General features: G+C 64.1%; 110 protein-coding genes (2 of these 110 running past the window's edge). 58 read left to right on the top strand and 52 right to left on the bottom strand.

Translation table 11 applies throughout. The annotated features are described in order from the left end of the window. Nucleotides 1-74, bottom strand: partial view of a phospholipase D-like domain-containing protein gene (locus tag LB554_RS13970; protein ID WP_224585112.1) — the beginning only. Its footprint begins 1,834 nt before the window's first position; 74 of the gene's 1,908 nt are visible here — the first part of the coding sequence; its start codon is at nt 72-74; its stop codon lies off the left edge, out of view. Between the two features lie 260 nt (nt 75-334). On the opposite strand from LB554_RS13970, the gene LB554_RS13965 reads away from it, so the two are divergent. Then, the gene (locus LB554_RS13965; protein WP_140661062.1) at nt 335-1,912 is read left to right on the top strand and encodes a trimethylamine methyltransferase family protein; all 1,578 of its coding nucleotides are present in this window, start codon (nt 335-337) and stop codon (nt 1,910-1,912) included. A gap of 522 nt (nt 1,913-2,434) precedes the next feature. Next, nucleotides 2,435-4,075, top strand: coding sequence for an ABC transporter substrate-binding protein (locus tag LB554_RS13960; RefSeq protein WP_224585110.1), 1,641 nt, complete (start codon nt 2,435-2,437; stop codon nt 4,073-4,075). A 968-nt stretch (nt 4,076-5,043) separates the two neighbouring features. Here LB554_RS13960 and LB554_RS13955 read toward each other — a convergent pair. After that, complete coding sequence (locus LB554_RS13955; protein ID WP_224585108.1) at nt 5,044-5,373, bottom strand: hypothetical protein; 330 nt, start codon at nt 5,371-5,373, stop codon at nt 5,044-5,046. Nucleotides 5,374-5,610: 237 nt separating this feature from the next. On the opposite strand from LB554_RS13955, the gene LB554_RS13950 reads away from it, so the two are divergent. Next, nucleotides 5,611-6,654, top strand: coding sequence for a DUF2806 domain-containing protein (locus LB554_RS13950; protein WP_224585106.1), 1,044 nt, complete (start codon nt 5,611-5,613; stop codon nt 6,652-6,654). Nucleotides 6,655-6,823: 169 nt separating this feature from the next. Here the strand turns inward: LB554_RS13950 and lepA are convergent, their stop codons facing one another. Further along, nucleotides 6,824-8,629, bottom strand: coding sequence for a translation elongation factor 4 (gene lepA / locus LB554_RS13945; RefSeq protein WP_140712023.1), 1,806 nt, complete (start codon nt 8,627-8,629; stop codon nt 6,824-6,826). Between the two features lie 269 nt (nt 8,630-8,898). Between lepA and LB554_RS13940 the strand changes: the two genes are divergently transcribed. From LB554_RS13940 to msrA, 4 genes are all read left to right on the top strand, one after another. Next, nucleotides 8,899-10,077 carry a TadE/TadG family type IV pilus assembly protein gene (locus tag LB554_RS13940; protein WP_224524756.1) on the top strand — a complete coding sequence of 393 codons (1,179 nt, stop codon included), beginning with the start codon at nt 8,899-8,901 and terminating at the stop codon, nt 10,075-10,077. Nucleotides 10,078-10,257: 180 nt separating this feature from the next. Beyond that, the gene (locus LB554_RS13935) at nt 10,258-10,962 is read left to right on the top strand and encodes a DUF1223 domain-containing protein (protein WP_224585103.1); all 705 of its coding nucleotides are present in this window, start codon (nt 10,258-10,260) and stop codon (nt 10,960-10,962) included. A 116-nt stretch (nt 10,963-11,078) separates the two neighbouring features. Beyond that, nucleotides 11,079-11,354: a hypothetical protein gene (locus LB554_RS13930; RefSeq protein WP_224585101.1), complete on the top strand. Its 276-nt coding sequence runs from the start codon at nt 11,079-11,081 to the stop codon at nt 11,352-11,354. Between the two features lie 223 nt (nt 11,355-11,577). Further along, nucleotides 11,578-12,303 (top strand): peptide-methionine (S)-S-oxide reductase MsrA, encoded by a 726-nt coding sequence (msrA, locus tag LB554_RS13925; RefSeq protein ID WP_015314746.1) that lies wholly within the window; start codon nt 11,578-11,580, stop codon nt 12,301-12,303. Between the two features lie 85 nt (nt 12,304-12,388). Here the strand turns inward: msrA and LB554_RS13920 are convergent, their stop codons facing one another. Next, nucleotides 12,389-13,393 (bottom strand): cytochrome d ubiquinol oxidase subunit II, encoded by a 1,005-nt coding sequence (locus LB554_RS13920; RefSeq protein ID WP_140660324.1) that lies wholly within the window; start codon nt 13,391-13,393, stop codon nt 12,389-12,391. Between the two features lie 241 nt (nt 13,394-13,634). Then, the gene (locus LB554_RS13915) at nt 13,635-14,996 is read right to left on the bottom strand and encodes a cytochrome ubiquinol oxidase subunit I (RefSeq protein WP_224585099.1); all 1,362 of its coding nucleotides are present in this window, start codon (nt 14,994-14,996) and stop codon (nt 13,635-13,637) included. Between the two features lie 236 nt (nt 14,997-15,232). On the opposite strand from LB554_RS13915, the gene LB554_RS13910 reads away from it, so the two are divergent. Beyond that, nucleotides 15,233-16,159: an ABC transporter ATP-binding protein gene (locus LB554_RS13910; protein ID WP_224585097.1), complete on the top strand. Its 927-nt coding sequence runs from the start codon at nt 15,233-15,235 to the stop codon at nt 16,157-16,159. Next, complete coding sequence (locus tag LB554_RS13905; protein ID WP_015314751.1) at nt 16,156-16,935, top strand: ABC transporter permease; 780 nt, start codon at nt 16,156-16,158, stop codon at nt 16,933-16,935. The genes LB554_RS13910 and LB554_RS13905 overlap by 4 nt, the downstream gene beginning before the upstream one ends. A 27-nt stretch (nt 16,936-16,962) precedes the next feature. Here LB554_RS13905 and LB554_RS13900 read toward each other — a convergent pair whose 3' ends face one another. Beyond that, complete coding sequence (locus LB554_RS13900; RefSeq protein WP_140660328.1) at nt 16,963-18,000, bottom strand: phosphatidylglycerol lysyltransferase domain-containing protein; 1,038 nt, start codon at nt 17,998-18,000, stop codon at nt 16,963-16,965. A 158-nt stretch (nt 18,001-18,158) separates the two neighbouring features. Beyond that, complete coding sequence (locus tag LB554_RS13895) at nt 18,159-18,347, bottom strand: hypothetical protein (protein WP_224585095.1); 189 nt, start codon at nt 18,345-18,347, stop codon at nt 18,159-18,161. A gap of 95 nt (nt 18,348-18,442) precedes the next feature. Between LB554_RS13895 and LB554_RS13890 the strand changes: the two genes are divergently transcribed. Further along, nucleotides 18,443-19,630 (top strand): flavin-containing monooxygenase, encoded by a 1,188-nt coding sequence (locus tag LB554_RS13890; RefSeq protein WP_224585093.1) that lies wholly within the window; start codon nt 18,443-18,445, stop codon nt 19,628-19,630. 32 nt (nt 19,631-19,662) lie between these two features. On the opposite strand, the gene LB554_RS13885 is transcribed toward LB554_RS13890, so the two are convergent. Together LB554_RS13885 and LB554_RS13880 are read right to left on the bottom strand one after the other, a co-directional pair. Beyond that, nucleotides 19,663-19,887, bottom strand: a complete 225-nt coding sequence (locus LB554_RS13885; protein ID WP_015314754.1) for a hypothetical protein — start codon at nt 19,885-19,887, stop codon at nt 19,663-19,665. Nucleotides 19,888-20,020: 133 nt separating this feature from the next. Further along, entirely contained in the window at nt 20,021-22,024 is a 2,004-nt protein-coding gene (locus tag LB554_RS13880) for a PhoX family protein (protein WP_224585091.1), read from the bottom strand. Nucleotides 22,025-22,287: 263 nt separating this feature from the next. On the opposite strand from LB554_RS13880, the gene LB554_RS13875 reads away from it, so the two are divergent. Further along, the gene (locus LB554_RS13875; protein ID WP_224585089.1) at nt 22,288-22,821 is read left to right on the top strand and encodes a hypothetical protein; all 534 of its coding nucleotides are present in this window, start codon (nt 22,288-22,290) and stop codon (nt 22,819-22,821) included. Nucleotides 22,822-22,939: 118 nt separating this feature from the next. On the opposite strand, the gene LB554_RS13870 is transcribed toward LB554_RS13875, so the two are convergent. Continuing rightward, nucleotides 22,940-23,596: a response regulator gene (locus LB554_RS13870; protein WP_140719518.1), complete on the bottom strand. Its 657-nt coding sequence runs from the start codon at nt 23,594-23,596 to the stop codon at nt 22,940-22,942. After that, nucleotides 23,593-24,984 (bottom strand): sensor histidine kinase, encoded by a 1,392-nt coding sequence (locus LB554_RS13865; RefSeq protein ID WP_224585088.1) that lies wholly within the window; start codon nt 24,982-24,984, stop codon nt 23,593-23,595. Before LB554_RS13865 ends, LB554_RS13870 begins: the two co-directional genes overlap by 4 nt. Nucleotides 24,985-25,152: 168 nt before the next feature. Between LB554_RS13865 and LB554_RS13860 the strand changes: the two genes are divergently transcribed. The 4 genes from LB554_RS13860 (at nt 25,153) to LB554_RS13845 (ending at nt 28,548) form a co-directional block, all read left to right on the top strand. Continuing rightward, nucleotides 25,153-25,494 (top strand): hypothetical protein, encoded by a 342-nt coding sequence (locus LB554_RS13860; RefSeq protein ID WP_015314759.1) that lies wholly within the window; start codon nt 25,153-25,155, stop codon nt 25,492-25,494. A gap of 8 nt (nt 25,495-25,502) precedes the next feature. After that, nucleotides 25,503-26,207, top strand: a complete 705-nt coding sequence (locus tag LB554_RS13855; RefSeq protein ID WP_015314760.1) for a phosphatase PAP2 family protein — start codon at nt 25,503-25,505, stop codon at nt 26,205-26,207. A 270-nt stretch (nt 26,208-26,477) separates the two neighbouring features. Continuing rightward, nucleotides 26,478-26,756 (top strand): helix-turn-helix domain-containing protein, encoded by a 279-nt coding sequence (locus LB554_RS13850; protein ID WP_015314761.1) that lies wholly within the window; start codon nt 26,478-26,480, stop codon nt 26,754-26,756. Between the two features lie 61 nt (nt 26,757-26,817). Next, nucleotides 26,818-28,548, top strand: coding sequence for a SulP family inorganic anion transporter (locus tag LB554_RS13845; protein WP_224585085.1), 1,731 nt, complete (start codon nt 26,818-26,820; stop codon nt 28,546-28,548). Here LB554_RS13845 and LB554_RS13840 read toward each other — a convergent pair. Both LB554_RS13840 and LB554_RS13835 read right to left on the bottom strand, forming a co-directional pair. Then, on the bottom strand, nt 28,538-29,143 hold the full coding sequence (locus tag LB554_RS13840) for a DNA-3-methyladenine glycosylase (RefSeq protein WP_224585083.1): 606 nt from the start codon (nt 29,141-29,143) through the stop codon (nt 28,538-28,540). The two genes, LB554_RS13845 and LB554_RS13840, sit on opposite strands and share 11 nt — an antisense overlap. A 6-nt stretch (nt 29,144-29,149) precedes the next feature. Continuing rightward, on the bottom strand, nt 29,150-30,046 hold the full coding sequence (locus tag LB554_RS13835) for a LysR family transcriptional regulator (protein ID WP_224585081.1): 897 nt from the start codon (nt 30,044-30,046) through the stop codon (nt 29,150-29,152). 131 nt (nt 30,047-30,177) lie between these two features. Here LB554_RS13835 and LB554_RS13830 point away from each other — a divergent pair, with 131 nt between their 5' ends. The 3 genes from LB554_RS13830 to LB554_RS13820 are packed head-to-tail and all read left to right on the top strand — an operon-like array spanning nt 30,178 to nt 32,895. Further along, on the top strand, nt 30,178-31,371 hold the full coding sequence (locus LB554_RS13830) for an MFS transporter (RefSeq protein ID WP_224585079.1): 1,194 nt from the start codon (nt 30,178-30,180) through the stop codon (nt 31,369-31,371). Continuing rightward, on the top strand, nt 31,368-31,841 hold the full coding sequence (locus LB554_RS13825) for a cyclophilin-like fold protein (protein WP_224585076.1): 474 nt from the start codon (nt 31,368-31,370) through the stop codon (nt 31,839-31,841). Before LB554_RS13830 ends, LB554_RS13825 begins: the two co-directional genes overlap by 4 nt. 37 nt (nt 31,842-31,878) lie before the next feature. After that, nucleotides 31,879-32,895: a zinc-dependent alcohol dehydrogenase family protein gene (locus LB554_RS13820; RefSeq protein ID WP_224585075.1), complete on the top strand. Its 1,017-nt coding sequence runs from the start codon at nt 31,879-31,881 to the stop codon at nt 32,893-32,895. Nucleotides 32,896-32,924: 29 nt separating this feature from the next. Here the strand turns inward: LB554_RS13820 and LB554_RS13815 are convergent, their stop codons facing one another. Beyond that, nucleotides 32,925-33,785 carry an SMP-30/gluconolactonase/LRE family protein gene (locus LB554_RS13815; protein ID WP_224585073.1) on the bottom strand — a complete coding sequence of 287 codons (861 nt, stop codon included), beginning with the start codon at nt 33,783-33,785 and terminating at the stop codon, nt 32,925-32,927. 114 nt (nt 33,786-33,899) lie between these two features. Between LB554_RS13815 and LB554_RS13810 the strand changes: the two genes are divergently transcribed. After that, nucleotides 33,900-34,703 carry a helix-turn-helix domain-containing protein gene (locus LB554_RS13810; RefSeq protein ID WP_224585071.1) on the top strand — a complete coding sequence of 268 codons (804 nt, stop codon included), beginning with the start codon at nt 33,900-33,902 and terminating at the stop codon, nt 34,701-34,703. A 22-nt stretch (nt 34,704-34,725) separates the two neighbouring features. Here LB554_RS13810 and LB554_RS13805 read toward each other — a convergent pair whose 3' ends face one another. Beyond that, nucleotides 34,726-35,670: a CHAD domain-containing protein gene (locus LB554_RS13805; protein ID WP_224585069.1), complete on the bottom strand. Its 945-nt coding sequence runs from the start codon at nt 35,668-35,670 to the stop codon at nt 34,726-34,728. Continuing rightward, complete coding sequence (locus LB554_RS13800; protein ID WP_015314767.1) at nt 35,667-36,140, bottom strand: CYTH domain-containing protein; 474 nt, start codon at nt 36,138-36,140, stop codon at nt 35,667-35,669. The genes LB554_RS13805 and LB554_RS13800 overlap by 4 nt, the downstream gene beginning before the upstream one ends. Nucleotides 36,141-36,231: 91 nt before the next feature. Between LB554_RS13800 and LB554_RS13795 the strand changes: the two genes are divergently transcribed. From LB554_RS13795 to LB554_RS13775, 5 genes are all read left to right on the top strand, one after another. Further along, a complete protein-coding gene (locus LB554_RS13795) occupies nt 36,232-36,951 on the top strand; it encodes a CerR family C-terminal domain-containing protein (RefSeq protein WP_224585067.1) in 720 nt (239 codons plus the stop codon). Further along, a complete protein-coding gene (locus LB554_RS13790) occupies nt 36,948-37,901 on the top strand; it encodes an HlyD family secretion protein (protein ID WP_015314769.1) in 954 nt (317 codons plus the stop codon). The genes LB554_RS13795 and LB554_RS13790 overlap by 4 nt, the downstream gene beginning before the upstream one ends. Continuing rightward, complete coding sequence (locus LB554_RS13785; RefSeq protein ID WP_140618109.1) at nt 37,898-38,818, top strand: ABC transporter ATP-binding protein; 921 nt, start codon at nt 37,898-37,900, stop codon at nt 38,816-38,818. Before LB554_RS13790 ends, LB554_RS13785 begins: the two co-directional genes overlap by 4 nt. After that, a complete protein-coding gene (locus LB554_RS13780; RefSeq protein ID WP_224585065.1) occupies nt 38,815-39,951 on the top strand; it encodes an ABC transporter permease in 1,137 nt (378 codons plus the stop codon). The genes LB554_RS13785 and LB554_RS13780 overlap by 4 nt, the downstream gene beginning before the upstream one ends. Before the next feature lie 70 nt (nt 39,952-40,021). Then, on the top strand, nt 40,022-41,296 hold the full coding sequence (locus tag LB554_RS13775; protein WP_224585063.1) for a DUF5677 domain-containing protein: 1,275 nt from the start codon (nt 40,022-40,024) through the stop codon (nt 41,294-41,296). Between the two features lie 87 nt (nt 41,297-41,383). On the opposite strand, the gene LB554_RS13770 is transcribed toward LB554_RS13775, so the two are convergent. Together LB554_RS13770 and LB554_RS13765 are read right to left on the bottom strand one after the other, a co-directional pair. Continuing rightward, nucleotides 41,384-42,361, bottom strand: coding sequence for a threonine/serine dehydratase (locus tag LB554_RS13770; protein ID WP_224585061.1), 978 nt, complete (start codon nt 42,359-42,361; stop codon nt 41,384-41,386). Between the two features lie 149 nt (nt 42,362-42,510). Further along, nucleotides 42,511-42,834, bottom strand: a complete 324-nt coding sequence (locus LB554_RS13765; RefSeq protein WP_140712067.1) for a hypothetical protein — start codon at nt 42,832-42,834, stop codon at nt 42,511-42,513. Nucleotides 42,835-43,003: 169 nt separating this feature from the next. Here LB554_RS13765 and mbfA point away from each other — a divergent pair, with 169 nt between their 5' ends. Continuing rightward, nucleotides 43,004-43,987, top strand: a complete 984-nt coding sequence (gene mbfA / locus LB554_RS13760; RefSeq protein WP_015314774.1) for an iron exporter MbfA — start codon at nt 43,004-43,006, stop codon at nt 43,985-43,987. Nucleotides 43,988-44,150: 163 nt separating this feature from the next. Here the strand turns inward: mbfA and LB554_RS13755 are convergent, their stop codons facing one another. From LB554_RS13755 to LB554_RS13740, 3 genes are all read right to left on the bottom strand, one after another. Then, the gene (locus LB554_RS13755) at nt 44,151-44,495 is read right to left on the bottom strand and encodes an antibiotic biosynthesis monooxygenase family protein (RefSeq protein ID WP_140618120.1); all 345 of its coding nucleotides are present in this window, start codon (nt 44,493-44,495) and stop codon (nt 44,151-44,153) included. Beyond that, nucleotides 44,492-44,824 carry an NIPSNAP family protein gene (locus LB554_RS13750; protein WP_224585058.1) on the bottom strand — a complete coding sequence of 111 codons (333 nt, stop codon included), beginning with the start codon at nt 44,822-44,824 and terminating at the stop codon, nt 44,492-44,494. Before LB554_RS13750 ends, LB554_RS13755 begins: the two co-directional genes overlap by 4 nt. Before the next feature lie 87 nt (nt 44,825-44,911). Next, nucleotides 44,912-45,127 carry a DUF1127 domain-containing protein gene (locus LB554_RS13740; RefSeq protein ID WP_015314777.1) on the bottom strand — a complete coding sequence of 72 codons (216 nt, stop codon included), beginning with the start codon at nt 45,125-45,127 and terminating at the stop codon, nt 44,912-44,914. Nucleotides 45,128-45,195: 68 nt separating this feature from the next. On the opposite strand from LB554_RS13740, the gene LB554_RS13735 reads away from it, so the two are divergent. After that, entirely contained in the window at nt 45,196-45,870 is a 675-nt protein-coding gene (locus LB554_RS13735; RefSeq protein WP_015314778.1) for an ArsR/SmtB family transcription factor, read from the top strand. A 22-nt stretch (nt 45,871-45,892) separates the two neighbouring features. Here the strand turns inward: LB554_RS13735 and ligD are convergent, their stop codons facing one another. The 3 genes from ligD to LB554_RS13720 form a co-directional block, all read right to left on the bottom strand. Continuing rightward, nucleotides 45,893-48,433, bottom strand: a complete 2,541-nt coding sequence (ligD, locus tag LB554_RS13730) for a DNA ligase D (protein WP_015314779.1) — start codon at nt 48,431-48,433, stop codon at nt 45,893-45,895. Nucleotides 48,434-48,442: 9 nt separating this feature from the next. Beyond that, complete coding sequence (locus tag LB554_RS13725; protein ID WP_015314780.1) at nt 48,443-49,312, bottom strand: Ku protein; 870 nt, start codon at nt 49,310-49,312, stop codon at nt 48,443-48,445. Between the two features lie 109 nt (nt 49,313-49,421). Beyond that, entirely contained in the window at nt 49,422-49,928 is a 507-nt protein-coding gene (locus LB554_RS13720; protein WP_015314781.1) for a ferritin-like domain-containing protein, read from the bottom strand. A gap of 401 nt (nt 49,929-50,329) precedes the next feature. Between LB554_RS13720 and LB554_RS13715 the strand changes: the two genes are divergently transcribed. Further along, complete coding sequence (locus tag LB554_RS13715; protein WP_015314782.1) at nt 50,330-50,470, top strand: hypothetical protein; 141 nt, start codon at nt 50,330-50,332, stop codon at nt 50,468-50,470. Between the two features lie 2 nt (nt 50,471-50,472). After that, a complete protein-coding gene (locus LB554_RS29440) occupies nt 50,473-50,598 on the top strand; it encodes a hypothetical protein (RefSeq protein WP_263484918.1) in 126 nt (41 codons plus the stop codon). Nucleotides 50,599-50,769: 171 nt separating this feature from the next. Here the strand turns inward: LB554_RS29440 and LB554_RS13710 are convergent, their stop codons facing one another. The 3 genes from LB554_RS13710 to LB554_RS13700 form a co-directional block, all read right to left on the bottom strand. Then, a complete protein-coding gene (locus tag LB554_RS13710; protein ID WP_015314783.1) occupies nt 50,770-51,153 on the bottom strand; it encodes a DUF1850 domain-containing protein in 384 nt (127 codons plus the stop codon). Nucleotides 51,154-51,229: 76 nt separating this feature from the next. Then, nucleotides 51,230-53,335, bottom strand: coding sequence for a TRAP transporter permease (locus tag LB554_RS13705; protein ID WP_015314784.1), 2,106 nt, complete (start codon nt 53,333-53,335; stop codon nt 51,230-51,232). A 69-nt stretch (nt 53,336-53,404) separates the two neighbouring features. Further along, nucleotides 53,405-54,364 carry a TAXI family TRAP transporter solute-binding subunit gene (locus LB554_RS13700; protein WP_015314785.1) on the bottom strand — a complete coding sequence of 320 codons (960 nt, stop codon included), beginning with the start codon at nt 54,362-54,364 and terminating at the stop codon, nt 53,405-53,407. 256 nt (nt 54,365-54,620) lie between these two features. Between LB554_RS13700 and LB554_RS13695 the strand changes: the two genes are divergently transcribed. Both LB554_RS13695 and LB554_RS13690 read left to right on the top strand, forming a co-directional pair. Next, nucleotides 54,621-54,989: a YciI family protein gene (locus LB554_RS13695; RefSeq protein WP_015314786.1), complete on the top strand. Its 369-nt coding sequence runs from the start codon at nt 54,621-54,623 to the stop codon at nt 54,987-54,989. A 7-nt stretch (nt 54,990-54,996) separates the two neighbouring features. Then, nucleotides 54,997-56,241, top strand: a complete 1,245-nt coding sequence (locus LB554_RS13690) for an RNA polymerase sigma factor (RefSeq protein ID WP_140789001.1) — start codon at nt 54,997-54,999, stop codon at nt 56,239-56,241. A 36-nt stretch (nt 56,242-56,277) separates the two neighbouring features. On the opposite strand, the gene LB554_RS13685 is transcribed toward LB554_RS13690, so the two are convergent. The 6 genes from LB554_RS13685 to hrcA form a co-directional block, all read right to left on the bottom strand. After that, the gene (locus LB554_RS13685; RefSeq protein ID WP_224585056.1) at nt 56,278-56,904 is read right to left on the bottom strand and encodes a glutathione S-transferase family protein; all 627 of its coding nucleotides are present in this window, start codon (nt 56,902-56,904) and stop codon (nt 56,278-56,280) included. 298 nt (nt 56,905-57,202) lie between these two features. After that, nucleotides 57,203-58,183 carry a cysteine synthase A gene (gene cysK, locus LB554_RS13680; RefSeq protein WP_140618137.1) on the bottom strand — a complete coding sequence of 327 codons (981 nt, stop codon included), beginning with the start codon at nt 58,181-58,183 and terminating at the stop codon, nt 57,203-57,205. A gap of 177 nt (nt 58,184-58,360) precedes the next feature. Further along, nucleotides 58,361-58,978, bottom strand: a complete 618-nt coding sequence (locus LB554_RS13675; protein ID WP_140618139.1) for a LysE family translocator — start codon at nt 58,976-58,978, stop codon at nt 58,361-58,363. Between the two features lie 116 nt (nt 58,979-59,094). Then, nucleotides 59,095-60,459: a PQQ-dependent sugar dehydrogenase gene (locus tag LB554_RS13670; protein ID WP_224585054.1), complete on the bottom strand. Its 1,365-nt coding sequence runs from the start codon at nt 60,457-60,459 to the stop codon at nt 59,095-59,097. 83 nt (nt 60,460-60,542) lie between these two features. Continuing rightward, nucleotides 60,543-60,740: a hypothetical protein gene (locus LB554_RS13665; protein ID WP_015314792.1), complete on the bottom strand. Its 198-nt coding sequence runs from the start codon at nt 60,738-60,740 to the stop codon at nt 60,543-60,545. A gap of 102 nt (nt 60,741-60,842) precedes the next feature. Continuing rightward, nucleotides 60,843-61,925: a heat-inducible transcriptional repressor HrcA gene (gene hrcA / locus LB554_RS13660; RefSeq protein WP_015314793.1), complete on the bottom strand. Its 1,083-nt coding sequence runs from the start codon at nt 61,923-61,925 to the stop codon at nt 60,843-60,845. Between the two features lie 154 nt (nt 61,926-62,079). Between hrcA and rph the strand changes: the two genes are divergently transcribed. The 9 genes from rph (at nt 62,080) to LB554_RS13615 (ending at nt 70,126) form a co-directional block, all read left to right on the top strand. Next, complete coding sequence (gene rph / locus LB554_RS13655) at nt 62,080-62,796, top strand: ribonuclease PH (protein ID WP_015314794.1); 717 nt, start codon at nt 62,080-62,082, stop codon at nt 62,794-62,796. Nucleotides 62,797-62,979: 183 nt separating this feature from the next. Beyond that, on the top strand, nt 62,980-63,390 hold the full coding sequence (locus LB554_RS13650) for a VOC family protein (protein WP_224585052.1): 411 nt from the start codon (nt 62,980-62,982) through the stop codon (nt 63,388-63,390). Further along, nucleotides 63,390-64,052 (top strand): RdgB/HAM1 family non-canonical purine NTP pyrophosphatase, encoded by a 663-nt coding sequence (rdgB, locus tag LB554_RS13645; RefSeq protein WP_224585050.1) that lies wholly within the window; start codon nt 63,390-63,392, stop codon nt 64,050-64,052. Before LB554_RS13650 ends, rdgB begins: the two co-directional genes overlap by 1 nt. Continuing rightward, entirely contained in the window at nt 64,049-65,227 is a 1,179-nt protein-coding gene (hemW, locus tag LB554_RS13640) for a radical SAM family heme chaperone HemW (protein WP_224585048.1), read from the top strand. Before rdgB ends, hemW begins: the two co-directional genes overlap by 4 nt. 3 nt (nt 65,228-65,230) lie before the next feature. Continuing rightward, the gene (locus LB554_RS13635) at nt 65,231-65,554 is read left to right on the top strand and encodes a low molecular weight protein tyrosine phosphatase family protein (RefSeq protein WP_224585045.1); all 324 of its coding nucleotides are present in this window, start codon (nt 65,231-65,233) and stop codon (nt 65,552-65,554) included. A gap of 97 nt (nt 65,555-65,651) precedes the next feature. After that, complete coding sequence (locus LB554_RS13630; protein ID WP_224585044.1) at nt 65,652-66,623, top strand: GlxA family transcriptional regulator; 972 nt, start codon at nt 65,652-65,654, stop codon at nt 66,621-66,623. 259 nt (nt 66,624-66,882) lie between these two features. Then, on the top strand, nt 66,883-68,187 hold the full coding sequence (locus tag LB554_RS13625) for a M24 family metallopeptidase (RefSeq protein ID WP_224585042.1): 1,305 nt from the start codon (nt 66,883-66,885) through the stop codon (nt 68,185-68,187). Nucleotides 68,188-68,476: 289 nt separating this feature from the next. Beyond that, complete coding sequence (locus LB554_RS13620) at nt 68,477-69,157, top strand: isochorismatase family protein (RefSeq protein ID WP_224585040.1); 681 nt, start codon at nt 68,477-68,479, stop codon at nt 69,155-69,157. Between the two features lie 18 nt (nt 69,158-69,175). Continuing rightward, nucleotides 69,176-70,126, top strand: a complete 951-nt coding sequence (locus LB554_RS13615) for an alpha/beta hydrolase (RefSeq protein WP_224585037.1) — start codon at nt 69,176-69,178, stop codon at nt 70,124-70,126. Nucleotides 70,127-70,145: 19 nt separating this feature from the next. Here LB554_RS13615 and dnaQ read toward each other — a convergent pair whose 3' ends face one another. From dnaQ to LB554_RS13590, 5 genes are all read right to left on the bottom strand, one after another. Continuing rightward, nucleotides 70,146-70,874, bottom strand: coding sequence for a DNA polymerase III subunit epsilon (gene dnaQ, locus LB554_RS13610; RefSeq protein ID WP_224585035.1), 729 nt, complete (start codon nt 70,872-70,874; stop codon nt 70,146-70,148). 88 nt (nt 70,875-70,962) lie between these two features. Next, entirely contained in the window at nt 70,963-71,544 is a 582-nt protein-coding gene (coaE, locus tag LB554_RS13605) for a dephospho-CoA kinase (RefSeq protein ID WP_224585033.1), read from the bottom strand. Then, complete coding sequence (locus LB554_RS13600) at nt 71,541-72,398, bottom strand: shikimate dehydrogenase (RefSeq protein ID WP_224585031.1); 858 nt, start codon at nt 72,396-72,398, stop codon at nt 71,541-71,543. Before LB554_RS13600 ends, coaE begins: the two co-directional genes overlap by 4 nt. Continuing rightward, nucleotides 72,391-72,990 carry a Maf-like protein gene (locus tag LB554_RS13595; RefSeq protein WP_224585029.1) on the bottom strand — a complete coding sequence of 200 codons (600 nt, stop codon included), beginning with the start codon at nt 72,988-72,990 and terminating at the stop codon, nt 72,391-72,393. The genes LB554_RS13600 and LB554_RS13595 overlap by 8 nt, the downstream gene beginning before the upstream one ends. Before the next feature lie 374 nt (nt 72,991-73,364). Continuing rightward, entirely contained in the window at nt 73,365-74,186 is an 822-nt protein-coding gene (locus LB554_RS13590) for a pyruvate, water dikinase regulatory protein (protein ID WP_140788946.1), read from the bottom strand. A gap of 404 nt (nt 74,187-74,590) precedes the next feature. Here LB554_RS13590 and hemE point away from each other — a divergent pair, with 404 nt between their 5' ends. The 3 genes from hemE to rho all read left to right on the top strand — a co-directional run bounded on the left by hemE (nt 74,591) and on the right by rho (nt 77,589). Next, nucleotides 74,591-75,622 carry a uroporphyrinogen decarboxylase gene (gene hemE / locus LB554_RS13585; protein ID WP_224585027.1) on the top strand — a complete coding sequence of 344 codons (1,032 nt, stop codon included), beginning with the start codon at nt 74,591-74,593 and terminating at the stop codon, nt 75,620-75,622. Beyond that, nucleotides 75,622-76,158: a protoporphyrinogen oxidase HemJ gene (gene hemJ, locus LB554_RS13580; RefSeq protein WP_224585026.1), complete on the top strand. Its 537-nt coding sequence runs from the start codon at nt 75,622-75,624 to the stop codon at nt 76,156-76,158. The genes hemE and hemJ overlap by 1 nt, the downstream gene beginning before the upstream one ends. A 165-nt stretch (nt 76,159-76,323) precedes the next feature. Beyond that, nucleotides 76,324-77,589: a transcription termination factor Rho gene (gene rho / locus LB554_RS13575; protein ID WP_015314810.1), complete on the top strand. Its 1,266-nt coding sequence runs from the start codon at nt 76,324-76,326 to the stop codon at nt 77,587-77,589. 58 nt (nt 77,590-77,647) lie between these two features. Here rho and LB554_RS13570 read toward each other — a convergent pair whose 3' ends face one another. Next, nucleotides 77,648-79,666: a thioredoxin domain-containing protein gene (locus LB554_RS13570; protein WP_224585172.1), complete on the bottom strand. Its 2,019-nt coding sequence runs from the start codon at nt 79,664-79,666 to the stop codon at nt 77,648-77,650. A 72-nt stretch (nt 79,667-79,738) separates the two neighbouring features. On the opposite strand from LB554_RS13570, the gene mnmE reads away from it, so the two are divergent. The 5 genes from mnmE to LB554_RS13545 all read left to right on the top strand — a co-directional run bounded on the left by mnmE (nt 79,739) and on the right by LB554_RS13545 (nt 85,582). Continuing rightward, complete coding sequence (mnmE, locus tag LB554_RS13565; protein ID WP_224585025.1) at nt 79,739-81,067, top strand: tRNA uridine-5-carboxymethylaminomethyl(34) synthesis GTPase MnmE; 1,329 nt, start codon at nt 79,739-79,741, stop codon at nt 81,065-81,067. Nucleotides 81,068-81,261: 194 nt separating this feature from the next. Next, nucleotides 81,262-83,145 (top strand): tRNA uridine-5-carboxymethylaminomethyl(34) synthesis enzyme MnmG, encoded by a 1,884-nt coding sequence (mnmG, locus tag LB554_RS13560; RefSeq protein ID WP_224585024.1) that lies wholly within the window; start codon nt 81,262-81,264, stop codon nt 83,143-83,145. Beyond that, nucleotides 83,142-83,774: a 16S rRNA (guanine(527)-N(7))-methyltransferase RsmG gene (rsmG, locus tag LB554_RS13555; RefSeq protein ID WP_224585023.1), complete on the top strand. Its 633-nt coding sequence runs from the start codon at nt 83,142-83,144 to the stop codon at nt 83,772-83,774. The genes mnmG and rsmG overlap by 4 nt, the downstream gene beginning before the upstream one ends. A gap of 55 nt (nt 83,775-83,829) precedes the next feature. Further along, nucleotides 83,830-84,630 carry a ParA family protein gene (locus LB554_RS13550; RefSeq protein WP_031251964.1) on the top strand — a complete coding sequence of 267 codons (801 nt, stop codon included), beginning with the start codon at nt 83,830-83,832 and terminating at the stop codon, nt 84,628-84,630. Nucleotides 84,631-84,697: 67 nt separating this feature from the next. After that, nucleotides 84,698-85,582, top strand: a complete 885-nt coding sequence (locus LB554_RS13545; RefSeq protein WP_140618171.1) for a ParB/RepB/Spo0J family partition protein — start codon at nt 84,698-84,700, stop codon at nt 85,580-85,582. A 284-nt stretch (nt 85,583-85,866) separates the two neighbouring features. On the opposite strand, the gene holA is transcribed toward LB554_RS13545, so the two are convergent. Then, a complete protein-coding gene (gene holA, locus LB554_RS13540) occupies nt 85,867-86,910 on the bottom strand; it encodes a DNA polymerase III subunit delta (protein ID WP_140876124.1) in 1,044 nt (347 codons plus the stop codon). A 574-nt stretch (nt 86,911-87,484) separates the two neighbouring features. On the opposite strand from holA, the gene LB554_RS13535 reads away from it, so the two are divergent. From LB554_RS13535 to LB554_RS13505, 7 genes are all read left to right on the top strand, one after another. Then, a complete protein-coding gene (locus tag LB554_RS13535) occupies nt 87,485-88,717 on the top strand; it encodes a 3-methyl-2-oxobutanoate dehydrogenase (2-methylpropanoyl-transferring) subunit alpha (RefSeq protein ID WP_015314818.1) in 1,233 nt (410 codons plus the stop codon). Between the two features lie 3 nt (nt 88,718-88,720). After that, nucleotides 88,721-89,734, top strand: a complete 1,014-nt coding sequence (locus LB554_RS13530; protein WP_224585022.1) for an alpha-ketoacid dehydrogenase subunit beta — start codon at nt 88,721-88,723, stop codon at nt 89,732-89,734. A 17-nt stretch (nt 89,735-89,751) separates the two neighbouring features. Continuing rightward, nucleotides 89,752-91,080, top strand: coding sequence for a dihydrolipoamide acetyltransferase family protein (locus LB554_RS13525; protein ID WP_224585021.1), 1,329 nt, complete (start codon nt 89,752-89,754; stop codon nt 91,078-91,080). A 273-nt stretch (nt 91,081-91,353) separates the two neighbouring features. After that, entirely contained in the window at nt 91,354-92,751 is a 1,398-nt protein-coding gene (gene lpdA, locus LB554_RS13520) for a dihydrolipoyl dehydrogenase (RefSeq protein ID WP_224585020.1), read from the top strand. Between the two features lie 88 nt (nt 92,752-92,839). Then, on the top strand, nt 92,840-93,325 hold the full coding sequence (locus LB554_RS13515) for an endonuclease domain-containing protein (protein WP_140723883.1): 486 nt from the start codon (nt 92,840-92,842) through the stop codon (nt 93,323-93,325). Next, nucleotides 93,322-95,892 carry an FAD-dependent oxidoreductase gene (locus LB554_RS13510; RefSeq protein ID WP_140723886.1) on the top strand — a complete coding sequence of 857 codons (2,571 nt, stop codon included), beginning with the start codon at nt 93,322-93,324 and terminating at the stop codon, nt 95,890-95,892. The genes LB554_RS13515 and LB554_RS13510 overlap by 4 nt, the downstream gene beginning before the upstream one ends. A 7-nt stretch (nt 95,893-95,899) precedes the next feature. Beyond that, nucleotides 95,900-97,255 carry a M24 family metallopeptidase gene (locus tag LB554_RS13505; RefSeq protein WP_224585018.1) on the top strand — a complete coding sequence of 452 codons (1,356 nt, stop codon included), beginning with the start codon at nt 95,900-95,902 and terminating at the stop codon, nt 97,253-97,255. Here the strand turns inward: LB554_RS13505 and LB554_RS13500 are convergent. Together LB554_RS13500 and LB554_RS13495 are read right to left on the bottom strand one after the other, a co-directional pair. Beyond that, nucleotides 97,220-98,047 carry a phosphate/phosphite/phosphonate ABC transporter substrate-binding protein gene (locus tag LB554_RS13500; protein ID WP_224585016.1) on the bottom strand — a complete coding sequence of 276 codons (828 nt, stop codon included), beginning with the start codon at nt 98,045-98,047 and terminating at the stop codon, nt 97,220-97,222. The genes LB554_RS13505 and LB554_RS13500 overlap by 36 nt on opposite strands. 94 nt (nt 98,048-98,141) lie before the next feature. Then, complete coding sequence (locus LB554_RS13495; RefSeq protein ID WP_224585013.1) at nt 98,142-99,152, bottom strand: fatty acid desaturase; 1,011 nt, start codon at nt 99,150-99,152, stop codon at nt 98,142-98,144. Nucleotides 99,153-99,381: 229 nt separating this feature from the next. Here LB554_RS13495 and LB554_RS13490 point away from each other — a divergent pair, with 229 nt between their 5' ends. Continuing rightward, nucleotides 99,382-100,239, top strand: coding sequence for a helix-turn-helix domain-containing protein (locus tag LB554_RS13490; RefSeq protein WP_140661059.1), 858 nt, complete (start codon nt 99,382-99,384; stop codon nt 100,237-100,239). 102 nt (nt 100,240-100,341) lie between these two features. Next, on the top strand, nt 100,342-101,364 hold the full coding sequence (gene bmt, locus LB554_RS13485) for a betaine--homocysteine S-methyltransferase (protein WP_224585170.1): 1,023 nt from the start codon (nt 100,342-100,344) through the stop codon (nt 101,362-101,364). A gap of 18 nt (nt 101,365-101,382) precedes the next feature. Here the strand turns inward: bmt and LB554_RS13480 are convergent, their stop codons facing one another. From LB554_RS13480 to LB554_RS13450, 7 genes are all read right to left on the bottom strand, one after another. Beyond that, nucleotides 101,383-101,652: a hypothetical protein gene (locus LB554_RS13480; protein WP_224585012.1), complete on the bottom strand. Its 270-nt coding sequence runs from the start codon at nt 101,650-101,652 to the stop codon at nt 101,383-101,385. Between the two features lie 341 nt (nt 101,653-101,993). Continuing rightward, entirely contained in the window at nt 101,994-104,180 is a 2,187-nt protein-coding gene (locus LB554_RS13475) for a vWA domain-containing protein (RefSeq protein ID WP_224585010.1), read from the bottom strand. 2 nt (nt 104,181-104,182) lie between these two features. Continuing rightward, nucleotides 104,183-104,743 carry an RNA polymerase sigma factor gene (locus tag LB554_RS13470; protein WP_224585008.1) on the bottom strand — a complete coding sequence of 187 codons (561 nt, stop codon included), beginning with the start codon at nt 104,741-104,743 and terminating at the stop codon, nt 104,183-104,185. A gap of 121 nt (nt 104,744-104,864) precedes the next feature. Further along, nucleotides 104,865-106,043: an NAD(P)/FAD-dependent oxidoreductase gene (locus tag LB554_RS13465; protein WP_224585161.1), complete on the bottom strand. Its 1,179-nt coding sequence runs from the start codon at nt 106,041-106,043 to the stop codon at nt 104,865-104,867. A gap of 100 nt (nt 106,044-106,143) precedes the next feature. Next, the gene (locus LB554_RS13460) at nt 106,144-106,881 is read right to left on the bottom strand and encodes a dienelactone hydrolase family protein (RefSeq protein ID WP_224585006.1); all 738 of its coding nucleotides are present in this window, start codon (nt 106,879-106,881) and stop codon (nt 106,144-106,146) included. A gap of 106 nt (nt 106,882-106,987) precedes the next feature. Then, complete coding sequence (locus LB554_RS13455; protein WP_224585004.1) at nt 106,988-107,668, bottom strand: 4Fe-4S dicluster domain-containing protein; 681 nt, start codon at nt 107,666-107,668, stop codon at nt 106,988-106,990. A 97-nt stretch (nt 107,669-107,765) separates the two neighbouring features. Further along, on the bottom strand, nt 107,766-109,340 hold the full coding sequence (locus LB554_RS13450; RefSeq protein WP_140615930.1) for a trimethylamine methyltransferase family protein: 1,575 nt from the start codon (nt 109,338-109,340) through the stop codon (nt 107,766-107,768). A 288-nt stretch (nt 109,341-109,628) separates the two neighbouring features. On the opposite strand from LB554_RS13450, the gene LB554_RS13445 reads away from it, so the two are divergent. After that, nucleotides 109,629-110,327, top strand: a complete 699-nt coding sequence (locus tag LB554_RS13445) for a corrinoid protein (RefSeq protein WP_224585002.1) — start codon at nt 109,629-109,631, stop codon at nt 110,325-110,327. 79 nt (nt 110,328-110,406) lie between these two features. Here LB554_RS13445 and LB554_RS13440 read toward each other — a convergent pair whose 3' ends face one another. After that, nucleotides 110,407-110,544: an entericidin A/B family lipoprotein gene (locus LB554_RS13440; RefSeq protein WP_015317428.1), complete on the bottom strand. Its 138-nt coding sequence runs from the start codon at nt 110,542-110,544 to the stop codon at nt 110,407-110,409. A 55-nt stretch (nt 110,545-110,599) separates the two neighbouring features. Here LB554_RS13440 and LB554_RS13435 point away from each other — a divergent pair, with 55 nt between their 5' ends. Further along, complete coding sequence (locus LB554_RS13435; RefSeq protein ID WP_224585000.1) at nt 110,600-111,229, top strand: DUF1638 domain-containing protein; 630 nt, start codon at nt 110,600-110,602, stop codon at nt 111,227-111,229. A gap of 5 nt (nt 111,230-111,234) precedes the next feature. Here the strand turns inward: LB554_RS13435 and LB554_RS29595 are convergent, their stop codons facing one another. Together LB554_RS29595 and LB554_RS29590 are read right to left on the bottom strand one after the other, a co-directional pair. Beyond that, complete coding sequence (locus tag LB554_RS29595; RefSeq protein WP_411962627.1) at nt 111,235-111,750, bottom strand: NAD-dependent epimerase/dehydratase family protein; 516 nt, start codon at nt 111,748-111,750, stop codon at nt 111,235-111,237. A gap of 8 nt (nt 111,751-111,758) precedes the next feature. Then, nucleotides 111,759-111,973, bottom strand: the 3' portion of a protein-coding gene (locus LB554_RS29590) for an NAD-dependent epimerase/dehydratase family protein (RefSeq protein ID WP_411962626.1). Its footprint extends 181 nt past the window's final position; 215 of the gene's 396 nt are visible here — the last part of the coding sequence; its start codon lies off the right edge, out of view; its stop codon occupies nt 111,759-111,761.

Genomic DNA, 111,973 nt, shown 5'->3' with positions numbered 1-111,973 from the left:
ATCCCGTCAACATCCCAGGAAAGGAACGCGACTTCGTTGTTTGTCGCGGCACGCACTTTGACGACGTCAGGCATGGCGTCCCTCCAAAAGCAGTTCAACGCGCAAGTATGTCAGAAGTAAAAGACGGTACTGTAACGCCTCTTTAAATCTGCACCATCCGACGGCCTCACTCAGACGCCTGCCGGCGCGCCGGCGTGGCCAGGGCGGATGTCGCGCCCACCTGACTGCCGTTCCGGCATGTCGCTTCCCTCGCTCTAGTGGTCGCCGCCTCCGCAATGGCCGGAGGGGCGCCGGTCCATTATGCCGCCCGTTATCGCATCCTAAGAGGACCATCATGACCGCCGTCCTACAACCCTCAGAACCGGCATTGGCGCCCGACCGTGCCCGCCGCGGCGGTCGCGCCGGCAAGCGCGCCGGTGGCTCGGCCGCGTTCGAGCAGCCGGCTTTCCGCCAACTGAAAAATCCGCTGACGCCGACCAAGCTGGTGTCCGAGGACGAGCTGGAATCGATCCACCTCGCCTCCTTGCGGGTGTTGCGCGAGATTGGCGTAGACGTCCTGCACGACGAAGCCCGCAGCATCATGAAGGCTCATGGCGCCGACGTACGCGAGGGCTCGGAGCGCGTGCGCTTCGACAGCGACATGATCCTGGAGCTGGTGTCGAACTGCCCGTCCGAATTCACCATCCATGCCCGCAACCCCGAGCACAATGTGCGCTTTGGCGGTGACAATCTGATCATCTCGATGATGGCCTCGGCGCCCAATTGCTCCGACATCGATCGTGGCCGCCGGCCCGGCAACCAGCAGGATTATCGCAATTTCCTGCGGCTGGCGCAGATGCACAACATCCTGAATTGCACGGGCGGCTATCCGGTCGAGCCGACTGACATCCACCCGTCGGTGCGCCATCTCGAATGCATCCGCGACCTCGCCACGCTGACCGACAAGGTGTTCCACATCTATTCGCTCGGCAAGGAGCGCAATGTCGACGGCATCGAGATCACCCGCATCGCGCGCGGCATCAGCCATGAGCAATTGCTCGCGGAACCGTCCGTCTTCACCATCATCAACACCAATTCGCCGCTCAAGCTCGACGTGCCGATGATGGAAGGCATCATCCAGATGTCGAGCAAGGGCCAGGTCGTCATCGTCACGCCCTTCACCCTCTCGGGCGCCATGGCGCCCGTCACCATCGCCGGCGCGCTGGTGCAGCAGAATGCCGAGGCGCTGTCCGGCATTGCCTTCGCCCAGATGGTCAGGAAGGGCGCGCCGGTCGGCTATGGCGGCTTCACCTCTAACGTCGACATGAAGTCCGGTTCGCCGGCCTTCGGCACGCCCGAATACATGAAGGCACAGCTCGTCGGGGGCCAGCTCGCCCGCCGCTACAACATCCCCTACCGCACCTCCAACACCTGCGCCGCCAACACCGTCGATGCGCAGGCAGCCTATGAAAGCGTGTTCTCTCTGTGGGGCGCGGTGCAGGGCGGCGGCAACCTGATGATGCATGCGGCCGGCTGGCTGGAAGGCGGCCTGCGCTGCTCCTACGAGAAGACCATTCTGGATATCGACCTGTTGCAGATGGTGGCCGAATTCCTGACCCCGCTTGACCTTTCCGATGAAGCGCTCGGCTTCGACGCCATCCAGTCGGTCGGCCCCGGCGGCCACTTCTTCGGCACCCAGCACACGCAGGACCGCTACAAGACCGCGTTTTATTCGCCCATCCTTTCGGACTGGCGCAATTTCGAGACCTGGGCGGAAGCCGGCTCGCCAACGGCAATGGAAAAGGCCAACAAGGTTTGGAAGGAGCGGCTGGCCTCCTATGACGAGCCCTACATGGATCCCGCCATCCGCGAGGAGCTCAACGCCTTTGTTGCGAAGCGCACAGCCGAAGGCGGCGCGCCGACCGATTTTTGAGCGGCAGTGTTCGTTTTGATGAGCCGATCATTCGTATGGATTCGATGAATAGTCGACCCCCACTCCGTCGAGCTTCGCTCGACACCTCTCCCCCGATCGACGGGGTAGAGGAAAGGCGCGACCTCGCCAAGCGCGTTCCTTCCTCTCCCTCCGGAGGGGGGAGAGGTGGCTCGGCGAAGCCGAGACGGAGTGGGGGAAGCCGCTGGTGAAACGCGAAGCCGCAGGCAAACGCATCGCTCTTGCTCGCAATCCGACCGATCCCCTGCGGGGGAGATGGCTAGCAGACAAGAGGTGGTGCGACCAGGTCCGTCCACCCCTGCGGAGCATCGCACAAGTCCTGCGGATTCCAGAACATTCCGCCACGTCACCCAGCCCTATCATTCCCTCTCAGGCAATGGCGCCCCGGCGGTCGCAGCCGCGCCGCGTCGGCTTGTCCGCCGGGGCGAGCCTGTTTCCGTGCAGGCCGTCGTCCCAAAACCGCTGGGCAATTTTGGGCATGCACCAACAAAAGAGGGAACGACGATGAAATTCATGCTGACCGACCGCAAACTTCACCCGCGCGCCAAACCTGTCGCCGACGATTTCAGGACCGGCGGCATCAGCCGTCGCGAATATCTGGCGCTGATGGCCGGGCGCGGCGTCAGCGCCGCCGGCGCTTTTGCGCTGGGCGGCATCGCTCCGACGCCCGCCCGCGCCGCCGAGCCGAAGAAGGGCGGCGTGCTGCGCGTCGCCATGAACGTCAAGGGCTTCAAGGATCCGCGCACCTTCGACGGTGTCGAAATGTCCAACGTCGCGCGTCACTGCAACGAATATCTGGTGCGCTGGAATACCGACTTCACCTTCGAGCCCTGGCTGCTCGAAAAATGGGAGATGAGCGACGACGCCAAAACGCTGACCTTGCATGTGCGCAAGGGCATCACCTGGTCGAACGGCGACGCCTTCAACGCCGACGACGTCGTCCACAATCTCACCCGCTGGTGCGAAGCCGGCGTTGCCGGCAATTCGGTAGCCGCGCGCATGGGCGCGCTGGTCAATGCCGACACCAAGAAGGTGGTCGATGGCGGCATCGAGAAGGTCGACGACTACACCATCAAGCTCAACCTGCCGAAGCCGGACATTTCGCTGATCGCCGGCATGGCCGACTATCCCGCGCTGATCATGCACCGCTCCTATGAGGGCGCCGGCGACCCGATGAAGGCGCTGGCCATCACCACCGGGCCGTGCGAGCTGGTGAAATGGGACGCCGAGACGGCCGCGGAGGTCAAGCGCCGGGACAAGCCCTGGTGGAAGGGCGAGTTCTACCTCGATGGCATCCAGTGGATCGACTACGGCTCCGACCCCAACGCCATGCTGTCGGCCTTCGAATCCGGCGAGATCGACACCGATCACGAGACCGCTTCCGACGCCGTCTCGCAGACCGACAAGATGGGGCTGAAGAACTCCGAGATCGCCACCGGCTCGACCATCGTCGCCCGCTTCAACGTCGCCAACGCGCCCTATGACGACGTCAAGGTACGCCGCGCCGCCCAGCTTGCCGTGGACAATTCCGCCGTGCTGAAGCTCGGCCTTGATGGCCGCGGCAAACCCGCCGACAACCACCATGTCGGCCCCATGCATCCCGAATATGCCGATATCGGCCCCGCCAAGCGCGATGTCGAGGCAGCCAAGAAGCTGCTCGCCGAGAGCGGCAAGGCGGACCATGAATACGACCTGATCTCGGTCGATATCGAATGGCAGAAGAGCACCGGCGACGCCATCGCCGCGCAGATGCGCGAGGCGGGCCTCAAGATCAAGCGCACCGTGCTGCCCGCCGCCACCTTCTGGAACGACTGGAGCAAGTTCCCCTATTCCTGCACCGAATGGCTCGGCCGCCCGCTCGGCGTCCAGGTGCTGGCGCTGGCGTATAAATCGGGCGCCGCCTGGAACGAGAGCGCCTATGCCTCGAAGGAGTTCGACGCGCTGCTCGACAAGGCGCTCGCCATGCCCGACCCCAAGGCCCGCAAGGAGATCATGGCCAAGATCGAGCAGAATTTGCGCGATTCAGGCATCATCATCCAGCCCTACTGGCGCTCGGTCTACCGGACCTACCGCAAGGGCATCGAAGGCTGCGAACAGCACCAGGCGCTGGAGCAGCACTTTGAGAAGGTTTGGATTGAGAGTTGACGCGGGCCGGTCTTGGTTCCTCTCCCTCCGGAGGGGGAGAGGTGGCGCTGCGAAGCAGCGACGGAGTGGGGGACGGCGTCCGCAAAGTCAAAATCGGGTCGGGATCGGGGATAGCGGCTAGTCCAGCGTGCGCCTATCGCAGGTCGGCGCCGCCCTCACTGTCCTGCCGGCAGGCAGGTGAGGGGCAGCGCCAACGCAGACCTTACTGTCGCGGGCGGAGTACCAACCTGCGAAGGTCAGCACCGGGCAACGCGAAGCGCCTTTGGCCCACATCAAATCATTCAGGGAAGATGGCCGGCGCGATGCCGGTGAGACAATTGCCTGAGCCCCGCGCCGGCCACTAGCGACCTTACAAAGGTCCGCCGCCCGATTTGTGTACCGGCCCCGCGCCGCGCGATCAACCGAGGTGGCTGCTTGGTATGAATTCGTACTAACCCTGCCGTGGGATTTGTCGCGGGAGAGCGATGGGCGGCAGCAGGCCTGCCCTTTCCCGGGAACGTCCTAGCGCGGGCAGACCGACACTGGACACGCGACAGCCGTCACGGCCGAAAGCCTCTCGCGCTTGCTCAGCGTCGGCTTCGCATAGATCTTTTTCACGGATAGTCCCCCAATTGCCCGCTTCCAATGGATCATGTGTGGAGCTGATGTCAATACGGGGCGGCCGTGGTTCGGGGGGACGTTACTATTGCCAAGGTCGGCGCCGCCCCTCACTGTCCTGCCGGACGTTCGTCGTTCGAAAAGCCAAGCAATTGGCTTTTCGTCCGCTGCGCGGACCACTTCTCAACTCCCCGTAAACGGGGCGAGAGGGCTGGCCGCCACGCCGGCGCTTTTGTGCAAACGCTTGCGATTGGCGAAAGTGTCAATGACAGCGCCCCTCTCCCCGTCCCTACACGGGGAGAGGATGCCGGCAGGCAGGTGAGGGGCGGCGCCGGCGCCTGCAACCGAGCCGCTAGGCGGCCGAGAACCCCTTAGCAAAGTCCAGATCCAGCCGGCGAAGGTCGCCACCAGGAAGGGATAGCCTGCCGCCGGCAGGGCACGCTGGCCTGTAGTCCCGCCGCATTGCCGACCAGAAGCAGGCTTTCGCCGGCGAGGAAGGTCAGGAACCCTGCCGCGACGCAATCATTGCCCAGCCGCCGGTATTTCATGGTGGGCAAGACCGTCGCCACGACGAGCGCCACGCCGTCGATCGCCCAGAGCGTTTCGCGCAGCGGAGCGCTGGCGACGAAGGTGCCGGCAAGGCCGAAGATGTCGCCGATGGCGAGGCCTCGAGCGGCGAGGATGTCTGAGCTGGTGCGCATGTGGTGTGTCCCCCCAAGCCTTGCAAAGGGTACTCTTGCGGAGCGTTTTCAAATGGTGGTGCGCGGTTGCACGCGGCTCTGGCGAGGGCATGGTGCGCGGCATGATGCGAGATCGCATGACGCGAGATCGAATGGCTCTTTGAGAAATTCATCTATCGTCATTAACAGGAAAAGGAACTTGTCGGCTCGACAAAGTCAAAGTTTCGCTTTCTGTATTCTCTTCCGCGTGGAGGAAAAATGGCCGAAGATAGTCAGATCAATAACGTATCTGTTTCTGGCGAACTGACAGAGACCGGGATCAAGGCAAGTATCATGTCTCGTGCGGTGTCTGCATGGGACCGACTATGGGGCGCGAAAGCGGATAAGAAAAGAGCCCCGATAGATGCTGATATTGCCGAAACAAGTGCGCTATCCGAAGCGCGAGTTAAGATGATTCAAGCCCTTGGCGAGCTTGGGGTTGACCGTTTGAAGAGCGATCCGGAGTTCGCTACCCGGGCTATGGAGAATTTCCTGCCTTCTTTGTTGCGTCGGCAGGAAAACAAGGACGCGGTGTTGGAGTTAGCTGTCGAAGATTTGCGACACAATCCCGGTTCTGAACAGGAGTCTCAAGCAGGGCCTGCAGAGCTCAACGATGCATTCCTCAATCGCTTCGAACGCTATGCGGAAGATGCTACTGATGAGCAGATTCGCGAGCGTTGGGCAAAAGTACTAGCGTCTGAGGTCAGGAAGCCAGGCACGTTCTCCAGCAAGGTGCTTCGGGTAGTTGACGAGTTGGATCCATCGACTGCGCAGTTATTTGAACGCGTCTGTGGTTTTAGGATGGAAAATGTTATTCCTAAAGCTCTTTCAAGCAACCTGGCCTTTGTCGAGGCGGCGCGCCTTGTGAGCGCGGGGCTCCTTGTCGAGCCTGGGCTTGGCCAGATTCGCAACTCCGCTGAACTCAATGACAGGAACGGCGTGGGATTGTGGTTCTGGGTATTTGGATCGTTAGGGATTGCTGCAACCAAATCCGGCGATCTGCGCCATGAGGAGGGCGTCATCCAAATTAATGAGTCGAAGCCGGCTATTCCGGTTTACGTTCTGACGGATGTTGGAGCTGCGATAGCTTCGATTCTTCCCTACAATCTCGCAGACCTGACGGATCAGCTTTCCGCCAAGATAGCGTCAGCAATGCCAGAATCAGAAATCAGGAGATACATCCTACCAGCCGGGACTAACGAGTGGTTGCAGTTCGCTACCATCCAACCAAAGCAACCAACTGGCAGTAGCGATCCAAGTTGATGGTCGTTCGCTTCACGCCACTACAGCACTACGACATCTTGGTCGACTAGCTCGAAGGTCCAAGACGCCGCGCGGGGGCCCGCTGCCTCCGGCAGCTCCCCCGCTTTCGAAGCCTGCCATCGATTCACTGGATCGATGGCTTGACGCGCTCTGCGCGCCAACCGGCTTCTCAATCCCCCATCTTCAGCGCCTGGATAAACGCCTCCTGCGGGATATCCACCTTGCCGAACTGGCGCATCCGCTTCTTGCCCTCTTTCTGCTTGTCCAAGAGCTTGCGTTTGCGCGACACGTCGCCGCCGTAGCACTTGGCGGTCACGTCCTTGCGCAGGGCCGAGATGGTTTCGCGGGCGATGACCTTGCCGCCGATCGCGGCCTGGATCGGGATCTTGAACAAGTGGTGCGGGATCAGTTCCTTCAGCTTCTCGACCATCTGGCGGCCGCGCTTTTCCGCCGCTGTGCGGTGCACCAGCATCGACAGCGCGTCGACCGGCTCCTCGTTGACCAGGATCGACATCTTCACCAAATCGCCCTCGCGGTAGTCGGTCAGGTGATAATCGAACGAGGCGTAGCCTTTCGAGATCGACTTCAGCCGGTCGTAGAAGTCGAAGACGACTTCGTTGAGCGGCAGGTCGTAGGTCAGCATGGCGCGTTTGCCGACATAGGAGAGGTCGGCCTGGATGCCGCGCCGGTCCTGGCAGAGCTTTAGAATTCCGCCGAGATAGTCGTCGGGCGTCAATATGGTGGCGCGGATCCACGGCTCCTCGATGGCAGAGATCTTCACGACGTCGGGCATGTCGGCCGGGTTGTGCAGTTCCTTCATCGAGCCGTCATTGAGGAGCAGCCGGTAGACGACGCTGGGCGCGGTGGCGATCAGGTCGAGGTTGAACTCGCGCTCCAGCCGCTCCTGGATGATTTCGAGATGCAGCAGGCCAAGGAAGCCGCAGCGGTAGCCGAAACCGAGCGCGGCGGAGGTTTCCATTTCATAAGAGAAGGAGGCGTCGTTGAGGCGCAGCTTGCCGACGGCGGCGCGCAAATCCTCGAAATCGGCGGCGTCGACCGGGAACAGGCCGCAGAACACCACCGGCTGCGCCGGCTTGAAGCCGGGCAGCGCATGCGCGGTCTGGCGCTTGTCCTCGGTGATGGTGTCGCCGACGCGCGTGTCGGCCACTTCCTTGATCGAGCCGGTGAAGAAACCGAACTCGCCGGGGCCGAGCTCGTCGACATTGATGCGGGCGGGCGTGAACACACCGGTGCGCTCGACCAGGTATTTGGCGCCGGTGCCCATCATGCGGATGGTCTGGCCCTTCTTCAGCACGCCGTCGATGACGCGCACCAGCACGATGACGCCGAGATAGGCGTCGTACCAGCTGTCGACCAGCATCGCTTTGAGCGGCGCCGTGGCATCGCCCTCGCGCGGCGGCGGCAATTGGTGGACGATGGCTTCCAGCACGTCGGGAATGCCGAGGCCGGTCTTGGCCGAGATCAGCACGGCGTTGGAGGCGTCGATGCCGATCACCTCCTCGACCTGCTCGCGGATGCGCTCGGGCTCGGCGGCCGGCAAGTCGACCTTGTTCAGCACCACGACGATCTCGTGGTTGTTGTCGATGGCCTGGTAGACATTGGCCAGCGTCTGCGCCTCGACGCCTTGCGAAGCGTCGACCACCAGCAGCGAACCCTCGCAGGCGGCGAGCGAGCGCGACACTTCATAGGCGAAGTCGACATGGCCGGGCGTGTCGATGAGGTTGAGGATATAGTCCTCGCCATTGTTGGCGCGGTATTTCAGCCGCACGGTCTGCGCCTTGATGGTGATGCCGCGCTCGCGCTCGATGTCCATCGAGTCCAGCACCTGCTCCTTCATGTCGCGCAGCTCCAGCCCGCCGGTGGACTGGATCAGGCGGTCGGCAAGCGTGGATTTGCCATGGTCGATATGGGCGACGATGGAAAAATTCCGGATGTGGTCGAGGGGCGTGCTCATGCCGCGCGCTTTAGCAGGGGCGGCAAGCGGCGGCAAGGCTTGGCGCCCAAGGGCTGCCTGGGGCAAACGGGTGTACCCGCCGATCTTATAAAGGGGAAGAGAATCCACCCGCGTTGCGTGCACCAATTCCGGCGTCAAAGTTACGCGCCGAACTTGTCGGCTTTTCACGGGACTTTGCCGAAAAATCGATAAACATTAACCAAGTCCGTTAGAGCATAATTTGCGACTGCCATGTTAGCCGGAGAGATATTCGTTTTAAGGATCAAGGCATGCGGGGGTTAGCAGGTAGGTTTGTCAGCTCGAGGAGCGGCTCGTTCGCGCCCATAATTGTCCTCAGCATGATCCCGCTAATCAGCGCGGTAGGCTTTGCGGTCGACTACACCTCTGCGGTGCAGACCCGGTCGACCGAGCAAGCGGCACTCGATGCCGCGATCCTGTCGATTACCACGATGGATACGGCTTCGACAAAAGCGCAGCGCCAGGTGGCGATGCAGGCTTCCTACGTGGCCAACGGTGGACAGGGCGACGCGACGCTGAACACTTTCACCGTCGCCGCCGATGGTACTGCCACCGCGCAGGCCTCGGCGAATTTCGCCATGCCGACCCTTTTTATGCAGATCGCCAGGATCAACACCGTACCAGTCGGCGTCTCCTCGGCTGTGAGCAAGACACCAGCGCTGGTTGAAGCTACCTTCAACGTCGATCACGTTTCAGGCTACTGGAACAAAACCATGACCCTGTATGGCCTTCCGTTTGGGTGGAACTCCAATACGACGCCTACCGCGATGATGAAGATCGACTACGCCTACAAGGCGTATAATTATTCCTACACGAGCGGGGGTAAGACTTATACCGCTGCGGACCCGAAAGGTTACGGTACGACCACTATTTCCACGGGATCGGGAACATCTGCGAAGGTGGTTCAGAGCCAAGTGTGCACGCCAGTAGGACAAACAACCGATTTCACTCCGACTGCGGGAACTTACAGAAGTACCGCGGTAGCAAAAAGCGGAAGTACGACCGGCTCCACCATCTATTTCAAAACGACATGCGTGACCACGAATTCCGCCGGAAGCAGCAGTGGTGCGACAGTCGACGTGAGCATGATGGATCAGGTTTATCTGCAGATGGATGTGCCGTCCGGACCGGTCAACCCGCTCAAGTCGAATAGTGCAAGCACGTCGAATCGGCTCTACCTCGGTGCCGGGTACAGCACTGCGGCACAAAAGGCCCTGAGCCCTTCCAAATACCTCCCCGTCGAGGTCAACAGCAACACAATCGTCGACATCTTCGGCGCTGTGCCCTGCAGCGAGACCAGCGACCAGGCATGGGAAGACGGCGGCAACAATCCCCCACTTCCAGACGTTACGAACGCCGACTTCTTTTACAGCGTGATGGGCAAGTGCGCCTTTAACAAGCGGGCATCCGACACGCTGCTGACACAGTGACGCTGCCGATCTCCCCTCGTGGGTGAGATTGGAGCTGGCGACCGTGTTCGCCAATCTCTGAGGCGCGCAGGGCAGAGCGCTCTTCAATCACAAACCGGTGAGCGCTGTAACGAAGCGGTCGGTCGCGGCGAAGTGGGGACATGAGCGGCGCATCGTGGCGTCGCCCCACGGAGCAAGCCGATGTCGCCAGTCCTACCAAGCAGGTTTTTCGCACTGTCCGGCCTCGCCGCGCTGGCGCTCGCCGGATCGCTTGCCGGCGCCGTCGCCCAGCCGCTCACCGTGGTCGAGCTGTTCACCAGCCAGGGCTGCTCGTCCTGCCCGCCGGCCAACGCCAACCTCATCAAGGTCAAGGACCGGCCCGGCGTGCTGGCGCTGTCGTTCAACGTCACCTACTGGGATTACCTCGGCTGGAAGGACACGTTCGGCAAGCAGGAATTCACCCAGCGCCAGGTGTCCTATGAGCCGCCGCTCGGCCATGACGGGCCATTCACGCCGCAAGTGGTGGTCAACGGCCATGCCGACGTCGTCGGCGCCGCACCCGGCGAGATCGAACATCTGATCGCGGCCACGGCCAAGACCGGCGGTCCGTCGCTGGCGCTCGAGGGCGGCAAGGTCGCGATCGGCGCCGGCGCGGCTCCGGGCGGCCATGCCGATGTCTGGCTGGTGCGCTACACCAAGGGTGTCGTCGAGGTGCCGGTGGCGCGCGGCGAAAACACCGGCCGCACCTTGCCGCATGCCAATGTCGTGCATGCGCTGACAAAACTCGGCAGCTGGAGCGGCGACGCCAAGACGCTCGATCTGCCGGCGGCCTCGGGCGGCCTCAGCACCGCCGTGCTGGTGCAGTCGCCCGGCGGCGGACCGATCCTGGCCGCCGCCGCCAACTAGATCGCGTTCGAGCAGAGATTTGCCAAACAGAGATTTGCACCGCCGCATGAGCAGCGGTGCAAGAGCCCGGCCGCCCAAAGGGCGTGCCATCAACCCGTAAACCCAAGGAACCGACCATGACCACTTTCTCCCGCCTGACGCTGCCGGCGCTCGCCCTCGCTTTGTGCTCCACGGCGCTGTTTGCCGGCGGCATTGCGCGCGCCGACGATGCCACCAATGCGATGAAGCCCGCCGCCAACGCCATGGCGCCGGCCGCGGACGCCATGAAGCCGGCAACCGATGCGATGAAGCCCGCCGACCCGATGGCCACCAACGCCATGAAGCCTGCCACGGATGCGATGAAACCGGCGACCGACGCGATGAAGCCGGCAACGGATGCCACCGCCAATTGAGATTGGTGCGTGGCCTTCTGTCCCTGGCGGGCTCCCTGTCCAGCCGGGGACAGTTGCTGGAGCAGCCCCGGGAAAGGCTTGAAGCGGTTTGCTTCGGGAACGGGGTCGAAACAGAAAGTCCGCAGGCGCACGCGAATGTGAGCCTCCGCCGCAACTCACGCATCGCGCCACCGTAGCTGATCCAATAGACTGATCCCAAATGGAAGCCATGAGGAGTGCAACCATGACCACTATCAACAAACGTTCGACAGGCTTTGTCCGGGGGGCGCTCGCCGCACTCGCCCTTGCCGTCGCGGGCGCTGCTTTCTGGCTGACGCCAGCCATCTCCGCCGAGGATGCGGTGAAGATCCCGCCGCCGGCGATCGACGAAAAGGCGGCCACCGGCACAGAGAAGGCGATCTTCGCCGGCGGCTGCTTCTGGGGCGTGCAGGGCGTGTTCCAGCACGTCAAGGGCGTCAGCAAGGCGGTCTCGGGCTATACCGGCGGCGCCAAGGACGACGCCGTCTACGAGACGGTCGGCACCGGCCGCACCGGCCACGCAGAGTCCGTCGAGATCACCTATGATCCGTCCAAGGTCACCTACGGCCAGCTGCTGCAGGTCTATTTCTCGGTCGCCCACAACCCGACCCAGCTCAACTACCAGGGTCCGGATTCGGGCACCCAGTACCGCTCGACGATCTTCGCCGAAAACGACGCCCAGAAGAAAATCGCGCAGAGCTACATCGCCCAGCTCGACAAGGCCAAAGTGTTCGGCGAGCCGATCGTCACCACGCTGGAGACCGGCAAGACCTTCTATCCGGCCGAGACCTACCACCAGGACTTTTTGACGCTGAACCCGACCTATCCCTACATCGTCTACAACGACCTGCCCAAGGTGGCGAATTTGAAGACGCTGTTCCCGGCGCTTTACAGCGAAAAGCCGGTGCTGGTGCTGTCGGCGAGCAACTGAGATTGCGAGGTGCTCGCCTCGAAATGCCGGCGGGCCAGCGCCCTCCTCTGTCCTGCAGGGCAAAGGGGGGTCCTGCCGTGCCCCCTCAATCATACGTCAGATCCGTCGCCTTGCCGCCGAACACGCGGTAGGCATAGAACGAATAGAAGATGATGACCGGCAGCACCACCACGGTGCCGGCCAGGATGATCGCCAGGCTTTCGGGCGCCGACGCCGCCTGCCAGATGGTCAGGCGATCGGGCACCACATAGGGATAGAACGACCAGGCCAGGCCGGCAAAGCCGAGCGCGAAGATGGTGGCCAGCGTCAGGAACGGTGTCAGCGAATGGCGATCGTCAGGCCTCGGCAGATGGAAGGTCTGCCGCCACAGCCAGGCAAACAGCAGCGCCGACAGGATCGGCAGCGGCGACAGATAGAGCATCTCGGGCCAGACGAACCATTTGGCGAAGATGCGCGGGCTGGCGAACGGCGTCGCCAGCGACACGGCGGCCATTCCGAGCGCGGTCAGCACCAGCGCGGTGCGCAGCCAGAGCACCGCCTTCTTCTGCAGCGCGCCTTCGGTCTTGTAGATCACCCAGGCGGAGCCCATCGCCGCGTAGGCCGCCGCCAGGCAGAACGCCACCAGCACGCCAAAAGCCATGCCGCCTGGCCCGACATCGAGGCCGAGCACGTAGACGCCCAGCATATAGCCTTGCGCCAGCGAGGCGATGAGCGAGCCAAGGAAGAAAATACGGTTCCAGCGATGTTTCTTCCCCGCCGGCACCTTGGCGCGGAAATCGAAGGCGACGCCGCGCAGGATCAGGCCGACCAGCAGGACGAAGACCGGAATGTAGAGCGCCGTCAGGATGACGCCATGCGCCAGCGGAAAGGCGACCAGCAGCAGGCCGACGGCCAGCACCAGCCAGGTTTCGTTGGCATCCCAGAACGGGCCGATCGCCGCGATCATGGTGTCCTGTTCGGTGTCCTCGGCGGCGGCGAAGAGGATGCCGATGCCGAGGTCGAAGCCGTCGAGAATGACGTAGATCAGGATGGCAAGGCCCATCAGTCCGGCGAAGATGAGGGGGAGCAGGGTCGGCCAGTCATAGGTCATCTTGCTCTCCTCAGGCCCTGACTTCGGTTTGCGAAGCTAGCGCAGCCCCTCATCGCCCTGCCGGGCACTTCTCCCCGTATAGGGACGGGGAGAAGCGGGCTGGCCGCAACGCCGGCGCCATCCATGCAACGTTGGTGATTGGCGAAACCATAGGACTCAGCGCTCCTCTCCCCGTCCTTATACGGGGAGAGGATGCCGGCAGGCAGGTGAGGGGCGGCGCGGGCCTGCAATGAAAACATGCTCACTCCCCCGCGGCGGGCTGCGACAGCGGTGCGTTGAGAACACCCGGCAGCGGCGAGATGTCGCCGTCCTTGGCCGCCTTCAGCGCCAGGTGCACCAGCACGCCGAGATAGGCGATCAGCAAAAGCACGTAGAGCAGGAGATAGATGGCGAGCGTCAGCGCCACATGGCTGCCGACCACCGGGCCGACGGCATCGGCGGTCTTCAGCACGCCGGTCACCAGCCATGGCTGGCGGCCGATCTCGGTCGTGTACCAGCCGGCCAGCGTCGCCAGCCAGCCCGACAGCGCCATCGGCACCATCAGCAGGGCGAGCGGCCTCGGCAGTGTATGCCGGCGCTTGAGGAAGAAGGCGGCCGACCAGGAGACGGCGAGCATCAAAAGCCCGGTGCCGACCATGATGCGGAAGCTCCAGAAGAGCGGAAAGACCGGCGGATGGTTGCCGGGATAGTCGTTCAGCCCCGGCACTACACCGTCGGTCGAGTGCCGCAGGATAAGGCTGGCCCCGTCCGGAATCGCGACCTCGAACTTGTTTTCCCTGGCCGCCTCGTCGGGCAGCGCGAACAAAACCAGCGGCACGTTGGGACCGGTGTTCCAGTTGGCCTCCATGGCGGCGATCTTCTGCGGCTGGTGTTCCAGCGTGTTGAGCCCATGCTGGTCGCCGGCCAGGATCTGGATCGGGATCAGGATCGCGGCGGTAAAGACGCCGGTGCGCAGCGCCTTCCACATCGATTCCGAACGGTCGCCGTTGAGGTAGCGCAGCGCCGACAGGCCGGCGATCAGGAACGATACGGTGAGCCCCGAGGCGAGCAGCATATGCACCAGCCGGTAGGGCATGGACGGGTTGAAGACGATGGCCCACCAGTCGACTGCGTGCGCGACGCCGTCGCGCATCTCGAAGCCGGCCGGCGTCTGCATCCAGGAATTGAGGGCGATGATCCAGAACGCCGACAGCGTCGTGCCGCCGGCGACCAGCACCGTCGCCAGCGTGTGGATGCGGTTGGAGACGCGGCGGAAGCCGAACAGCATGATGCCGAGAAAGGCCGCCTCGAGGAAGAAAGCGGTGAGGATCTCGTAGGCGAGCAGCGGTCCGGCGATGTTGCCGACATGCTGCATGTAGCCCGGCCAGTTGGTGCCGAACTGGAAGCTCATGGTGACGCCCGAAACCACGCCCATGGCAAACGACAGCGCGAACACCTTCACCCAGGTGAAATAGGCGCGCATCCAGGCGGAATCATTGGTCGCGTTGTAGCGCAGCTTGAAGAACAGCAGCACCCAGCCAAGGGCAATGGTGATTGTCGGAAACAGGATATGAAACGAAATATTCGCGCCGAACTGCATGCGCGACAGTATGAGCGGGTCCATGGCGGGCTCCGGCTGTAAATACTCGCGAAGGATAGGCCCGAAGCGGGGTCAGGTCAAAGCGGCCTCCTGCCGCAAGGCTGAACGCCACAGGACAATTTTACCGGATGGACGCGGCGCATTCCCAGCCAGCTCCGCGCTTCGATGTCCAGAACTGGCAGCAGGGCATTGACTTGCGGTTGCACTGGGCGACAACAGGCCTATATCAAGTCACCTCTTTCAGGCAGCCGTTTTCAACCATGCCCTCCATATTGTCCATTTCCGGGGTCTCCAAGACCTACGCCACCGGCTTCACCGCGCTCAAGGAAGTCAGCCTCGATATCCAGCGCGGCGAGGTCTTCGCGCTGCTCGGCCCCAATGGCGCCGGCAAGACGACGCTGATCTCGATCGTCTGCGGCATCGTCAACCGCTCTTCGGGTACCGTGACCGTCGATGGCCATGACATCAACAAGGACTATCGCGCCGCGCGCAGCCTGATCGGGCTGGTGCCGCAGGAACTCACCATCGACGCCTTCGAGAGCGTCTGGGCGACCGTCAATTACAGCCGCGGCCTGTTCGGCAAGCCGGCCAATCCGGCCTTCGTCGAGAAGGTGCTGCGCGACCTGTCGCTGTGGGACAAGAAGGACGCCAAGGCGATCACGCTGTCGGGGGGCATGAAGCGGCGGCTGATGATCGCCAAGGCGCTGTCGCACGAGCCACGCATCCTGTTCCTCGACGAGCCGACCGCCGGCGTCGACGTCGAACTGCGCCAGGACATGTGGGCGATGGTCCGGCGGCTGCGCGAGGACGGCGTCACCATCATCCTTACCACGCACTATATCGAGGAAGCCGAGGCCATGGCCGACCGCGTCGGCGTCATCAACCGCGGCGAGATCATCCTGGTCGAGGGCAAGGCCGAACTGATGCGCAAACTCGGCCGCAAGGAGATGAGGCTGGAGCTGCGCGCGCCGCTCGGCAGCGTGCCCGACGGGCTCTCGCGCTATGCGCTCGAACTGTCGCCGGATGGCACGCAACTCACCTACACATACGACAACCAGAGCGACCGGCCGGGCGTTGCCTCGCTGATCAGGGATCTCGAGGCGGCCGGCATCCAGTTCCGCGATCTCGACACCAAGAACAGCTCGCTCGAAGAGATCTTCGTCAATCTCCTGAGGCAAGAGCCATGAACCTGCGTGCGGCCCCTAATTTTCGCGCGGTCTGGGCGATCTACCGGGTCGAGATGGCGCGTGCGTTCCGCACCGTGCTGCAGAGCATCATCTCGCCAGTCATCTCGACGTCGCTCTATTTCGTCGTCTTCGGCTCGGCCATCGGCTCGCGCATCACCGAAATCGACGGCATCGCCTATGGCGCCTTCATCGTGCCGGGACTGATCATGCTGTCGCTGTTGACGCAGTCGATCTCCAATGCCTCTTTCGCCATCTATTTCCCGAAATTCGTCGGCTCGATCTACGAGCTTTTGTCGGCGCCGGTCTCTTACCTGGAGATCGTCATCGCCTATGTCGGCGGCGCCGCGACCAAGTCGATCATCCTCGGCCTGATCATCCTGGCCACCGCCTCGCTGTTCGTGCCGCTGCACATCGAACATCCGTTCTGGATGCTCGCCTTCCTGATCCTGACGGCGGTGACCTTCAGCCTGTTCGGCTTCATCATCGGCATCTGGGCGAAAAGCTTCGAGCAGCTGCAGCTGGTGCCGCTGCTGATCATCACCCCGCTGACCTTCCTCGGCGGCAGCTTCTATTCGATCCACATGCTGCCAGGCATCTGGAAGACGATCACGCTGTTCAACCCGGTGGTCTACCTGATCAGCGGCTTCCGCTGGAGTTTCTACGGCAAGGCCGATGTCTCGGTGGTCGTCAGCCTCGGCATGACGCTGGTGTTCCTGGCCGTCTGCATCGCGATCGTCGCCTGGATCTTCCGGACCGGCTACCGGCTGAGGAACTGACGCGGCCCTAAAGTCGTGAGAGAGGCCTCAAATGGCCTTGACCAGCCGCAGCAACCCCAGCATCTCGATGTAGGTCCCCTCGCGAAAGGCGATATAGACCGGTTCCTCGGCGCCGTGGAAGCGGCGCTTGAATGCCGCCTGTCCCTGCAGGTTGAACCTGCGGCGGTTGACCCAGGGCGAGTCGTAGGCGCGCTGGAAGGCGTTGCGCCAGAACTCGCTTTCGGCAAATCCGCTCGGGCCGACATCGAGCAGCGGCGACAGGCCGAGCGTCACCACCGAAATGCCTTCCTCGCGAAAGCGGTCGACGGCGAATTTGGTCAGGCCGATCTCGGCATGCGGCGAGGCATCGATGTGCTTGCGCTTGAAGGCCGTGGTGTAGCCGATCACCTTGCCGTCGGCGAACATCGGATCGAAATCGAGCAAGGCGACGAGGTCGCCATCGGGGCCGTGCAGCACGAAACGGCGCATGTCGGTGCCGAGCTGATCGTAGAACGGTCGGTTGAGGAAACCCATCTCCCAGCGCTTGACGATGCGGTCGCCGCGCCAGTTTTGGGACAGCCGGGAGATCTCGTCGAGATGGATCGTGCGTTTGTCCTCCTCGAACGAAAAGCCCTTCTTCAGCAGCCAGCGCTCGGAATAACGCACCGTTTCGTTGCGCTTGCCGGAAAAATCATGGTCGGGCAGAACGAGGCGCGTGTCGATGCCCAGCCGGTTGATCTTGTAGCCAAGGCCGGCAAGGACCTGGGCGGTCTGTTCGCCGATCTGCACGAACCACGGGCCGCCAGCGCTCTCGACGAAGCGCCTGATGTAATCGGGCCGCCGATCCGGCGCCGCCACCGGATCGCCGAGCGCGAAATGATGCCTCATCTTGGTGCCGAAGGCGATGTAACCGTCGGCATCGCCAAAATAGGAAAGCTTGCTTTGCACGGCGGTGGAATAGGCGAGCGAGAAGTCGCCATGGCGGCGCACCAGCGCCAGCCGTTCGACATGCGTCAGCGCCCGGCGCTCGACCTTGGGCGAGGCTCCCTCAAGGAGGTTGTCGAAATAGATCCGCAAGGAGGGCATGGTCGAGATTCCGCGTGCCGTCCATGGCGCGACGTGTCCGACGACACGCAAGACGCGCCACGGCGTCTTGATTTTTCGCAGGGTAGCCGAAATCGGGTTGCCAGTTTCGAATGCCCGCGTCCGTGACGAGATCCGCCAGCCCCCGGACCTCGAATCAATCACTTTGCCGCGACCTGATTATCGCCGATGCCGCGGATATGCCATATAGGGCTGGATGTATTCGGACGGAAGCGGGTAATGCGCTCCACGTCGGGGTTTTGACGCGGTGCCGCGACCGGCTGTTTCCGCCGGGCGTAAATGCTCCAGACGCGAAGCCGCCTCGGCGCGGGACCATCGAAGATCGGCATCGAGTTGCCGTTCGGGTCCTGCGCGCGATCAAACTGTTACAGCGGCCTGCGAGCCTTCAGGGGCCGCCGCGAGCGCGAATGGGGTTCGAGAGTGAATGGCTGATACGACAAGCAGATCGATGGTGGAGCAGGCGGTGACGGTCGAGCCGGCGATCGTCGTTGGCGCCGGCGCCGCCGGGCTGGCCGTCGCGAGGGCCTTGATGAAGGCCGGCGTGGCGACGGCGATCCTGGAGAAGGAAAGCCGGCTGGCCGAGCCCTGGCGCCGGCGCCACGAGCAGCTGCACCTCAACACCCACCGCGATCTCTCGGCACTGCCTGGCCTTGCCTATCCCAAGGGCACCCCTGCCTTTCCGCACCGGGACGTCGTCATCCGCCATATGAACGATTTCCATGAGGCGAACCGTTTGCCGGTGGAGTTTGGCGTTTCCGTCGAGTCCATCACGTTCAGGGGCGATCACTGGGTCGTGCGCACCAGCGCCGGCTCGCGCCTGGCGCGCCATGTCGTTGTCGCCACCGGCCGCGACCGGGAACCCTTCACGCCGCAGTGGACGGGCATGCAGGCGTTCGCGGGCCGGATCATCCACTCGGCGGATTTTGGCGATGCCCAGGCCTATGCGGGCAAGAAGGTGCTGGTTGTGGGCGCCGGCAATTCGGGCTTCGACGCACTCAATCATCTGGCCGGTGTCGATACCGCCGCTGTCTGGCTGTCGGCCCGCAACGGCCCCGCCCTTTTGCCCAAGCGGGTCGGCAAGATCGCAGTGCACCGCCTCTCGCCGCTCATGGCGCGCCTGCCGCTGCGCGTCGCCGATGCGGTGATGGCGGTGACGCAGCGCCTGGTATTCGGCGATCTCACCAAATTCGGCGTGCCACCCGCGCCCGCGGGCGGCGCCAGCCGCCTGAGCTCGGACTATACCGCGATCGCCGCCGACGATGGCGCCGTCGATGCCATCAAATCGGGCAGGATCGTGGTGGTGCCCGGGGTACGGGAGTTCACCCGCGACGGCGTCATCCTGGCCGATGGCAGCCTGATCGCTCCCGACATCGTCATTGCGGCGACGGGCTACCGCACTGGGCTGGAGCGGATGGTCGGCAATCTCGGCGTGCTCGACGAGAAGGGCGTTCCGCTCTTCAACGGCGGCCAGGCCGATCCGAAACTGCCCGGCCTGTGGTTCACCGGCATGCGGCCGAGCATCCGCGGCTGCTTTGCCAATGCCGGCATATTGGCCAAGGCGATAGCTGCGCGGATCGCCGGCTCATCCCGCCCCTCCGGCGCCTCACGCTGAGCGACCGCATAGGACAACATTTGCCGTCGGCGTCACGCCGATTTCGGCTCCAGCCGCCGGAAACCGACAGCCTCGGTCAGCATCTCCTCGTCGACCATGCCGGCATTGTAGAGGGCCAGCAAGGTGAGCGCCAATTCACGCGCCTCGACGGATTCGGGATGCGCTTGCCGTCGGCGGCAGGCCTCGTCGAAGACACGTTGCAAGGTGGCCACTTCGTCAGGTTTGAGCAGGCCACGGTCGTAGATCGACTTGGGCATGGCGATGATCTCCTGATCACGATCTAGGGCGCCACGTGTAAATTGCCAATCTTTCCCGAGGCTTGAATATGATATCGCACAAAAGAGAGGCCCCGGATCGCCGGAGCCCCTCTCATTTTTGTCTCGCCCGACCTCAGACGGCGATCTTGCCGCCACCCTGTTTGGTGATGGCGACCACCGCCGGCCGCACCGGCATGTCGGGCTTGAAATCGGGCCAGCGGGTCGACAGGTCCTCATAATAGGAGGGCCGGCCGAACGCTTCCCAATCCTCGCCGCCGTCACCCGGATGCTGGACGGCGACAAAGGCGGTCTGGTCGTCCGGCGCAAACAGCGGGCCGCACATCTCGGCGCCGATCGGCACGCGGAAGAACAGTTTCGAGGTCGCCCGCGCCGATCCTTCCGTGTCCACCGCCCACAGGCCGTCGGTGCGGCCGGTTGCCTTCGGGCCCTGGCCGTCGGTGGCGACCCACAGGCGCCCGGCCGAATCGACCGCGCAATTGTCGGGCATGCCGAACCAGCCATGGGCCGTCGTCGCGGTGGAGAAGGTGGCGCCGACGGCGGCCACCGACGGGTCGCCGCATTTCAGCAGCACTTCCCACTTGCCCTTGGTGGCGGCGAAATCGCCCTCGTCCTCGACGATTTCGATGATGTGGCCGAAGGCGTTTTCGGCACGCGGGTTGGCGGCGTCGACCTGATCGGCCTTGCGCTTGGAATTGTTGGTCAGCATGACATAGACCTTGCCGTTGCTGGCATTGGGCTGGATGTCTTCGGGCCGGTCCATCTTGGTGGCGCCAAGGAGGTCGGCGGCGCGACGTGTCTCGATCAGCACGTCGGCCTGGCCGGCAAAACCGTTTTCCGCCGTCAGCGGCCCCTGGCCGAACACGATCGGCATCCATTCGACCGAGCCGTCCTCCGCGAATTTGGCGACATGCAGCGTGCCGTCGTCGAGCAGATCCTTGTTGGCCGCGCGGTCGCCGGCGTTGAACATGCCCTTGGTGACGAACTTGTAGACATAGTCGAAGCGCTCGTCGTCGCCGAGATAGAAGACCACTCGACCATCCTTGGCGACGATCGATTCGGCGCCCTCATGCTTGAAGCGGCCCATGGCGGTGCGCTTGCGCGGCACCGAGGCCGGGTCGTTGACATCGACCTCGACGATCCAGCCGAAGCGGTTGGGCTCGTTCGGCTCCTTGGCCAGGCTGAAGCGGTCATAGTGCGCGCCCCATTCATAGGCGCCTTCCGGAATGCCGAGGCGCTTGTAGTTGGCGGCCTCCTTGTGGCCCTCCGGCAGCTCGCCGGAGAAATAGCCATGGATGTTCTCCTCGGACATCACATAGGTGCCCCAGGGCGTGACCCCGCCGGCGCAATTGTTGATGGTGCCGAACACCTTGACGCCGGACGGGTCGGCATTGGTCTTGACGCGGTCATGGCCGGCAACCGGGCCCGACAGCGCCATCTCGGTGTTGGCGGTGATGCGGCGGTTGAGCTTGCCGTCGCGAATTACCCGCCATTTGCCGCCATCCTTGCGGATCTCGACGATGGTGCCGCCATGGGCGGCCATCTCGACATCGACCTGCTCTTTCGAGAGCGGCGCCACCTCGGCCGACTTCTTGCCGTCCTTCTCGACAATCTTGACGATGCCTGGGAACATCAGATGCGGGTTGGTGTATTCGTGGTTGACCACCAGCAAGCCATGTTCGGCCGAGCCATCGAGCGGGATGTAACCGACATAGTCGTTGTTGTAGCCGAACTGCCTGGCCTGGGCTTGCGCCGACTGCTTCGTCGGGTCGAATTCCGGCGAATCGGCAAACAGCGGATCGCCCCAGCGCAGCAAAACGTCGGCGTCGTAGCCCGGCGCGACGTGGTGCTTATCGTCGATACCGGCCTCCAGCTCGTCGAATTTGAACGCTGAGCCTTCCGCGGCGCGGGCATCGTCGGCGGCGATCATGGCCAGCGGGCTGACGGTGGCGGCGATCGCCGAAACGGCAAGCGAACCCTTGAGGAAGCCACGGCGCGAGAACCGCGCAGCGATGATCTCGCCCATGGTGCGGTTCTCGCTGGGATTGTTGGCCGGGCCTTCGTTTTCCTCGAGCAGGCTGGTGCGAAATCGGGCGTCGGGGGAGCGATGTTCGGTCATGGGAACCTCTGGTGGGTTTTGGCTGGAGCTTCCGGCTTACAGTCGGCTGATCACATTTTCGTGACATGGTATCTCCGCTGCCGCTCGCTCACGAGACCGATTTTTCACGCCTCGCCTGGGACTTTGGTCCAAGCTTGCGCCTGCAAAGGTCCTGGGGGACAAACGCAACGGTCGGAGGTCGCTTCCGGTCACCACGTCTTTCGGCGATGTTGTTGCACTGCAACGTTGGGGTGAGCGCGCCGGCTCAATCGACGGAGATCAGTATGCGTGGATCGATCACGGCCCGTTGTTGCCGTCTGGCTCTCAGATCGGCGGCCGTCCTGGCGCTGACCATCGCTCCCTATGGAATAGCCTTCCATGGCTTCGTGCCTGGAATCGATGCCGCGACCGCACATGCCGACAAGGGTGGCAACGGCGGTGGCGGTGGGAACGGCGGTGGCGGTGGGAACGGCGGTGGCGGTGGGAATGGCGGTGGCGGTAACAGCGGTGGCGGTGGCGGCAATAGCGGCAATGGAGGAAACAGCGGCAACGGCAATAGCGGCAACGGCAATAGCGGTAACAGCGGCGGCGGGAATAGCGGAAAGGGCAAGGGCCAGGGCAACCAGAGCACAAGCCATGTCAACGCCACGACCGGCGACACGGTCGACGTGGACGGCAGCAACATTACAGTTCAGCACCCTGACGGCTTGACGGAATCGATCGAGAACGGCCGTTTCAGCATGAAGGATAAGCTCGGCCGCACGATCGTCGATCGCCGCGCCACACCGGCCGACGCCAGCCGTCTCAAGGCTCTTTGAATTTCGGCCCTATGAATTTCGGCCTTGTGAAGCTGGTCAACAGGCAACGACCTGCTTCACACGTCACCTCCGCCGCCCCCCGGCGGAGGTGACCTCGTTTCGCGGCGTTCCGCGATGGCTACGAACGGTCGCGGTCGCGAAACTCGCGCATGATGAGGGCCGCTTCAGTACGGTTTCGCACGCTGAGTTTCGACAGCACCCCCGTCATGTGATGCTTGACGGTCTTCTCCTGCAGCTCCAGGCGCAAGGCGACTTCCTTGTTGCTCAGTCCCTCCGCCACCAGCCGCAGTATTTCGGTCTGCCGGCCGGTGAGTTGCCGCAGCCGGTCCGCCACGCCGTTGGCGGGCTGCAGGGACTGCACGTCGGAAAGCAGCCGGGCCGACAGCATCGGCGAAAGATAGCTTTCGCCGGCCGCCACGTTGCGCAGGATATCGGCAAGCGCGCGCGATCCGACGCCTTTGAGGACATAGCCGAGCACCCCGGCGTTCAGGGCCTTGGTCACATCGGCATTCGCCTCAGAAACGGTCAGCATGACGATCTTCTGGGCGGGATGGTCGGCAAGGATGCTGGCAACCGCGGCCAGGCCACCGCCCGGCATGGAAATGTCGATGAGCAAGATGTCGGGCTGCATGGTCGAGGCGATGCGCTCCGCGTCCTGCGCGGTCGCACCTTCGCCGACCATCTCGAAGCCGCCGATCTCCGACAGGCTGCGCGTCACGCCTTCGCGGAACAGCGGATGATCGTCGACAATGGCAATGCGGATGGCACCGATCATGCTTGCTCCTCGACCGAAAGACGGATCACCAGCTTCGTGCCTTTCGGCCCTGTGAGTGTTTCGAATTGGCCGCCAATGCTTTCAACCCGCTCCCTGAGGCCGGCAAGGCCCAACCCCTCGGCCCGCGCCGGATCGAAGCCCGGTCCGCCGTCCGATACTTCAACGAAAAGCCTACCATTTTTCATGCCTGCACGCACCGCCTGATCCTTGCCCTGTCCGTGGCGGTAGGCATTGTTCAGCCCCTCCTGCACGAAGCGATAGATGCTGATCTTCTCAGAAGCGCCGGGCTCCGGCAAATGTCTCGGCATCGTAAGCGTCACCGATGTGCCCGTCCGGCGCTCATGCTCCTCGACGGCCAGCCGCAGCACGTCCGCCGCCGCCGCCGTTTCTATCTGCGGCAGGACCAAGCCGGTGCAGATGCCGCGTATCTCGCGCATCGCATCCTCCAGCGTCTTGCGGATCATGGCGACCTCGGTCGAGCGGCCTTCGCTGCCATGCCCGTCGCCGGTAAACACCGGACTGTCCATGCGCAGCGCGGCCAGCGCCACGAGCTGGGCAGGGCCGTCATGCAGGTCGGCGCCGATCCGGCGCAGATATCTTTCGTTGAGCGCGGTGGCGCGGCGGGACGCCCGCTGCACACGATGCCGCAAGGCGCTGTTTTGTGTCACCAGGCCCTGCAGCTCCGACACCTGGCGGCGCAGCGCCCCGCGCTGATCGTCGATAATGCGGCTGCCGCGCAAGACGATGCCCGACAGAAGCAGAAATGCCGTCAAGGTGGTGCCGGCCACGACCAGCCAGCTCGACAGCAGGGCGGAAGCCAGGGTAGCCTTGAAATCGCTGGCGACCTCGTAAAACTCGGTGACGGCGACCACTTCGCCGGACCAGGGCTCGCGCACTGGATTGTAGATCTCGAGCAACGGCACACCCGCGGCCCGCTCCTTGTCTTCGTTCTCGTCAAACGTATCGAACTGGGCAACGACGCTGCCCTGGAAGGCAGAACGCAGATTGTCGTTCAGGTCGAAGCGGCGACCCGTCAAAGCCGAGTCCTTCGCATAGAGGATCGTGCCGTCGCGGCGCCAGAGCCTGAAGGATGCCAGGCGTTTGCCGAGCGCGCCCTGGCCGAGCGTCTCGTCGAGCGCCTGCTTGACGGATGCGCTGAGCTCCTCGCTCTTGCGCAGGTCGGGCAGCAGCGGCGCAATCACGCTGTCGACATAGAGCGCCGTCGTGGCGGCCGAATTGCGAGTGACGCCGTCCCGGATCTGCGTCGTCACCCAGGTCCCGACGATCACCATGACGACCAGCAGCCCAAAACCGCCGGCAACGACGAATTGCAGGGCAAGGGAAAGCTCGCTCCAGCGCCGCGCCAAGTTCTGAAAAATACGAATCATGAACCCCTGACCGCCCCTCTATCGACAGGCTGGGCGATTCCGGCACATTGAGCTTCAGTCTCGCCGTTGCCAAGACCCTCGTTTGAACGACGTCGCTTGACGTTCCGGCACGCTTCGGAAACAAGGTCGGCGATATCAGGCGAAAGCTGCTTCGAGGGGGACGGGACGTTGAGTTTTTCGGGACTTCTGCAGCTCGGCTTTTCGACGGTGATCTTCCTCCTGGCGGCGACCGCCGCCAAGCAATGGGGGCTGGCGCCCAGCCTGGGCAAGATCCTGCTGACGCTGGCGCTCTATTCGCTGGGCAATCTGATCATGCTGCGGTTGATCCGCGAGTTCGGCATGTCGGTATCGTTCAGCCTCTCGGCGGTGATCCAGCTGGTTTCGGTCAATGTCGTTGCGCTGGTGTTCTTCGGCGAGCGCGTCAACGCGCTGCAGGCGGCCGGCATCGCGCTGGCAATCGCAGCCGTGGCGCTGATCACGCTTGGGCCCTATCTGCAAGGGCGGATGTAACGGTGCCGATGAAGAACGCCGCGAAAGCTCTGCTCAATCGGGTCGAATTCCCGGTGCTGCTGGCCGGCCTGGTCATCGCCGGTGGGCTGTGGGCGTTCGAGGAATTGATGGAGGTGGCACGGGCCACCACGCCGCACGCCTTCGATACCGAAATCCTGCTTGCATTCCGCCAGGCCGGTCAACCGGCGATCCCGATCGGTCCGCCATGGCTGGAAGGCGCGATGCGCGACATCACCAGCCTCGGCAGCTCCAGTGTTCTGGTGCTGATCACGGCGGCGACGATCATCTATCTGCTGTTGATCCGCCGCCCGGCGACGGCGCTTCTCATGTTCGTTGCCGTGGCGGGCGGCCAGGTGCTGTCGAGCCTGCTGAAAGCCGGCGTCGACCGGCCGCGCCCGGAACTGGTTTCGCATCTCGTCAACGAGACGTCGCTTTCCTTCCCGAGCGGCCATGCCATGCTGTCGGCGGTGACCTACCTCACGCTCGGTTCGCTGGCGGCGCGCTTCCTGCCGGGCCGGACGACCAAGGTCTACGTGTTGTTCCTGGCGGTGCTGACGACAGTGCTGGTCGGCGTCAGCCGCATCTATCTCGGCGTCCACTGGCCCTCGGATGTGCTGGCGGGCTGGTGTGCCGGCTTCGCCTGGGCGATGCTATGCTGGTTGGTGGCGAGGCTTCTGCAACGGCGCAAGGCGGTGAGCGAGGAGCCTGACTGAGTCAGATCAACCTGTTGATGAGGTGCCCTCCGCAGCCCGTCAGTACCAGAACCGTCGACAGCAAGCCTGCCGATATCACCAAGGTCTTGAAAACGTTCACCCGCGTACCCCTGCCTCTGATGCATGCCACCCTACCTGAAATCCCTGGCAGGTATCGAAGAAAATGGGCATCAGGTGTGGTTACGTCTAAAACTGATACAATGATGCTTGAAACATGATAATGATGGTATTATACGTTATGTCAGCAGGCTCAGACGGGGATTCCGGCCGATGATCACTGCCGCGCAGATGCGCGCCGCAAGGGCGCTGGCCGGCATCGACCAGAGGACGCTCGCCGAGCGCGCCGGCGTCTCGCTTCCCACCATCCAGCGCATGGAGGCGAGCGGCGGCGTGGTCAGGGGCGTGGTCGATACGCTGATGAAGGTCATCCAGGCTCTCGACGAAGCCGGGGTGGAACTGATCGGCGAGAACCAGGCCAGCGAGCGCGGCGGCAGGGGCGTGCGCCTCAAGGCCGCCATGCCGCCGGAACCCAAGGCCGGGCCGGAATAAGTCGCGACGGCGACCGCCGACAGTCCTGCCGACGATCCCGCCGCTTTTGCAGGGGCAGTCCATGGATCAATCGCGTCAGGCAGTGCATCAGGCGGTGAAGCCGACATTCTCCGAGCTGTTCACGCCGAAGCTGGTGACGGTCTGGCGGGAGGGCTACCGGCTGCCGCATTTCAAGGCGGATGTCATCGCCGGGCTGACTGTCGCCATCGTCGCGCTGCCGCTGTCGATGGCGATCGCGATCGCTTCGGGCGTGACGCCGGAGCGTGGCCTCTACACTTCCATCGTCGGCGGCTTCATCATCTCGGCCTTGGGCGGCAGCCGCTTCCAGATCGGCGGCCCGGCCGGCGCCTTCATCGTGCTGGTGGCGGCGACGGTGGCGCGCGTCGGCCTCGACGGCCTGCTGCTGGCGACGATGATGGCCGGTGTGTTCCTCATTGCCATCGGCTATCTCCGGCTCGGCACCTACATCAAGTTCATTCCCTATCCGGTCACTGTCGGCTTCACCGCCGGCATTGCCGTCATCATCTTCTCCGGCCAGATCGTCGAACTGTTCGGGCTGACCTTGCCGGGCCGGGAGCCCGGACCGTTCGTGCCCAAGCTGATCGCGCTTGGCGAAGCAGCCGGCACGATCAACCTCGCGGCGACCGGCGTGGCGGCGCTGACCATCGCGACCATCGCCGTTCTGAAGCGCTGGCGGCCGAAATGGCCGGCCATGTTGATCGCCATCGGGCTCGCCTCGCTGGTCGTTGCGCTGTTGGCGTTGCCGGCCGAGACGATCGGCACGCGCTATGGCGGCATTCCGCGCAGCCTGCAATGGCCTGGCATGCCACCCGTCAGCTTCGGCAGGATGCTCGACGTCTTGCCGGACGCCATCGCCTTCGCGCTGCTCGGCGCCATCGAATCGCTGCTGTCGGCCGTCGTCGCAGACGGCATGACGGGCCGGCGGCACCGCTCGAATTGCGAGTTGGTGGCGCAGGGCTTCGCCAATGTCGCGTCCGCTTTGTTCGGCGGCATCTGCGCCACCGGCACCATCGCCCGCACCGCCACCAATGTGCGAGCCGGCGCGCACGGTCCGGTCTCGGGCATGGTCCATTCGGGAATCCTGCTGGTGCTGATGCTGGTGGCGGCGCCGCTTGCCAGCTACATCCCGCTCGCGGCCCTTGCCGGCGTCCTGGCGGTGGTCTGCTGGAACATGGTCGAGAAACAAGCCTTCGCCACGCTGCTCAGGGCATCGCGCGGCGATGCGCTGGTGCTGATGGCGACCTTCCTCATCGTCGTCTTCCGCGACCTCACCGAAGGCATCGTCGTCGGCTTCGCGCTCGGCTCGATCCTGTTCATCGACCGCATGGCCAAGTCCGTCGCGGTCGAGGCGGACCTGGCGCAGGACGATGTCGCCGACAGCGTCGGCGGCGCCGGCGCCTATGATTCCGCGGAGGCAAGCGACGCCGACACCGTCGTCTACCGCATCTCGGGCGCCTTCTTCTTCGGTGCCGCGTCCACTGTCGGCAGCGTGCTCGACCGCATCGCCGACCAGCGCCGCAACTTCGTGCTCGACTGTTCGGCCGTGCCGCTTTTCGATTCGACGGCGGCCAATGTCATCGAAAGCGCGGCCCACAAGGCGGGGCGCGCCGGCGTGCGCTTCATCATTTCGGGCGCCTCGCCGCAGATCCGGCGCATGCTGATCAACCACGGCGTCAAGCCGCCGCTAGTGACCTATGCCGCGTCGATCCGCGAGGCGCGGGGCCAATTGGCGGGGAAACACGAGGCGGAGCAGCCGTCTCTCAGCGATTGAGCGATGCCGGGCCGCTGACGAACGGACTTTCCCTGACGTAGAACCGCAGCAGCCGGTCGGCGTCCTTCGAAATGCCGATCCTGATGCCCTGTCCGATCGCGCCGGGCTCACATTCGTCCTGAGCGAGCCACAGCGGGCCTTCCCGGCACAGGTCGATCCCGTCGAGCGAACGATCGATCCGCAACGCCGCGGCCAGCCTTCCGGGACCGCGCGCCAGGTCGCGCAGGCGCTCGACGCCTCGGTTCAGCCGCATGATCGCGACGCCTTCCAGCGGTTCCAGCGCCCGGATCAGCACACCGGTTCCGACCCCTTTCGTCTCGCTCGAGACATTCAGCATGAAGGAGGTGCCATAGGCGAGGTAGACATAGGCGCGCCCGGCTTCGAGAAACAGCGACCGGTTGCGCGGCGTCATCCCTCGAAAACCGTGCCCGGCCGCGTCACCGACGATATAGGCCTCCGTCTCGACGATGCGGCCGCTGACCCTGCCTTCAGGCAAGTCGCGCACCACCAGCTTGCCTAGGAGAAACCGGGCGAGCGCGGCCGTATCGTCCGGCAGCTCTACTCGCGCGAGCGGACGGGGAGCGATCATGGTCATGTCTGTCTAGGCGTCCGTGTGGCGCAACGCATTGGCGATCACCGCGAAGGCAGGCGAGTTCTGCCGCCGGGTCGGATAATAGAGATAATAGCCGGGGAATAGCGGGCACCATTCGTCGAGCATCAGCACCAGCCGGCCCAACCGGACGTCGTCGGCCACCAAATTCTCCGGCACGTAGCCGATTCCAAATCCGTTCAACGTCGCGTCGATCATCGCGACCGACGAATTGAAGGTCAGCTGTCCGTCGACGCGCACTCTCAGCTCTCGCCCGTCCCTGGCGAATTCCCATGCGTAAAGGCCGCCCGACCGCGACTGGCGGTGGTTGATGCAATCATGCTGGACGAGGTCCTGAGGCGTACCGGGCGCCGGATGCCGAGCGAGGTAGTCGGGGGATGCGACGACGACCAGCCGCCAGTCGGGGCTGATGCGAATGGCGATCATGTCCTTGTCGGCACTTTCCCCAAGCCGCACGCCGGCATCGAACCGCTCCTCGACGATGTTGCGGAAGCCGTTGTCGATATTCAGTTCGACATGGATGTCGCGGTAATGCCGCAGCACCGGTTTCAACTTCGGCCAGACGATCCAGTCTAGCGCATGGTCGGAAAGCGTGACCCGCACCGTGCCCGAAGGTTTGTCGCGAAACGCCATCAGCGCGTCGATGTCGCTCTCCATGTCCTGGATGCGCGGCGCCAATGCCCGCAGCAGCCTCTCTCCGACTTCGGTCGGCGACACATGGCGGGTGGTCCGCGTCAAAAGCCGCAGGCCGAGCCGCGCCTCGAGCTGTTTGATGGTTTGGCTGAGCGTCGGCTGCGACGTTCCAAGCCTGGCCGCCGCCTTGGTGAAACTGCGCTCTTCGGCCACCGCCAGGAACCAGAGCATGTCGTTCAGATCGTCGCGGTTCATGACCTCAAATCCGCCTATTCATATCCAAGATGGATAAGTCCATGCGAATTGCAACGACTAATCGAGGCAGTCGCGGCTGTTTATATACGCGCCAACGAAATCGTCGGAGGGCCCTCGGCGGGCCAAAGCGCATGGAAGCCACCTACGACAGTCAACTGGTCGAGACACCAAGCGCCTGGGGCGCGGTGATCTGTCTTTCCCTGCTCACCTTCGTTCTGGTGGCCTCGGAGTTCATGCCCGTCAGCCTGCTCACACCCCTCGCCAGGGACCTGGCCATCACCGAGGGCCAGGCCGGTCAGGCGATCTCCGTTTCTGGATTCTTCGCCGTCGTCACCAGCCTGTTCGGCAACGCCTTGCTCTCGAAGCTGGACCGGCGCACGGTCGTTCTTCTCTATACCGTCGTGCTGGTGGTCTCCGGACTGGCGATCACTTTTGCGCCCACCTATCCTGTGTTCATGTTTGGCCGGGCCCTAATCGGCGTTTCGATCGGCGGCTTCTGGTCGCTGTCGACAGCCATTCTGGCCCGCATCGTCTCGCGTGACGATCTGCCCAGGGCGATCGCCATGCTGCAGGGCGCGACGGCGTTCGCGACGGTCGTCGCGGCGCCGCTTGGAAGTTTTCTCGGCGGCCTGATCGGATGGCGCGGCGCCTTCTTCATCGTGGTGCCGATCGGGCTCGCCGCCATCGTCTGGCAACTCGCCGTCCTGCCCAGCATGCCCGCCGAGGAGCCCGTCTCGGCCGGCCGCATGGTCGGCCTTCTCGGCAATCGCGCCTTCGCCATCGGCATGGCGGCGACCACGCTCGCCTTCATGGGCCAGTTCTCGCTCTCCACCTATTTGCGACCGTTCCTCGAAGGCATCACCGGCCTCGACGTGAATACGCTGTCGATGGTCCTGCTCGGGCTCGGGCTGGCGGGCCTCGTCGGCACGTCCCTCGTCGGTTTTGTCCTGCGCTCGCATCTGGGCGCCGTGCTGATTGGCCTGCCGGCCATGCTTTCGGTCATCGCGCTGCTCTTGATCGCGCTTGGGCCCGTCGCGGTCGCGGCCGCGGTCCTGCTCTTGTTGTGGGGATTGTTCACCTCGCCCATTCCGGTGGCCTGGAGCACCTGGATGGCCAAGGTCATCCCCGACGATCTCGAGGCGGGTGGAGGCTTGCAGGTCGCGCTGATTCAGTTCGCCATCACCTTCGGCGCGTTCGCCGGCGGCTTGCTGTTCGACACCGCCAGCTGGTGGAGCCCCTTCGCGCTCGCGGCGCTGCTTCTCCTCGGCTCGACGCTATTTGCCGTCGCCGCGGCGACCTCGACACCCACGAGCCGCCAATCATGACAAAACGACAGCTCAGCCGACGCACACTGCTCCGGGTCGCGCTCGCGCAGGCGGCGGTCCTGCCCGGACAGGCTTTCGGGCAGCAAGGCGCCGGCCCGGCAAGCCTGGAGCCCACGGACATGAAGATCAGGATAAGCTTCAACGGGCAGACGATGACGGCCACGCTGTATGACAATCCCTCGGCACGGGATTTCCACTCCATGCTGCCGCTGGATCTGACGATCGACAATTACGCCGGCAACGAGAAGATCGCCTATCTCCCGCGCAAGCTCACCGTACAGGGCAGCGGTCCCTTCGGCAACGAACGGCCCGGCGACCTTTGCTACTTCGCGCCCTGGGGCAATCTGGCGCTGTTTTATGCCGGCTATAGCTGGTCCATAGGGCTGATCCGGCTCGGGCGCTTCGACGATGGCTTCGAGCCTCTGCTGGCACGCGGGAATTTCCCGCTGCGCATCGAGCCCATTCGCTGACATACGCAATCGAAAGCAACTCATAGGAGACGTTCCCATGCGAGGCACCGTTCTTTACAGCCCCGGCGACATCCGTTGCGAGGAAGTGGCCGATCCCGAAATCCTGCTGCCCACCGACGCTATCGTGCGGCTGTCGGCGACCTGCGTCTGCGGATCGGATCTCTGGCCCTATCGCGGCCTGCAGCCGATCGCGGAGCCCGCCCATATGGGCCACGAATATTGCGGTGTGGTGGAGGAGGTCGGCAGCGCGGTCCGCGCCATCCGCCCCGGCCAGTTCGTGGTCGGATCGTTCGCGACCTCCGACAACACCTGCCCCAACTGCCGCAATGGCTACCAGTCGTCATGCCAGCACCGTACCTTCATGACCGGCGCCCAGTCGCCGTTCCTGCGCGTGCCGCTGGCCGACGGCACTTTGGTGGCGCTGTCCGGTCAGCCCTCGGCCGACATGATCCCGAGCCTGCTCGCCACCTCCGACGTGCTGGGCACCGGCTGGTTTGCCGCCGACGCCGCCAACGTAAAGGCAGGGTCGACGGTCGCGGTGGTCGGGGATGGCGCGGTCGGCCTGCTTGCCGCGCTTTCCGCCAAACAGATGGGCGCCGAGCGCATCATCGTCATGAGCCGGCACGAGCCGCGCCAGAAGCTCGCCTTGGAGTTCGGTGCAACCGACATCGTCACCGAGCGCGGCGAGGAAGGCGTCGCCCGCATTCTGGACATGACCGGCGGCATCGGCGCCGACTCCGTGCTGGAATGCGTCGGCACGCAGGAATCGATGAAGCAGGCGATCGGTTCGACCCGCAAGGGCGGTTACGTCTCCTATGTCGGCGTACCCCACCAGGTGCAACTGGATGGGCAACAGCTGTTCTTCGCCCATGTGCACCTGCATGGCGGCCCGGCACCGGTGCGCCGCTATTTGCCCGAACTGATAGCCCTCGTCACCGAAGGCAAGATCAATCCCGGCAAGGTGTTCGACCTGGTCCTCCCACTCGAACGGGTGGCCGAAGGCTACAAAGCGATGGACGAGCGACGCGCCATCAAGACACTGCTGCGGGTCTGACCGGCACTCCTGGCCGCTCGTCACGGCGCTCATTCGATCTTGAGCGCCGCGACCTCGCCTTCGTTCATCAGCGGCATGTAGAGGATCGACTTGCCGTCGGTGCCGATATCGGCGCTGCCCGGCTTGAAATGCGCCACCGCTTCCGGGGCTGCGCCGGTCCGGTATCGGTAGAGCGTGCCGGTCATGTAGGCCGTCGCATAGATGGTGCCGCCGATGGCGACGACGCCGTCGAGGTCGGCGAAGTTTTGGGCGCCCGCCAGCGGCGTCACCGCCTTGCTGGCGATGTCGACCGCCAGCAGCCCGCCGGGCTCGGCCGTGCTGAAGTCGGCCTTGATGCCCTTGCCCCAGGAGGCCACGATCAGCCTGTCGCCATCGGCGAACACGCCGTTGGGCGAGGCCAGCAGCAGATCCTTGACGAACAGTTCCGGCCTGTCGCCGTCGATGCGGTAGATCGCATCCGCCAGCATGTCGGTGACGTAGACCTTGCCCGAGGCATCCGCAGTCATGTCGTTGAGGAAGACCGCGTTAGGGACCACGATGCTGGCGATGAGCTTGCCGCTGGCGAGGTCGACGACACGGATTTTGGTGATGTCGGCGACATAGAGCTTGCCGCCCGATATCGCCATGCCCTTGGGCGCGTCCATGCCGTCGGTCCAGTGCTGGCTCACCATCTTGCCATCCGTTGACAGCAGGCTGAGGTAGCCGTTGCCGTCGGCGTCGCCCGGATTGCCGACGATGTTGGAAACGATGATGCGGCCGTTGGCGGCGTCGAACAGCGCCGATTCAGGCTGTTCGAGGCCCGTTTCGCGCCAGAGCTCGTCGGCCTGGGCGGCCTGGGCGGCGGCAATGCCGATGGCGGCGATGACGGCGGAAGTGACGACAATGTTCATGGCTGCTCTCCTGTGAATGTCGGTGAACAGCTAGGATTTTCGATACTTCTCGGGAAGGCGGATTGAAGCTAGTATCGAATATCGATACGAAACCGCCGGCAAGAGGCGCATCCCATGAACGGCCCGATCTTCGAGGCGCTGAAACGGACACTGAAGGCCAAGGGTGTCACCTATCGTGAGCTCGGCGAACGGATGGGCGTTTCCGAGCCGACGGTGAAGCGCATCTTCCATGAGAAGAACTGCAAGCTCGACCGGCTGGTGGAGATCTGCGCCGCCGCCGGCGTCGAACTGGAAAACGTGCTCGGCTCGATGAACCGCGGGCCGGGGCCGGTCAACCACATCGCGCCCGAGATCGAGCGACGGCTCGCCGGCCGGCCGGCGCTGCTGTTCGTCTTCGTCATGCTGTCGGAAAAATTCACGCCTGAAGGCATCAGGCGCTCGCAAGGCCTGAGTGAGGCCTCGATGTTCCTCTATCTGCGCGACCTTGAGCAACTCGGCCTGATCGCGCTTGGCCGTGGCCTGTCGGCGAAACTGCTGGTCGAAACGCCGATCCAGTGGAATTTCGAGGGGCCGCTCAGGCCGCTGTTCGAAATGACCAACAAGAATTTCATCGGCTGGGCCATCACCCATATCGAGAAGGAGGCGACCTTCGTCAGCTTCTCCAGGAGGATGCGTCCGGAGACGGCGGAGATGGTGCGGCGCGAGGCCGAGGAACTGGCCGACCGGGCGAGACTGCTGGCGCATCACGACCAGCACACCACGCCCGAGGACGGGTTGATCGGCTACAAATGGACCTTTGCCTTTGGCGCCACGCCGTTCGAAGCGATCATGCCGATCGGGCCGCATCCACGCGATGCCGGGGCGCGGATGGAGGATCAGCCTTCCTTGGCGAAAGGCCGGCGGCCGCTACCCGCTTAGACCGGCCGAGGTCCGCCGCCCATCAGCCGGCAGTGGCGGCAAGATCATCAGCGGACGAGGCGCCGGCGAGATCGTCGCGTGCCTTGCGGGCGAGCTTTTTCGTCGCGTGCTTGGGGCTGTCGCCGAACAGTTCGGCGGCCTCGGCGAGACAGGCTTTCCTGAGGCTCTTTTCCGAGCGCTTGAGCAACTTGCCGAGAAGTTTTGTGTCCTCGGGCGGCCCCAGCGGCTCGCTGTCCGCCTCGAGCAGCGCGCGCATGACGAACACATCATGCAGTTCACCGAGCCGCTCCCCCAGTTCATCCACGGCCTTGCGCCTCGCCTTGATCGGGGTCGGCCACAGCCTGCCCAGCAGCGACAGGTGCATGCCATGCGTCTTGGCCGCCTTGCGCAGGTCATGGAAATCGTCGGCTTCACCGCGCGTGCCGGCCTTGTCGAGCGCCTTCCTGGCGCGGCGCAAGGCGACGCGGGCGCCTTCGGCAAGCACGTCGGCGGCCTGTTCCGGCTGATCGGGCAAAGCAAGGGTTTCGATGCGCTTCAGGCCGTCTTCGCAGGCGGCGGTGGCCGCCCCGATCGCCGCCTTCAGGCCGGCGCCTTCGTGCAGATCATGCTGGCGTGCGACCAGCCTATCGCGCACGGCATCAAGCCCGCCATCGACGCTTTCCCTGGCGAAGCCCGCCGCCAGCCGATCGATGGTCTCGATCAGGGCCGTGGCTTCACGCGGACCGGCAAGCAGCGCCGCGACATTGCGATAGCACTGGTTTTCCGTGGTGCAGAATGTTTCGTCACCGGAACGAACGAGGCGCAGCAAGGCACGCGCGCTCTTCAGCCGCTTGCGGCACTTGTGGAGCCCCTGTTCCGGCCGGGTGTGCGCCGTCTCCAGATGCAGCAGGGCCTTGCCGATCTCCTCGGCAAGGATACGCCTGACCTCGCCGGTCAGCGGCAGGCGCGGATCGATACGAAAGCTCATGCGGCGATCTCCGGTATCCCCCCGAGGGCGAGCGACGCGTTGTAGAATTTCTGCTCGCCGGTCACTTCCCGGCCGAGCCAGTCAGGCAGCATTTCGTCCGGAACCTCTTCCGGCGTCTCGAGCTCGGCCACCACAAGTCCCGCCAGTGCACCGCCAAAGACATCGACTTCATAGAGATAGCCGCGATGCCTAACATGGTGACGTGTCTTCTCGATGACACGTCCGATGGCGAAGTCCAGCATCTCCACCGCCTCCGCCAGCGGGATCGGGTATTCGAATTCGTCGCGCTCGCGCGCGCTGCTGCCGAATTTGAGCGTCAGCTTGGCGGAGGCGCCATCACTGATGCGGATGCGGACGGTTCGCCCGGGTGCCGTGGCGAGATAGAACTGGAGAATGCGGATATCCGCTTCCGCCAGATCCCGCCATGCGGTGCTGGAGACCAGGAACTTACGCTCGACTTCCTTGCCCATGGCCGCGCACTAAAGCGGTTGCCGCGCGCGATGGCAAGACAGCGCCGCACACAAGTTGACCTTAATCAATCGATTGATTAAGGTCTTTGGCATGATCAAATTGCCAGATGCCAAGAGACCCCGCCGCGAGACCTCCCCGGCAGAGCCGACGCGCGCCGCGCTTGTCCAGGCGGCGTTGAAACTGTTCGGGCGGCAGGGCTTCGACGGCACCTCGACGCGCGAAATTGCCGCCGAGGCAGGGGCCAATATCGGCTCGATCGCCTATCATTTCGGCGGCAAGGAAGGTCTTCGCGCCGCTGCCGCCGACTTCATCGTCGAGACCATCCAGGGCGTCGCAGGGCAGGCACTGGGCGCCGGCGAGGGGCTCGGCCACGGACAGGCGGCGGCAAGCGATCCTGAGGCGGCGCGCGCGCAGCTCTTCACGGCACTCGAGCGGATGGTCGGCTTCATCGTGGCACAGCCGCAGGCCGGAGAGATCGTGCAATTCGTGCTGCGCGAGCTGTCGCATCCGACGGCGGCGCTCGACCGCATCTATGACGGCGTCTTCGAGCCGACGCACCGTCGGCTGTGCCAGATCTGGGAGCAGGCCACCGGCGAGCCGGCCGAGAGCGAACGCACCCGGCTCACCGTGTTCACGTTGATCGGCCAGGTCATCTATTTCCGCATCGGCCGCGAGGCTGTCATGCGCCGCATGGGCTGGCGCGACATCGGCGCCGCCGAGGCCGCCAAGGTGGTGGCGGTCACCACGGACAATCTCGGCGCCATACTGGCCGCCCGGAAGGGACCAGGGATGAAGGGATCAAAACAATGAGCTTTCTGTGTTCGCTGCCGCTCGCCGCGCAATTGTTCGGTGCCTGCGCGCCGGCGGCACCGCTCGCCGTCGGTTATGTCGAGGGCGATTATGTGCTCCTGGCGCCGATCGAGGTGGCGCAGGTCGAGACGGTGGCGGTGAAGCGCGGCGACCGCGTCACGCCGGGAGCCACCGTGGTGACACTCGAAAATGCCGACGCCAAGATCGCGGTGGCGCAAGCGCAGGCGGCGCTGGCCCAGGCGCAGGCGCAGTATGCCGATCTCCAGGTCGGCAAGCGGCCGGAAGAGATCGCCGTGCTGAAGGCCGAGGTCGACATGACCAAGGCACAGGCCGCCGATGCCAAGCGAAAATTCGACCGCGCCAGCGACCTGTTCAAACGCGGCGCCGGCACGCAGGCTGATTTCGACACGGCTTCCGCGACGCTGGAGACGGCCAATGCGCAGGTCGGCCAGGCGGAGGCCAACCTGGCGGTCGGCGGCCTGCCGGCGCGTGCCGAAACGATCAAGGCCGCCGACAATCAGGTCAAACAGGCGCAGGCGGCACTGGATCAGGCGCAATGGCGGCTCTCCAAACGGGTGTTGGCGGCGCCTTCGCCAGGCCGCGTCAACGACGTCATCCGCAATCCCGGCGACACGGCGGGCCCGACCGCGCCGGTCATCTCGGTGCTTCCCGACGGCGCGGTGAAGCTCAGCGTCTATATTCCGGAAAGCGCGTTCTCCTCGGTCAAGGTCGGCAGCCTGCTCAGCGTCCATTGCGACGGCTGTGGCCCGGAGGTGAAGGCGCGCGTCAGCTATGTCTCGCCCGATCCCGAATTCACCCCGCCGGTGATCTACTCCCTGGAAAACCGGCAGAAGCTGGTCTACCTCGTCGAGGCGCGGCCGGAGGGCGATGCGGGGCCGCTGCAGCCCGGCCAGATCGTCGATGTCGATCTCGCGGACATGGGAAAATGAACGCCATCGACGTTCACGGCCTGGTCAAACGCTTCGGCGACAAGACCGTCGTCGACCATGTGACGATGTCGGTCGCCGAGGGCGAGATCGTCGGCTTCCTCGGCCCCAACGGCTCGGGCAAGACCACCACCATCCGCATCATGTGCGGCCTGCTGACGCCGGACGAGGGTGAAGGCACGGTGCTGGGCTTCAACATCCGCACCGACAGCCTCAGGATCAAGCGCGAAGTCGGCTACATGACGCAGAAATTCTCCTTCTACGAGGATCTGACGATCGGCGAGAACCTCGAATTCGTGGCGCGGCTCTACCGGCTGCGGCCGGTCGAGGACTATGTCTCGCGCACGCTGGAGGAGCTCGGCCTGACGACGCGCCGCAACCAGCTGGCCGGCACCTTGTCCGGCGGCTGGAAGCAGCGGCTGGCGCTGGCCGCCTGCATCATGCACAAGCCGAAACTGCTGCTGCTGGACGAGCCGACGGCCGGCGTCGATCCGAAGGCGCGGCGCGAGTTCTGGGACGAGATCCATCGCCTGGCGAGCGGCGGGCTGACCGTGCTGGTCTCCACTCATTACATGGACGAGGCCGAGCGCTGCCACCGCATCAGCTACATCTCCTATGGCAGGATGCTGGCCACCGGCACCGTCGCCGAGGTGGTGAAGAATGCAGGCCTGACCACCTTCGTGCTGCAGGGTCCAAAGCTCGACGAGGTGGCGCAAGCGCTGCAAGGCCGCCCCGGCGTCGACCAGGTGGCGCCGTTCGGCGCGACGCTGCACGTCGTCGGTTCCGACCGCGAGAAGCTCGAGGCCGCGCTTGCCGACGTCGAGAGGGAGCACAAGGGCGTAACGGTGACGCCGGGCGAAACCAGCCTGGAGGATGTCTTCATCCAGTTCATGTCGGGATCGAAGGACAACATGGCATGAACAGCGTCTTTTCCTTAGCCAGGCTCGGCGCCCTGCTGATCAAGGAGTTCATCCAGATGCGGCGCGACCGCATCACCTTCGCCATGATGCTGGGCGTGCCGCTGATCCAGCTCGTGCTGTTCGGCTACGCCATCAACAACGACCCGAAAAGCCTGCCGGCGGCCCTGGTGGCGACCAGCAGCGATCCCTACACGCGCGCCATGGTCGCGGCGCTGCAGACCACCGGTTACTACCGCTTCGACCATGTCGCGCAAAGCGCCGAGGAGGCCGAGTTCCTGATGGCGCGCGGCGACGTCGCCTTCGTCGTCACCATCCCGGCCGATTTCGCCCGGCGCGTCGAGCGCGGCGACAAGCCGCAAATCCTGATCGAGGCCGACGCCACCGATCCGGCGGTGGCCAGCGGCGCCATCTCGACGCTGGGCACCATCGCCGGCCAGGCGCTGCTGAGAGCGCAGGGCACGCAGGAAGCCGCGGCGGAAGCCGCCAGGGGCCAGCTCGATGTCGTCGTCCACCGCCGCTACAATCCCGAAGGCATCTCGCAATACAACATCGTGCCTGGCCTGCTCGGCGTCATCCTGCAGATGACGATGGTGATGATGACGTCGATCGCGCTGACGCGTGAGACCGAGCGCGGCACGATGGAGAATCTCCTGGCGATGCCGTCGAGCCCGCTGGAGATCATGATGGGCAAGGTGCTGCCCTACCTGGCGGTCGGCGCGGTGCAGGTGGTGGTGGTGCTGGCGGCGTCGAAGCTTCTGTTCGCCATCCCGTTCACCGGCTCGATGACGCTGCTTTTGTCGGCGGTGCTGGTGTTCGTGCTGTCGCTGGTGCTGCTCGGCTACACGATCTCGACGATCGCACGCACGCAGATGCAGGCGCTTCAGCTCACCTTCTTCTTCTTCCTGCCCTCGATCATGCTGTCGGGCTTCATGTTCCCCTATCGCGGCATGCCGGACTGGGCGCAGACCTTCGGCGAGATCTTCCCGCTGACGCATTTTCTGCGCATCACCCGCGCCGTGATGCTGAAGGGCGCGCAACTGCCGGCGGTAGCGACCGAGATCGGCTGGCTGGCGGTTTTCGTGGCGCTGTTCGCCGGCGTGGCGCTGGTGCGGTTCAGGCGCACGCTGGACTAGTTTCCACGAATGATCGTTTTCAGATCGGCAAATCCTTTATGAGAATCAGAATCACACTTAAGATGTGAGGATGGGTCGACTTCAGAAAGCTCTGCAGGAGCAAATCTCGCAACTACCGAGGCTCGCTCTTCGGCCGATCTTGGAGCGAAAACTTGGGGAGCGGAGCATTGCCCTTCCCAAAAAAGCCATCGACGCTCTTCTGGACCATATTCTCAGCGGCGATGCCACAAACTTTACATGGAGTGATGGAAATACCGAGACGCCGGATCAGCTAGATCAGTTGGATCTTGTCTTCGACGACGCAGACGAAAAAGAGATCGAGGATTTCACGACCCGAATGAAGTCGGTCATACCCGAAGTCGTTCAGTCTACCGTCTCTATGAGCGGCGCTCACCTGTTCAACACAATGAAGAAGCGCTGGGAGATTGACGGCGCTGTTGAACGTTTTGAGATCGATCAGTTTCAGGACCGGCTTGAAGAGCGATGGGGCAAAGGATTGCGGCTCCTGCGCATGTTGCTCACCATGGTCCGAGAAATCGGACATGATGCCGCCAAACGATATCACCGATCGAAGTCAAAGAATCTTGCTCATCGAAGGTTCGTTCTGGTGCGACTGCACGTTCGTGCCTGCCAGGTGGCAGATGAAATTATCACTCTTTTAGAAAATGGCTTCGCTGACGGTGCAATGGCACGATGGCGCACGTTACATGAGATCGGTGTAGTGGCGACGCTCATCGAAGGCGGAGACGAAGAGTTGGCCCGGCGCTTCATCGATCACCATGTCGTAGAGGTGAAAAGACAGGCGGACGACTGGGATTCCAAGCAGGTTCCACTTGGCTATAAACCGATCGCTCCACCAGAGCGAAAGAATATCGAAGAGGCATATGCCGATCTGCTGGTCCGCTACGGCCAAAGCTTTCGGCACGACTACGGGTGGGCCGCCGACCACCTCAACGACACGAAGCCAGACTTCAAGAAGCTGCAAGAAGCCGCAGACCAATCGGGGATGAATACTTACTATAAGCTCGCAAACTTCAACGTGCATGCCGGGGCCAGAGGCATGTTCTTTCGCCTGACGGACACGGGTGCCAACATGCCAATCGCTGGGCGCAGCAATGCCGGACTTGTGGAGCCCGGCCTGAACACAGCCTACACCCTTGTACGTATCACTGGCGCACTTCTTGGCCGGCTGAGAAATTTGGACGGCGTGGTGGAGATGAACGCCTTAGTAGCTATACGCGACGCAATTCCGCGAGCTCTGCATCGAGCAGACAAAAAGCTCCGGAAGGATGAGGCCGAGGTGCAACGTAACCGGAGCCACAAACGAGCTAGGGGAAAGCATTAGCTAGACGTGACGAAATCAGGCATCAGCGGTATCTGCTGAGTGCGGAGCTTGAGCCCGGGCATAGCATTTTGGCACTCGGAAGCGGCCCTAAGCCGCAGCCATGATCTCGGCATAGGTGCCGAAATCGACATTGCCGCCGGACAGCACCACGGCAACGCATTTGCCGGACAGCTCGATCTCGCCCGATGACAGCGCCGCCAGCGCGACGCAGCCGCCGGGCTCGACCACCAGCTTCAGATAGGCCATGGCGTCGCGCATCGCCTGCCTGACGGCGTCCTCGGAGACGGCGACGGCGCCGGCGAGGTTGCGGCGGTTGATCTCGAAGGTGATCGCGCCCGGCTCGGCGGTGAGGATGGCGTCGCAGATCGAACTGTGGCCAGGCTCGTTCGAAACCCTGGCGCCCGCCGCCAGCGAGCGGCGCGTGTCGTCGAAATGCTCTGGTTCGACCGCCCAGATCGCGGTGCCGGGCGAGGTATCCTTCACGGCAACCGAGATGCCACTGGTCAGGCCGCCGCCGCCACAGGGGATGACGACCGCGTCGAGCGAGACACCCAGAGCCCGCGCCTGCTTGACCAGCTCCAGTCCGATCGTGCCCTGGCCGGCAATGATGGCCGGATCGTCGAAAGGCGGCACCAACGCCATGCCCTTGTCGAGATAGGGGCGCACCACCGTCATGCGGTCGTCCTTGAATCGGTCGAAGGGCACCACCTCGGCGCCCATCCTGCGGACATTGGCGATCTTCATGTCAGGTGCATCCGCCGGCATGGCGATGACCGCCTTGACGCCGAACATGGCGGCGGAAGCCGCCACGCCTTGCGCGTGATTGCCCGAAGAGAAAGCGACGACGCCACGCGAGCGCTCCGCCTCGCTCAGCGTCGACAGCTTGTTGTAGGCACCGCGGAACTTGAACGAGCCGGTGCGCTGCAGCGTCTCCGGCTTGAACAGGATGCGGCCGCCGAAGCGCCTGTTCAGTTCCTGCGATTCGATCAAGGGGGTCTCGACGATCAGGCCCGAGAGGCGCGCTGCGGCGGCATGGATGTCGGCGATGCCGGGAGGGGTGGTCATGGCGGGTCCTGTGGCGATGCGATCCGGCCATGGTGCACGCAAAGGCGCGCGCGATGCCAACGAAAAGATGTGACCGGGACAAAGTTCGCGATTGTGATCAAGACACAAACACATCCTGCGTTGCGGCCGTCACGCCCGCATATCGAAATTCACCCCAGCAATGTCCGCTGCCGCTTGCTGCCGCCCAGCTTGCGCCAATTGTTGAACCGATGCGTGGCGGCGGCAAACGAGATCTTCATCTGCTGGGCGACCGAATAGCGCGACTTGCCCTCGTCGAACATGCGGTAGCAGCACTCGACGCCTTCCTCGGTCAGCTTGCCGTCGGGTGCCTTGTTGTGCGGGTTGGCGGGGTCGAATTTCTCGATCTGCTGCTCGACCAGCCCCTTCAGGCGCTGCAGGTCGGCCTCGATGCTGGCGATGAGATCGAGGACCGGTTTCGGGTCGTAGGGGTGCGGAGGCTTCTTGGCCGTCATCAGCTCGTTCCTTTTTTGGCTTGGCCCGATATATAGGTAAACATTCGCTGATAATGAAGAGGGATGCCCGGTGCCGGCTCAACTATTCTTGACCGTGGCCAAGCGCACGATTGACCAAGGACGTTGCAAATCATAGTTTAGAACAATTCTAAACTAGGGTGATTTCCTCATGCTTTCCCGTGTTTTCGGCTTCGGCCGCCGCTCCTTCGAATCGCTCTCCGAACAGGAGATCCTGGCGCTGGCCATTTCATCGGAGGAGGATGACGGGCGTATCTACCGGGCCTATGCGGACGGATTGTCCGAGACCTTTCCGCAATCGGCCAAACTCTTCGAGGCCATGGCCGAGGAGGAAGACGGCCATCGCGACTCGCTGATCGAACTCTTCCGCAAGCGTTTCGGCGAGCGCATTCCGCTGATCCGCCGTGAACATGTGAGGGGCTATTTCGAGCGCAAGCCCGACTGGCTGGTGCGGCCGCTCGGCATCGAGGCCGTGCGCCGCCAGGCCGAGGCGATGGAGCGGCAGGCCTATCTGTTCTATGTCGAGGCGGCCAAGCGCACCACCGACGCCTCGACCCGCAAACTGCTCGACGATCTGGCCGCGGCCGAACAGGGCCATGAAAGCTCGGCGCATGCGCTGGAACAGAAACACGTGCCGGGCGAAGTCAAGGTCGAGGAGGCGACCGCCGAGCAGCGCCAGTTCATCCTCACCTATGTGCAGCCGGGCCTGGCCGGGCTGATGGACGGGTCGGTGTCGACGCTGGCGCCGATCTTCGCCGCCGCCTTTGCCACCCATGACACCTGGCAGACGCTTCTGGTCGGTCTCGCCGCCTCGATCGGCGCCGGCATCTCGATGGGTTTCACCGAGGTCGCTTCCGACGACGGCAAGCTGTCGGGCAGGGGTTCGCCGATCAAGCGCGGCCTGACCGTCGGCATCATGACGACGCTGGGCGGCCTTGGCCACGCGCTGCCCTATCTCATCCCGCATTTCTGGACCGCGACGGCGGTAGCCGCCGTGGTGGTGTTCTTCGAACTGTGGGCCATCGCCTTCGTCCAGAACCGCTACATGCAGACCCCGTTCCTGCGCGCCGCCTTCCAGGTGGTGCTGGGCGGCGCCCTGGTGTTCGCGGCGGGCGTGCTGATCGGGAATGCGTAAACAAAGTGGCGAAGGTCAGCGCTGCCCCTCATCGCCCTGCCGGGCATTCCAACGCTGGCGATTGGCGAGACCGGCGATGACAGCGCCCTCTCCCCGTCCGTATACGGGGAGAGGGTGCCGGCAGGCAGGTGAGGGGCGGCGCCAAACGTCAGCCCAATAGCTCTCACCCATTCACGGCCCGGCTGTCCGCTGGCGCCTCGTCCCTCTCGGCCAGTCCGTAGTCGCGCACCACGTGCGCGATCCGCAATCGGTAGCCGGCAAAGATACCGCCGCGCCCGGCCCGCTGCGCCTGCCGGTGCTCTTCGGTGTTGCGCCAGGCCTTCACCGCCTCCTCGTCGCGCCAGAACGACAGCGACAGCACCCGGTTCGGGTCGGCCAGGCTCTGGAAGCGCTCGACGGAGATGAAGCCGTCAATGCCGTCGAGCAGCGGACGCAGGTCGGCGGCTATGCTCAGATAGGCCTCGCGCCGGCCCTGCGCAGGCTGCACCTCGAAGATGACGGCGATCATAGCTTGACCAGCGGCGCATGCGGGCCGGAAGCCAGTTTCAGGAACATGCGGTCCTCCTTGAGGATGAAGCGTTCGCGCCTGGCGAATTCATAGTTTGCCTTGCCGGCGGGGTCCGCGGCAAGCCGGGCGCGGTAGGCTTCGTAGGCGGCGAGGCTTTCGATGTTGTAGGCGGCATAGGCCGTCGTGGCCGAGCCCTCATGCGGCGCGAAATAGCCGATCAGATCGGCGCCGCAGCGCGGAATGGCCTGACCCCAGTTGCGGGCATACTCCCCGAAGGCGGCCTTGCCGAACGGGTCGATCTCATAGCGGATGAAGCAGGTGATGGTCATGGTCGGCTCCTTGGGTGTTTAGCGGCGACAGTTCGGGCGGCGTCGAAACGTCGTGCCACCCGATCTGCTAGGCAGATGAGTTGGCGATCACACCTGCCAGAAGGATTTCGCGCATTCGCGGCGCACATCCTCCCGTGTCAGGCCGAGGTCACGCAGCAGGTGGTCGTCGATCTCCGAGAGGTCGCGGCGCTGCGAATGGCGGTCGTACCAGCGGGCCAGCAGCCGTGAGCGGGCCCAGGTGACGAACGGGAACGATTGGCGGCGGGGCACCGGTTCGGGGGTGAAAGCGGTTCGTGCGGCCATCCTCGTCTCCTTGATCCCGTCGGAGAATAATGGTTATCTGACAAGAATGCTTCGATGAGGATCAAACCATGCGTGAAGGACCCGACATTGCCCGCATCGCCAGCCTGGTCGGCGATCCGGCCCGCGCCAACATGCTGAACGCCCTGATGGGCGGCACGGCATTGACCGCGAGCGAACTGGCGCTGGAGGCCGGCGTGTCGCTGCCGACCGCCTCCTCGCATCTGTCCAAGCTGATGGAGGGCGGGCTGCTGACCTTGGCCAGCCAGGGCCGGCATCGCTATTACGGTCTGGCCGGCCCGCAAGTGGCCGGCATGATCGAGGCCATCACCGGCGTTGCGGAAGCCGTTGGCCCCAAGCGCGTGCGGCCGGGCCCGCGCGACGGCGCGATGCGCGTCGCGCGCGTCTGCTACGATCACCTTGCGGGCGAGCAGGCCGTTGCGATGCTGGACCGCCTTGTCGAGAAAAACATACTGGTCCGCAACGACAAGGAGATCAGGCTCGGGCCGTCCGCCGCATCGCATTTCGCGGCGATCGGCATCGATGTCCACACCAAGCCGCGGCGGCCGGTGTGCCGCGCCTGCCTCGACTGGAGCGTGCGGCGCTCGCACCTCGCCGGGACGCTTGGCGCCGCCATCCTCGACAAGATCCTTGCCGAGAAATGGGCGCGCCGCGAGAAGGACAGCCGCGCGGTGATTTTCTCGCCGCCGGGCAAGCAGGCGTTCGAGAGGGTGTTTTTGGGGTGAGGTCGGCGCGCCGAAAGTCGAGCTAGCCCCGCTTCAGCACCTTCCCCTTCTTGAAGAAATCCACCCACGGATCGGCTTCCGAGAGCCGTTTCAGCGTCGTCTTGTCGCCGATCGGGAAGGCGTTCGGTGGCAGGCCGGCCTCGATCTCGGCCCAGGTCACCGGCATCGACACCGTCGCGCCTTTCTTGGCGCGCGAGGAGTAGGGCGCGACGGTGGTCGCGCCGCTGCCGTTGCGCAGGTAGTCGACGAAGATCTTCCCCGTGCGCGCCTTCTTCGACAGCGTCGCGGTGTAACGGTCCGGCGCGCCTTGCTCCAGCGCCCTGGCGAAATCATGGGCGAAGCCTTTGACCTCGGCCCAATCCGCCGACGGCTTCAGCGGAACGACGACGTGAAAGCCCTTGCCGCCCGATGTCTTGACGAAATTGGGCAGCGACAGCTCGTCGAGCTTGCCCCTGATGTCGAGCGCCGCCTCGCGCACCGCCTTCACATCGACGCCCTCGTCGGGGTCGAGGTCGAAGACGACCTGGTCGGGCTGTTCAAGCTTGTCGATGGTGCAGCCCCAGATGTGGATCTCGACCACGCCGAGCTGGACCAGCGCCGCGATGCCGTCGAAATCGCGGATGAACAGGATTTCCTCGCCATCCGTGGGGTCCTTGGTCTTTTCGATCTTCGCATGCATGCCGGGCGAGGCATGCTTCTGGAAGAAACGCTGGCCGCCGACGCCATCGGGCGCCCTGACAAGGCTGAGCGGGCGGTCGACCACGAATTGCTTCATGCGCGGCCATACCAGCGCGTAGTGATCGAGCAGGGCCTGCTTCGAGATCTTTTCGTCGGGCCACAGAAGCTTGTCCGGGTGGGACAGCTTCACGCTGGTTTTCGCCGCTGTTGCTGCCGTAATGGCGCTGCCTGCCGCCGGCTTGGCCTTGGCGGGGCTTTTGCCTGTCGCTGTTTTGGTTCCCGCTGCCCCTGTTCCCGTTGCATTGGGCTTTTCCTGCACGACTTCCTCCGCCGGCTTGTCCTCGCGCAGCCCCTGGAACGAAGCATGGCGTATAATACGGTCCGACGTCCAGCTGCGAAACTCCACTTCGCCGACCAGTTCCGGCTTGACCCAGACCAGGCCCTTGCCCTTCGGCACGGCCGCATCGAAGGGCGAGGCGTCCGCCTTCAGCGCATCGAGCTTCTTCTTCAGGTCGTTGGCGCTCTTGGTGGAGAAGCCGGTGCCGACACGGCCGGCATAGTGCAGGCTGCCGCCTTCGAAATAGCCGACCAGCAGCGAGCGCAGGCCGCGTCCGGTCTTGTCCGACGGCAGATAGCCGCCAATGACGAATTCCTGCCGTGCCGTGCATTTCGATTTGACCCATGCCGGACCGCGCCCGCTCCGGTAGGGCGCATCGGCGCGTTTTGAGACGACGCCTTCCAGCCCCATGCGGCAGGCATGTTCCAGCATGATCTTGCCGGGTTCGGCAAAATGGTCGGAAAAACGCACCGCCGCGGTGTCGGACGGCTCGCCGAGCAGCGCCTGCAGGGCCTGCTTGCGCTCGACAAGCGGCTCGCGGCGCAAATCCTTGCCGTCGAGCCGCATCAGGTCGAAGACGTAATAGATGAAGCGGTTCGTCCGCTTCGCCGAAAGATCCTGCTGCAGCAGCGCGAAGGACGATACCCCGCTGTTGGCCAGCACGACGATCTCGCCGTCGAGGATGGCGTCGCTGCATTTCAGCCCGGCGAGTTCGGCCGCGATCTCGCCGCCGAATTTTTCCGTCCAATCGAGGCCGGTGCGGGTCAGGAGCCGAACGTCGGTGCCGGCGATCTGCGCCTGCATGCGGTAGCCGTCGAACTTCACCTCATGCAGCCAGTCCTGGCCCGACGGTGCGTCGCGCTCCAGCGTGGCGAGCTGCGGCTCGATGAAATCGAGCTTCTTGCCGCCGGTCTTGGCCTTGCCGGCGGCCGGCTTGTTCGAATGCCAGACCTTCGGCTTCTCGCCCTTGGCCGCCTTGCCTTCACCGACCTCCTCGATCGTCAGGCCTGATTTCACCGATTTCGGCTCGTCTTGCAGAATATCCTCGCCGGGGCGTGCGGCGGCATCGTCCGACTTGATCAGCAGCCAGTTGTCGCGTTTTTCGCCGGGCCGCGGCCGCAGCCGCACCAGGTGCCACTTGCCACGCAGCTTGTGGCCCTCGAGCTCGAAGTTGATGTGCCCCTTCGCCATCATCTTGGCCGGATCGCCCTCGGGCATCCAGGTGCCCTCGTCCCAGACGAGGACCGAGCCGCCGCCATACTCGCCCTTGGGGATGGTGCCTTCGAAGCCGGCATAGTCGATGGGATGATCCTCGACATGCACGGCCAGCCGCTTTTCGTGCGGGTCGAGGCTCGGACCGCGCGTCACCGCCCAGCTCCACAGCACGCCGTCATGCTCGAGGCGAAAATCGTAATGCAGCCTTGTGGCGGCATGCTTCTGGACGACGAAGATGCCGCCGGCCTTCTTGCCGCGCGCAACCTTGCCGGCCGGCTCGGCGGTCTTCTTGAAGTCGCGCTTCGAATGATACTGTTCGAGGCTGCTGGCCATCTCGTATCCTCAGGCCGATTTGCGCTTCGGCGCAACGCTTTTCGCCTTGGCACGTTTGGCCGCCGGCTTGGCTTTCGCCGGGGACGACTTGGTTGGCGCCGAATCCGACGACAAGCTCTTCTTCAGCGCGTCGAACAGGTTGACGACATTGGAGGGTTTGGGCGCCTCCTTGGCCTTGGGCGCCTTGTGCCCCGCCTTCTTGGCGCGGATCAGCTCGAGCAGGGCTTCCTCATATTTGTCGTCGAATTTCGAGGGATCGAACTTGGTCTTCTTCTTGTCGATGATGAGCTCGGCCAGATCGGTCATCTCCTGGTCGGTCTTCACCGCCTCGATGTCGCCAAAGACGGTCTCCGGCTGGCGCACCGTGTTGTCGTAACGCAGCGTGGTCAGCACCATGCCCTTGCCGAGCGGCTCGATGACCACCGGACGCTCGCGTCGATAAAGAACGATGCGCGCCAGCCCGGCCATCTTCTTGCCCGCCATCGCGTCGCGGATGACGGCGAACGCCTCCTCCGAAACCTTATCGGCTGGCGCGACATAGTAGGGCGTGTCGAGATAGATCTGCCGGATCGAGGATTTGTCGACGAAGCCGTCGAGGCTCATCGTGTGCGAGGTTTCGATCTGCACCGCCTCGATCTCCTCCTCCTCTATATGGACGAAGTCGCCCTTTTCGATCTCGTATCCCTTGATCTCGTCGCCGTCCTCCACCGGTTTGCCGGTCTCGGCGTCGACATAGATCCGCTTCACCGTATTGCCGGTCTTGCGGTTCAGGATGTGGAACGAGACCTTGTCGGCATGGGTGACCACGTTGGTCAGTTCGATGGCGCAGGTGACCAGCGAGAGCTTCAGATAGCCTTTCCAGGCCGGGCGCGGCGCCATGATGATTTCCCCGTGAGAAAGATCAGCTGGAACGGGCGACCACCCCGCTCGGTTCCAACCCGGTCCGGCCGGGGCCGGCGCGGTTGCCGCCGGCCCCGGCTTTCAGCCCCTATTCGGCGGCCTGCAGGTTGATCTTGCTTTCCGCGATTTCGGTCAGCTTGCGATCCGTCGCCTGCTCTTCCTTGAGATTCTTGGCCAGCACATTGGCGCAGTCGCTGCGGCCGAGCTGCTTGGCCCAGGCGATCAAGGTGCCGTAGCGGGTCATTTCATAGTGCTCGACGGCCTGCGCGGAGGCGATCAGCGCGGCATCCAGAACGTCCTTGTCGTCGACATCGCCGCTGACGTCGTCGGCCTCCTCGAGAATGCCGTCGATGGCCGGGCAGTTGACCTGCTTGGCCTTGACGCCATGCAGCTCGAACACCTGCTCGACGCGTTCGATATGGCCCTTGGTCTGCTCGAGGTGTTTTTCGAAGCCGGCCTTCAATTGCGGATCGGTTGCCTTGTCGACCATCTTCGGCAGCGCCTTCTCGATCTGCTTTTCGGCATAATAGATGTCGCGCAGCGTGTGCACGAAGAGGTCGTCCAGCGTTTTGATGTCCTTCGAAAAGAAGCCCATGATTTCAACCTTTCCATTGCTCTTGCTTGTTCGGGAGATCCCGGCCTTGCCTGGGCAGTGCCTGTGAGCCGGCAATGCCGGTTCTTGGAACTCAACGTCCATTGGTGGGGCCGGTTCCGAGCGCTCGCGGCCGCACGGCAGGAAATTCCCGGGCGGCACGAAAGTTGAAACACAAGCGCGCCAAGGCGACATTCAAACGAAACATATGTGATGCAAAAGTCACACCAACCGAAATGGTGACAAAAGGCGTCGAAACACCCCGAATCAGCCGCAATCCGGCCATGAAGCGACGGGTTTTCGACCAAAAATTAACATCACGTTCACTGAGTATTCACGCCTCGATGCTATCGTTCTCGCACTTCGGAAGGGACGTCCGAAAATCGGGACAGGGACCAGGTAAAATGAACTTCCTCACGCAACTCATCGGCTATGCCGCCGCTATCCGCGAATTCGTCGCGCCGACCTATCGGCCCGAGCGCTATTACATGCGTGGCCCCGGTCCGGCCTGCGCCCGTCGCGGCACGTCGCTGGGCGCGCACTGACCATGAGCTTCGAAAGCCGCCACAACAGCCGCATCTGCAGGCCGGACGCCGACAGCCGCGCCACCGCCTATCGCGCCGAACGCCCTGTCCTGGCCGACCGCCGGCGTGCGGCAACGCCGCGTCTTTGACGCCGCCATCGGCTGGCTTGGTGTCATAGGACATAAGCAGCCGAGGCCAGCGTGACCGCGCGTCCGCGGACGAGCCATCCCACGCAAGCCGTCCCTCTGAACCCTTCGGTGCAGCCGCTGATCCTCTTCGAGAGCGTCGCGCCTGGTTGCGGCCAATCGGATGAATGCGCGCTACCGCAGCCGGCTCAAGCGATCGGCCACACAGGGTTGGAGCACAATCGCGCCGCCCGCCGCCTTACCCAGTTCGCGGCAATCCTGGGACGTGCACAGCGTCCAGCCACCGGCCGTCGCGCCGGAGGCCGCCAGCACGAGACGGGGCTGCGGCCCGACCTTGGGCGAATAGGCCCACCAGCCATCCTTCAGCACCGCACCTTCCGGCGGCTCCATGCCGGCACCTGAGCCTTTGATACGGGCCTCGACTACTTGCAGGCCGGAGGGCGTCACCTTCCAGTCTTCCTCCCAGCGCGTCCGCTCCACCGAATGCGCCCAGGACAATGTGAAGGCGGCAACGCCGAGCGTCACGCTCTTGCCGGCGGCGAGGATGCACAGGCTCATGCGGTTTCTCGCCTGAGCAGGATCGCCGCCGCCAGCCGGGTGCCGCTTTTTGCGTTCGCCGACCTTCGCTTCGGGATCATGCCCTGGCCGGCGCCTGCCGGGCACGCCAGACATGCCAGCCGATCCAGGCCAGCGACAGCGCCCAGCCGGTCTCGTCGGTCAGCGGCACCGCCGCCACCAGCAGCACGCCGGCGGCGAAGGCGACCAGCCGTTCCCACCAGGCCATGCGCGTGGCAAGGAAGCCGACGGCGGCGGCGCCCCACAGCACGATGCCCATGCAGGCCTTGAGAACGATGTAGGCGACCTCGACGGGATAACCGAACTGGGCGGCGATCGGTCCGGCGTCCTGCAGCATCAGCGCCGGCGTGTAGACCGCCATGAACGGAACGACGAAGCCGGCAATGGCTAGTTTTGTCGCCTGGATACCGATCTTGAGGCCACTCTCCTTGGCCATGGGTGCGGCGGCAAAGGCGGCCAGCGCCACCGGCGGCGTCAGGTCGGCCATGATGCCGAAATAGAAGACGAACATGTGGCTGACCACCAGCGGCACGCCGAGCGATAGCAGCGCCGGCCCGGCCAGCGACGAGGTGATGATGTAGTTGGGGATGGTCGGGATGCCCATGCCGAGCACCAGGCAGGTCAGCATGGTCAGCACCAGCGACAGGAACAGATTGTTCTCGCCGATCGAGATGATCCAGCCGATGAAGGTCGAGGCGATGCCGGTCAGCGTCAGGGTGCCAATGACGATGCCGACGATGGCGCAGGCAATGCCGACCGGCAGCGCGTTCTTGGCGCCTTCGGCAAGCGAATCGATGCAGATCCGCAGCGTCTCGCGGCCACCCCTGAAGGCAAGGCAGGCAATGACGAGTGCGGCGATGACAAGGCTGAGGATGTTGACGCCGAATTTCATGAAGGAGGCGGCGGCAAGCCCCAGCGCCAGCCAGAAGACGACGCGGAAGGCGAGCGGCCCGATCAGCGCCGCCAGCGGCGTGCCGAGGATCAGCACGATGGTCAGCGCCAGGCCCATCGTACCGGCGAAGACCGGCGTGTAGCCGGCGAACAGCAGATAGATCAGCGCCGCCAGCGGCAGCACCAGCGGCCAGTGCTGTCGCACGGCGTCCCAGGGGTTGGGCAGGTCCGCCTTGGCCATGCCGCTCAGGCCGGCCTTGCCTGCCTCCAGATGCACCTGCCAGAAACAGGCGCCGAAATAGAGCAGCGCCGGGATGATGGCCGCCTTGACCACGTCGGCATAGGGGATGTTCAGCGTCTCGGCCATGATGAAGGCGACCGCGCCCATCACCGGCGGCATGATCTGGCCGCCCATCGATGAGGTCGCCTCGACGGCGCCGGCAAAGGCCGAGCGGAAGCCGAAGCGCTTCATCAAGGGAATCGTGAACTGGCCGCTGGCCACCACATTGGCGACGCCGGAACCGGAAATGGTGCCCATCAGCGCCGAGGACAGCACGCAGACCTGCGCCGGGCCGCCGCGCCAGGTGCCGACCAGGCCGAGCGCGAAATCGTTGAACAGCGCGATCATTCCGGCGCGCTCCAGGAAGGCGGCAAAGACGACGAAGATGAAAATATAGGCGGCCGAGACATAGATCGGCGTGCCGTAAATGCCTTCGGTGCCGTAGGCGAAGGTGTCGACCAGCTGGGCGAAGTCATAGCCGCGATGGATGAAGGGCGGCGGCAGATGATTGCCGACGAAGCAATAGGCGAGAAAGATGAAGGCGATGGCCGCCAGCGGCAGTCCCATCAGCCGGCGCGCCGCCTCGAAGACCAGCACCACCAGCACCGCGCCGACGATCAGGTCCGGCGTGGTGAGGAAGCCGGAGCGCCGGATGAGGTCGGTATAGAACACCCAATTGTACAGGCCGGTGCCGAAGCCGAGCACGCCCAGCGTCCAGAACGCGGCCTTGGCCGGCAGGTTGGTGGCGCGCAGATTGGCGATCAGGCCGAAGCCGAGCAGCAGCAGGAAGCCGACATGCATGGCCCGCACCACCTGGCTCGGCAGGCTGCCATAGGCGGCGATGTAGATCTGGAAGGCGGAAAAAGCGACCGCGATGGCGAAGGCCGCCTTGCCGGCGATGCCGTCGCCGAAACCCGGCGGCAGTCCTTCGACCTGCTCTTCGGCGACGGGGAGATGGAAGGTGGAGGATTTGCCGTCGACTGCTTCGCTCATCCGACGCACTCCAAAATGAGCGAATGATAGTGCGAGGCGCGTCGCGAAGACATCTCAGATAGTCCTCGCCTACTTCAGCAGCCCCTTCTCCTTGTAATACCGCTCCGCGCCCGGATGCAGCGGCACCGGCATGCCGTCGAGGGCCTTGGCCGGGTCGATCGCCTTGGCGGCGGCGTGCGCGGCGGCAAGCTGGTCGAGATGCTCGAACATCTGCTTGGTCATCTGGTAGGCGGTCTCATCCGAGACATCGGCACGGGTGATGAGGAAGTTGCCGACGGCGGCTGTCGCGACATCCTCTGCCTGGCCCTCATAGGTGCCCTTGGGAATGACCACCGACAGATAGGGCGAGCCGATCTTGGCGACGTCTTCGGCCGGCACCGCAACGACATTGATCGGCAGCGAGGTGGCGAGATCGCGGATCGAGGCGACGCCCAGCCCGGCCGATTGCAGCGTGGCGTCGAGCTGGCGGTTCTTGATCAGCTCGACCGATTCGGCGAAGGGCAGATATTCGACGCGGCCGAGGTCCTCGTATTTCAGCCCGGCGGCGGCGAAGATGGCCCGCGCGTTGAGCTCGGTGCCCGATGCCGGCGCGCCCACCGACAAGCTCTTGCCCTTGAGGTCGGCGAGCGTCTTGATGCCGGATTCCTGGCTGGCGACGATCTGGATGTAATTGGGATAGATGGCGGCGATGCCGCGCAGCTTGTCCAGCTTGCCGGGGAAGCCGGCCTCGGCATTGCCCTCGGCGGCCATCTTGACGGAATCGCCGAGCGCGAACGCGATCTCGCCCTTGCCCTGCTGCAGGAGGTTGAGGTTCTCGACCGAGGCCTTGGTCGCCTGCACCTGGGTGCGGGCGCCCTCGATGCCCTTGCCGTAGATTTCCGACAGTGCCACGCCGAGCGGATAATAGACGCCCGAAGTTCCGCCGGTCAGCACGTTGATGAATTCCTGCGCGGTGGCCGACACCGCGCCAAGGCCAAGGGAAAGCGCCATCGCGCCGGCAGCAACAAATTTCGTCCTGAAATTCAACATCCGGTTTCCTCCCTGAAATATTGGCCGCATCGCCTCCCTGACGCGAACCGGGCGAGTTTAGACAGCGGAGGGGAAATGCCAACCCGCAATTCCGCTCGTTAGACGAATGGTTGAGAGTGTCGCCAAACATATGCCGGCTTGCACAAGGCGCGGCCGGAGCCGAAAGTTTTTCCAGCGCCTGTCGAAATCGGCCAAGGTCGCGCGACATACGTTCGGCCCGCAACGAAGCGGCCTTCGAAACCACGGGAGAAGACCCATGCGATACATGCTTATGATTTACGCCGACGAAGCCGCGATGGCGAACGTGCCGACCGAGGCGACCTATCAGATGAGCGCCGCCTATGACGCCTACACGGAAGCGCTGAAGAAGTCCGGCACCTGGCTGGCCGGCGACAGGCTGCGCCCGAGCCAGGCGACCACCCTGGTCCGGATGACTGACGGCAAGACCAGCGTGCTCGACGGCCCCTATGCCGACACCAAGGAGCAGCTTGCCGGCTTCTACATGATCGAAGCCGAGGACGCCGACGCCGCGATCGCCTGGGCGGCGCGCTGTCCGGCGGCCAGCACCGGGACTGTCGAGGTGCGGCCGATCTGGGAAATGGCCGACTATCTGCCCAGGAAATGACGGCGTGATGGACACACGCCCCGAAATCGCCCGGGTGGCCGCCGAGACGGCCGCCCGGCAGAGCTACGGCAAGCTGGTCGCCTGGCTGGCGGCGCGCACGCGCGACGTGGCTGCCGCGGAGGATGCTCTGGCCGACGCCTTTGCGGCGGCGCTTGAACGCTGGCCGCGCTCCGGCGTGCCGGAAAAGCCGGAAGCCTGGCTGCTCGCGGTGGCAAGGCGGCGGCGTGTCGATGCGGTGCGGCGGCGGCTGACCAGCGAAGCCGGCCGCGACCATCTCAAGCTGATTGCCGAGGAGGCGGAGGCGCGCATGACCGATGAGGACCTGCCCGACGAACGATTGCGGCTGATGTTCGCCTGCGCCCATCCGGCGATCGAACCGGGCGTGCGGGCGCCGCTGATCCTGCAGACCATCCTCGGCTTCGATGCCGCGACGATCGCTTCCGCTTTCCTGCTCTCGCCGTCAACGATGGGGCAGCGCCTGGTGCGCGCCAAGAGCCGCATCCGCGAGACCGGCATTCCGTTCCGCGTACCGGAGCGAGCCGAACTCGGCGAAAGGCTGGACGCGGTGCTGGAGGCAATCTACGCCGCTTTCGCCGAGGGCTGGTCCGACCCGGCCGGTACCGAGACGCGGCGCCGGAACCTCGCCACCGAAGGCATCTGGCTCGGCCGGCTGGTGGCCTCGCTGCTGCCGCAAGAGCCGGAAGCGCTGGGCCTGCTGTCGCTGATGCTGTTCGCCGAAGCGCGCCGCGCCGCGCGTCGCGACACGGCCGGAGAGTATGTGGCGCTCGCCGAGCAGGACCATGCACTGTGGGATCACGCCCTGGTCGACGAGGCCGAAGCCCTGCTCCGCCGTGCCGCCGCCATGGGCACGATCGGCCGCTATCAGCTCGAGGCGGCGGTCCAGTCGGCGCATGTGGCGCGACGACTGAGCGGCCGCACCGACTGGGCGGCGATCCGCGCGCTCTACGAAGCGCTGTTTTCGATCGCGGGATCACCGGTCGTGGCGATCAACCGCGCGGTGGCGATCGCAGAGACCGAGGGCGCGGTGGCGGGGTTGGCGGCTCTTTACGTGCTGGGAGACGACAAGCGGCTCAATGACTACCAGCCCTACTGGGCCGCGCGGGCCGGCCTGCTGGCCAGGCTCGGCCAGGCACCGCAGGCGCTCGAGGCCTATGATCGGGCGATCGGCTTAGAGCGCGATCCGGCGGTGCGCCGCTTCCTGCAGGCAAGACGCGCCGCTCTCATCCAATGAGCTCCCGGGCGCGGGCGGCATTTCGGACCACCTCGTTCAGGCCGGCCACATCTCGTGCGACGTGTTGAGCGTCTTCATGAGCGGATGCTCGCGCAACCGCGCCCACAGGCGTTCGATACCGGGCCAGGCCGCCCGCGCCATGTCGACGTCGGGATGCCAGGCCACCAGCATGACGAGATAGATGTCGGCCAGCGACATCTGATCGCCGGCGAGCCAGTCGCGGTTGCGCAAGGCTGCATCGACGACGGCAAAACCGCGGTCCATCTCGGCGACCGCCGCCTGTTTCACCGCCTTCGTGCCCTCGGCATCCGTCGTGTAGCGATGGGCGTAGTAGAGCCGCAGCATCGCCGGGTAGAGCACCGAGGACATGAACGCCATCCAGCGCAGGAACTCCGCGCGCGCCGGTTCATCGGCGGCCGGTGCCAAGCCGGCTTGCGGGTGACGCTCGGCGAGCAGGATGCAGATCGCCGCCGATTCGGTGATAGAGCGTCCGTCCGGCAAGGTCAGCACCGGCACCTGGTTCAACGGGCTGATGGCGAGGAAGGCCGGATCGGGCGCCTCGCTCTTCAGCACGTCGATCTGCTGGAAAGGCGCATCGATCAGCGCCAGCGCCGCCTCGACGACAAAGCCGCCGCTGCCCGGACGCGTGTAGAGCTTGTACATGAAATCCTCCCCCGGCCCGAACCAGGGCGCGCTCGAGATTTGCACCGGAAGCAGGGGCTACTCAAGTCGGGTAAGGACTCCACGGCAGGTTTTTCTGGCTCAGGACGCAAAACAAGCCACGCTAGCGGGCCAGCGCCCCCCTCTGTCCTGCCGGACATCTCCCCCTCAAGGGGGGAGATCGGATGTCACGAACGTTTTCGTCAATTTTGGCGCTGAAGAAAGGACGCGGGGCTGAAACTGCCAATCTCCCCCCTGAGGGCGCTGGCCCGCCAGCGCTGCTGTTCTTGGGTATCGAAGCCTAAGCCCCCAGCCCCTCGAACAGGATCGTCGACAGATACCGCTCGGCAAAGTCGGGGATGACCACGACCAGGGTCTTGCCCTTGTTCTCCGGGCGCGAGCCGACGACGATGGCCGCCTGCAGGGCCGCGCCCGACGAGATGCCGACCGGCACGCCTTCGAGGCGGGCGATGAGGCGCGCATTGGCGACCGAATCCTCGTTCGAGACCTTGACGATCTCGTCATAGACCGTGGTGTCGAGGATTTTTGGCGCGAAGCCGGCGCCGATGCCCTGGATCTTGTGCGGGCCGGGCTGGCCGCCCGACAGCACCGGCGAGGCATCCGGCTCGACGGCGACGACATGCAGCGCGGGCTTGCGCTTCTTCAGGACCTGGCCGACGCCGGTGATGGTGCCGCCAGTGCCGATGCCGGCGATGAAGATGTCGATCCCGCCCTGGGTGTCGTTCCAGATTTCCTCCGCCGTCGTCTTGCGATGGATCTCTGGATTGGCCGGGTTTTCGAACTGCTGCGGAATGATGGCGTTGGGGATCGTCGCGGCCAGTTCGTCGGCCTTGGCGATGGCGCCCTTCATGCCTTTCGGGCCTTCGGTCAGCACCAGCTCGGCGCCGAGCAGCGCCAGCATCTTGCGGCGCTCGACCGACATTGTCTCCGGCATGGTCAGGATCAGCTTGTAGCCCTTGGCGGCGGCGGCGAAGGCGAGCGCGATGCCGGTGTTGCCGGATGTCGGTTCGATCAGCGTGGTCTTGCCGGGGGCAATCTTGCCGGCCGCTTCCAGCGCCTCGATCATCGCTACGCCGATACGGTCCTTGACCGAGGCGATCGGATTGAAGAATTCGAGCTTGGCGACCAGATTGGCGACGATGCCCTTCTCCTTGGCGAACTTGTCGAGCCGTACCAGGGGCGTGTCGCCGATCGTGTCGGTGATGGAATCGTAGATGCGCCCGCGGCCGGGCACGCGGGCTGAAGTGACGGGCTTGTTCATTGGTTTCGCTCCCTGGATTTCAGGCAATTGGCAGTAGCCGACAGAATAGGGCTTTCAACCGCGCAAGATAGGCTGCGGCTGGAAAATATCCGAGTGGGGCGCGTGCTGAAAACGCCTGGCACTCGGAAAAGCATTTCCCGAAACAGCCGAAGTAGGGAATGGTTTGGCCGAAACGACCTACTGACGAGCGGCGATCGCCGCCGCCGCGCCAACCATGAAGGCGCCGGCAGTGCGGTTCAGCACCTTCAGCGCGCGCGGCGACTTCAGGAACCAGCGCGCCTTGGCCGCCAGCGCCAGGTAAGGCACCAGCACGACGAACAGAACGACGACCGTCAGCGCGACGAGAATGCCGTAATCGGCAAGCGTGATCGTCTTCAGGTCGACGATGGTCGGCGTGATGGCGAGGTAGAAGATCATCGTCTTGGGGTTGCCGAGCGTCACGGTGAGGCCGGCGACGAAGCTCGACAGCAAGCCGCCCTTTCCCTTCCTGGCTTCGACGGTTTCAGGTGTGATGCCGGCGGTCCAGAAGCGCCAGCCGAGGAAAGCCAGGTAGGCGACGCCGGCCCATTTGATGGCCAGGAAAACCATGCCGAACTCCTGCGCCACGAAGGCGAGGCCCAGCACCACGGCGGTCAGGTAGGTGAGATCGCCCAGCATGAGTCCGAAGGACATGGCCAGCGACGAGCGAAAGCCCGAGCCCAGCGCACGCGCGACCAGCGCGGTAATGCCGGGGCCAGGAATGGCGGCGGCGATACCGAGTGCGGCACTATAGGCGAGGAATCCGGTGAGGGTCATGGCGCTGGCGTCCAAGGGCAGTCGCGCCCTTGTCGCACGAGGCGGCCTCGGGGAGAACGCCCTGAGCGCGGGATTCGCTTGCACCAGACGGCAATGGCCCGGTTCGCAAGCAAGGGTCAGGAGCGGTCGCCACTATAAGTCACGCGCCAGATCGTGCCGTTGCCGTCCTCGGAGACGATCAAGGATCCGTCGCCGGCCGCCGCAACGCCGACCGGGCGGCCCCACACCTCGCCATTGGAAACGACGAAGCCGGTCATGAAATCCTCGTATTCGCCGGTTGGCTTGCCGTCCTTGAACAGAAGCCGGACCACCTTGTAGCCGGTCCTGTTGCCGCGGTTCCACGAACCGTGCAGGGCAACGAAGGCGTCGCCTCGATACGCCTGGGGAAAGCCGGTGTCGGCGGGCAAATCCTTGCCATCGTAGAAGGCGATGTTGAGCGGCGCCGAATGCGCCTGCATCAGCACGTCGGGACTGTCAGCCTTGCCGGCGAGATCGGACCGCTCGCCCTTGTGGCGCGGGTCCTCATTGTCGCCGATATAATACCAGGGCCAGCCATAGAAGGCGCCTTCCCTGACCGATGTCGCGTATTCGGCGGGCACATTGTCGCCGAGCCCGTCGCGCTCGTTGACGACACACCATAGCGCGCCGGTCGCCGGCTGGACGGTCATGCCCGAACAGTTGCGCAAGCCGGTGGCGACTGTGCGGCCGTTCTTGCCGTCGGGATCGAAGGCCCGGACCTCGGCCCGGCCCGCCTCGGAACCCCAACTGGCGCCGAGCGGCTTAGCCTTGACCCAGGCGTCGAGCCCGCCCCTGGGCCTCTTGCCCATGTCCTCGGCGACATTCGAGCCGGAGCCGACGGAAAGATAAAGTGTCTTGCCGTCGGGCGAGAAGGCGATGTCGCGGGTCCAGTGGTGGGTCGAAGGAATGTCGGCGACGATGGTTTGCGGCTCGCCCGAGGCCTTCAGGTCGCCATTGCCGTAGGCAAAACGCACGATGCTGTCGCTGTTGGCGACGTAGACCCATTGCGGGTCCTTGCCCGGGGGATAGAAGGCAATGCCATAGGGCCGGTTGAGACCGCCGGCAAAGATGCTTTTCTCAGCGGCTTTCGCGCTGCCCTTCGCCAGGCGATAGAGGCGGAGCTGGTTGGCCTTGCTGTCGGCAATGAACAGGTCGCCATTGGGCGCGATGCGCACGACGCGCGGATTGTCGATCCCCGAGGCGATCAACTCGGCCGAAAACCCCGGCGGCAAATGCGGCTTTGCGTCCGCCGGCATGTCGATCACGCCGGCGCTGTTGGAGGCGGATTTGGTGACATAGGGTTTCGGCAGGTCTTCCGGCTTGATCAGCCGGCGCACGCCGGGCCTGTCCGCCCGCCAGTCGCCGAAGGCGGCCGGGCCTTTGAGCACAGGCTGATCGGCTTGCTGGGCGAGCGCCGCGGTCGTGACAAACAGTGCGGACAGCGCCAGTCCGGCCAATCGCATCACTTCCTCCAATCCGTCATGAAGGAAAGCAACGATCGGTTTGCCCGTGGGTTCCGTTCGCACGATGCGCAAAACTTCTCGGATCAGGTCCCGGCAGCGTAAAAATCGTCGTCCAGGCGTTTTTCCAATTCAACGAGATCGGCCGGCAATGGCAGGCCCATGGCGCGCATCTCGCGCAGTTTTTCGCGCAGCTGTTCCTGAATTTCGTGCTGGTCCTCCGGCTGGTTGACCATCTCCTCGAGCAGCAGACTGATCTGGGCCTTGAACGATTCCAGCGCCATTCTTTTTCTCCTTTGCAGCCTGTCTGGATTACGGTCCCGCCAGGAAAGTCGTTCGCGGTCGAATTCCGGCATGGAAACCAAAGCAATAATTCCTCGAACTCCTTACCTCAGCATGCGGGAAATCAGCTGTGCCGTATAATCCACCATCGGCACGATGCGGGCATAGTTCAGCCTTGTCGGGCCGATGACGCCGAGCGCGCCGACGACGCGGGCGTCCTTGTCGCGATAGGGCGCCACCACCAGCGACGAGCCCGACAGCGAGAACAGCTTGTTTTCCGAGCCGATGAAGATGCGCACGCCCGATCCCTGCTCGGCGAGGTCGAGCAATTGGATCAGCCCGTCCTGCGTTTCCATGTCCTCGAACAGGTGGCGCAAGAGTTCGATGTCGGCCTGGGCGGTGACGTTTTCCAGCAGATTGGCGCGGCCGCGCACGATGAGCCGCGCCGGCAGGCCGCTTTCGGCACCCGCCCACACCGCAAGTCCCTTCTCGACCAGGTCCTGCGACAGCGTGTCGAGGGCGGCTCTCGTCTCTTCCTTGATGCGGGCGATCTCGGTGCGCGCCTCGGCCAGCGTGCGGCCACGGATATGCGCGTTGAGGAAATTCGAGGCCTCGTGCAATTGCGAGACGGTGATGCCGGCGGGCAGCTCGACGACGCGGTTCTCGACGTCGCCATTCTGCGACACCAGCACGGCAAGCGCCTTGGTCGGCTCCAGCTGGATGAATTCGATATGCTTGAGCGCCACCTCGTTCTTGGCCGCCAGCACCAGGCCGGCGCCGCGTGACATGCCCGACAGCATCTGGCTGGCCTCGGTCAGCATATGCTCCAGCGTCGCGCCGGAGCCGGAGGCCCGCACCTGCGCCTCGATGGTACGACGCTCCTCGTCGGAGAGGTCGCCAAGCTCCATGAAGGCATCGACGAAGAAACGCAGGCCAGCCTGGGTCGGCAGGCGCCCGGCCGAGATGTGCGGCGCGTAGATCAGCCCGAGATGCTCGAGGTCGCTCATCACGTTGCGGATGGTGGCGGGCGACAGCGAGGACGGCAGGATGCGCGACAGGCTGCGCGAGCCCACGGGTTCGCCGTCCCGCAGATAGGAATCGACGATGCGCCGGAAGATGTCGCGCGAGCGCATGTCGAGTGACTGAAGAGCCAGCGACTGCGAGGCGGGATCGACTGCCTTGGTCATTCGGCTAAAAACCTCCGGTTCAAGGATATAGACTTCGGTGGGCCGCGCGCAACCCGGTGTCTGTGTCGGGTCACCGCCCCTTTTCCTTTGCGCCATGGGCTTGGTGGGGCTACAAGCCGGCCACGATTCAAAAAATGACAAGAAAGCAGGCCGAATGCGCCCCTCCAAACGCCAATTCGACGAAATGCGCGCCATATCCTTCGAGCGCGGCGTCTCCAAGCATGCCGAAGGCTCGTGCCTGGTGAAGTTCGGCGACACGCATGTCCTGTGCACCGCCAGCCTTGAGGAAAAGGTGCCTGGCTGGATGCGCAATTCCGGCAAGGGCTGGGTGACGGCCGAATATGGCATGCTGCCGCGCTCGACCGGCGAGCGCATGCGCCGCGAGGCCTCCGCCGGCAAGCAGGGCGGCCGCACGCTGGAGATCCAGCGGCTGATCGGCCGTTCGCTACGCGCCGTGGTCGACCTGCAGGCGCTGGGCGAACAGCAGATCACCGTCGACTGCGACGTCATCCAGGCCGATGGCGGCACCCGCACCGCGTCGATCACCGGCGGCTGGGTGGCGCTGTATGACTGCCTGCGCTGGATGGAAGCGCGGCAGATGGCCAGTGTTTCGAAAGTGCTGAAGGATCATGTCGCGGCAATTTCCTGCGGCATCCATGACGGCCAGCCGGTCATCGACCTCGACTATATCGAGGATTCCTCGGCCGGCACCGACGCCAATTTCGTCATGACCGGCAAGGGTGGCATCGTCGAGATCCAGGGCACCGCCGAGGGCGAGCCTTTCTCCGAAGAGCAGTTCGCGGCCTTGATGGGCCTGGCCAAGAAGGGCATTTCCCGGTTGGTCAGCCTGCAGCAGATGGCGGTGGCTTAGTTTATTCATGCGGAGCCTGGGCACCCCCCTCTGCCCTGCCGGGCATCTCCCCCGCAAGGGGGGAGATCGGATGTTGTCGAGAGCTTCGCCAATAATCAGCATAGAATACCATGAGCTGGCGCTCACGCTGCCAATCTCCCCCCTTGCGGGGGAGATGGCCGGCAGGCCAGAGGGGGGTGCCTCGTGACTCCCTCTGCCATTCTTGAATCCGCCCTCTATGTCACCGACCTCGCTGAAGCAGAGGTCTTCTACACCGATATCCTCGGCCTCACCCTGCTCGGCAAGGTAGAAGGCCGCCACCTTTTCTTCCGCTGTGGCCCGGGCGTGCTGCTGATCTTCAACGCCGAGGCGACCAAGATTCCGCCCGCGCCCGATGCGCGACTGAAAGTGCCGCCGCACGGCGCGGTCGGCGAAGGCCATCTGTGCTTTGCCGCGACCGCCGCTGAAATCGAGCTTTGGAAAACCCATCTCTTGGCGAAGAAAATCGCCATCGAAAGCGAATTCGAATGGCCGCAAGGCGGCCGTTCGATCTATATACGCGACCCTTCGGGCAATTCGATCGAGTTCGCCGAGCCGAGAATCTGGGGCCTTTGATGCATTCGCTTAATGGCAAGAAGATCGTCGTCGCCAGCCACAATGAAGGCAAGCTGCGCGAGTTCGCCGAGCTGATGGGACCGTTCGGCTTCGAGGCGAAATCGGCCAAGGCGTATGGCCTGCCCGAACCGGACGAAACCGGCACCACCTTCGAGGAAAACGCCTACATCAAGGCCTTTGCCGCCGCAAAGGCGACCGGCCTGCCGGCACTGTCGGACGATTCTGGCCTGTGTGTCGACGCGCTCGACGGCGCGCCCGGCGTCTATACCGCGAACTGGGCCGAGACTCCGGACGGTTCGCGCGATTTCGCCATGGCCATGCAGCGCACCGAAGTGGCGATGCAGGAAGTCGGCGCGGCCACGCCCGAACGGCGCACGGGCCGCTTTGTCGCCGTCATCTGCCTCGCCTTTCCCGATGGCGAGGCCGAATATTATCGCGGCGAGGCCGAGGGCACGCTGGTCTGGCCGCCGCGCGGCGAGCTCGGCTTCGGCTACGATCCGGTGTTTTTGCCCAATGGCTTCGACAAGACCTTCGGCGAGATGAGCGCGGAGGAAAAGCACGGCTGGGAACCCGGCCAGGCGACGGCGCTGTCGCACCGCGCCCGCGCCTTCCAGAAATTCGCCCAGGCCCGGCTTGGTTCGGTGAGGCTTGGCTCGGCATGATCGGACCCGGCACCACCATGGCGCTCGACCGCGGTCCCGGCTTCGGCGTCTATGTCCATTGGCCGTTCTGCGCGGCCAAGTGCCCCTATTGCGACTTCAACAGCCATGTCCGCCACCAGCCGGTCGACCAGGAGCGCTTCGCCGCCGCCTTCGAGGCCGAGTTGGCGACGATGCGCCAGCGCACCGGGCCGCGCGAAGTGACCAGCATCTTCCTCGGCGGCGGCACGCCGTCGCTGATGAAGCCGGAAACCGTGGCCAGGGTTCTGGACGCCGTGGCTGGGAATTGGACGGTGCCTGACGGCATCGAGGTGACGCTCGAGGCCAACCCGTCCTCGGTCGAGGCGGAGCGGTTTCGCGGTTATCGCGCCGCCGGTGTCAACCGCGTCTCGCTCGGCGTGCAGGCGCTGAACGACAAGGATTTGCGCTTTCTCGGCCGGCTGCACAATGTAAGGGAAGCCTTGCACGCCATCGGGCTCGCGCGCGAAATCTTTCCGCGGCTCTCCTTCGACTTGATCTATGCGCGGCCCGGGCAGACGCCGGAGGATTGGCAGGCGGAACTCGACCAGGCGATCGGCCATGCCGCCGACCACCTGTCGCTCTACCAGCTCACCATCGAGGAAGGCACGCCCTTCCATGCGCTGCACGCGGCGAAGAAATTTGCCATTCCCGACAATGACCACGCCGCCGATCTCTATGCACTGACGCAGGAAGTCACGTCGGCGCACGGCCTGCCGGCCTACGAGATCTCCAACCACGCCAGGCCGGGCGCCGAGAGCCGGCACAACCTGACCTACTGGCGCTACGGCGAATATGTCGGCGTCGGCCCCGGCGCGCATGGCCGCTTTGTCGAGAACGGCCACCGTGTGGTGACCATCGCCGAACGGATGCCGGAGACCTGGGCCAATCTGGTCGAGGCCAAGGGCCATGGCATCACCGGCGGCGAGCTGCTGACGCGCTCCGAAGAGGCGGACGAGTTTCTTTTGATGGGGCTGAGGCTCGCCGAAGGCATCGACCTCTCGCGCTACGAGGCCTTCTCCGGGCGCGGGCTGTCGAGCGCTCGCCTGTCGGTGCTGCAGGGCGAGGGCCTGGTGGCGCCGATCGGCAACGCCCGCCTGCGCGCCACGCCGGCCGGCATGATCGTGCTCGACGCCGTGGTCGCGGACTTGGCGCGCTAAACCTTGAAAAACGTCCTCTTCGTCTGCAGCCAGAACTGCTTGCGCAGCCCGACCGCCGAGCAGGTGTTTTCCACGCGGCGCGACATCGAAGTCGCGTCGGCTGGCACCAATCATGACGCCGACACGCCGCTGACGCACGAGCTCGTCGGCTGGGCGGACATCATCTTTGTCATGGAGAAAACCCACCGGACGAAACTGCAGAAGCAGTTCAAGGCCAGCCTGAAGGCGGCCAAGGTGATCTGCCTCGATATCCCCGACGATTATGAATTCATGGACCCGGAGCTGATCGCGCTTCTGAAGGCGCGCGTGTCCCGGTATCTGGACTGAGCGCTTGCATTCGCTCCTTCGCCTTCGGCCGAACACCGTTGACCCCGAAGCCCATCTGCCCGAATTGTAGCCCCCGATCCTTCCGGCTCCGGACGCCATGGCCACGCGCGAACCACCCAAACCCACGGACGCCCCGCTCACCTTCGCGGTGCTGGTGTTCCCCGGCTTTCCGATGATGGCGTTCAGTTCCGTCATCGAGCCGCTGCGCGCCGCCAACATACTGGCGAAGCGGGAATGCTACCGCTGGATCATCGTCGGGGCGACGGAAGGGACGGTCGAGGCCTCGAACGGCGTCGTCATCCAGCCAGGCTTTTACGCCGAGGCAGCGCCCAAGGTCGACCGCATCGTGGTCTGCTCGGGCGGCGACGCCGATCATCTGATCGCCGAGGACGCCGCGAGCTGGATCCGCCGCAGCCTGCGCAATGGCGCCCATATCGGGGCCGTGGCGGATGCGGCGTTCTTCCTGGCACGCGCGGGCCTGCTCGACGGCCATGCCTGCACCTTGCACTGGACCAGCCAGGCCGCCTTCACCGAGGCGTTCCCCAACATCGAGCTGCGCCGCGATCTCTACGTCATCGACCGCAAGCGTTTTACCTCGGCCGGCGGCGTCGGCAGCCTCGACATGATGCTGGAGATCATCACCCGCGACTACGGCGCCGAGCTTGCCGCGGGCGTCGCCGAGTGGTTCGTGCACAGCCAATTGCGCTCGAGCGTCGACCGCAAGCTGATGCCGCTGCGCCTGCGCACCGGGGTCCAGAACGAACTGGTGCTGTCGGCCATCGCCATCATGGAAGACGCGGTGGAGGAGCGGCTCGGCATGGCCGAGCTGACGGCGAAGCTCGGCGTTTCCTCCGACAAGCTCGAGCGCTCGTTCCGCTCCGAACTCGCCATCTCGCCCAACGGCTATTATCGACGGCTCAGGCTGAAACGCGCCGCCGACCTGCTGGCGCATTCGACGCTTGCCGTGCGCGACGTGGCGCTGGCCTGCGGCTTTGCCTCGATGTCGAGCTTTGCCCGGGCTTTTCGAGAGGAGCATGGCCATGCGCCGAAGATGGCGAGAAGGCATTAGGGGCCGCGTTCTACGAGGGCCCCCTCATCCGGCCGCTCCGCGGCCACCTTCTCCCCGGTGGGGAGAAGAGGTTGGCGCCGGCGCCGGTAGTCTCCTCTCCCCCTCGGGGAGAGGTCAGCCGAGTGAAGCGGAGGCTGGGTGAGGGGCAGCGCCACGCATTCCAGAGCGGTATCCCGCGCAACCCACGCGGTTTTCCGCACAATCATCCCGCTCCTCCTGCGCCATGGTCGAATCAGCAACCCACCCAAGGCCAGACCCCATGAGCATCGTCGTATTCGACCCCGACAGCACCGAGGACGTCGACTTTCAGGACCGCATGCGCCACCCGGCGGCGGCCGATCCGGCCGGCGGCATGTGGCTGTCGGACACCGAGCCGTCCTTCATCGATGCCGATGCCCTGCGCAAAGGCCGGCTCAACAAACTGCGCGGCTGGATGCGCGAGGCCGGCTATGGCGGCGTCGTTTTGTTCGACCCCTACAACCAGCGCTATGCCACCGGCTCACGCAATATGTTCGGCTATTTCCTGCGCAACTCGACCCGTTATTTCTTCATTCCGGCCGACGGTCCGATCGTGCTGTTCGAATATCCGCAGAGCTACCATGTCTCCATGGTGCTCGACACGATCGACGAGGCGCGTCCTTCCAAGCTTGTCTGGTCTTCCGTGTCGGGCCGCGACGACGAAACCGCCGGTCCCTTCGCCGACGAGATCGCCGAGCTGCTGAGAAAGCATGGCGGCGGCTCGATGAAGCTCGGGCTCGACCGCTGCAGCCATCTGCAGGCCCTGGCGCTTGAAAAGCGCGGCTGCGAGGTTCGCGATTGCCAGGGCGAGATCCTCGCCGTGCGCGCGGTCAAGACGCCGGAGGAGGTCAAATGCCTGCTGGCCTCGATGGCCGGCGCCGAAGCCGCCGTCTATGCGGTGCGCGAAGCGATCAAGCCCGGCGTTTCCGAGAACGAGCTGTTCGCCATCATGTATGGCGAGGTCATACGCCAGGGCGGCGAGTTCATCGAAACGCGGCTGCTGACCTCGGGCCAGCGCACCAATCCGTGGTTCAATGAAGCCAGCGGCCGCAAGATCAGGCCCGGCGAATTGCTGGCGCTCGATACCGACACGATCGGCTGTTACGGTTATTATTCGGATTTTTCGCGCACCTTCCGCTGCGGGCCGGGCAGACCGACCCCTTATCAGAAATCGCTCTACCGCATGGCGCACGATCAGGTTCAGCACAATATTTCGATCGTGAAGCCCGGCATGACGTTCCGCGAGATCGCCGAGAAGGCGTGGAAAATTCCGGACCGCTTCGTCGACCAGCGCTACACCTCGGTCATGCACGGCGTCGGCATGCATGGCGAGACACCATTCATCGCGCATGCCATGGATTACGAGACCTATGGCCGCGACGGCCATATCGTGCCAGGCATGGTGGTGAGCGTGGAAAGCTATATTGGCGAGAAGGGCGGCCGCGAAGGCGTCAAGCTGGAGGACGAAATCCTGATCACCGAGACCGGCACCGAGCTTCTGTCGCGCTTTCCGTATGAGGATGAGTTTCTGGAGAAAGAGATTTGATGGTGGTCTCCGCCGCTGGCCTACACGCGGTACTGCCAGCATTAGAGATTAGCCGCCACGCCTCTCGCTTCGTCATCCTAGGGCGGAGCAAGGTGCGAAGCGACGCGGCGCAGACCCTAGGATCCGCTCCGCTGCATCCTTCGACAAACATCACGGCATGGATTCCAGGGTCTTCGCGACGCCGCTTCGCGGCTGCTGCGCCCTGGAATGACGAAGTCGCGGGGCCTTTTCGGACAATCGTCCAAGCCTGCGCCAGCAGAGAAACAGCGTCAGCCGGAAAACCCTCCGCATGAAAGCCCCCATTTCCATCCGCCCCGACACGGTGGCCGCTGTGTTCATCGACCTGCAGGAAGAGCACCGGCGGGACAAGCGCTACCTTGTCGAGGGCTATGAAAAGATCCTCGGCAACGTCCAGCGCCTGCAGGCGGCGGCGCGTCAAAACCATGTGCCGCTTCATCACTGGGCCTATATCGTCGATCTCGACAGCCAGGACCGGCCCTTTCATCCGGTCGGCGAAGACGGCAAGTCGGCCTTTTCCGACAAGAGCGACCCGCTGACCGAAATCTGCCACGAGGTGGCGCCGGCGAATGGCGAGGCGCTGCTGATCAAGGCCGAGGCCAGCGCCTTCCGCTCCGGTCCGGCTGGCGACCGGCTCAAGGCTTCCGGCATCGAATGGCTCGTCATGGCTGGCGTGTGGACAGAGGCCTGTATCGACGCGTCGGTCAGGGATGCCGTGGCAAGGGGCTTTCGCGTGCTTTTGGTCAAGGATGCCTGCGGCAGCGGCAGCGCGGCCATGCACCAGACCGGCATCCTCAACCTTGCCAACCGGCTCTATGGCGGCGCGGTTACCGACACCGACGGCGCCTGCCGGCTACTGGCCGGCGAGCCGGTCACCGTCTGGCAGGTCGAAGGCTCGGTACCCCTGCGCTTCACTTTTGAAAACGCCGCCCGTCTCTATGCCGAGCTTTGACCTGCCCCTCGGATTGAAATGACCAGCCGCGGCAAATGTGGACCATGGCTCGACCCGGCGCTCTGGGCCTATATCGACAGCGTCAACGCCTGGTACCCGCCGGAGATCGCCGGCCTGCCCATCGACAAGCAGCGCGCGGTCTATGCGAGGATGTGCCGGGCCTTCCACCAGGGCCGTCCGCCCGGGGTCAAGGCCACCGACAGCCTGGTCGCCGCTTCGAACCATGATATCCCGGTCCGCCGTTACCGGCTCGCCGGCGCCACACCGCGCGCAACAGTGCTCTATTTCCACGGCGGCGGTTTCATCCTCGGCGGGCTCGAAAGCCATGACGACATCTGCGCCGAAATCTGTGCCGGCACCGGCTTCGACGTTGTGTCGGTCGATTACCGGCTGGCGCCCGAGCATCTCCACCCCGCCGCCTTCGACGATGCGCTGGTGGCTTTCGAATGGGCGGCGGCGACCAGCGAGCCGCCGCTCGTGCTCTGCGGTGAAAGTGCGGGCGGCAATCTGGCGGCGGCGGTGGCACAGGCCACGCGTCGCCATCCGCGCGCCGCGATCGGCCAGGTGCTGATCTATCCCGATCTCGGCGGCAACGAGGCGATCGGCTCCTACGTGGAACATGCCGATGCGCCGCTGCTGTCGACAAGCGACGCCGCCTTCTACCGCGACGTCCGCTCAGCCCGGAAGCAATCGCCCGGCGATCCGACCTTCGCGCCGCTGCGCGACCGCGACTTTTCCGGCCTGCCGCCGACGGTGATCATCACGGCCGAATGCGATCCGCTGTCGTCGGACGGCAAAGTCTATCGCGACCATATCCTGGAGGCCGGCGGCAAGGCCTGGTGGCATGAGGAGCCCCGCCTCGTGCACAGTTTCCTGCGCGCCCGCACGACCGTGCCGGCCGCTGCGGAGGCTTTTGCGCGCATCATTGCGGCCGTTGCCGCGCTGGGCCGGGGGGAATGGCCCTACTGAGGCCGCTTCTCGGATGGCTCTATGATGACAGCGCCTGGGCTGCTTCCTGGGGGGAGGCTTTCAGCCACAGCGCCTTTTCGCCGAGCGTCGCGACCATGGCGGCGTGCGCCGCGCGCTCCGTTTCGGTCAGGCGGGGCAGCAGCGGCGCCGGGCGCTCGGCAACGATGATCTCGATATGCCTGACATTGTTGCCGCCCTGGGCCGGAGCGGTGGCGCTGTCGAGGATCAGTGCGGCCTGCTTGCCGCCGATCAGCTCGATATAGACTTCCGCCAGCAATTCGGAATCGAGCAGGGCACCGTGCTTGGTGCGCTTGGTGTTGTCGATGCCGTAGCGCCGGCACAGCGCGTCGAGCGAATTGGGTCCCATCGGGTGCTTGCGGCGCGCCAGGGCCAGCGTGTCGACGACAAGCCCGTTATCGACAGGCGGGTGGCCGAGCCGTCCGAATTCGACATTGAGGAAGCCGATATCGAAGGTGGCGTTGTGGGCGACCAGCTTGGCGCCTTCCGTGAATTTCAGCCATTCCTCGGCAATTTCGGCGAAGCTCGGCTTGCCCGCGAGATCGGCCGCGCTGATGCCGTGCACGGACTGCGCCTCGGCATGGATCGCGCGGCCTTGCGGGTTGATATAATGATGGAAGGTCCTGCCGGTCGGAAAGCGATTGACCAGCTCGACGCCGCCAAGCTCGATGACGCGGTCGTCACGCGAATCGAGGCCGGTGGTTTCCGTATCGAAAATGATCTCACGCATCGAATCAGGTCGCTCCTGGGAGCAGAATCGCCAGACCGGAACAAAATGGCAATGGGCAATGCTGACGGCCTGCCGTCAGCAGCCCGACTTATCCCTTGATTTCGGCAATGATCGAAGCAACCGCCGCACGCGCGGCGTCCAGCCCCTCGCCGGTGTCGATGACGAAATCGGCCAGCCGGCGCTTTTCGGCATCCGGCACCTGCCTGGCCAGAATCGACGCCAGTTTTTCTTCGCTCATGCCAGGCCGCGCCAGCACGCGCTGGCGCTGGACTTCGGCCGGCGCCGTCACCACGACGACCTTGTCGACGCGGCCACGGCCGCCGGTTTCGAACAGCAGCGGGATGTCGAGGACCACGATCGATTCGCCCGCTGCACGATGCCTGGCCAGGAAGGCATCGGCATCGGCACGGACCAGCGGGTGGATGATGGCTTCGAGTTTTTTCAGGGCCGCGGCATCGCCGAGCACGCGAGCGCCGAGTTTTGCGCGGTCGACGCTTCCGCCAACCGTGGTGCCGGGAAAGGCGGCCTCGACCAGCGGGGCGACCTTGCCTGCATAGAGGCGGTGCACCGTCTCGTCGGAATCATGCACCGGAACGCCTGCCTCGGCGAACATCCTGGCCGTGGTCGACTTGCCCATGCCGATCGAGCCGGTAAGGCCGAGCACGATCATGATTTCGGCACCCGGGATTTGGGCAACAGATCGGCAACGATGAGTGCGCGCAGTTCAGCCGTCACCTTCGGCCTGACGCCGAACCAGCGTTCGAAGCCGGGCACCGCCTGGTTGAGCAGCATGCCGAGCCCGTCGACCGTCTTCAGCCCCCGTGCCCGCGCGGCGGCGAGCAGTGGGGTCTCGAGCGGCACATAGACGATGTCGTTGACCACGGCGTGGGCGGGCAGACCCCTGGGGTCGGCGGCCAGATCCCCGTTGCCCTGCATGCCCAGCGCCGTGGTGTTGACCAGCAGGCCGGCGTCGCGCAGCAATTCGCCGGTCGCCGCCAATGGATGCGCGGACACCCCGGCGCCAAAGCGGTCGCGCAATTCGATTGCCCGGGCGAGCGTGCGATTGACGATGCGGATATCACCGAGGCCGCGCGCCTTCAGCGCATGGATGACGGCACGGGCGGCGCCCCCGGCACCCAGCACCACGGCAGGGCCATTGGCCGCCCAGCCCGGAGCGTGGTCGTCGAGATTGGCGGCAAAGCCGTGGCCGTCGGTGTTGCCGCCCCACAAAGTGCCGTCCTCGAACCAGAGCGTGTTGACGGCGCCGATCTCGTCGGCCGCATGGTCGCGGCGCGCGACCCCGGCAAAAGCCGCCTCCTTGTGCGGGATGGTGACGTTGCCGCCTCGATAACCGTTCGCCTGCAGCGTCGCCAGGAATTCGGCGAAATTTTCGGGCGCCACATCGATCGCCTGATAAGTGCCATCAATGCCATGCTCGGCCAGCCAGTGACCGTGGATCATCGGCGAGCGCGAATGTTTTATGGGGTGGCCGGTGACGAAGGCCTTTTTCGGGATTTCAGCCATCGATGGCTCCCAGTGCGCGCAGTTCCGCCAGCAACGGCAGCAGCGGCAGCCCGACAATGGTAAAATGGTCGCCTTCGATTTTTTCGAACAGCTGGATGCCTTCGCCCTCGACCTGGTAGGCGCCGACACTCGACAATGCCTTGACGCCGACCCGGGCCAGATGCCGGCCGATGAAGGCGGGGTCGAGCTTGCGCATGGTCATCGAGGCGATGCCGACATGGCGCCACAGCACCTTGCCGTCGCGCACCAGAACGGCGGCGCTGTTGAGCTGATGGGTCTTGCCCGACAACGCCAGGAGATGGCGGCGCGCGCCCTCCATGTCGGCCGGCTTGTGGAAGACCTCGTCGCCGAGCGACAAAGTCTGGTCGCAGCCAAGCACCAGTGCCCCGGGCCGGCGCTCGCTGACTTCGGTGGCCTTGGCTTCGGCGAGCACCAGCGCGACGTCCTCGGGCGAGGCGCCGCTGTCCTGCAACGGCGCTTCCAGCGCCCGCTCGTCCAGCGTCGCGGGAACCGCCTCGATGTCGACGCCGGCATCGACCAGCATCGCCTTGCGGAAAGGACTGCCTGAAGCGAGGACGATTTTTTCTGTCATGATCTTTCGCCTGTTACCCGTCATTGAGTTGCTGGCTGGGTGGGACGCTAGCGGCCGCCGCACCCCTTGGCCACTGTAACGGCATGGATCCTAGGGTCTGCGCGACGGAGCTTCGCTCCTGCTTCGCCCTAGGATGACGAATGCATTGCGATCCACGGCTAATCTCAACGGCCGGAGATTTGCAGTTGTGTCGCCGTATAAGAAGTGACGATGCTGGCAAGTCATAAAACCTTCGAGATTAGCCGAGACAATCATCCCTTCGTCATCCTAGGGCGAAGCAAGGAGCGAAGCGACGCGGCGCAGACCCTAGGATCCATGCCGTGACCTTTCGAACCACGCAGCGGTTCTGTTGGCAGGTTGGCGCACGGTTCCAATTATCTGTTCTTCCCCCGCAGGGCAACGATCGCCGCCGCCGTTTCCTCGATCGAGCGGCGGCTGACGTCGATCATCGGCCAGCCATGGCGGGTGCAGATCTGGCGGGCATAGGCGAGTTCCTCGTTGATGGCGGCGCGGTCGACATACTCGGTCGGCACATAGGTGCTCGAATTGCCGAGGATGCGGTTCTGGCGCACATGCGAGATGCGCTCGGCGGTGGCGATCAGCCCGACGACCAGCGGCGCCCTGGCGTTGACCAGGCTTTCTGGCACCGGCACGCCGAGCACGATCGGGATGTTGGCGGTCTTGATGCCGCGGTTGGCGAGATAGATGCTGGTCGGCGTCTTCGAGGTGCGCGATATGCCGATCAGCACGACATCGGCGTCATCCATGTTTGCCGGCAGCTGGCCGTCATCATGGTCCATGGTGAAATTGAGCGCGTCGATGCGCCGGAAATATTCGGCATCGAGAACATGCTGGGCGCCGACGCGGCGGCCGGCCGGCGTCCCGAGATAGGACTGGAAGACCGTCAGCACCGGCTCCAGCACGGACACGCAGGGCAGGCCCATGGCCGCGCAGCGTTCGTCGATGCCGCGTGCCAGCTTCTGGTCGACCACCGTGTAGAGGATGATGCCCGGCTCCTCCTCTATGTCCTCGAAGACCTTGGCTATCTGCTTTTCGGTGCGGATGAGCGGGTAGATGTGCTCGATGGCGCGTGCGTCCTTGTATTGCGCTGAAGCCGCGCGGCCGGCGGCGAGCAGGGTTTCGCCCGTGGCATCGGAAATCAGATGCAGGTGAAAGAAGCTCTGGGGTTTGTTCACAGGGATCACCTGGGGCTGTGGGCGGATGTGGATAAGATCGGACGGGCCGACGGGCCGGCCGAAGGCGACTGTATCAGATGCCGGTTTGTCCACAATTCGATGCGCTGTCAGCTTCTCCTGGCGGCTGGGGACAAGTCCGTGGACGAAGCATTTTGCCTTTTGCTCGTCCACAGGGCAGGTCTCCAGGGCATCAGACCTAGCGCATTGACTCCAGTGGCGGATTCCTGATTGTCCCCAGAACCCTGCCAGCCGCGATCGGTAGTGCGCGACAATATGCTTGCTGGCGTTTTGGCGGCCAAAGCGGGACAGGTGACAACCACCACAACCAACAGACTCTTAGAATCAGAAGACTCTTTTAAAATAAGATATTTGATTAAGAGGAAGCCGGGAGAGGCGAGCGCTCGATGCCTGCAAGACGGATCATGCTGGATGTGCTGAAAGGCGAGGCGGTGTTTCCTCCTCCGCTCTGGATGATGCGACAGGCCGGGCGCTATCTGCCGGAATATCGTGAGACGCGAAGACGGGCCGGCTCGTTCCTTGATCTCTGCTACGATCCCGAGCTTGCCGTGGAAGTGACGCTGCAGCCGATCGAGCGCTTTGGCTTCGACGCTTCGATCGTGTTTTCGGACATCCTTGTCGTTCCCCATGCGCTTGGCCGCGACGTGCGCTTCGAGGAAGGGCGTGGGCCGCTCCTGACGCCGATTTCGGCGGCCGAGATTCCGGCGCTGGGAAGCGATGTGTTTCACGTGAATCTCGAACCGGTCTACGAGACGCTTCGCCGGCTGCGGGCGAAATTGCCCGACGAAACGACGCTGATCGGCTTTTGCGGCGCCCCGTGGACGGTGGCGACCTATATGATTGCCGGCCACGGCACCCCGGACCAGGCGCCGGCGAGGCTGTTCGCCTACCGCGAGCCGGCGGCGTTTCGGCAGCTGCTGAAAGTGCTCGCCGACCATTCGGCGTCCTATCTGATCCGGCAGATCGAGGCCGGTGCGGATGTCGTGCAGATTTTCGATTCATGGTCGGGGGTGCTCGACGATGCCTCGTTCGAACGCTTCTGCGTCGAGCCGGTGGCCGAGATCGTCAGGCAGGTTCGGGCGGCCCATCCCGGCGTGCCGATCATCGGTTTTCCCAAGGGCGCCGGCGCCCGCTACCAGAGCTACCGCGAGAAGACCGGCGTGACGGGGCTGGGCATCGACTGGACGGTGCCGCTGGAGGCCGCGAAGGCGTTGCAGCGGCAAGGCGCCGTCCAGGGCAATCTCGATCCGTTGCGGCTGGTCGCCGGCGGCCAAGCGTTGGCCGATGGCGTCGAGGCGATCCTCCAGGCGCTGGGGAACGGGCCGCTGATCTTCAATCTCGGCCACGGCATCACGCCGGAGACGCCGGTGGCGCATGTCGAGGCGATGGTGAAACAGGTTCGGAGCGCGGCACGCTGATGGCTGACAGAGATAACACCAACAGCACCGGCCAGGCGATGAAGCGCATGGTCGTTGGCATCGCTGTCCTGATTGTTCTTACCGCGCTTTTGTTTTTCTTCGCGCCGGAAAGCTTCTACCCCTGGGCAAAGGCGATCCATATCCTCGCCGTCATCTCCTGGATGGCCGGGATGCTTTATCTGCCGCGGCTGTTTGTCTATCACGTCGATGCGCAGAAGGGCTCCGTGCAGTCGGAGACTTTCAAGGTGATGGAGCGGCGTCTGCTGCGCGGCATCATCAATCCGGCGATGATCCTCACCTGGGTGTTCGGGCTGTGGCTGGCCTGGAAGATCTTTGCGTTCCAGGGCGGCTGGCTGCATGCCAAGATCGGCCTGGTGCTGGTTTTGTCGGGCATTCACGGCTATCTGGCCGGCGCGGTGCGCAAATTCGCCGAAGACCGCAACGAAAAACCGGCACGGCACTGGCGGATCGTCAATGAGATCCCCACATTGCTGATGGTCGCAATCGTGATCCTGGTCGTCGTGAAGCCCTTCTGAGGCTTCATCGGACCCGCTCAAAAGGCGGCTTGCTCTTTCAGCCGACCGACGATACAAGACGGGTCTTCCTTCCCGTCATGCGCCGCCCGTCATTGCTTTCGGCCGCGCCCGGCATTTGTCGCATCCCGCCGATCTTTCCCCCAAAGCCTACCCAGAGTCCGTCTAATGCAAGAAATGAAACTCACCGAGTTCAAGAACAAGAAGCCGCCAGAGCTGATCGCTTATGCCGAATCGCTCGAGGTCGAGAACGCCAGCGTCATGCGCAAGCAGGAACTGATGTTCGCGATCCTGAAGAAGCTCGCCGCCCAGGACATCGAGATCATCGGTGACGGCGTGGTCGAGGTGCTGCAGGACGGTTTCGGCTTCCTGCGCTCCGCCAATGCCAATTATCTGCCAGGTCCCGACGACATCTACATCTCGCCGTCGCAGATCCGGCGCTTTTCGCTGAAGACCGGCGATACGGTCGAAGGGCCGATCCGCAGCCCGAAGGAGGGCGAGCGCTATTTCGCGCTGCTCAAGGTCAACACGATCAATTTCGACGATCCCGAGAAGATCCGCCACAAGATCCACTTCGACAATCTGACGCCGCTCTACCCGACCTCGCGGCTGAAGATGGAGGTCGACAATCCGCCCGGCAAGGACATCTCGCCTCGCGTCATCGACCTGGTGGCGCCGATCGGCAAGGGCCAGCGCGCGCTGATCAACGCACAGCCGCGCACCGGCAAGACGGTGCTGTTGCAGAACATCGCGCACTCGATCACCGCCAATCATCCGGAATGCTACCTGATCGTGCTGCTGATCGACGAGCGGCCCGAGGAAGTCACCGATATGCAGCGTTCGGTCAAAGGCGAAGTCATCTCTTCGACCTTCGACGAGCCGGCGGTGCGCCACGTCCAGGTCGCCGAAATGGTCATCGAGAAGGCCAAGCGGCTGGTCGAGCACGGCCGCGATGTGGTGATCCTTCTGGATTCGATCACTCGCCTGGGCCGCGCCTACAACACCGTCGTGCCGTCCTCCGGCAAGGTGCTGACCGGTGGTGTCGACGCCAATGCGCTGCAGCGCCCGAAGCGTTTCTTCGGCGCCGCGCGCAACATCGAGGAAGGCGGCTCCCTCACCATCATCGCCACCGCGCTGATCGACACCGGCAGCCGCATGGACGAAGTCATCTTCGAAGAGTTCAAGGGCACCGGCAACTGCGAAATCCAGCTCGACCGCAAGGTGGCGGACAAGCGCATCTATCCGGCCATCGACATCCTCAAATCCGGCACCCGCAAGGAAGACCTGCTGGTGTCGCGCCAGGACCTGCAGAAGATCTTCGTGCTGCGCCGCATCCTGGCGCCGATGGGAACCACCGACGCGATCGAGTTCCTGATCGACAAGCTGAAGCAGACCAAGACCAACGGCGATTTCTTCGATTCGATGAACACGTAATCGAGGCGCGGCAGAGCCTTATCTTCGTCATCCTCGGATCAAGCCCGAGGATGACGAATCACTTTCGCCGCAACAATCCTTCCAATTCGTCAGCATCCGTAACCACCGGCAGGCAGACCTGGCCGGTGCACAACCAGGCGCCGGGCCGGTTGGTCGGAGGCAGGATTCCGCCGGGGAGCAAGGGTCGATTCGCCGCCGTACCGATTGGCACCACGATATCGACGCGACGCGGATCTGGGTTTCGATTCGCCACCGGAATGAGCTTTGGATCCTCCAGCCCGTCCACGATGACCAGTTTCAGCGGCTCGAGGGCAAGCGCGCAGGCATTGACGATACCCGCCTGGCCATAGGCCTGGTGCGCCGCTCGGCCGGCAGCATGCTCGGCCGTTTTCCACGCCTTCTCCTGCAAGTCGAGGTTGCCGGTAATAGAAGCCAGCCGGACCTGCGCCTCGATAATCTGGCTGGTGGCCGAGGGGATGGCCTCGTCGACATCGCCCCGGATGCGGATCGGCACGTCGGTGCTGTCCGAGGCGGTCAGATAGTAACCCGTGCCTTCCGCGTCGGCGTGCCAACGGTCGAGCTGTCCAAGGAACTGGCTGGCCTGCTCGACATAGCTCCAGTCCTCAGTGGCCTCGAACAGCGAGATCGCCGCGTTGGTCATGGCGGCATAGTCGCTCGACAGTGCGGGAAACAGTTTCCGGACGCCAAGCATGGAATGCGGCAAGCGACCGTCGCGGCCGGCTTTGCCGATATGGGCAAAGGCCTTGGCCGCGGCCTCGATCCAATCCGGCCGCGCCAGCGAACGACCCGCCTCGGCAAGGGCGGCGATCATCAGGCCGTTCCAGTCGGTAAGGGTCTTTGCGTCCAGGCCCGGCCTGACGCGTTGTTCCCGGACAGTGAGAAGCCTTGTCTTGAGCGGGACAAGCCGCTCCCGGTCGGCAACACCAAACGCCTGCTGGGAGAGGGTCTGATGGAGCACCGGCTTACCTTCCCATCCGGGCGGGCTGGAAAGGCTGAAGTACTTGAAAAACAACGTTGAATCGTCTCCAAGAACAGATTCGATCTCCCCCCTGCTCCAGGTGTAGAACAGGCCTTCCTCGCCATCGCTATCGGCATCGAGGCTGGCGGCGAAGGCGCCGCCTTCGACACGCATTTCGCGCAGCAGCCAGTCGACCGTGTCCTCGATTCGGACCCGGAACAAATCATTGCCGGTCGCCGCGAGGGCCCAGCTGCAGAAGCGGATGAGCTGCGCATTGTCGTAGAGCATCTTCTCGAAATGGGGCACCAGCCATTCGGCGTCCGTCGAGTAGCGGCTGAGCCCGCCGCCGATGTGATCGTAGATGCCGCCGCTCAGCATATGTTCGAGGCTGACGAGGACGTCGTCGCGATGCGCGGCATTGCCGTCGCGCAGCCAGGACAACCACAGCGTCTGCATGAACGGCGCGTTCGGGAATTTCGGCGCGCCGGCGAGCCCGCCGCGGTCGCGGTCGATCATGCCAGTGACGCGGCCGGCAAGGTCGGACAGCGTATCGCGATCGAGAAGTGCCTTGGAATGCGTGGCCGAGAGCCGCGCCTCGACATGCGAGGTCAGGCCGTCGGCGCTCTGGTGCACGCTTGCCCGCTTCTCGCGCCAAGCCTTGTCGACCGCTTCCATCAACTGGATGAACCCCGGACGGCCATAGCGCGGCTCGCGCGGGAAATAGGTGCCGCCCCAGAACGGCTTGCCCTCGGGCGTGAGGAACATGGTCAGTGGCCAGCCGCCTTGCTCGCCCATCGAGGACAGGGCCGCCATATAGATCTGGTCGATGTCGGGGCGCTCCTCGCGGTCGACCTTGATATTGACGAACAGACGGTTCATGACGGCGGCGACATCGTCATTCTCGAAGCTCTCATGGGCCATGACATGGCACCAATGGCAGGCGGCATAGCCGATGGAGAGCAGGATTGGCCTGTCCAGGGCTTTTGCCTCCTCGAGCGACGCCGGCGACCATCCGCGCCAATGCACGGGATTGCCGCTGTGCTGCTGCAGATAGGGGCTGGCCTCTTCGGCAAGCAGGTTTTGCGCGGGCAACGTCACAATGGCCAACTTTCAGGAGCGATCCGGGGCGGTGATGAGGCGAAAGCTAGGGCGGTTCGGTAGAGCGGGCAAATGATTTCAGGCGATTCGATCGTGGCGCTGTCGAGCGGCCGGCTTCCGGCCGGTGTCGCGGTGCTGCGAATATCCGGCCCGCAGACTCGATTCGTAATCGAAACGATCGCCGGAGGCATGGTTAAGGCGCGGAGTGCGGTCCTGCGCAGATTCAGGGCTCCGGATGGAACCGTGCTCGATAACGGTTTGGTTCTGTTCTTTCCCGGTCCGGCGAGCTTCACCGGTGAGGATGTCGCCGAGTTCCATGTTCATGGCGGGCGCGCCGTGGTGGCCAGGATGCTGGAAACGATCGCTGGTTTCGACGGCGTCAGGCATGCGGAGCCGGGAGAATTCACGCGCCGCGCCTTCTTCAACGGCAAGGTCGATCTGGTCGAGACGGAGGCGCTGGCGGACCTCGTCAATGCTGAAACCGAGGCGCAGCGGCGTTTTGCCATCCAGAACGCCGGGGGTGCGCAGAGCACGCTCTACCTCGGCTGGCGTCGGCGCCTGATCCATGCGCGGGCCATGATCGAGGCCGAGATCGACTTCGCCGATGAAGACGATGTACCGGGTTCCGTTTCGGATACGGTTTGGTCCGACGTGAGGTCGATGGCCTCGGAGATCGACCGCCACATCGCCGGTTTCCATGCCGCCGAGATCATCCGCGATGGCTTCGAAGTCGTCATTCTCGGCGCGCCCAATGCCGGCAAGTCCAGCCTGTTCAATGCCTTGGCGCGACGCGATGCCGCTATTGTAACGGATGAACCCGGCACCACCCGAGATTTGCTGGAGGTGGTGCTGGATCTCCGGGGCTTGCGTGTCCGACTGACCGACACGGCCGGGTTGCGGGAAGCGCCTGGCAAAATCGAGGCGATCGGCATCGAGAAGGCAAGAGCCAAGGCGGATCGCGCCGATCTGCTGCTGCTGCTCGAGGACGCCGCGGACCCCAAGGACGCCGGTCCGCTGCCGATGTCGACGCCGGCATTGCGCGTCGGCACCAAGCTCGACCTGCTCGATAAGGGAGCGACCCAGGATGCAGCTGGGCGCTACGAGTTTGGTATATCGGTGGTCGACGGGACGGGTGTGGATGGATTGCTGGCGGAGATCGGTCGCCGCGCTGCCGAGGCGGCCGGCGTTAGCGGCGATGTGCTGCCGTCACGGCTACGCCATGTCGAGTTGCTCGACGCGGCGAACCGGCATCTGCACCGCGCCGCCGATGAACGCATGCCTCAGGAATTGCGCGCCGAAGAGCTGCGCCTGGCAGCGGATCGCCTGGGGCGAATTGTGGGTGCGGTGGACGTCGAAGACTTGCTCGACGTGATCTTTTCCCAGTTCTGCATTGGAAAATGACTCACGTGAAACATAATGGCCGCCGAAGCTCGTGCTGACTCACGTGAAACAATCAAACGGTAATTCACGTGAAACGCCGCTAGGAGCGGGGTTTTGCTGTTTCACGTGAAACGCCTGCGCGGAAGTTTTCTTGACAGTCCCGCCTCGCGGGGACATGTGTCGCTCATCTTCTTCGAGTCCGGGACCTATATGGAATGACCGATCACTATGATGTGGTTGTGGTGGGCGGCGGCCATGCGGGTTGCGAAGCGGCCAGCGCCGCCGCGCGCGCCGGCGCGAGCACCGCGCTGGTGACGCTGCGTTTCGACACGATCGGCGTGATGTCGTGCAACCCTGCCATCGGCGGGCTCGGCAAGGGGCACCTGGTGCGCGAGATCGACGCCATGGACGGGCTGATGGGCCGTGTGGCTGACACAGCCGGCATTCAGTTCCGCCTGCTCAACCGCCGCAAGGGTCCGGCGGTGCGCGGCCCGCGGACGCAGGCCGACAGAAAACTCTATCGCCTTGCCATGCAGGAAGCGATTCGGCAGCAAAACGGTCTTGAGATCGTCGAGGGCGAAGTTCTCGATTTTGAGATCTCCGATGGAAAGATCGCGGCGGTTCTCCTGGCTGACGGCCGCCGGCTTGCCTGCGGCGCCGTGGTGCTGACGACGGGAACCTTCCTGCGCGGACTCATCCACATCGGTGAAAAGAAGATCGTCGCGGGCCGCATGAACGAGAAGGCCAGCATGGGCCTGTCGGCGACGATGGACCGCGCCGGCTTCAAACTCGGGCGGCTCAAGACCGGCACGCCGCCGCGACTGGACGGACGAACCATCGATTGGGCGTCTTTGGAAAGCCAGGCGGCGGACGAGAATCCCGTGCCGTTCTCGCTGATGACCGACCGTATCGTGACGCCGCAGATCGATTGCGGCATCACCCGCACGACCACAGCCACGCATGAGCTGATCCGCGCCAATCTTGGCCGTTCGGCCATGTATTCCGGCTCGATCGAAGGGGTTGGGCCGCGTTATTGTCCGTCGATAGAGGACAAGATCGTCAAGTTCGGCGACCGGGACGGGCACCAGATCTTCCTCGAGCCGGAGGGGCTCGACGATCACACCGTCTATCCCAACGGCATTTCGACCTCGCTGCCGGAAGACGTTCAGCTCGAGATATTGAAGACTATTCCCGGTTTGGAGCATGCGGCCATGCTGCAGCCTGGCTATGCCATCGAATATGATCATGTCGATCCGCGCGAACTGCATCCCACACTTGAGACCAGGCGCGTTGCCGGGCTTTTTCTGGCCGGGCAGATCAACGGCACGACCGGCTATGAAGAGGCCGCCGGGCAGGGCCTGCTCGCCGGCCTCAATGCGGCGCGGCGGGCGGCGGGCGGAGCACCGATCGTGCTCAGCCGCACCCAGGCCTATATCGGCGTGATGGTCGACGATCTGACCAGTCGCGGCATCAGTGAACCCTATCGGATGTTCACGTCGCGGGCCGAGTTCCGGCTCTCGCTGCGCGCCGACAACGCCGATGAGCGGCTGACGCCGCTGGCGCAGACGCTGGGGATCGCCTCGGCTGCGCGGATGCAGCGTTATGGCGATGTCATGCAGCGGCTGGATGAAGCGCGTGAGATGGCGCTTTCATTGACCATGACGCCGAACGAGGCGGCACGGCACGGTTTGGAGATCAATCGCGACGGCGTGCGCCGGTCCGGCTTTGAACTGCTGGCCTATCCCGGTGTCGATGTGGCCTGGCTGGCTGGGGTCGAACCGAAATTTCGCGACGTCGACGCCAAGACTGCGGAGCGTCTCGAAACGGAAGCGAAATATTCGGTTTATCTCGATCGCCAGAGCACGGATGTCGCGCAGATCCGGCGTGAAGAGAGCCGGCTGATTCCGGACACCGTGGATTTTGCCGGCGTGCCCGGCCTGTCCAATGAGCTGAAGCAGAAGATGCAGGCGCGGCGGCCGCGCTCCATCGCGGAGGCGCAGCGCATGGAAGGCATGACGCCGGCGGCGTTGGCGATCATCGTCGCGCATGTCCGCCATCGGGAATCGGTGCGGAAAGCCGAGCAGAGGGATGTGGCGTGAGTTCCTTCTCTCGCGAGCGCCTGCAGGAGGCCGCCGGCCCGGTTTCACGTGAAACATTCGATCGCCTGGTGGCGTTCGAAGCGATGTTCCAGAAATGGAACCGCAGCATCAATCTCGTGGCGCAGTCGACCTCGGGCGATGTCTGGCAGCGCCACATCCTGGACAGCGCGCAACTTGCTGGGATAGAGCCCGATGCCATGCATTGGGTCGACATCGGTTCTGGTGGCGGATTTCCCGGGCTTGTCATGGCCTTTTTGCTCGGCGACCGCCCGGGCGCCAGCATCGATCTGGTCGAAAGTAACCGCAAGAAAGCTTCGTTCCTGCAGACCGTCGTCGGGCAGTTCAGCCTGCCGGCGCGGGTCGTGGCGCGCCGCATCGAGGACAGCCACGTGCTTGTTTTGAAGCCGGAAATCGTCACCGCACGGGCGCTGGCACCGCTTTCGGTGCTGCTGGACCTGTCGGCGCCATGGCTGACCTCGGGCGCGCGGGCGCTGTTTCACAAAGGCCGGGATTATCGCGCCGAAGTGCAAGAAAGCGTTAACCGGTGGACCTTCGATCTGGTAGAACATCCAAGCGTGACCGACGCCAGCGGCGTCATCCTCGAATTGTCCAATGTGCGACCTGCCTGAACCGAGACGGGTCTGAGTGTTCGGCGACCTAAAGATGAATTTCTGGCATAGACCCATGATGAAGAACGGCCCTCGAATCATCACTGTAGCCAACCAGAAGGGCGGTGTCGGCAAGACCACCACCGCCATCAATTTGGCCACCGCGCTGGCGGCAATCGGCGAGAAAGTGCTGATCGTCGACCTCGACCCGCAAGGCAATGCCAGCACCGGCCTCGGCATCGACCGCAAGGACCGGACGGTTTCGTCCTATGATGTGCTGACGGGCGAACTGGATCTGGAAGCCGCCGCCATTCCGACCGCGGTGCCCGGCCTTTCCATCGTGCCTTCGACGCTGGACCTGCTCGGCATCGAGATGGAGATCGCCTCGGCACCGGACCGGGTGCTGAAGCTGCGTAATGCGCTGCGCGCCGCGACCGAGCGTGGGGCGCCCTTCGGCTATGTGCTGATCGATTGCCCGCCCTCACTCAATCTTTTGACCTTGAATTCAATGGCGGCGGCCGATTCCGTTCTCGTGCCGCTGCAATGCGAGTTCTTCGCGCTGGAGGGTCTCAGCCAGCTGCTCGAAACCGTCGAGCAGGTGCGTCGCTCGATCAATCCGGACCTCACCATCCAGGGCATCGTGCTGACCATGTATGACGGTCGCAACAATCTCGCCAACCAGGTGGTGCAGGACGTGCGCGAGCATATGGGCGACAAGGTTTATGAGACGATCATTCCGCGCAATGTCCGGGTGTCCGAAGCCCCGTCCTATGGCAAGCCGGCCATTCTCTATGATCTGAAATGCTCGGGCAGCCAGGCCTATCTGCAATTGGCCTCCGAAGTGATCCGCCGCGAGCGTAAATTGCGCGCTGCTTGATTAGAACCGATGCACACTTAACAGCCGATTCTATACCGAAACGATCTGAAATAGACGTGGAATAAAGATGAGCGAAGATCTCTCGAGGAAAAGACTGGGTCGCGGGCTGGCAGCACTGATCGGCGAGATCGATCGCCCGGCGGCCCCGGAAAAGCCCGGCATGAGCGCCGACGGCAAGGTGCCGATCGAGTTCATCAGCGCCAATCCGAAAAATCCGCGCCGGCATTTCGGCGATGCCGAACTGACCGACCTTGCCCAGTCGATCCGCGAACACGGCGTGGTGCAGCCGGTCGTGGCGCGGCCTTCGCCGACGCAGGCCGGCCGCTACGAGATCATTGCCGGCGAGAGGCGCTGGCGGGCGGCGCAGCGCGCCGGGCTGACCGAGATCCCGGTCATCATCCGCGACGTCAACGATCGCACCGCGCTGGAACTGGCGATCATCGAGAACGTCCAGCGCGCCGACCTCAATCCGGTCGAAGAAGCACAGGGTTACCAGCAGCTCATCGACGACCATGGCTACACCCAGGCCGATCTTGGCCAGGTCATAGGCAAGAGCCGCAGCCATGTCGCCAACACGTTGAGATTGTTGAAGCTTCCCGACGTGATCCGCGACATGCTGGTCGACGGCGCGCTGTCGGCGGGCCACGCCCGCACGCTGGTGACGGCGGAGGATCCGGCGGGCCTCGCCAAGCGCATCGTCGAGGAGGGGCTTTCCGTGCGCCAGGCCGAAGCGCTGGCGCAGATGCCGGCCGGCGCCAGTTCCAACGGCACCAAACCAGCCGCGCCTGCCGCCGAAAAGGACGCCGACACGCTGGCGCTGGAAAAGCTGCTCACCGACACGACCGGCATGATCGTCACCGTCGACCACAAGGGCAAGGGCGGGGTGCTGCGGGTCGCCTATCGCAGCCTGGAACAGCTCGACGAGCTGTGCAGGCGGCTGAAGCAGGATTAACGCTTAGCCGGCAAATTATGCGGTACAGCGTTACTCCCGGCGGTCGGCGCCGCCCCTCATCCCCCTGCCGGGACCTTCTCCCCGTATAGAGACGGGGAGAAGAGGCTGGGTGTGCGACGCCGGCGCCTTTCTGCGACGCTTGCGATTGACGAAAGCAGCGACAGGAGCGTTCCCTCGCCCCGTTCACGGGAGAGGATGCCGGCAGGCAGGTGAGGGGCAGCGCCGGCGGAAATCAGCTGGCACGGAGGGTCCGGATCCCACAAGGGGGGAGATTGGCCAGTTCTCTACCGCTGTCCCAGCCTCGCGCTTTCAACCGCGATGCCGAGCAGCGCCTGCCGTGCCAGCGCGACGGACAGGTCCGGGCGTCGCCGCGTCTGCAGCACGGCCTGATGCAACCGGGTCAGCGCGCGGCCGAGCGCTTCGCTGTTCCAGCGGTCGAGGGTCTTCTCCACCAGCTTGCGCCTGGAGAAAAAGACCGGTGGTCGCGCGGCGGCAACGACGGAAGCGGCGTTGCGGCCGCCGGTCTCCATCTGGCCGCGCATGACCTGGATCTGCTGCAGCTGCCGCATCGCCGAGGACAGCACCTGGAACGGCTGCCCGCCGCCCTGGCAGTGGCGCGTGAAAGCGGTGTCGAAGTCGCCGACCTTGCCTTCGAGCAGCGCGTCGACGGCGTCGTCGTAAGAGGCGCCGGACACGTCGCCGGACATGGCTCTCACCTCTTCCAGCCCGATCTCCTTCTGGCCGTGGGCGTAGAGGACGAGTTTTTCGATCTCGCCGCGCGAGGCCAGCCGGTCGCCACCGAGATTGCGGCGCAGCGCCTGCCGCGCCTCCAGCGTCATCGCCATGCCGGCCTTGCGCAGTTCGTCGTCGATGACGGTATCGATGTCACGGGCCTCATCGGCGTAGCAAGGCAGCGCCATGGCATTGTCCGCGCCCTCGACCACGGCGCGCAGCCCGACGCCTTTCTTCAGATCGCCGGCCTCAATGAGAATGATGGCGTCCCGCACCGGCTCCGCCGTCAGCGCCTTGACGTCGTCGGCCAGAGCCTTCTGGCCGCTGGCATTGCGCACCCAGAGCAGCCGCCGGTCGGAAAACATCGGCACGGTGCGGGCCTCGTCGAGCAGGCGGCCCTCGTCGCGATCGACCTCCGAACCCTCGAGCCTGACCACCGAGAACGGGTCGTCGAGCGGCAGGCCGGTCTTTCCGGCAAAGGCCTTCGCCCGCTCGGAGACAAGGCCGCGATCGGGGCCATAAAGCAGGACGATCGAGATGCGCGGATCAGGCCGCGCCAGCCAACCGTCAACCTCGAAAGCTTTCTTCTGTGCCATGGAGGGTGGTTAGCATGATGCTGGGATGGAGTGAACGTCTTCCGGTTCGGATCGCCAACCTTGGCCCATTCCTCTCCCTCCGGAGGGGGGAGAGGTGGCCCGGCGAAGCCGGGACGGAGTGGGGGAAGCCGGTCCTCAAATCCGCAGGCACTGGCACTCATCACAGCGCCTCAATCAGGGCGAGGCGTCGTCCCGGCTCGAGATAACGCCCGAGCCAGGTCGACCCCCACTCCGTCGAGCTGCGCTCGCCACCTCTCCCCCGATCGACGGGGGAGAGGAAGGGCGCCAAGGTTGGCGAAACCCCAATTTTCCCCTGCTCGCGGAGGCACAAAAGGAGGCATGGAACCAAGTCTTGCCAGCCAATCACCTTATCTGGCGACAAACACGGCACAACCATGCCCCAAATTGCGTGCGGCCGCCCAACATCGACAAGAAATTTCGCGGACATATCTTCATCTTGAGCGGGGAAGGCCGGATCGGCCGGCGCGGCCGGAACCGATACCCCCGACGCATTCGCACTGGCGGCGCGGATATGCAAATATCCCTGCCAGGCAACATTGGAGGACTCGAGGTCATGGCCGATGCTGGGATGTTGCGGTTTCACGTTCCGGAGCCGGAAGTGCGGCCGGGCGGGACGCCTGATTTCTCCAATGTGACCATCGCCGAGGCCGGCTCCGTGCCACGCCCCGATATCGACGTCGATCCGCGCACCATCCGCGACATGGCCTTTTCGATCATCCGGGTGCTGAACCGCAATGGCGAGGCCGTCGGGCCGTGGGCCGGGCTGCTTTCCAGCGAGGAATTGCTGGAAGGCCTGCGCAACATGATGACGCTGCGGACCTTCGATGCGCGCATGCAGATGGCGCAGCGCCAGGGCAAGACCTCCTTCTACATGCAGCATCTCGGCGAGGAGGCGGTGAGCTGCGCCTTCCGCAAGGCGCTCGCGCCCGGCGACATGAATTTCCCGACCTATCGCCAGGCCGGCCTGCTGATCGCCGACGGCTATCCGATGGTCACGATGATGAACCAGATCTATTCCAACGAGGCCGATCCGCTGAAGGGCCGTCAGCTGCCGATCATGTATTCGTCGAAGGAGCACGGCTTTTTCTCGATCTCGGGCAATCTGGCCACGCAGTATATCCAGGCGGTCGGCTGGGCGATGGCGTCGGCGATCTCCAACGATTCCAGGATCGCCGCGGCCTGGATCGGCGACGGCTCGACGGCGGAATCCGATTTCCATTCGGCGCTGGTGTTCGCCTCCACCTACAAGGCGCCGGTCGTGCTCAATGTCGTCAACAACCAGTGGGCAATCTCGACTTTTCAGGGCATCGCGCGCGGCGGCTCGGGCACATTCGCGGCCCGGGGGCTCGGCTTCGGCATCCCGTCGCTGCGCGTCGACGGCAATGACTATCTGGCCGTGCACGCGGTGGCAAAATGGGCGGCGACAAGGGCGCGGGACAACCTCGGGCCGACGCTGGTCGAATATGTCACCTACCGCGCCGGCGCTCATTCGAGCTCGGACGATCCCTCCGCCTACCGGCCGAAGACCGAGTCCGACGCCTGGCCGCTGGGTGACCCGGTCGTGCGGCTGAAGAACCATCTCATCAAGCTCGGTGTCTGGTCGGACGAACGGCATGCGCAGGCCGAGGCCGAAATCCTCGACACGGTGATCGCGGCGCAGAAGGAAGCGGAAAGCCACGGCACGCTGCATGCCGGCGGCAAGCCGTCGACACGCGAGATGTTCGAAGGTGTGTTTGCCGAGATGCCGCCGCATCTCAGGCGCCAGCGCCAGCAGGCGGGAGTCTGAGCCATGCCAAGACGGACCATGATCGAGGCCATTCGCGACGCCATGGACGTGTCGATGGAGCGCGACGACAAGGTCGTCGTGTTCGGCGAGGATGTCGGCTTCTTCGGCGGCGTTTTTCGCGTCACGCACGGGCTGCAGGCCAAATACGGCAAGAGCCGCTGCTTCGACGCGCCGATCAACGAATCCGGCATTGTCGGCTCGGCCATCGGCATGGCCGCCTATGGTTTGAAGCCCTGCGTGGAAATTCAGTTTGCCGACTACATGTATCCGGCCTACGACCAGCTGACGCAGGAAGCCGCAAGGCTGCGCTACCGCTCGAACGGCGATTTCACCTGCCCGATCGTTGTCCGCATGCCGACCGGCGGCGGCATTTTCGGCGGCCAGACGCATAGCCAGAGCCCGGAAGCCTTGTTCACCCATGTGTCGGGGCTGAAGACGGTGGTGCCATCCAACCCGCACGACGCCAAGGGGCTTTTGATCGCGGCGATCGAGGATCCCGATCCGGTGATCTTCCTCGAGCCGAAGCGGCTCTACAACGGCCCGTTCGACGGCGATCACGACCGGCCGGTGACGCCATGGTCGAAGCACGAGCTCGGCGAGGTCGCCGACGGCCATTACACCGTGCCGCTTGGCAAGGCCGCCATCCGCAGGGCGGGCGCGGCGGTCACGGTGCTGGCCTACGGCACCATGGTCTATGTCGCGCAAGCGGCCGCCGAGGAGACCGGCATCGACGCCGAGATCATCGATCTCAGAACCCTGCTGCCGCTCGACCTCGACACGATCGTGGCTTCGGTCAAGAAGACCGGGCGCTGCGTCGTCGTGCATGAGGCGACGCTGACCTCGGGCTTCGGCGCCGAGCTGTCGGCGCTGGTGCAGGAAAACTGCTTCTATCACCTGGAGGCGCCGGTCGCCCGCGTCACCGGCTGGGACACGCCCTATCCGCATGCGCAGGAGTGGGAGTATTTTCCCGGTCCCGCGCGTGTCGGCCGCGCTTTGCTTGAAACATTGGAAGCCTAGAGTGGGGGAGGCCTGAGATGGGCGAACACATCATCAAGCTGCCCGATGTCGGCGAGGGTGTCGCCGAGGCCGAGCTCGTCGAATGGCATGTCAAGATCGGCGACATCGTGCGCGAGGACACGGTGCTCGCCGCCGTGATGACCGACAAGGCGACGGTCGAAATCCCGTCGCCCGTCGATGGCGAAATCCTGTGGCTGGGCGCCGAGATCGGCGACACGGTGGCGATCGGTTCACCGATCGTGCGGCTGAAAGTGGCGGGCGAGGGCAATGTGAAACCCGGCAAGGAGGCTGAACCGGCGACCGGGGCCGAGCCGCCCGTCAGGCTGCCGAGCCCGAAGCCCGAAGCCGCTTCGCCGCCCAAGCCGGCAAAACCCGCCGAGACACCGGCGAAACCCGCATCGTCGTCGTCGGCGCCGAAAACCGTGACACGCTCCTCGGCTTCGGGCGCGCCGCGTCCGGAAGGCGAAAAGCCGCTGGCCTCCCCCGCTGTCCGCTTGCGGGCGAAAGAGGCGGGCGTCGATCTCAGGCAGGTGGCGGGGACCGGCCCGGCCGGCCGCATCGGCCACGAGGACCTGGAGGCGTTCCTGGCGCGCGGGCCGCAATCGGCCAGGGCGCCGGGCCTCGCCCGCGACGACACCGTCGAGGACATCAAACTGGTCGGCCTGCGGCGCAAGATCGCCGAGAAGATGACGCTGTCGAAGTCGCGCATCCCGCACATCACCTATGTCGAGGAGATCGACGTCACGGCGCTCGAGGAATTGCGCGCCGCGCTCAACAAGGAAAAGCGTGTTGCCAAGGGCGGCGCGGAGAGGCCGAAGCTGACCTTGCTGCCGTTCCTGATGCGGGCGATGGTCAAGGCGATCGCGGACCAGCCCCAGCTCAATTCCCTGTTCGACGACGAGGCCGGCATCATCCACCAGCATGGCGGCATCCATATCGGCATTGCCGCGCAGACACCGTCGGGCCTGGTGGTGCCTGTCGTCAAGCATGCCGAGGCGCGCGATGTCTGGGACTGTGCCACCGAGGTGGCCAGGCTGGCGGAGGCCGCGAAGTCGGGAACGGCGACACGTGACGAGCTGTCCGGCTCGACCATCACCATCACCTCGCTCGGCGCCATGGGTGGGATCGCGACGACGCCTGTGATCAACCACCCGGAAGTGGCGATCATCGGCGTCAACAGGATGATGGTGCGGCCGGTTTGGGACGGCACCCAGTTCATCCCGCGCAAGATGATGAACCTGTCGTCGAGCTTCGACCACCGCGTCATCGATGGCTGGGACGCGGCGGTGTTCATCCAGCGGATCAAGGCGCTGCTGGAGACGCCGGCGCTGATTTTCGTGGATTGAGGGAGATGTGATGCGTTCTCGAGTTTCCATTGGCGGGCGCCGCGCCGCCCCTCATTGCCCTGCCGGGCATTTCTCCCCGTATAGTGACGGGGAGAAAGACGCCGTTATCCATGGTTTCGCCAATCGGCAGCGTTGCAGACGAGGGCGCCAACATCGCGGCCAATCCCTTCTCCCCGTCACTATACGGGGAGAAGGTGCCGGCAGGGGGATGAGGGGCAGCGCTGGGTTGGATGGGAGGACGTTGACGGCTCTCACGACAAGGAAGCTGCCAACATGAAGGAAATCTCCTGCAAGCTGCTCGTCGTCGGCGCCGGTCCGGGCGGTTATGTCTGCGCCATTCGTGCGGGACAGCTCGGCGTCGATACGGTCATCGTCGAGGCTGCGAAGCCCGGCGGCACCTGCCTCAATGTCGGCTGCATCCCGTCCAAGGCGCTGATCCATGCGGCGGAGGAGTTCGAGAAGGTTTCGAACATGGCCGGCGGCAACAGCCCACTCGGCATTTCGGTCACCGCACCGGTGCTCGACCTGGCCAGAACCATCGTCTGGAAGGACGGGATCGTCAGCCGGCTCAATAGCGGTGTCGCCGGCCTGCTGAAGAAGGCCGGGGTGAAGACCGTGCATGGCTGGGCGAGGTTTCGCGATGGCAAGACCGTCGAGGTCGAGACCGAGACCGGAAGCCAGGTGATCCGGGCCGAGACGATCGTCATCGCCACCGGCTCGACGCCGGTCGAGTTGTCTTTTCTTCCCTTCGGCGGGCCTGTGATCTCGTCCACCGACGCGCTGGCCCTGAGTGAGGTTCCCAGGAAAATCGCTGTCGTCGGTGGCGGCTATATCGGGCTCGAACTCGGCATGGCCTTCGCCAAGATGGGTGCGGGGGTCACCGTGGTCGAAGCCTTGCCGCGCGTGCTGGCGCAGTATGACGCCGAGCTGACCCGGCCTGTCGTCAAGCGGCTCTCCGCGCTCGGGGTCGAGGTGATGCTGGGCGCCAAGGCCAAAGGGCTGTCGACAAACGGCGATGCCCTGCTGGTCGAGACATCGGATGGCAAGAGCACCAAGGTCGCCGCGGACAAGGTGCTGGTGACGGTCGGCCGCAAGCCGGTGACGGAAGGCTGGGGACTCGACCAGATCGATCTCGACAGGGCCGGAAAGTTCATACGGATCGACGACCAGTGCCGGACCTCGATGCGCGGCGTCTTCGCCATCGGTGACGTCACCGGGGAGCCGATGCTGGCGCACCGGGCGATGGCGCAAGGCGAAATGGTCGCGGAGATCGTCGCCGGCCACAAGCGCGGCTGGGACAAGCGCTCGATCCCGGCCGTCTGCTTCACCGATCCCGAGCTGGTGACGGCGGGTCTGTCGCCCGAAGAGGCCAAGGCGCAGGGCGGCGAGATCAAGATCGGCCTGTTCCCCTTCGCCGCCAATGGCCGCGCCATGACCAAGCTCGGCGAAGACGGGTTCGTCCGCGTCGTGGCGCGCGCCGACAATCACCTGGTGCTCGGCATCCAGGCCGTCGGTCAGGGTGTGTCGGAACTGTCGGCGGTGTTTGGGCTGGCGCTGGAAATGGGCGCCAGGCTGGAGGACATCGCAGGGACGATCCATGCCCATCCGACGCAAGGCGAAGGGTTTCCGGAAGCCGCGCTCAAGGCGCTGGGCCACGCGCTGCATATTTAGAGCTCCCCCTCTCCCGCGTCAGGCGTAAAGGGGGAGGAGTTGCTCGATTGCCCCAGGCTCCTTTCCTCTCCCTCCGGAGGGGGGAGAGGTGGCGCTGCGAAGCAGCGACGGAGTGGGGGAAGGCGCTCCTCAAACGCGCAGTCGCCGAAAAACAGGCACAACCCAGAGAGCCAGAAAACTCAGGCAAGGCGACAATCAAGCGGAAGCACTGCTTTGGCTCGAACTAAAAGCCCGCAAGCTTGGCGGCTACAAGTTCACGCGACAGTTCTCTATCGAACCCTACTACGCTGACTTCGCCTGCCGCGAAAAATGGCTTGTTGTCGAAGTCGACGGACACCAGCATGCGGACAGTCCCTATGACCGCCGCCGCGACGACTTCATGCGCGCTCAGGGCTATTCGATCCTGCGCCTTTGGAGCCATGACGTCGTGAAACATCGCACTTCCGTCTGTGAAACCATCCTTGCCGCGCTTGACGGCAAGCTGATCGAAAACATCGCTGTATCCGACCTCCGCTTTGTCTTCGTGTCCCATTCCTCCGATTCAATCTCTTCAAAAACGGACGTATCCTCATGAAATCCCATGCAAAAGCGGTTGTCATTGGCGGCGGTGTCGTCGGCTGCTCGGTGCTCTACCACCTGGCCAAGGCCGGCTGGACCGACATCATGCTGATCGAGCGCTCGGAGCTCACCTCCGGCTCGTCCTGGCATGCGGCCGGCGGCTTCCATACGCTGAACGGCGATCCGAACGTCGCCAAGCTGCAGGCCTATACCGTCCAGCTTTACAAAGAGATCGAGGAGATTTCGGGCCAGTCCTGCTCGCTGCACCTGACCGGCGGCGTGATGTTGGCCGATACGCCCGAGCGCATGGACTTCCTGCGCCTTGCCCACGCCAAGGGCCGCTATCTCGGCATGGACACCGAACTGATCACGCCGTCCGAGGCCAAGGCGATGTTCCCGCTGATGGACGAGACCAATTTCGTCGGCGCCATGTGGGATCCGGTCGAAGGCCATCTCGACCCCTCCGGCACCACCATTGCCTATTCCAAGGCGGCCAAAAAACTCGGCGCCGAAATCGTGCTGCGCAACCGCGTCGTCGACCTGACACAGCAGCCGGACGGCACCTGGAACGTCGTCACCGAACAAGGCACGGTTCACGCCGAACATGTCGTCAACTGCGGCGGCCTGTGGGCGCGCGAGATCGGCCGCATGGTCGGCGTCGAGCTGCCGGTGCTGGCCATGGAGCACATGTATCTCTTGACCGAGCCGATGCCGGAGGTCGAGGAGTTCAACAAGTCGACCGGCCGCGAAATGATCGGTGTGCTCGACTTCAAGGGCGAGATCTACACCCGCCAGGAGCGCAACGGCATCCTGCTCGGCACCTATGAAAAGGCCTGCAAGCCGTGGTCGCCGGTCAACACGCCGTGGGACTTCGGCCATGAACTGCTGCCGCCCGATCTCGACCGCATCGCGCCGTCGCTGGAAATCGGCTTCAAGCATTTCCCCGGCATCGAAAAGGCCGGCATCAAGCAGATCATCAACGGCCCCTTCACCTTCGCGCTCGACGGCAATCCGCTGGTCGGCCCGGTGCAGGGCCTGACCAATTTCTGGTGCGCCTGCGCCGTCATGGCTGGCTTCAGCCAGGGCGGCGGCGTCGGACTGGCGTTGTCCAACTGGATGGTGCATGGCGATCCGGGCTTCGACGTCTGGGGCATGGATGTCGCCCGCTTCGGCGAATGGGCTGGGCTGCGCTACACCAACGCCAAGGTGCGCGAAAACTATTCGCGCCGCTTCTCGATCCGCTTCCCCAACGAGGAACTGCCGGCTGCCCGCCCGGCGCAGACGACGCCGCTCTACGACACCATGCTCGCCAACAATGCCGTGATGGGCGACTCTTGGGGTCTCGAAACCCCGCTCTGGTTCGCGCCTAAGGGCAGCGAGCCGAAAGACGTCGTCTCCTTCCACCGCTCCAACGACTTTGGACCGATCGGTGAGGAAGTGCGCGCCACGCGCGAGCGCGTCGGCGTCACCGAGATCGCCAACTTCGCCAAATACGAAGTGTCGGGGCCGGGCGCGGAAGAGTTCCTCAACCGGCTGATGACCAACCGCATGCCGAAGACCGGCCGCATCGTGCTGACACCGATGATCAACGAGTTCGGCAAGCTGATCGGCGACTTCACCATCGCCAAGGCCGGTGAAGACCGCTTCATGATCTGGGGCTCTTCGGCAGCGCAGAAATACCACATGCGCTGGTTCGAAAAGCACCTGCCCAAGGATGGTTCGGTGCGCATCCACCGTTTCGACCAGACACTCGTCGGCCTGTCGATCGCCGGCCCGAAATCGCGCGACCTCCTGCAGAAGCTGGTCGATATCGACATCTCGACCAAGGCTTTCCGCTTCATGGATTTCCGCGAGATGGCGGTCGGCGGCGCGCCCTGTATGGTCAACCGCATCACCTATACCGGTGACCTCGGCTACGAGATCTGGATGGCGCCAGCCTATGAGCGCCTAGTCTACAAGGCGATCAAGGACGCCGGCGAGGAATTCGGAATCGTCGATTTCGGCATGCGCGCCTTGCTGTCGATGCGCCTGGAAAAGAATTTCCCGACCTGGTTCCGCGAGTTGAGGCCGATCTACGGGCCGTTCGAAGGCTCCATGGACCGCTTCATCAAGCTCGAGAAGAACGACTTCATCGGCCGTGAAGCCGCCGCCAAGGAACAGGCGCAAGGGCCGAAACTACGCCGCGTCTCCTTCATCGTCGATGCCGCCGATGCCGACGTGATGGGCGACGAGCCGATCTGGGCCAAGGTCGACAAGGATTACGGCACGGTTGAAAAGCCGCATGGCTACGGCGCGCCGCGCTTCGACACGTCAGGCAAGGAAATACGTGGCTCGAAGGCCGCCGAAGGTGCGTCGGCCGTGCGCGGCATCGTCGACGGCGACTGGCGCGTGGTCGGCTGGGTGACATCGGGCGGCTATGCGCACTACGTGCAAAAGTCGATGGCGCAAGGCTATGTGCCGGCCGCCCTTGCCGAGGATGAAAGCGCGGGCCTGTTCGAGATCGAGATTCTTGGGTCTCGGCGTCCGGCCCGCATCAATGTCGAGGCACCCTTCGACCCAAGCGGCGAAAAGATGCGGACCTGAGGACCGGATGGACAGCGGGGCGCCAAAGGGAAGCTTCGGCCGGCACCGCAAGATCATGCCGTTTGTATCAGGCTCGATCGAGGCGCTGCGCGACGCCTCCCGCGAGAAGGCGGCTTCGCTCAACCAGCATGTGCTGGGCTATGGCGCGCAAGCCGAAGCGGAATGGGCGGCGGCGGGTATTACCGCGCCCGACCTGCCGGCAATGCGAAAATATCGGCTCGAGCGCATCCGCGCCGAGCTGAAGCGCCGCGGCTATGCCGGCGCCTTGCTCTATGATCCTGTCAACATCCGCTATGCGACCGACTCGACCAACATGCAGCTCTGGGTCGCGCACAATCCGACGCGGCATTGCTTCGTCGCCACCAAGGGTCCGGTGGTGCTGTTCGACTACTTTTCCTGCGAGCACCTGTCCGATCATTCCGGCATCGTCGACGAAGTTCGGCCGGCCGTTTCGTGGATGTATCTCTATGGCGGCGAGCTGACCGAGCAGAAAGTCCGCCGCTGGGCCGCCGGTATGGCCGATTTGGTCAGGGAGCATGGTGGCGGCAACAACCGCATCGCCATCGATCACATCAACCCGGAAGGCGTTGAAGAACTCCACCGCCTCGGCATTTCCATCGGCAATGGCGAGGCGGTGATGGAAAACGCGCGGCTGATCAAGTCGCCGGATGAAATCCTTGCGATGCGCCGCGCCATCGTCGCATGCGAGGCGGCGATGGGCGAGATGGAACAGGCGCTCAAGCCCGGTATCTCCGAAAACGAATTGTGGGCGCAACTCCATCGCGGCAACATCGCGCGCGGCGGCGAATGGATCGAGACGCGGCTGCTGACGTCGGGACCGCGCACCAATCCGTGGTTCCAGGAATGCTCGTCGCGGATCATGGAGGCCGGCGATCTCGTCGCCTTCGATACCGATTTGATCGGCCCTTACGGCTTCTGCGCCGATCTCTCGCGCACCTGGCTGTGTGGCGATACAAAGCCGACCAACGAACAGCGCGACCTGTTCCGCATCGCCGCCGACCAGATCGAGTACAACACCGCTTTGATGCAGCCCGGCGTTTCGTTCCGCGATCTGGTCGAACGCTCGGCTGTACCGCCTGGAGACTGCTTCCCAACCCGCTACGGCGTGCTCTACCACGGCGTCGGACTGGCCGACGAATATCCGACCTTGCCGCATGCCAGCGACTGGACATCCGATACACCCGACGGCGTGCTGGAACCGGGCATGGTGCTGTGTGTGGAGAGCTATATCGGCCGGCTTGGCGGCCGCGAGGGTGTCAAGATCGAGGAACAGATCCTGATCACCGACACCGGCAACGAAAAGCTTTCAACCTACCCGTTGGATTCGAGGCTGCTCGGCTAGCCCGGCAAGCGCTTCGCGCATCGCGCGCACGGTCTTTTCCGGCGTCGTCCTGGCGGTGATGTAGGGCAAGCCTTTGCGTCGCGCCGTCCAGCCGACGATCACGATCTTGCGCGCCGCCGGCTCGAAACGCCGTGCCAGCGCCCAGCTTTCGCAATCGATCGCGGCGACATCCGCTTTGCCTTCCGCGACCGCCACGATCGAGTCGCGATGGCCGCCGCTTTCGCTGTACGATGAAAATATGTCCAGCTTTTCGCCGGCCGCTTTCAGGTCGCGTGTCAGCGCGATGATGCCCGACATGGAATCGAGGCTGTTGAAGGTGAAGCGCCTGCCCCGGATGAGATCGAGCGGCAGCAAGGCCTTGCCATCAGTGGGCGACCGAACCTCCGGCCCCTCGCCCGACCGCATCACCAGCGCGCTCGAATAAAGTTCGCCCTGCCCGCCTTCATAAGCGTCATAGCTTGGCTGACCGACCACCTGCACATGCCGGGACAGACCGAGTTCCATCGGCCCCCAGCAGGTCTGCGCGAACAGCAGCGCCGGATGCATCCAGAGCTTGTGGAAATCGAGTTCGTCCGGCGGCAGCGTCACCGGATCGGGCGCGACGAGTTTACCTTCACCGTCCCGAATGCCGCCCGGCACCGGCGGCAGGTCGCCATTGCGGCGCACGATGGATTGCGGCGCATCGATGCCCCTTCGCCGGAATGAATCGCGCAACGACGCCCATTGCGCGTCGACCTCGTCGCGCGCCTCCGACCAGTCATACATCGGCAACGCCGCAATCAATTCGCTCATGCCGATATCAAACCACCATGCCGGGACAAAGGATCGCAAAAACGCGGCGCCCAATCAGAATTGGCCGACACGTTATCCACTCTACACGCGGATACTATTCCTTGGGCGGTTCGGCGGGAACCGGCGCGCTGCCAAGCCCACTGATGCTGCGCGCCCTGACGCGCGGCTTGAACGCCCTGCCCGGCTCGGGCGCGCGCCGCAGAACCGGATGCACGATCGGCTCCTTGGCCTTGAAAGCATAGGATCTGAGCAGCGCGAAATAGTTCGGATAGGCATAGCCATTGTTCATCCGCAGCCATTCCTGACGCCGGTCACGAAACAGCTTCGGCAGCCGGTACCAGGCGATGGTCGGGCTCTTGTGATGGACGAAGTGCAGATTGTTGTTGAGGAACAGGAACGACAGCGGTGAGCGCTCGACAATCACCGTGCGACCTTCCGGATGCTCCGACCACTGGTGCTCGGCATAGGTGCGGATCGAGATCAGCGACTGGCCGAGCCAGACCGGCACCAGCACATAGAGCCAAACCGGCATGCCGAAGCCGAACTGCACGACCGGCAGCACCACGGCAAGGCCTATCGCATGCAGCAGCCAGGCCTTGCGGATCGCCTTGTCTCCGGCAATCACGTGCTTGGCGTCATCGATGAAGAAGCCGATGCAGGACAGCCATGGCCCCAGGACGAGGCGACCGGCCATGGTGTTGTTGACCTTCAGCACGAATTTCATCAGCGGCGGCATTTCTTCGTGCATCCAGAGCGCCTGGTAATAGCTCTCGGGATCGTCGAGCGGATCGGTCAGCCGCTCGTCCGCGTGGTGGCGCAGGTGAATGGTCTTGAAACGGCGGAACGGCCAGGCAAGGCCGATCGGCAGGAAGACGAAAGCTTCATTGACGAGGCCGTTGCGGGTCGGGTGACCATGCAGCACCTCGTGCATGATAGAGGATTGCAAAGCCAGCGTGACGGCCATGACGATCAGTGCAGCTATGGGATATGACGGCCAGAGGAAGAAGCCGGCGGCCAACCATGTGCCGTAGCAGAAGAAAGCGAGAACCACGGTCGGCCATTCGATGGCCGATCTGCTGCTTCGACGGATGCTCTTGCCAGTCATGCTATCGACCACTGTCCTCAGTCGCCGGAACCCCAACCGATTCCTGACAGCATTGTGTCAGGAGATATGATTCCACTCAACGCGACAAAGTGCACAAAATGTTGCGTCTGCGCATTCTTGGCTGCATATGTTATACATTGTAAACAGTCTTAGGGATTCGTTTACGCCTGAAGCGCTTCTTCGGCCGCTTCGGCGAAAAAATTTTCCTCCCGATCCAAGGAGTGAGATGATGGACAAGCGCGACCTGTCGGCAATCTTCCGGGAGCGTCTGAAGCTCCTCCTGACACGCTCCGACCTCAACCAATCGGCTTTCGCGTCAGCAGTCGGCATCGACAGGTCGGCGCTGTCGCAACTGATGTCAGGTGCCTCGACCCGCCTGCCGCGCGCCGAAACCTTGCTCAACATCGCCGCCGAATTCAAAGTGTCGCTAGACTGGCTGCTTGGTCTTAGCCAGGACGAGGGCGTGACCGGCGAAATCCGCGAGAGCCTGGAGATCGAGGAAGCGCCCGACGGTTTCGACCGCACGCTGCTCGCCAAATGGTTCGCGGAAGCGGCGGGCACCAAGATCCGCTATGTGCCGGCTGGCATTCCCGATCTCCTGCGCACCCACGCGCTCGTCGACTACGAAGCCAACATCACCAACAGGAGCCGACTGGCGCAGGCCAGCGAAACGCAATACCGCATCGAGTACAACCGGCGGCCGGAAACCGACATGGAAGTCTGCATGCCGCGCCACACGCTGGAGATCTTCGCCCGCGGCCTCGGTGTGTGGGACCGTTTCCCGGCGGCCGACCGCCAGCAGCAGCTTGCCCATATGGCGACGCTGCTCGACGACCTCTACCCGACCTTCCGCCTGTTCCTTTATGATGGCCGCATGCGCTATTCGATCCCGCTGACCATATTCGGCCCCTATCGCGCGGCGATCTATGTCGGCGACATGTATGTGGTGCTGAACGCCACCCAGCCGGTCCAGGCCCTGACCCAACATTTCGACAATCTGATCCGCGCCGCGGACATCAATCCGCACGAAGCGGCCGCCTTCGCGCGCAACTTGGCCGGCATGTCGTTCGCATCAGGCTCTGCCTGAGCGCTCAGCACCGCATTTTCATTGACTGGACATAAAGACTTCTTTATATCCTTATTCGAATTCCCAGACATGTTCGAATTCCAGGACACGAAAGCCAATCCGATGACGACGAGCAATCCGATCGATGCGCTGCTGGCTGAAAAGGGTGTGCTGCTGGCCGATGGCGCCACGGGCACCAATTTGTTCGCCATGGGTCTGGAGGCCGGCGAGGCGCCGGAACTGCTGAACGAAACCGCGCCCGACACCATCACCAGCCTGCACCAGAATTTCGTCGACGCCGGCGCCGACATCATCCTGACCAACTCGTTCGGCGGCACCCGCCACCGGCTGAAACTGCACCATGCGCAAGACCGCGTGCATACGCTGAACAAGCGCGCGGCCGAGATCGCCCGCGCTGTCGCCGACAAGGCCGGCCGCAAGGTGATCGTCGCCGGCTCCGTCGGTCCGACAGGGGAACTGCTGGTGCCGCTTGGTGCCATGACCTATGACGAAGCGGTCGACGCCTTTGCCGAGCAGATCGAAGGTCTCAAGGAAGGTGGCGCCGAAGTCGCCTGGATCGAGACGATGTCGGCTCCCGACGAGATCCGCGCGGCGGCCGAAGCCGCCATCCGCGTTGGCCTGCCCTACACCTATACCGGCTCGTTCGACACCGCCGGCCGCACCATGATGGGCCTGCTGCCGAAAGACATCCACGGCGTCGCCGACGGCCTGTCGCAAGCGCCGCTCGGGGTTGGCGCCAATTGCGGCGTCGGCGCTTCCGACATCCTGGCCTCGCTGCTCGACATGACCGAGGCCAAGCCGGAGGCGACTGTCATCGTCAAGGGCAATTGCGGCATTCCCGAATTCCGTGGCACCGAGATCCACTATTCCGGCACGCCGGAACTGATGGCCGATTATGTCCGGCTCGCCGTGGATGGCGGAGCCAAGATCATCGGTGGCTGCTGCGGCACCTCGTTTCAGCATCTGGCCGCGATGCGCAAGGCGCTCGACGCCCACACCAGGGCGGATCGCCCGACCGTCGAAAAAATCGTCGAGCGCATTGGCCCGATGCGCAACAAGGTGGCGACGGCAAACACCACCGAGACCAGCGAAGCGCGCCGCGAGCGGCGGCGCAGCCGCGCCTGAGGCGATTTCTTTTTGCGGTTATTCGCTGTTGTCGGCGTAGCTTGACTGCGCCGACTTGAAATCGACCACGTTGTCGCCGCGCATTGTCGCCAGCGCACCGGATGCGCTCGGATCGGAAATCTGCTCCAGCATGGCGCGGAAACGGTCATTGGTCAGCGCCGACATGGCGGTGTGGCGCGCCTGCGCGACATCGTCGCTGATGCGTCTGGATTCGGCGGACGGGGCTGATAAACCCGCCGAAGCGTCCCGTGCCGGCGGAGTCGAGTTGGCGATGGTTGTGATTTTCAATTCCGGCTCCCTCAAGCCTTAGACATGACCGGTGTAGCGAGAGGAAATTGCGATCCGGTACCGGAAATGCCGAGCAATTTAACGATCCCGTGCGCTGCTCCTGGATCGGTTGAGATTCAGGTCAGGCCGAGCCGAAAACAGTGACTTCCGAGAACCGGAGCGGAGCGTACTTAAGTACGTGAGCGCCGGAAGCCACTGTTTGCAGGCCGGTCTCACCTGAATATCGTTAGATCCGAAAAGGGCCGGCAAGGAAAAGTATCCCTCGCCGGCCTGCCTCACCCGCCCGTGGGCCGGCTATCAGAACGATCCCATCATCTGAAAGAAACCGGCCGTCATCGCCACTACCGGTTGCCGCCCAGCGCCGAGGCAAGGCGCACAAGCGAAAGGAACTCGGACCTGTACCCAAACGGGTCGGCTCCTCGGGCGGCAGTGGCAATCTCCACGATCTTGTCGTAGCCGAACTTCGCGGTCGCATCCTCGTCGCGCAGCTTCTGGCCGAAGGCCGCGACGGCGACGGAGAAACGCTGGTCGGTACTCGCCTGATCGAAGGACCCGATCTCGTTGGCCGAGGTCACCGGCGTGGTGATCAGCTTCGAGACGTCCTCGTTGGGCAGCTTGTAGCGGATCTTGACGAAGGCATATTCGTCCGCATTGGCGACGCCGCCATTGTTGACTGTCGCCTGGCCGTAGCGCAGCGGATCGATCTGCTCGCCGCCACCGCCTTTGGGCGTGACCTCGTAGATCGCGGTGACCGAATGGCCCGAGCCGATATCGCCGGCATCGACGCGGTCATTGTTGAAATCCTCGCGGTTGAGCGCCCGGGTCTCGTAGCCGATCAGCCGGTATTCCGACACCTTGTCCGGGTTGAACTCGACCTGGATCTTGACGTCCTTGGCGATGGTGAACAGCGTCGAGGAGGCATCTTCGACCAGCACCTTCTCGGCCTCGGCCAGCGTGTCGATATAGGCGGCGGTGCCGTTGCCGTTCTGGGCAATGGTCTGCATCATTTCATCGTTCAGATTGCCGCGGCCGAAGCCGAACACCGACAGGAACACGCCGGTCTTGCGTTCGCTCTCGATCAGCCGCTTCAGGTCGTCATCATCGGTCTGGCCGACATTGAAGTCGCCGTCAGTGGCAAGCATCACTCGGTTGACGCCATCCTTGATGAAGGACTGCTGGGCAAGCTTGTAGGCTTCCCTGATGCCGGCCTCGCCTGCCGTCGAGCCACCGGGCTGCAGATTGTCGATGGCATTGAGGATCTTGTCCTTCTCGGCAACCTTTGTCGGCATCAGCACGGTGCCGGCATCGCCCGCATAGGTGACGATCGAGATGGTGTCGTCGGCCTTCAGCTTGCTGACCAGCAGCCGGAACGCCGACTTGAGCAGCGGCAGCTTGTCCGGTTCGTCCATCGAGCCCGACACGTCGATCAGGAAGACCAGATTGGCCTTCGGCTGCTCGGTCGGCTTGATGTCGAAACCCTTGATGGCGACGTGCATCAGCTTGGTGTGCGCGTTCCACGGCGTCGGCATGACGCTGACGGTCGAGTTGAACGGCGTTGAGGCCGATTCCGGCCCCTTCCAGTCATAAGGGAAGTAATTGATCATCTCCTCGACGCGGACCGTATCGGCTTGCGGCAGGTAGCCCTGCTTCAGCGAGCCGCGCACGAAGGAATAGGACGCGGTGTCGACATCGATCGAGAAGGTCGAGACCGGGTCCTCCAATGCGGCGTGCACCGGATTGGCTTTGAAATCCTGAACGCGGTCGCGATTTTCCTCCTGCGGCGCGATCTGGTCGGCCGGGATGGCCGCCGGCTGCTGCGGGGCCATAAGCTTGGGCTCGGCAGCCTGGACGCGACTGGCCCGCGCGGCATTAGGCGCGTTTGGCATGAGGCCGGCACTCTCCCGTGAAACCTCACCACTGGGTGCGGGGGCCGGCCTGGAGGTTGGCAAAGTCCCATACTCCACCTTCTTGCCGCTGTAGGTCTTTAGGTCAAACCTCGACGATACAGTGGGGCTCACCGGCGCGCTCGGTTGTGCTGCGCCACCGGCGGCACCCGATTCGGAGTTCGGTGGTGCGGCCGGCGCAAGAGCATTGCTGGCGTCGCGGCTTTCCACATCCAAGTCTGCCTTCTTGTCCTTCTCCAGCGCCGTGGGAGCCTGTTTCGGCTCGGCGACGGTTGGCTTCTGCGTCGCCGGCTTGTCGGCCAGCGTCTCGGTGATCTTCTCGTCGCCGCCGAACGGCGACGGCTGTTCCCTCAGCAAATGGAAGGTGGCGTATCCAGCGATCGGCAGGGCGACGAGCCCGGCAAGGGCCGGCGTGGCAATGAGTTTCTTTTGCATGATCTCGCTCCAGAGCTTTTGTGCTCGCTCCGTGAGACGAAGGCCGCCAACCGATCCTTGGGTGACGGCGGAAATATTTTGCTGATCATAGGCGCGCAGGGCGGCTTCGAAGGCGCGTGCCTTCGCACTCTCGCCCGGCGCCGGTACCGCTGCGTTGCGCAGCTTTCTGAGTTCGTTGTCGTCGACCATGGTCACACTTCCCCGGCTGAACGCATCAACGTCTTCAGCCGTTTTTTCGCTTCGTGGATGTGCCAGGAAACCGTCGTCTCCGAGATCGCCATCGCTTCGGCGGCGGCCGCGTGGCTCAAGCCTTCGCCATAGACAAGCATCACGGCATCGCGCTGCTTGTCGGGCAATTGCCGCACCGCCGCCCACAACGCCCCGGTCGGGTCTTCACCCTCGGCCGGGCCCTCGCTCGAAATCAGCGCATGGACGCCATAGGCCGCGGTCTTGACCGTCTCGCGCTGGGTCTTGCGCATCGTGTCGCGCGCGGCGTTCATCGTCATGGTGTAGAGCCATGTCGTGAACGCGCCGCCGCCGCGATAATCGCGGATCGCCTTGCCCAGCCTGACACAGACTTCCTGGGCGATGTCTTCGGCATCCGCCTTCCTGCCGCACCAGCGATAGGCGGCGCGATAGACGAAGTCGTAGTGACGCTCCAGCAATTTGCCAAAGGCCCCCCTGTCTCCGCCCTTCGCCCGCCCGATCAGTTCGGCGTCGGAGGCTTCACTCTCATCCAGCATCATCGCCATCATTTGCCTGTTGGACGAAGGCTAATGGCTAATCCTTGGGGTGATGGAAAGGTTTTTTCTCGAATTTGGGCGTTTGCGTCTAGGGCGTGCCGAGTGAGGTCAGGCCGGCCTCACCTGAATGTCAACACGCCTGGCCCGCCGCCCAGCCCGACGACCACGCCCATTGGAAATTATAGCCGCCGAGCCAGCCGGTGACGTCGACGACCTCGCCGATGAAGAACAGGCCCGGCATCAGCTTCGCCTGCATCGTCTTCTGGTCGAGGCCGTTGGTGTCTACCCCGCCGAGCGTCACTTCGGCCGTCCGGTAGCCCTCCGAACCGGCTGGCTTGATGCGCCAGTCGTTGACCGCGGCCTCGACGGTTTTGATCTGGGCCTCGGAAAGATCGGCGAGTTTGCCGTCCAGCCCGGTTTGCTCGGCTATCGCCTGAGCCAGTCGTTTCGGCAAATGATTTGCCAGCACGGTCTGCACCGCTTGCCGGCCATTGCCACGCCTGGCGGCGCGGACGAGCTCAGCCACATCCGTGCCCGGCAGCATGGCGATGCGGATCTCATCGCCCTCGCGCCAATAGGAGGAGATCTGCAGGATGGATGGCCCGCTGACGCCGCGATGCGTGAACAGCATCGCCTCGGAAAACCGCGTCTTGCCGCAGGCAATCTCGGCGTCGACCGCGTTTCCGGCCAGGGGCGAAAGCCGCTCAAGCGTTTTTGCGTCGAAGGTCAGCGGCACCAGGGCAGGCCGTGTTTCGACGACGGCAAGGCCAAACCGTTCGGCAAGCTCGTAGCCGAAGCCCGTCGCGCCCATCTTGGGGATCGACTTGCCGCCACAGGCCACGACCAGGGACTGGCAGGAAACCGAGCCCGTGGAGAGGGCGAGTTCAAACCCTTCCTCGGTTCTGCCGATAGCCTCGACGCGGGTCGACAATACCAGCTCGGCGCCCCTGCCCCGCATTTCCGAGACCAGCATATCGATGATCTGGCGCGCCGAGCCGTCGCAGAACAGCTGCCCCAATGTCTTCTCGTGGTAGGCAATGCCGTGGCGTTCGACCAGCGCAATGAAGTCGCGCTGTGTATAGCGGCTGAGCGCCGAGATGCAGAAATGCGGATTCCTCGATATGAAATTCTTCGGGCTCGCATGGATGTTGGTGAAATTGCACCGGCCGCCGCCGGAGATGCGGATCTTTTCGCCAGGCGCCGCCGCGTGATCGAGGATCAGCACCGAACGGCCGCGCTTGGCGGCTTCCACGGCGCACATCATTCCGGCGGCGCCGGCGCCGATGATCACGACATCATAGGATTGCATCAGGTTGATCGTTCCCGCGCGGCTCCCGCTCATTCAGCGAGACCGCCCTGATACCGCGAACGGATCGGGCAGCCAACAGGCGGGAATAGCCGCGCGAGACTCAGGTCAGTGTCTCGGCAAACAGCGCCGTCAGCCGTTTCCAGTGACGCTCGGCTCCAGCTTCGTCGTAGACACTGTGGTCGGGCACGCACCAGCCATGCGCCATGCCGACATAATTCTCCAGCAGATAGTCGACTCCCGCCGTCCTCAGCGCCTCGGCCAGCTTGGTCGACTGCTCCGGTGGGAAACTCCGGTCGACGCCCGCCATGCCGACATACACACGCGCCTTGATGGAGGCCGCCTTGCGGTGCGGGCTGTCGGCGGCATCGCTGGCGAGGTTGCCGCCATGGAAACTGGCGGCGGCCTTGACCCTGTCGGGGTAGGTTGCAGCGGCGTTGAGCGCCCGCGCCCCGCCCATGCAATAGCCGACAGTGCCGATCGGTCCCGTGACGCCTTCGCCGGCGAGCGCGTCGACAAAGGCGGCGCTGTCGCTTAGGGTCATTTCCTGCGTCGTGCCGGTGACCAGCGCCATCAGCGGCGCCCTGGTCCTTTCTTCGACAAAAGCGGTCTTGGCGTCGAACGGGCCATAAGGAGCATTGCGGTAGAAGAGATCGGGCACCAGCACCGCATAGCCCTCGCCCGCCAGCCGTTCCGCCATCAGGTCAAGCGCCGGGCGCGGACCGAAGGCGTCCTGGTAGAGAATGACGCCAGCCTTGGCTGAAGAAACCTTGGCCGAGCGGAACAGGCCTGCCTTCGCCACACCGTCACGGGTCTTGATGTGAAGGTCCTGCTTCATCATTGCGTGCTCCGTTTGCCAGATGCGCGATACATATCCGCGCAAGCCGCCACGGCAAGGCGTTCCCTGAGCCCGGCGGTCAACATTTCGTGCGGGATCGCGTGATGCGCTAAGGACCAGCGAACGCAGCCATGTGGAAGGCCTGGACCTCCGGCGGATAGCGATACTGCGCGCCATAGGGGCAGGCATTGCGATCGAGGCAACCACCGGCCCGGCACGGCTCGCCATTCGCCCCCCGCACATGCGCGAGGCAGGCCTGGTAGGCGAAACCATCCGTCGAATAAGCGGCGACCGGACAGGATTTCAGACAAGGTTTGTCGACGCAGGTGTCGCAAAGATGGATCGTCTCCCGAAATTCCGGAAGCGTTATCTCGTCCTCGAACAGCAGCGCGCCGCGATAAGCATGCCAAAGCCCGTATTGCGGATGCATGAGGATGCCGAGCGGCGACGGCCTCAGCCCTTCCGCCCGAACAGCCCATTGCTGAAACGGCAGGTAAGGTTTGTCCGACGGCGAAACGACGCGGGCACCAAACTCTTGCGCCACCTCGCCGATGACCTCCCGCGACCAGGTGTCGAGCGGATCGGCGATCGCCTGTGGCTGCTGGTCCCGCCAGCGCAGGAAATGCGGCCAAGGCGCGGCGCCCGCCTGCCCTACCAGCAGGACAGACTTTGCCGGCGTGCCCGAGGCGCCATCAGGAGCACCCTCGTCATCGGGAAAAAGAAGACCCCCACGCAGGATGAGGCCGTTGGCGCCAAGCGCGGCCGTGATCTCCTCGATCATACCGCGCACGCAATCATCCCTTCTTGTCCGGATCGGAGAAGGCGCTCCGCCAGACTTCCTTGTGGATGATGTTGGCGACTTTAGCCCCGCCTGACTCGGGCTCCTTTCAGGTGAAGGCGTCGGGCATCGACCCCTTCTTCTTGGCGATGAAATCCTTCAAGGCTTCATCGATGCCTTCATCAAGGTGCGGCGCTTCGTAAGCCTCCAGCCAGCGCCGCGCCAGATCGTTGGCGCGCTGCGGTGCGGTCTTCTGGCCCTCGGCCAGCCACTGCTCGTAGGAGTTGTTGTCGGCGATCGACGAGCGGTAGAAGGCGGTCTGGAAATTGGCCTGGGTATGGTCGCAGCCGAGATAGTGGCTGCCCGGGCCGACCTGGCGGATGGCGTCCATCGCCTGGCCGTTTTCCGACAGGTCGACGCCCTCGGAGAATTTCTGGGTCATGCCGAGCTGGTCGATATCCATCATGAATTTTTCGTAGCAGGAGGCCAGCCCGCCTTCGAGCCAGCCTGCCGAATGCAGGACGAAATTGGTGCCGGCGAGAATGGTCGAGTTCAGCGTGTTGGCGCTCTCATAGGCTGCCTGTGCGTCCGGAACTTTCGAAGCACAGAGCGAGCCCCCGGTACGGAACGGCAAGCCGAGCCGGCGGGCGAGTTGGGCAGCGCCATAGGAGACCAGCGACGGCTCCGGTGTGCCGAAGGTCGGCGCGCCCGACTGCATCGAGATCGACGAGGCGAAGGTGCCGAACAGCACCGGCGCGCCCGGACGGATCAGCTGCGTGAACGAGGCGCCGGCCAGCACTTCGGCCAGGACCTGCGTCAGCGTGCCGGCGACCGTCACCGGGCTCATCGCGCCGGCCAGGATGAACGGCGTGACGATGCAGGCCTGGTTATGACGCGAATAGACCTTCAGGGCGCCAAGCATGGTCTCGTCGAACACCATCGGCGAGTTGGCGTTGATCAGGCTGGTCAGCACCGTGTTGTTCTCGACGAAGTCGTCGCCGAACACCAGCTTGGCCATCGCCACCGTGTCCTCGGCGCGCTCCGGTGCGGTCACCGAACCCATGAACGGCTTGTCGGAATATTTGATGTGCGCGTAGACCATGTCGAGATGGCGCTTGTTGACCGGCACGTCGACCGGCTCGCACACCGTGCCGCCCGAATGGTGGATCGACGGCGCCATATAGGCGAGCTTCACGAAGTTCTGGAAATCCTCGATCGTCGCGTAGCGCCTGACGCCGTCGAGATCGCGCACGAAGGGCGGACCATAGACCGGCGCGAACACGGTCGCATTGCCACCGATCTGCACCGAGCGCTCCGAATTGCGGGCATGCTGGGTGTAGATGGGCGGCGCGGTCTTCAAGAGCGAACGGCAGAGCCCCTTGGGAAAATGCACGCGCTCGCCCTTGACGTCGGCGCCGGCCTCTTTCCAGAGCTGCAGCGCTTCGGCGTCATCGCGAAAAATGATGCCGATCTCTTCCAGCACCGTGTCGGTGTTCTTCTCGATCAGCGCCAGGCCTTCCTCGTTCAGCACCTCGTAGACGTTGATCTTGCGCTTGATGTAGGTGAGCTGGGTCCCGGGGCCGCCTCCGGAGCGCGCCGCACGCCTGGCCGCCGCTCCGCCGCTGGCGCCGCGCCCACGCCGCGCGTTTGACGCTTCCTGGTCGACTGCCGCGTGTTCACTCATGATCGCTCTTCCCTGAATATGGCCCGCCTGACTATGGCTGGTCCGTAACCGTTGCGGCCGCATGACGCGGCTTTGCCCGGATCGTAGCCATGCACCCTATTCGAAACGGCCCGTCCGCGCCAACGCCTGTCGCAAAATCGACAAGAAAACCGATAGATTTTCCAGTCGCTTTCCTTTTGCGGGAAGTCGCAAATCAGCTATGGATACCCGCCCGTTGCGGGTTAGGTATGAACACCATTATTTTGTGCCTTGCGACACAGTCGCGATGCCGTGAGGAGCTGGATAAAAATGTCCGACGACGAGATCATCCTTTCCGAGCTTTCCGACGACGAGCTGGTGCAGCAGATGCACGACGATCTCTACGACGGGCTGAAGGAAGAGATCGAGGAAGGCACCGACATCCTCCTTGAGCGCGGCTGGGCGCCCTACAAGGTGCTTACCGAGGCGCTGGTCGAAGGCATGCGTATCGTCGGCGAGGATTTTCGCGACGGCATCCTGTTCGTGCCGGAAGTGCTGTTGTCCGCCAACGCCATGAAGGCCGGCATGTTCATCCTGCGTCCGCTGCTCGCCGCCACCGGCGCGCCGAAACAGGGCAAGATGGTGATCGGCACCGTCAAGGGCGACATCCACGACATCGGCAAGAACCTCGTCGGCATGATGATGGAGGGTGCTGGCTTCGACGTCATCGATCTCGGCATCAACAACGCGGTCGAGAAGTATCTCGACGCGATCGAAAAGCACCAGCCCGACATCATCGGCATGTCGGCACTGCTCACCACCACCATGCCCTACATGAAGGTCGTCATCGACACGATGAAGGAAAAGGGCATTCGCGACGACTACGTCGTGCTGGTCGGCGGCGCGCCGCTCAACGAGGAATTTGGCAAGGCCGTCGGCGCCGACGCTTATTGCCGCGACGCGGCGGTAGCGGTCGAGACCGCCAAGGATTTCATGAAGCGCAAGCACAACGTGCGTGCTTCGGCCTGATCCAAGGCATCAGGGCGACGAAAAAAAGCCGCGCCTTGCAGCGCGGCTTTTTTGTCCCCAGATGAGGGACGACCGCCGATCAATTGGCGACGGTGTCCTTGACCGCCCTCGCCGTCGATTTGACATCCTTGCCGACACCCCGAACGGTGTTGGCGCAGGCCGTAAGTGCAAGAGCGCAGGCAAGGATAGCCATCGGCGCTATGCGTAGCAGTTTCATGGACGGTGTCTCCCTCGACAGATAAATTAGCCCCACAGCGAAAAGCCGGCTCGACTTGGTCAAGACGAAAAAAACAAAACCGAATCAGACAGACAGGCTGCTCGTCATCGCCTGCGGGATGATTGCGCGCGAGGTGTTGGCCGTCAAGGAACAGCTCGGGCTCCATCACCTCGAATTGACGTGCCTTCCGTCCGAGTTTCATTTCTACCCGGACCGCATCGCGCCGGCGATGGACAAGGCGATCGAAAAGGCCAGAGCGGAAGGCTATGAACACATCTTCGTCGGCTATGCCGATTGCGGCACTGGCGGCCTGCTTGACCGCGTGTTGGAGAAGCATGGCGTCGAACGCATGGCCGGCCCGCATTGCTTCGCGTTCTATCAAGGCATGGAAGCCTATGCGAAGGTCGCCGACGACGACATGATGTCCTTCTACATGACGGACTTCCTGTGCCGCCAGTTCGATGCCTTCTTCATGAAGCCGCTCGGGCTGGACAAGCACCCGGAGCTGATCAAGGACTATTTCGGCAATTACGAGAAGCTGATCTATCTGGCGCAGACCGATGATCCGGAGCTCGACAAGGTCGCGGAAAAGGCCGCCGCCCTGCTCGGCCTCGCCTATGAGCGCCGCTCCACCGGTTTTGGCGACCTGACGCCAGGCCTGGCGCGGGCGGCCGCGAACGCCTGACGGCTTCAGGCCGGGTCTTCGGCTGCCAGCGCCGCCAGCACGTCGGCAAAGCTCGTCCTGCAGGCAAAACCCAGCCTGTCCCTCGCCCGCGACGCGTCATAGATCCGGTCGATCGAGGAAAACATCGTCCAGCCCTTCCTCGCGTAGAGAGCGGGAAATTCAGGAAAATACCGCGCCACCACGGACGGCGCGTCCCTGATCAACGCCTCGCAATCTTCGGGTTGGAACGGCGTCGGCGCACAGATGATGAAGGTGTCGAAGCCGAGCTCCGGTGCCTTCTCCAAGGCGGCGACATGCGCCTGCGCCGCGTCCTCCACCATCAGCCGCCGAAACAGCAGTTCGTTCGCCTTGGTGTTGGCGTCCGACTGCTCGATGGCATGCGCCATGTCGTCGGCCTCGGGGAAGAAACGTGCCGTGCGCAGCACCACCACCGGCAGGCCGTGCTGGAGGTGGTAGAGACGGCAGAGATGCTCGGCGGATAGCTTGGTGACGCCATAGATGTTGCGCGGCTCGGGCGACATCGCTTCCGTCAGCCACGCCGCCTTGCGCGCACCGCCCTTGAGCCGTCGCGTATCGCCTGCGAGATCATCAGCGAGGTCGTTGACGTGAAGACGAAGCGTTGCACATTGGCCGCCACCGCCGCGTCGAGCAGGTTTAGCGTGCCTTGCACGTTGGCCGCGATGAAATCGCTGTTGGCGTGGCTGTCTATGTTGGGCTTGTGCAGCGCGCCGCTGTGAATAATGG

The organism is Mesorhizobium sp. CO1-1-11, from assembly GCF_020164995.1.
Classification (GTDB): Bacteria; Pseudomonadota; Alphaproteobacteria; order Rhizobiales; family Rhizobiaceae; genus Mesorhizobium; species Mesorhizobium australicum.
Note: the sequence above shows the minus strand (reverse complement) of the source record. Positions and strands in the feature narration are given on the sequence as shown.

Excerpts from the sequence above, each read along its gene's own strand:
- LB554_RS13965 (WP_140661062.1), top strand. The coding sequence starts at position 335 with ATGACCGCCGTCCTACAACCCTCAGAACCGGCATTGGCGCCCGACCGT.
- LB554_RS13960 (WP_224585110.1), top strand. The coding sequence starts at position 2,435 with ATGAAATTCATGCTGACCGACCGCAAACTTCACCCGCGCGCCAAACCT.
- LB554_RS13955 (WP_224585108.1), bottom strand. The coding sequence starts at position 5,373 with ATGCGCACCAGCTCAGACATCCTCGCCGCTCGAGGCCTCGCCATCGGC.
- LB554_RS13950 (WP_224585106.1), top strand. The coding sequence starts at position 5,611 with ATGGCCGAAGATAGTCAGATCAATAACGTATCTGTTTCTGGCGAACTG.
- lepA (WP_140712023.1), bottom strand. The coding sequence starts at position 8,629 with ATGAGCACGCCCCTCGACCACATCCGGAATTTTTCCATCGTCGCCCAT.
- LB554_RS13940 (WP_224524756.1), top strand. The coding sequence starts at position 8,899 with ATGCGGGGGTTAGCAGGTAGGTTTGTCAGCTCGAGGAGCGGCTCGTTC.
- LB554_RS13935 (WP_224585103.1), top strand. The coding sequence starts at position 10,258 with ATGTCGCCAGTCCTACCAAGCAGGTTTTTCGCACTGTCCGGCCTCGCC.
- LB554_RS13930 (WP_224585101.1), top strand. The coding sequence starts at position 11,079 with ATGACCACTTTCTCCCGCCTGACGCTGCCGGCGCTCGCCCTCGCTTTG.
- msrA (WP_015314746.1), top strand. The coding sequence starts at position 11,578 with ATGACCACTATCAACAAACGTTCGACAGGCTTTGTCCGGGGGGCGCTC.
- LB554_RS13920 (WP_140660324.1), bottom strand. The coding sequence starts at position 13,393 with ATGACCTATGACTGGCCGACCCTGCTCCCCCTCATCTTCGCCGGACTG.
- LB554_RS13915 (WP_224585099.1), bottom strand. The coding sequence starts at position 14,996 with ATGGACCCGCTCATACTGTCGCGCATGCAGTTCGGCGCGAATATTTCG.
- LB554_RS13910 (WP_224585097.1), top strand. The coding sequence starts at position 15,233 with ATGCCCTCCATATTGTCCATTTCCGGGGTCTCCAAGACCTACGCCACC.
- LB554_RS13905 (WP_015314751.1), top strand. The coding sequence starts at position 16,156 with ATGAACCTGCGTGCGGCCCCTAATTTTCGCGCGGTCTGGGCGATCTAC.
- LB554_RS13900 (WP_140660328.1), bottom strand. The coding sequence starts at position 18,000 with ATGCCCTCCTTGCGGATCTATTTCGACAACCTCCTTGAGGGAGCCTCG.
- LB554_RS13895 (WP_224585095.1), bottom strand. The coding sequence starts at position 18,347 with ATGCCGATCTTCGATGGTCCCGCGCCGAGGCGGCTTCGCGTCTGGAGC.
- LB554_RS13890 (WP_224585093.1), top strand. The coding sequence starts at position 18,443 with ATGGCTGATACGACAAGCAGATCGATGGTGGAGCAGGCGGTGACGGTC.
- LB554_RS13885 (WP_015314754.1), bottom strand. The coding sequence starts at position 19,887 with ATGCCCAAGTCGATCTACGACCGTGGCCTGCTCAAACCTGACGAAGTG.
- LB554_RS13880 (WP_224585091.1), bottom strand. The coding sequence starts at position 22,024 with ATGACCGAACATCGCTCCCCCGACGCCCGATTTCGCACCAGCCTGCTC.
- LB554_RS13875 (WP_224585089.1), top strand. The coding sequence starts at position 22,288 with ATGCGTGGATCGATCACGGCCCGTTGTTGCCGTCTGGCTCTCAGATCG.
- LB554_RS13870 (WP_140719518.1), bottom strand. The coding sequence starts at position 23,596 with ATGATCGGTGCCATCCGCATTGCCATTGTCGACGATCATCCGCTGTTC.
- LB554_RS13865 (WP_224585088.1), bottom strand. The coding sequence starts at position 24,984 with ATGATTCGTATTTTTCAGAACTTGGCGCGGCGCTGGAGCGAGCTTTCC.
- LB554_RS13855 (WP_015314760.1), top strand. The coding sequence starts at position 25,503 with ATGAAGAACGCCGCGAAAGCTCTGCTCAATCGGGTCGAATTCCCGGTG.
- LB554_RS13850 (WP_015314761.1), top strand. The coding sequence starts at position 26,478 with ATGATCACTGCCGCGCAGATGCGCGCCGCAAGGGCGCTGGCCGGCATC.
- LB554_RS13845 (WP_224585085.1), top strand. The coding sequence starts at position 26,818 with ATGGATCAATCGCGTCAGGCAGTGCATCAGGCGGTGAAGCCGACATTC.
- LB554_RS13840 (WP_224585083.1), bottom strand. The coding sequence starts at position 29,143 with ATGACCATGATCGCTCCCCGTCCGCTCGCGCGAGTAGAGCTGCCGGAC.
- LB554_RS13835 (WP_224585081.1), bottom strand. The coding sequence starts at position 30,046 with ATGAACCGCGACGATCTGAACGACATGCTCTGGTTCCTGGCGGTGGCC.
- LB554_RS13830 (WP_224585079.1), top strand. The coding sequence starts at position 30,178 with ATGGAAGCCACCTACGACAGTCAACTGGTCGAGACACCAAGCGCCTGG.
- LB554_RS13825 (WP_224585076.1), top strand. The coding sequence starts at position 31,368 with ATGACAAAACGACAGCTCAGCCGACGCACACTGCTCCGGGTCGCGCTC.
- LB554_RS13820 (WP_224585075.1), top strand. The coding sequence starts at position 31,879 with ATGCGAGGCACCGTTCTTTACAGCCCCGGCGACATCCGTTGCGAGGAA.
- LB554_RS13815 (WP_224585073.1), bottom strand. The coding sequence starts at position 33,785 with ATGAACATTGTCGTCACTTCCGCCGTCATCGCCGCCATCGGCATTGCC.
- LB554_RS13810 (WP_224585071.1), top strand. The coding sequence starts at position 33,900 with ATGAACGGCCCGATCTTCGAGGCGCTGAAACGGACACTGAAGGCCAAG.
- LB554_RS13805 (WP_224585069.1), bottom strand. The coding sequence starts at position 35,670 with ATGAGCTTTCGTATCGATCCGCGCCTGCCGCTGACCGGCGAGGTCAGG.
- LB554_RS13800 (WP_015314767.1), bottom strand. The coding sequence starts at position 36,140 with ATGGGCAAGGAAGTCGAGCGTAAGTTCCTGGTCTCCAGCACCGCATGG.
- LB554_RS13795 (WP_224585067.1), top strand. The coding sequence starts at position 36,232 with ATGATCAAATTGCCAGATGCCAAGAGACCCCGCCGCGAGACCTCCCCG.
- LB554_RS13790 (WP_015314769.1), top strand. The coding sequence starts at position 36,948 with ATGAGCTTTCTGTGTTCGCTGCCGCTCGCCGCGCAATTGTTCGGTGCC.
- LB554_RS13785 (WP_140618109.1), top strand. The coding sequence starts at position 37,898 with ATGAACGCCATCGACGTTCACGGCCTGGTCAAACGCTTCGGCGACAAG.
- LB554_RS13780 (WP_224585065.1), top strand. The coding sequence starts at position 38,815 with ATGAACAGCGTCTTTTCCTTAGCCAGGCTCGGCGCCCTGCTGATCAAG.
- LB554_RS13775 (WP_224585063.1), top strand. The coding sequence starts at position 40,022 with ATGGGTCGACTTCAGAAAGCTCTGCAGGAGCAAATCTCGCAACTACCG.
- LB554_RS13770 (WP_224585061.1), bottom strand. The coding sequence starts at position 42,361 with ATGACCACCCCTCCCGGCATCGCCGACATCCATGCCGCCGCAGCGCGC.
- LB554_RS13765 (WP_140712067.1), bottom strand. The coding sequence starts at position 42,834 with ATGACGGCCAAGAAGCCTCCGCACCCCTACGACCCGAAACCGGTCCTC.
- mbfA (WP_015314774.1), top strand. The coding sequence starts at position 43,004 with ATGCTTTCCCGTGTTTTCGGCTTCGGCCGCCGCTCCTTCGAATCGCTC.
- LB554_RS13755 (WP_140618120.1), bottom strand. The coding sequence starts at position 44,495 with ATGATCGCCGTCATCTTCGAGGTGCAGCCTGCGCAGGGCCGGCGCGAG.
- LB554_RS13750 (WP_224585058.1), bottom strand. The coding sequence starts at position 44,824 with ATGACCATCACCTGCTTCATCCGCTATGAGATCGACCCGTTCGGCAAG.
- LB554_RS13740 (WP_015314777.1), bottom strand. The coding sequence starts at position 45,127 with ATGGCCGCACGAACCGCTTTCACCCCCGAACCGGTGCCCCGCCGCCAA.
- LB554_RS13735 (WP_015314778.1), top strand. The coding sequence starts at position 45,196 with ATGCGTGAAGGACCCGACATTGCCCGCATCGCCAGCCTGGTCGGCGAT.
- ligD (WP_015314779.1), bottom strand. The coding sequence starts at position 48,433 with ATGGCCAGCAGCCTCGAACAGTATCATTCGAAGCGCGACTTCAAGAAG.
- LB554_RS13725 (WP_015314780.1), bottom strand. The coding sequence starts at position 49,312 with ATGGCGCCGCGCCCGGCCTGGAAAGGCTATCTGAAGCTCTCGCTGGTC.
- LB554_RS13720 (WP_015314781.1), bottom strand. The coding sequence starts at position 49,928 with ATGGGCTTCTTTTCGAAGGACATCAAAACGCTGGACGACCTCTTCGTG.
- LB554_RS13715 (WP_015314782.1), top strand. The coding sequence starts at position 50,330 with ATGAACTTCCTCACGCAACTCATCGGCTATGCCGCCGCTATCCGCGAA.
- LB554_RS29440 (WP_263484918.1), top strand. The coding sequence starts at position 50,473 with ATGAGCTTCGAAAGCCGCCACAACAGCCGCATCTGCAGGCCGGACGCC.
- LB554_RS13710 (WP_015314783.1), bottom strand. The coding sequence starts at position 51,153 with ATGAGCCTGTGCATCCTCGCCGCCGGCAAGAGCGTGACGCTCGGCGTT.
- LB554_RS13705 (WP_015314784.1), bottom strand. The coding sequence starts at position 53,335 with ATGAGCGAAGCAGTCGACGGCAAATCCTCCACCTTCCATCTCCCCGTC.
- LB554_RS13700 (WP_015314785.1), bottom strand. The coding sequence starts at position 54,364 with ATGTTGAATTTCAGGACGAAATTTGTTGCTGCCGGCGCGATGGCGCTT.
- LB554_RS13695 (WP_015314786.1), top strand. The coding sequence starts at position 54,621 with ATGCGATACATGCTTATGATTTACGCCGACGAAGCCGCGATGGCGAAC.
- LB554_RS13690 (WP_140789001.1), top strand. The coding sequence starts at position 54,997 with ATGGACACACGCCCCGAAATCGCCCGGGTGGCCGCCGAGACGGCCGCC.
- LB554_RS13685 (WP_224585056.1), bottom strand. The coding sequence starts at position 56,904 with ATGTACAAGCTCTACACGCGTCCGGGCAGCGGCGGCTTTGTCGTCGAG.
- cysK (WP_140618137.1), bottom strand. The coding sequence starts at position 58,183 with ATGAACAAGCCCGTCACTTCAGCCCGCGTGCCCGGCCGCGGGCGCATC.
- LB554_RS13675 (WP_140618139.1), bottom strand. The coding sequence starts at position 58,978 with ATGACCCTCACCGGATTCCTCGCCTATAGTGCCGCACTCGGTATCGCC.
- LB554_RS13670 (WP_224585054.1), bottom strand. The coding sequence starts at position 60,459 with ATGCGATTGGCCGGACTGGCGCTGTCCGCACTGTTTGTCACGACCGCG.
- LB554_RS13665 (WP_015314792.1), bottom strand. The coding sequence starts at position 60,740 with ATGGCGCTGGAATCGTTCAAGGCCCAGATCAGTCTGCTGCTCGAGGAG.
- hrcA (WP_015314793.1), bottom strand. The coding sequence starts at position 61,925 with ATGACCAAGGCAGTCGATCCCGCCTCGCAGTCGCTGGCTCTTCAGTCA.
- rph (WP_015314794.1), top strand. The coding sequence starts at position 62,080 with ATGCGCCCCTCCAAACGCCAATTCGACGAAATGCGCGCCATATCCTTC.
- rdgB (WP_224585050.1), top strand. The coding sequence starts at position 63,390 with ATGCATTCGCTTAATGGCAAGAAGATCGTCGTCGCCAGCCACAATGAA.
- hemW (WP_224585048.1), top strand. The coding sequence starts at position 64,049 with ATGATCGGACCCGGCACCACCATGGCGCTCGACCGCGGTCCCGGCTTC.
- LB554_RS13630 (WP_224585044.1), top strand. The coding sequence starts at position 65,652 with ATGGCCACGCGCGAACCACCCAAACCCACGGACGCCCCGCTCACCTTC.
- LB554_RS13625 (WP_224585042.1), top strand. The coding sequence starts at position 66,883 with ATGAGCATCGTCGTATTCGACCCCGACAGCACCGAGGACGTCGACTTT.
- LB554_RS13620 (WP_224585040.1), top strand. The coding sequence starts at position 68,477 with ATGAAAGCCCCCATTTCCATCCGCCCCGACACGGTGGCCGCTGTGTTC.
- LB554_RS13615 (WP_224585037.1), top strand. The coding sequence starts at position 69,176 with ATGACCAGCCGCGGCAAATGTGGACCATGGCTCGACCCGGCGCTCTGG.
- dnaQ (WP_224585035.1), bottom strand. The coding sequence starts at position 70,874 with ATGCGTGAGATCATTTTCGATACGGAAACCACCGGCCTCGATTCGCGT.
- coaE (WP_224585033.1), bottom strand. The coding sequence starts at position 71,544 with ATGATCGTGCTCGGCCTTACCGGCTCGATCGGCATGGGCAAGTCGACC.
- LB554_RS13600 (WP_224585031.1), bottom strand. The coding sequence starts at position 72,398 with ATGGCTGAAATCCCGAAAAAGGCCTTCGTCACCGGCCACCCCATAAAA.
- LB554_RS13595 (WP_224585029.1), bottom strand. The coding sequence starts at position 72,990 with ATGACAGAAAAAATCGTCCTCGCTTCAGGCAGTCCTTTCCGCAAGGCG.
- hemE (WP_224585027.1), top strand. The coding sequence starts at position 74,591 with ATGCCTGCAAGACGGATCATGCTGGATGTGCTGAAAGGCGAGGCGGTG.
- hemJ (WP_224585026.1), top strand. The coding sequence starts at position 75,622 with ATGGCTGACAGAGATAACACCAACAGCACCGGCCAGGCGATGAAGCGC.
- rho (WP_015314810.1), top strand. The coding sequence starts at position 76,324 with ATGCAAGAAATGAAACTCACCGAGTTCAAGAACAAGAAGCCGCCAGAG.
- mnmE (WP_224585025.1), top strand. The coding sequence starts at position 79,739 with ATGATTTCAGGCGATTCGATCGTGGCGCTGTCGAGCGGCCGGCTTCCG.
- mnmG (WP_224585024.1), top strand. The coding sequence starts at position 81,262 with ATGACCGATCACTATGATGTGGTTGTGGTGGGCGGCGGCCATGCGGGT.
- LB554_RS13550 (WP_031251964.1), top strand. The coding sequence starts at position 83,830 with ATGATGAAGAACGGCCCTCGAATCATCACTGTAGCCAACCAGAAGGGC.
- LB554_RS13545 (WP_140618171.1), top strand. The coding sequence starts at position 84,698 with ATGAGCGAAGATCTCTCGAGGAAAAGACTGGGTCGCGGGCTGGCAGCA.
- holA (WP_140876124.1), bottom strand. The coding sequence starts at position 86,910 with ATGGCACAGAAGAAAGCTTTCGAGGTTGACGGTTGGCTGGCGCGGCCT.
- LB554_RS13535 (WP_015314818.1), top strand. The coding sequence starts at position 87,485 with ATGGCCGATGCTGGGATGTTGCGGTTTCACGTTCCGGAGCCGGAAGTG.
- LB554_RS13530 (WP_224585022.1), top strand. The coding sequence starts at position 88,721 with ATGCCAAGACGGACCATGATCGAGGCCATTCGCGACGCCATGGACGTG.
- LB554_RS13525 (WP_224585021.1), top strand. The coding sequence starts at position 89,752 with ATGGGCGAACACATCATCAAGCTGCCCGATGTCGGCGAGGGTGTCGCC.
- lpdA (WP_224585020.1), top strand. The coding sequence starts at position 91,354 with ATGAAGGAAATCTCCTGCAAGCTGCTCGTCGTCGGCGCCGGTCCGGGC.
- LB554_RS13510 (WP_140723886.1), top strand. The coding sequence starts at position 93,322 with ATGAAATCCCATGCAAAAGCGGTTGTCATTGGCGGCGGTGTCGTCGGC.
- LB554_RS13505 (WP_224585018.1), top strand. The coding sequence starts at position 95,900 with ATGGACAGCGGGGCGCCAAAGGGAAGCTTCGGCCGGCACCGCAAGATC.
- LB554_RS13500 (WP_224585016.1), bottom strand. The coding sequence starts at position 98,047 with ATGAGCGAATTGATTGCGGCGTTGCCGATGTATGACTGGTCGGAGGCG.
- LB554_RS13495 (WP_224585013.1), bottom strand. The coding sequence starts at position 99,152 with ATGACTGGCAAGAGCATCCGTCGAAGCAGCAGATCGGCCATCGAATGG.
- LB554_RS13490 (WP_140661059.1), top strand. The coding sequence starts at position 99,382 with ATGGACAAGCGCGACCTGTCGGCAATCTTCCGGGAGCGTCTGAAGCTC.
- bmt (WP_224585170.1), top strand. The coding sequence starts at position 100,342 with ATGACGACGAGCAATCCGATCGATGCGCTGCTGGCTGAAAAGGGTGTG.
- LB554_RS13475 (WP_224585010.1), bottom strand. The coding sequence starts at position 104,180 with ATGGTCGACGACAACGAACTCAGAAAGCTGCGCAACGCAGCGGTACCG.
- LB554_RS13470 (WP_224585008.1), bottom strand. The coding sequence starts at position 104,743 with ATGGCGATGATGCTGGATGAGAGTGAAGCCTCCGACGCCGAACTGATC.
- LB554_RS13465 (WP_224585161.1), bottom strand. The coding sequence starts at position 106,043 with ATGCAATCCTATGATGTCGTGATCATCGGCGCCGGCGCCGCCGGAATG.
- LB554_RS13460 (WP_224585006.1), bottom strand. The coding sequence starts at position 106,881 with ATGATGAAGCAGGACCTTCACATCAAGACCCGTGACGGTGTGGCGAAG.
- LB554_RS13450 (WP_140615930.1), bottom strand. The coding sequence starts at position 109,340 with ATGAGTGAACACGCGGCAGTCGACCAGGAAGCGTCAAACGCGCGGCGT.
- LB554_RS13445 (WP_224585002.1), top strand. The coding sequence starts at position 109,629 with ATGTCCGACGACGAGATCATCCTTTCCGAGCTTTCCGACGACGAGCTG.
- LB554_RS13440 (WP_015317428.1), bottom strand. The coding sequence starts at position 110,544 with ATGAAACTGCTACGCATAGCGCCGATGGCTATCCTTGCCTGCGCTCTT.
- LB554_RS29595 (WP_411962627.1), bottom strand. The coding sequence starts at position 111,750 with ATGTCGCCCGAGCCGCGCAACATCTATGGCGTCACCAAGCTATCCGCC.